The 111,240-nt window shown below is 72.5% G+C and carries 113 protein-coding genes and 1 pseudogene (1 of these 114 only partly in view); 61 read left to right on the forward strand and 53 right to left on the reverse strand.

Annotation, left to right across the window (positions count from 1 at the left end; all coding sequences use genetic code 11):
- Nucleotides 1-494: 494 nt before the first annotated feature.
- A complete protein-coding gene (locus BM290_RS10225; RefSeq protein WP_203779330.1) occupies nt 495-914 on the forward strand; it encodes an ester cyclase in 420 nt (139 codons plus the stop codon).
- Between the two features lie 24 nt (nt 915-938).
- Here the strand turns inward: BM290_RS10225 and BM290_RS49630 are convergent, their stop codons facing one another.
- A complete protein-coding gene (locus BM290_RS49630) occupies nt 939-1,268 on the reverse strand; it encodes a pentapeptide repeat-containing protein (protein ID WP_093612510.1) in 330 nt (109 codons plus the stop codon).
- Between the two features lie 96 nt (nt 1,269-1,364).
- On the opposite strand from BM290_RS49630, the gene BM290_RS10235 reads away from it, so the two are divergent.
- The gene (locus BM290_RS10235; protein ID WP_093612512.1) at nt 1,365-1,760 is read left to right on the forward strand and encodes a hypothetical protein; all 396 of its coding nucleotides are present in this window, start codon (nt 1,365-1,367) and stop codon (nt 1,758-1,760) included.
- Between the two features lie 31 nt (nt 1,761-1,791).
- Here the strand turns inward: BM290_RS10235 and BM290_RS10240 are convergent, their stop codons facing one another.
- From BM290_RS10240 to BM290_RS10255, 4 genes are all read right to left on the reverse strand, one after another.
- Nucleotides 1,792-2,160, reverse strand: coding sequence for a hypothetical protein (locus tag BM290_RS10240; protein WP_093612514.1), 369 nt, complete (start codon nt 2,158-2,160; stop codon nt 1,792-1,794).
- Between the two features lie 69 nt (nt 2,161-2,229).
- The gene (locus tag BM290_RS10245) at nt 2,230-2,793 is read right to left on the reverse strand and encodes a hypothetical protein (protein ID WP_093612516.1); all 564 of its coding nucleotides are present in this window, start codon (nt 2,791-2,793) and stop codon (nt 2,230-2,232) included.
- Between the two features lie 102 nt (nt 2,794-2,895).
- On the reverse strand, nt 2,896-3,504 hold the full coding sequence (locus BM290_RS10250) for a response regulator transcription factor (protein ID WP_093612518.1): 609 nt from the start codon (nt 3,502-3,504) through the stop codon (nt 2,896-2,898).
- A gap of 113 nt (nt 3,505-3,617) precedes the next feature.
- Entirely contained in the window at nt 3,618-4,727 is a 1,110-nt protein-coding gene (locus tag BM290_RS10255; RefSeq protein ID WP_093612520.1) for an RAD23 family protein, read from the reverse strand.
- Nucleotides 4,728-4,973: 246 nt separating this feature from the next.
- Between BM290_RS10255 and BM290_RS10260 the strand changes: the two genes are divergently transcribed.
- Nucleotides 4,974-5,807: a DUF1963 domain-containing protein gene (locus BM290_RS10260; RefSeq protein ID WP_093612522.1), complete on the forward strand. Its 834-nt coding sequence runs from the start codon at nt 4,974-4,976 to the stop codon at nt 5,805-5,807.
- Here BM290_RS10260 and BM290_RS10265 read toward each other — a convergent pair.
- Nucleotides 5,797-6,729, reverse strand: a complete 933-nt coding sequence (locus BM290_RS10265) for a phosphotransferase family protein (RefSeq protein WP_093612524.1) — start codon at nt 6,727-6,729, stop codon at nt 5,797-5,799. The genes BM290_RS10260 and BM290_RS10265 overlap by 11 nt on opposite strands.
- 199 nt (nt 6,730-6,928) lie before the next feature.
- Between BM290_RS10265 and BM290_RS48200 the strand changes: the two genes are divergently transcribed.
- From BM290_RS48200 to BM290_RS10280, 3 genes are read left to right on the forward strand one after another with little or no spacing between them, the layout of a single operon-like run.
- Nucleotides 6,929-7,105, forward strand: a complete 177-nt coding sequence (locus BM290_RS48200; RefSeq protein WP_177319649.1) for a hypothetical protein — start codon at nt 6,929-6,931, stop codon at nt 7,103-7,105.
- Nucleotides 7,106-7,128: 23 nt separating this feature from the next.
- Nucleotides 7,129-7,980, forward strand: coding sequence for a helix-turn-helix transcriptional regulator (locus BM290_RS10275; RefSeq protein ID WP_093612528.1), 852 nt, complete (start codon nt 7,129-7,131; stop codon nt 7,978-7,980).
- Nucleotides 7,981-8,018: 38 nt separating this feature from the next.
- Nucleotides 8,019-8,828, forward strand: coding sequence for an alpha/beta fold hydrolase (locus BM290_RS10280; protein WP_093612530.1), 810 nt, complete (start codon nt 8,019-8,021; stop codon nt 8,826-8,828).
- 60 nt (nt 8,829-8,888) lie between these two features.
- Here BM290_RS10280 and BM290_RS10285 read toward each other — a convergent pair whose 3' ends face one another.
- From BM290_RS10285 to BM290_RS10305, 5 genes are all read right to left on the reverse strand, one after another.
- On the reverse strand, nt 8,889-9,323 hold the full coding sequence (locus BM290_RS10285) for a hypothetical protein (RefSeq protein WP_093612532.1): 435 nt from the start codon (nt 9,321-9,323) through the stop codon (nt 8,889-8,891).
- A gap of 42 nt (nt 9,324-9,365) precedes the next feature.
- Nucleotides 9,366-10,019 (reverse strand): response regulator transcription factor, encoded by a 654-nt coding sequence (locus BM290_RS10290; RefSeq protein ID WP_093612534.1) that lies wholly within the window; start codon nt 10,017-10,019, stop codon nt 9,366-9,368.
- Entirely contained in the window at nt 10,007-11,086 is a 1,080-nt protein-coding gene (locus BM290_RS10295; protein ID WP_093613620.1) for a sensor histidine kinase, read from the reverse strand. Before BM290_RS10295 ends, BM290_RS10290 begins: the two co-directional genes overlap by 13 nt.
- Nucleotides 11,086-12,429 carry an alpha/beta hydrolase gene (locus BM290_RS10300; protein WP_177319650.1) on the reverse strand — a complete coding sequence of 448 codons (1,344 nt, stop codon included), beginning with the start codon at nt 12,427-12,429 and terminating at the stop codon, nt 11,086-11,088. Before BM290_RS10300 ends, BM290_RS10295 begins: the two co-directional genes overlap by 1 nt.
- A gap of 276 nt (nt 12,430-12,705) precedes the next feature.
- Nucleotides 12,706-13,623, reverse strand: coding sequence for a DUF389 domain-containing protein (locus BM290_RS10305; protein ID WP_093612538.1), 918 nt, complete (start codon nt 13,621-13,623; stop codon nt 12,706-12,708).
- Between the two features lie 105 nt (nt 13,624-13,728).
- Here BM290_RS10305 and BM290_RS10310 point away from each other — a divergent pair, with 105 nt between their 5' ends.
- On the forward strand, nt 13,729-15,729 hold the full coding sequence (locus BM290_RS10310; protein WP_093612540.1) for an APC family permease: 2,001 nt from the start codon (nt 13,729-13,731) through the stop codon (nt 15,727-15,729).
- A gap of 26 nt (nt 15,730-15,755) precedes the next feature.
- On the opposite strand, the gene BM290_RS10315 is transcribed toward BM290_RS10310, so the two are convergent.
- Nucleotides 15,756-16,622 carry a helix-turn-helix domain-containing protein gene (locus BM290_RS10315; protein ID WP_093612542.1) on the reverse strand — a complete coding sequence of 289 codons (867 nt, stop codon included), beginning with the start codon at nt 16,620-16,622 and terminating at the stop codon, nt 15,756-15,758.
- An 80-nt stretch (nt 16,623-16,702) separates the two neighbouring features.
- Here BM290_RS10315 and BM290_RS10320 point away from each other — a divergent pair, with 80 nt between their 5' ends.
- The 4 genes from BM290_RS10320 to BM290_RS10335 all read left to right on the forward strand — a co-directional run bounded on the left by BM290_RS10320 (nt 16,703) and on the right by BM290_RS10335 (nt 19,953).
- Nucleotides 16,703-17,461 (forward strand): nuclear transport factor 2 family protein, encoded by a 759-nt coding sequence (locus tag BM290_RS10320; protein WP_093612544.1) that lies wholly within the window; start codon nt 16,703-16,705, stop codon nt 17,459-17,461.
- A 5-nt stretch (nt 17,462-17,466) separates the two neighbouring features.
- Complete coding sequence (locus BM290_RS10325; RefSeq protein WP_239143521.1) at nt 17,467-18,291, forward strand: macro domain-containing protein; 825 nt, start codon at nt 17,467-17,469, stop codon at nt 18,289-18,291.
- Between the two features lie 9 nt (nt 18,292-18,300).
- On the forward strand, nt 18,301-19,152 hold the full coding sequence (locus BM290_RS10330; RefSeq protein WP_177319651.1) for an SIR2 family NAD-dependent protein deacylase: 852 nt from the start codon (nt 18,301-18,303) through the stop codon (nt 19,150-19,152).
- Between the two features lie 318 nt (nt 19,153-19,470).
- Entirely contained in the window at nt 19,471-19,953 is a 483-nt protein-coding gene (locus BM290_RS10335) for a hypothetical protein (protein WP_093612548.1), read from the forward strand.
- Nucleotide 19,954: 1 nt separating this feature from the next.
- On the opposite strand, the gene BM290_RS10340 is transcribed toward BM290_RS10335, so the two are convergent.
- Nucleotides 19,955-20,962 (reverse strand): hypothetical protein, encoded by a 1,008-nt coding sequence (locus tag BM290_RS10340; protein ID WP_143133683.1) that lies wholly within the window; start codon nt 20,960-20,962, stop codon nt 19,955-19,957.
- Nucleotides 20,963-21,004: 42 nt separating this feature from the next.
- Here BM290_RS10340 and BM290_RS10345 point away from each other — a divergent pair, with 42 nt between their 5' ends.
- The gene (locus BM290_RS10345; protein WP_143133684.1) at nt 21,005-21,709 is read left to right on the forward strand and encodes a hypothetical protein; all 705 of its coding nucleotides are present in this window, start codon (nt 21,005-21,007) and stop codon (nt 21,707-21,709) included.
- A 6-nt stretch (nt 21,710-21,715) separates the two neighbouring features.
- Here the strand turns inward: BM290_RS10345 and BM290_RS10350 are convergent, their stop codons facing one another.
- The 4 genes from BM290_RS10350 to BM290_RS10365 are packed head-to-tail and all read right to left on the reverse strand — an operon-like array spanning nt 21,716 to nt 27,550.
- On the reverse strand, nt 21,716-22,450 hold the full coding sequence (locus tag BM290_RS10350; protein ID WP_143133685.1) for a hypothetical protein: 735 nt from the start codon (nt 22,448-22,450) through the stop codon (nt 21,716-21,718).
- Nucleotides 22,447-24,114: a sensor histidine kinase gene (locus tag BM290_RS10355; protein WP_093612556.1), complete on the reverse strand. Its 1,668-nt coding sequence runs from the start codon at nt 24,112-24,114 to the stop codon at nt 22,447-22,449. Before BM290_RS10355 ends, BM290_RS10350 begins: the two co-directional genes overlap by 4 nt.
- Complete coding sequence (locus tag BM290_RS10360; RefSeq protein ID WP_093612558.1) at nt 24,111-26,543, reverse strand: helix-turn-helix domain-containing protein; 2,433 nt, start codon at nt 26,541-26,543, stop codon at nt 24,111-24,113. The genes BM290_RS10355 and BM290_RS10360 overlap by 4 nt, the downstream gene beginning before the upstream one ends.
- Nucleotides 26,540-27,550, reverse strand: a complete 1,011-nt coding sequence (locus BM290_RS10365) for an acetate and sugar kinases/Hsc70/actin family protein (protein ID WP_093612560.1) — start codon at nt 27,548-27,550, stop codon at nt 26,540-26,542. The genes BM290_RS10360 and BM290_RS10365 overlap by 4 nt, the downstream gene beginning before the upstream one ends.
- 235 nt (nt 27,551-27,785) lie before the next feature.
- Here BM290_RS10365 and BM290_RS10370 point away from each other — a divergent pair, with 235 nt between their 5' ends.
- From BM290_RS10370 to BM290_RS10385, 4 genes are read left to right on the forward strand one after another with little or no spacing between them, the layout of a single operon-like run.
- Nucleotides 27,786-28,631, forward strand: coding sequence for an IniB N-terminal domain-containing protein (locus BM290_RS10370; protein ID WP_093612562.1), 846 nt, complete (start codon nt 27,786-27,788; stop codon nt 28,629-28,631).
- 32 nt (nt 28,632-28,663) lie between these two features.
- A complete protein-coding gene (locus tag BM290_RS10375; RefSeq protein WP_093612564.1) occupies nt 28,664-30,589 on the forward strand; it encodes a hypothetical protein in 1,926 nt (641 codons plus the stop codon).
- Nucleotides 30,586-31,989 (forward strand): GTPase domain-containing protein, encoded by a 1,404-nt coding sequence (locus tag BM290_RS10380; RefSeq protein WP_093612566.1) that lies wholly within the window; start codon nt 30,586-30,588, stop codon nt 31,987-31,989. Before BM290_RS10375 ends, BM290_RS10380 begins: the two co-directional genes overlap by 4 nt.
- Nucleotides 31,990-32,011: 22 nt before the next feature.
- Entirely contained in the window at nt 32,012-32,368 is a 357-nt protein-coding gene (locus tag BM290_RS10385; protein ID WP_143133686.1) for a hypothetical protein, read from the forward strand.
- Here BM290_RS10385 and BM290_RS10390 read toward each other — a convergent pair.
- Nucleotides 32,325-33,554: an alpha/beta hydrolase gene (locus BM290_RS10390; protein ID WP_203779329.1), complete on the reverse strand. Its 1,230-nt coding sequence runs from the start codon at nt 33,552-33,554 to the stop codon at nt 32,325-32,327. The two genes, BM290_RS10385 and BM290_RS10390, sit on opposite strands and share 44 nt — an antisense overlap.
- 56 nt (nt 33,555-33,610) lie before the next feature.
- Between BM290_RS10390 and BM290_RS10395 the strand changes: the two genes are divergently transcribed.
- Both BM290_RS10395 and BM290_RS10400 read left to right on the forward strand, forming a co-directional pair.
- Nucleotides 33,611-34,165: a helix-turn-helix domain-containing protein gene (locus BM290_RS10395; RefSeq protein ID WP_093612572.1), complete on the forward strand. Its 555-nt coding sequence runs from the start codon at nt 33,611-33,613 to the stop codon at nt 34,163-34,165.
- Nucleotides 34,166-34,188: 23 nt separating this feature from the next.
- Nucleotides 34,189-35,553 (forward strand): M20/M25/M40 family metallo-hydrolase, encoded by a 1,365-nt coding sequence (locus BM290_RS10400; RefSeq protein ID WP_093612574.1) that lies wholly within the window; start codon nt 34,189-34,191, stop codon nt 35,551-35,553.
- A 52-nt stretch (nt 35,554-35,605) separates the two neighbouring features.
- On the opposite strand, the gene BM290_RS10405 is transcribed toward BM290_RS10400, so the two are convergent.
- Together BM290_RS10405 and BM290_RS10410 are read right to left on the reverse strand one after the other, a co-directional pair.
- Nucleotides 35,606-36,250, reverse strand: a complete 645-nt coding sequence (locus BM290_RS10405; protein WP_093612576.1) for a response regulator transcription factor — start codon at nt 36,248-36,250, stop codon at nt 35,606-35,608.
- Nucleotides 36,241-38,172, reverse strand: coding sequence for a sensor histidine kinase (locus BM290_RS10410; RefSeq protein ID WP_093612578.1), 1,932 nt, complete (start codon nt 38,170-38,172; stop codon nt 36,241-36,243). Before BM290_RS10410 ends, BM290_RS10405 begins: the two co-directional genes overlap by 10 nt.
- A 107-nt stretch (nt 38,173-38,279) precedes the next feature.
- Here BM290_RS10410 and BM290_RS10415 point away from each other — a divergent pair, with 107 nt between their 5' ends.
- The gene (locus BM290_RS10415) at nt 38,280-38,831 is read left to right on the forward strand and encodes a hypothetical protein (RefSeq protein WP_093612580.1); all 552 of its coding nucleotides are present in this window, start codon (nt 38,280-38,282) and stop codon (nt 38,829-38,831) included.
- Nucleotides 38,832-38,941: 110 nt separating this feature from the next.
- Here the strand turns inward: BM290_RS10415 and BM290_RS10420 are convergent, their stop codons facing one another.
- The gene (locus BM290_RS10420) at nt 38,942-39,547 is read right to left on the reverse strand and encodes a TetR/AcrR family transcriptional regulator (RefSeq protein WP_239143520.1); all 606 of its coding nucleotides are present in this window, start codon (nt 39,545-39,547) and stop codon (nt 38,942-38,944) included.
- A gap of 78 nt (nt 39,548-39,625) precedes the next feature.
- On the opposite strand from BM290_RS10420, the gene BM290_RS10425 reads away from it, so the two are divergent.
- On the forward strand, nt 39,626-40,363 hold the full coding sequence (locus tag BM290_RS10425) for an SDR family oxidoreductase (protein ID WP_093612584.1): 738 nt from the start codon (nt 39,626-39,628) through the stop codon (nt 40,361-40,363).
- Nucleotides 40,364-40,440: 77 nt separating this feature from the next.
- Entirely contained in the window at nt 40,441-40,854 is a 414-nt protein-coding gene (locus BM290_RS10430; protein WP_143133687.1) for a hypothetical protein, read from the forward strand.
- A 20-nt stretch (nt 40,855-40,874) separates the two neighbouring features.
- Here BM290_RS10430 and BM290_RS10435 read toward each other — a convergent pair whose 3' ends face one another.
- Nucleotides 40,875-42,104 carry a prolyl oligopeptidase family serine peptidase gene (locus BM290_RS10435; protein WP_093612588.1) on the reverse strand — a complete coding sequence of 410 codons (1,230 nt, stop codon included), beginning with the start codon at nt 42,102-42,104 and terminating at the stop codon, nt 40,875-40,877.
- Between the two features lie 291 nt (nt 42,105-42,395).
- On the opposite strand from BM290_RS10435, the gene BM290_RS10440 reads away from it, so the two are divergent.
- The gene (locus tag BM290_RS10440) at nt 42,396-42,758 is read left to right on the forward strand and encodes an MmpS family transport accessory protein (protein ID WP_143133688.1); all 363 of its coding nucleotides are present in this window, start codon (nt 42,396-42,398) and stop codon (nt 42,756-42,758) included.
- Between the two features lie 62 nt (nt 42,759-42,820).
- On the opposite strand, the gene BM290_RS10445 is transcribed toward BM290_RS10440, so the two are convergent.
- The 4 genes from BM290_RS10445 to BM290_RS10460 form a co-directional block, all read right to left on the reverse strand.
- Nucleotides 42,821-43,306 (reverse strand): MarR family transcriptional regulator, encoded by a 486-nt coding sequence (locus BM290_RS10445; RefSeq protein ID WP_239143519.1) that lies wholly within the window; start codon nt 43,304-43,306, stop codon nt 42,821-42,823.
- Nucleotides 43,307-43,314: 8 nt separating this feature from the next.
- On the reverse strand, nt 43,315-44,562 hold the full coding sequence (locus BM290_RS10450; protein ID WP_093612594.1) for an FAD-dependent oxidoreductase: 1,248 nt from the start codon (nt 44,560-44,562) through the stop codon (nt 43,315-43,317).
- Between the two features lie 107 nt (nt 44,563-44,669).
- Nucleotides 44,670-45,368: an NAD(P)-dependent oxidoreductase gene (locus BM290_RS10455; protein ID WP_093613622.1), complete on the reverse strand. Its 699-nt coding sequence runs from the start codon at nt 45,366-45,368 to the stop codon at nt 44,670-44,672.
- 5 nt (nt 45,369-45,373) lie between these two features.
- Entirely contained in the window at nt 45,374-46,147 is a 774-nt protein-coding gene (locus BM290_RS10460) for an inositol monophosphatase family protein (protein ID WP_093612596.1), read from the reverse strand.
- Between the two features lie 66 nt (nt 46,148-46,213).
- Here BM290_RS10460 and BM290_RS10465 point away from each other — a divergent pair, with 66 nt between their 5' ends.
- Complete coding sequence (locus BM290_RS10465; RefSeq protein ID WP_093612598.1) at nt 46,214-47,113, forward strand: LysR family transcriptional regulator; 900 nt, start codon at nt 46,214-46,216, stop codon at nt 47,111-47,113.
- A 345-nt stretch (nt 47,114-47,458) separates the two neighbouring features.
- Here the strand turns inward: BM290_RS10465 and BM290_RS10470 are convergent, their stop codons facing one another.
- Nucleotides 47,459-47,971 (reverse strand): DUF6082 family protein, encoded by a 513-nt coding sequence (locus BM290_RS10470; protein WP_143133689.1) that lies wholly within the window; start codon nt 47,969-47,971, stop codon nt 47,459-47,461.
- A 123-nt stretch (nt 47,972-48,094) separates the two neighbouring features.
- Between BM290_RS10470 and BM290_RS10475 the strand changes: the two genes are divergently transcribed.
- From BM290_RS10475 to BM290_RS10520, 10 genes are all read left to right on the forward strand, one after another.
- Nucleotides 48,095-48,646 carry an RNA polymerase sigma factor gene (locus tag BM290_RS10475; RefSeq protein ID WP_093612602.1) on the forward strand — a complete coding sequence of 184 codons (552 nt, stop codon included), beginning with the start codon at nt 48,095-48,097 and terminating at the stop codon, nt 48,644-48,646.
- 2 nt (nt 48,647-48,648) lie between these two features.
- A complete protein-coding gene (locus tag BM290_RS10480) occupies nt 48,649-49,437 on the forward strand; it encodes a zf-HC2 domain-containing protein (protein ID WP_239143523.1) in 789 nt (262 codons plus the stop codon).
- Between the two features lie 228 nt (nt 49,438-49,665).
- Nucleotides 49,666-50,463 (forward strand): ABC transporter ATP-binding protein, encoded by a 798-nt coding sequence (locus BM290_RS10485; protein WP_093612606.1) that lies wholly within the window; start codon nt 49,666-49,668, stop codon nt 50,461-50,463.
- On the forward strand, nt 50,460-51,803 hold the full coding sequence (locus tag BM290_RS10490; protein ID WP_093612608.1) for a hypothetical protein: 1,344 nt from the start codon (nt 50,460-50,462) through the stop codon (nt 51,801-51,803). Before BM290_RS10485 ends, BM290_RS10490 begins: the two co-directional genes overlap by 4 nt.
- Nucleotides 51,800-52,393, forward strand: a complete 594-nt coding sequence (locus tag BM290_RS10495; protein WP_093612610.1) for a hypothetical protein — start codon at nt 51,800-51,802, stop codon at nt 52,391-52,393. The genes BM290_RS10490 and BM290_RS10495 overlap by 4 nt, the downstream gene beginning before the upstream one ends.
- Before the next feature lie 374 nt (nt 52,394-52,767).
- Nucleotides 52,768-53,790, forward strand: a complete 1,023-nt coding sequence (locus BM290_RS10500; protein WP_093612612.1) for a glycoside hydrolase family 11 protein — start codon at nt 52,768-52,770, stop codon at nt 53,788-53,790.
- A 62-nt stretch (nt 53,791-53,852) separates the two neighbouring features.
- Nucleotides 53,853-55,469 (forward strand): glycoside hydrolase family 43 protein, encoded by a 1,617-nt coding sequence (locus BM290_RS10505; RefSeq protein WP_093612614.1) that lies wholly within the window; start codon nt 53,853-53,855, stop codon nt 55,467-55,469.
- Between the two features lie 67 nt (nt 55,470-55,536).
- Entirely contained in the window at nt 55,537-56,097 is a 561-nt protein-coding gene (locus BM290_RS10510; protein ID WP_093612616.1) for a nucleotidyltransferase family protein, read from the forward strand.
- A 13-nt stretch (nt 56,098-56,110) separates the two neighbouring features.
- Nucleotides 56,111-56,722, forward strand: coding sequence for an HIT family protein (locus tag BM290_RS10515; protein ID WP_093612618.1), 612 nt, complete (start codon nt 56,111-56,113; stop codon nt 56,720-56,722).
- A gap of 79 nt (nt 56,723-56,801) precedes the next feature.
- On the forward strand, nt 56,802-57,107 hold the full coding sequence (locus BM290_RS10520; protein WP_093612620.1) for a hypothetical protein: 306 nt from the start codon (nt 56,802-56,804) through the stop codon (nt 57,105-57,107).
- Nucleotides 57,108-57,211: 104 nt separating this feature from the next.
- Here BM290_RS10520 and BM290_RS10525 read toward each other — a convergent pair whose 3' ends face one another.
- Nucleotides 57,212-58,447, reverse strand: a complete 1,236-nt coding sequence (locus BM290_RS10525; RefSeq protein WP_093612622.1) for an MFS transporter — start codon at nt 58,445-58,447, stop codon at nt 57,212-57,214.
- A 134-nt stretch (nt 58,448-58,581) separates the two neighbouring features.
- Here BM290_RS10525 and BM290_RS10530 point away from each other — a divergent pair, with 134 nt between their 5' ends.
- The 4 genes from BM290_RS10530 to BM290_RS47205 all read left to right on the forward strand — a co-directional run bounded on the left by BM290_RS10530 (nt 58,582) and on the right by BM290_RS47205 (nt 61,350).
- Complete coding sequence (locus BM290_RS10530) at nt 58,582-58,857, forward strand: excalibur calcium-binding domain-containing protein (protein WP_093612624.1); 276 nt, start codon at nt 58,582-58,584, stop codon at nt 58,855-58,857.
- 200 nt (nt 58,858-59,057) lie between these two features.
- Entirely contained in the window at nt 59,058-59,285 is a 228-nt protein-coding gene (locus BM290_RS10535; RefSeq protein ID WP_093612626.1) for a hypothetical protein, read from the forward strand.
- Nucleotides 59,285-60,826 (forward strand): glycosyltransferase family 2 protein, encoded by a 1,542-nt coding sequence (locus BM290_RS10540; RefSeq protein WP_093612628.1) that lies wholly within the window; start codon nt 59,285-59,287, stop codon nt 60,824-60,826. The genes BM290_RS10535 and BM290_RS10540 overlap by 1 nt, the downstream gene beginning before the upstream one ends.
- Nucleotides 60,827-61,017: 191 nt before the next feature.
- Nucleotides 61,018-61,350, forward strand: coding sequence for a hypothetical protein (locus BM290_RS47205; RefSeq protein WP_143133690.1), 333 nt, complete (start codon nt 61,018-61,020; stop codon nt 61,348-61,350).
- On the opposite strand, the gene BM290_RS10550 is transcribed toward BM290_RS47205, so the two are convergent.
- Nucleotides 61,344-62,243, reverse strand: coding sequence for an alpha/beta fold hydrolase (locus BM290_RS10550; RefSeq protein WP_239143518.1), 900 nt, complete (start codon nt 62,241-62,243; stop codon nt 61,344-61,346). The two genes, BM290_RS47205 and BM290_RS10550, sit on opposite strands and share 7 nt — an antisense overlap.
- An 88-nt stretch (nt 62,244-62,331) precedes the next feature.
- On the opposite strand from BM290_RS10550, the gene BM290_RS10555 reads away from it, so the two are divergent.
- Complete coding sequence (locus BM290_RS10555; protein WP_093612634.1) at nt 62,332-62,814, forward strand: MarR family winged helix-turn-helix transcriptional regulator; 483 nt, start codon at nt 62,332-62,334, stop codon at nt 62,812-62,814.
- A gap of 70 nt (nt 62,815-62,884) precedes the next feature.
- Here the strand turns inward: BM290_RS10555 and BM290_RS10560 are convergent, their stop codons facing one another.
- Nucleotides 62,885-63,658, reverse strand: coding sequence for a hypothetical protein (locus tag BM290_RS10560; RefSeq protein WP_143133691.1), 774 nt, complete (start codon nt 63,656-63,658; stop codon nt 62,885-62,887).
- 112 nt (nt 63,659-63,770) lie between these two features.
- Between BM290_RS10560 and BM290_RS10565 the strand changes: the two genes are divergently transcribed.
- From BM290_RS10565 to BM290_RS10575, 3 genes are all read left to right on the forward strand, one after another.
- Entirely contained in the window at nt 63,771-64,526 is a 756-nt protein-coding gene (locus tag BM290_RS10565; protein WP_203779327.1) for an aminoglycoside phosphotransferase family protein, read from the forward strand.
- A 225-nt stretch (nt 64,527-64,751) separates the two neighbouring features.
- Nucleotides 64,752-64,991 (forward strand): hypothetical protein, encoded by a 240-nt coding sequence (locus BM290_RS10570; RefSeq protein WP_143133692.1) that lies wholly within the window; start codon nt 64,752-64,754, stop codon nt 64,989-64,991.
- Nucleotides 64,992-65,061: 70 nt separating this feature from the next.
- Nucleotides 65,062-65,592 (forward strand): riboflavin biosynthesis intermediates N-glycosidase, encoded by a 531-nt coding sequence (locus BM290_RS10575; protein ID WP_239143517.1) that lies wholly within the window; start codon nt 65,062-65,064, stop codon nt 65,590-65,592.
- On the opposite strand, the gene BM290_RS10580 is transcribed toward BM290_RS10575, so the two are convergent.
- The 8 genes from BM290_RS10580 to BM290_RS10615 form a co-directional block, all read right to left on the reverse strand.
- The gene (locus BM290_RS10580; RefSeq protein WP_239143516.1) at nt 65,555-66,025 is read right to left on the reverse strand and encodes an SRPBCC family protein; all 471 of its coding nucleotides are present in this window, start codon (nt 66,023-66,025) and stop codon (nt 65,555-65,557) included. The genes BM290_RS10575 and BM290_RS10580 overlap by 38 nt on opposite strands.
- Nucleotides 66,026-66,034: 9 nt before the next feature.
- Entirely contained in the window at nt 66,035-67,561 is a 1,527-nt protein-coding gene (locus BM290_RS10585; protein ID WP_093612642.1) for an alpha-N-arabinofuranosidase, read from the reverse strand.
- A complete protein-coding gene (locus tag BM290_RS10590) occupies nt 67,558-68,790 on the reverse strand; it encodes an endo-1,4-beta-xylanase (protein ID WP_093612644.1) in 1,233 nt (410 codons plus the stop codon). The genes BM290_RS10585 and BM290_RS10590 overlap by 4 nt, the downstream gene beginning before the upstream one ends.
- Before the next feature lie 136 nt (nt 68,791-68,926).
- Complete coding sequence (locus tag BM290_RS10595; RefSeq protein ID WP_093612646.1) at nt 68,927-70,315, reverse strand: non-reducing end alpha-L-arabinofuranosidase family hydrolase; 1,389 nt, start codon at nt 70,313-70,315, stop codon at nt 68,927-68,929.
- Nucleotides 70,316-70,323: 8 nt separating this feature from the next.
- The gene (locus tag BM290_RS10600; RefSeq protein WP_093612648.1) at nt 70,324-72,342 is read right to left on the reverse strand and encodes a family 43 glycosylhydrolase; all 2,019 of its coding nucleotides are present in this window, start codon (nt 72,340-72,342) and stop codon (nt 70,324-70,326) included.
- Entirely contained in the window at nt 72,339-73,721 is a 1,383-nt protein-coding gene (locus tag BM290_RS10605; RefSeq protein WP_093613628.1) for a glycoside hydrolase family 43 protein, read from the reverse strand. The genes BM290_RS10600 and BM290_RS10605 overlap by 4 nt, the downstream gene beginning before the upstream one ends.
- Nucleotides 73,721-75,328, reverse strand: a complete 1,608-nt coding sequence (locus BM290_RS10610) for a glycoside hydrolase family 27 protein (protein ID WP_093612650.1) — start codon at nt 75,326-75,328, stop codon at nt 73,721-73,723. Before BM290_RS10610 ends, BM290_RS10605 begins: the two co-directional genes overlap by 1 nt.
- Nucleotides 75,325-76,374: a ricin-type beta-trefoil lectin domain protein gene (locus BM290_RS10615; RefSeq protein WP_203779326.1), complete on the reverse strand. Its 1,050-nt coding sequence runs from the start codon at nt 76,372-76,374 to the stop codon at nt 75,325-75,327. Before BM290_RS10615 ends, BM290_RS10610 begins: the two co-directional genes overlap by 4 nt.
- 343 nt (nt 76,375-76,717) lie before the next feature.
- Here BM290_RS10615 and BM290_RS10620 point away from each other — a divergent pair, with 343 nt between their 5' ends.
- From BM290_RS10620 to BM290_RS10630, 3 genes are all read left to right on the forward strand, one after another.
- The gene (locus BM290_RS10620) at nt 76,718-78,079 is read left to right on the forward strand and encodes a glycoside hydrolase family 10 protein (protein ID WP_093612654.1); all 1,362 of its coding nucleotides are present in this window, start codon (nt 76,718-76,720) and stop codon (nt 78,077-78,079) included.
- 73 nt (nt 78,080-78,152) lie between these two features.
- Nucleotides 78,153-80,561, forward strand: coding sequence for a tetratricopeptide repeat protein (locus BM290_RS10625; protein ID WP_093612656.1), 2,409 nt, complete (start codon nt 78,153-78,155; stop codon nt 80,559-80,561).
- Nucleotides 80,562-80,651: 90 nt separating this feature from the next.
- Entirely contained in the window at nt 80,652-81,272 is a 621-nt protein-coding gene (locus tag BM290_RS10630) for a hypothetical protein (RefSeq protein WP_093612658.1), read from the forward strand.
- A gap of 312 nt (nt 81,273-81,584) precedes the next feature.
- On the opposite strand, the gene BM290_RS10635 is transcribed toward BM290_RS10630, so the two are convergent.
- Nucleotides 81,585-82,325 carry an MBL fold metallo-hydrolase gene (locus tag BM290_RS10635; protein WP_093612660.1) on the reverse strand — a complete coding sequence of 247 codons (741 nt, stop codon included), beginning with the start codon at nt 82,323-82,325 and terminating at the stop codon, nt 81,585-81,587.
- Between the two features lie 54 nt (nt 82,326-82,379).
- On the opposite strand from BM290_RS10635, the gene BM290_RS10640 reads away from it, so the two are divergent.
- Complete coding sequence (locus BM290_RS10640) at nt 82,380-82,973, forward strand: CGNR zinc finger domain-containing protein (protein ID WP_093612662.1); 594 nt, start codon at nt 82,380-82,382, stop codon at nt 82,971-82,973.
- Nucleotides 82,974-83,349: 376 nt separating this feature from the next.
- Nucleotides 83,350-84,144, forward strand: coding sequence for a protein kinase family protein (locus tag BM290_RS10645; protein WP_203779325.1), 795 nt, complete (start codon nt 83,350-83,352; stop codon nt 84,142-84,144).
- Between the two features lie 393 nt (nt 84,145-84,537).
- Here the strand turns inward: BM290_RS10645 and BM290_RS10650 are convergent, their stop codons facing one another.
- A complete protein-coding gene (locus BM290_RS10650; RefSeq protein ID WP_093612664.1) occupies nt 84,538-85,116 on the reverse strand; it encodes a TetR/AcrR family transcriptional regulator in 579 nt (192 codons plus the stop codon).
- 91 nt (nt 85,117-85,207) lie between these two features.
- Here BM290_RS10650 and BM290_RS10655 point away from each other — a divergent pair, with 91 nt between their 5' ends.
- The 3 genes from BM290_RS10655 (at nt 85,208) to BM290_RS10665 (ending at nt 87,511) form a co-directional block, all read left to right on the forward strand.
- Nucleotides 85,208-85,654: an anthrone oxygenase family protein gene (locus BM290_RS10655; protein WP_093612666.1), complete on the forward strand. Its 447-nt coding sequence runs from the start codon at nt 85,208-85,210 to the stop codon at nt 85,652-85,654.
- A gap of 559 nt (nt 85,655-86,213) precedes the next feature.
- Nucleotides 86,214-86,939, forward strand: a complete 726-nt coding sequence (locus BM290_RS10660) for a VOC family protein (protein ID WP_093612668.1) — start codon at nt 86,214-86,216, stop codon at nt 86,937-86,939.
- A gap of 53 nt (nt 86,940-86,992) precedes the next feature.
- A complete protein-coding gene (locus tag BM290_RS10665; RefSeq protein WP_093612670.1) occupies nt 86,993-87,511 on the forward strand; it encodes a hypothetical protein in 519 nt (172 codons plus the stop codon).
- On the opposite strand, the gene BM290_RS10670 is transcribed toward BM290_RS10665, so the two are convergent.
- Nucleotides 87,483-87,956, reverse strand: coding sequence for a VOC family protein (locus BM290_RS10670; protein WP_239143515.1), 474 nt, complete (start codon nt 87,954-87,956; stop codon nt 87,483-87,485). The genes BM290_RS10665 and BM290_RS10670 overlap by 29 nt on opposite strands.
- On the opposite strand from BM290_RS10670, the gene BM290_RS10675 reads away from it, so the two are divergent.
- The gene (locus BM290_RS10675; RefSeq protein ID WP_093612672.1) at nt 87,955-88,896 is read left to right on the forward strand and encodes a helix-turn-helix transcriptional regulator; all 942 of its coding nucleotides are present in this window, start codon (nt 87,955-87,957) and stop codon (nt 88,894-88,896) included. The two genes, BM290_RS10670 and BM290_RS10675, sit on opposite strands and share 2 nt — an antisense overlap.
- Nucleotides 88,897-88,900: 4 nt before the next feature.
- On the opposite strand, the gene BM290_RS10680 is transcribed toward BM290_RS10675, so the two are convergent.
- The 4 genes from BM290_RS10680 to BM290_RS10695 are packed head-to-tail and all read right to left on the reverse strand — an operon-like array spanning nt 88,901 to nt 92,765.
- Complete coding sequence (locus BM290_RS10680; RefSeq protein ID WP_093612674.1) at nt 88,901-89,215, reverse strand: DUF4387 domain-containing protein; 315 nt, start codon at nt 89,213-89,215, stop codon at nt 88,901-88,903.
- Nucleotides 89,212-90,567 (reverse strand): acyclic terpene utilization AtuA family protein, encoded by a 1,356-nt coding sequence (locus BM290_RS10685; protein ID WP_093612676.1) that lies wholly within the window; start codon nt 90,565-90,567, stop codon nt 89,212-89,214. Before BM290_RS10685 ends, BM290_RS10680 begins: the two co-directional genes overlap by 4 nt.
- Nucleotides 90,564-91,511, reverse strand: coding sequence for a phosphoglycerate dehydrogenase (locus BM290_RS10690; protein ID WP_093612678.1), 948 nt, complete (start codon nt 91,509-91,511; stop codon nt 90,564-90,566). The genes BM290_RS10685 and BM290_RS10690 overlap by 4 nt, the downstream gene beginning before the upstream one ends.
- 15 nt (nt 91,512-91,526) lie before the next feature.
- Nucleotides 91,527-92,765, reverse strand: a complete 1,239-nt coding sequence (locus BM290_RS10695; protein WP_093612681.1) for an MFS transporter — start codon at nt 92,763-92,765, stop codon at nt 91,527-91,529.
- Between the two features lie 96 nt (nt 92,766-92,861).
- Here BM290_RS10695 and BM290_RS10700 point away from each other — a divergent pair, with 96 nt between their 5' ends.
- The 3 genes from BM290_RS10700 (at nt 92,862) to BM290_RS10710 (ending at nt 95,539) form a co-directional block, all read left to right on the forward strand.
- Nucleotides 92,862-93,551 carry a GntR family transcriptional regulator gene (locus BM290_RS10700; RefSeq protein WP_093612683.1) on the forward strand — a complete coding sequence of 230 codons (690 nt, stop codon included), beginning with the start codon at nt 92,862-92,864 and terminating at the stop codon, nt 93,549-93,551.
- Nucleotides 93,548-94,630: a tartrate dehydrogenase gene (locus BM290_RS10705; protein WP_093612685.1), complete on the forward strand. Its 1,083-nt coding sequence runs from the start codon at nt 93,548-93,550 to the stop codon at nt 94,628-94,630. The genes BM290_RS10700 and BM290_RS10705 overlap by 4 nt, the downstream gene beginning before the upstream one ends.
- A gap of 141 nt (nt 94,631-94,771) precedes the next feature.
- Nucleotides 94,772-95,539, forward strand: a complete 768-nt coding sequence (locus tag BM290_RS10710; RefSeq protein ID WP_203779324.1) for a hypothetical protein — start codon at nt 94,772-94,774, stop codon at nt 95,537-95,539.
- Between the two features lie 228 nt (nt 95,540-95,767).
- Here BM290_RS10710 and BM290_RS10715 read toward each other — a convergent pair whose 3' ends face one another.
- Nucleotides 95,768-96,544 (reverse strand): SAM-dependent methyltransferase, encoded by a 777-nt coding sequence (locus BM290_RS10715; RefSeq protein WP_093613634.1) that lies wholly within the window; start codon nt 96,542-96,544, stop codon nt 95,768-95,770.
- Between the two features lie 171 nt (nt 96,545-96,715).
- Here BM290_RS10715 and BM290_RS10720 point away from each other — a divergent pair, with 171 nt between their 5' ends.
- Nucleotides 96,716-97,204, forward strand: a complete 489-nt coding sequence (locus BM290_RS10720) for a carboxymuconolactone decarboxylase family protein (RefSeq protein ID WP_093612689.1) — start codon at nt 96,716-96,718, stop codon at nt 97,202-97,204.
- Between the two features lie 233 nt (nt 97,205-97,437).
- Here the strand turns inward: BM290_RS10720 and BM290_RS10725 are convergent, their stop codons facing one another.
- From BM290_RS10725 to eno, 3 genes are all read right to left on the reverse strand, one after another.
- Entirely contained in the window at nt 97,438-98,151 is a 714-nt protein-coding gene (locus BM290_RS10725; RefSeq protein WP_093612691.1) for an SDR family NAD(P)-dependent oxidoreductase, read from the reverse strand.
- A gap of 112 nt (nt 98,152-98,263) precedes the next feature.
- Complete coding sequence (locus tag BM290_RS10730; protein WP_093612693.1) at nt 98,264-98,926, reverse strand: class I SAM-dependent methyltransferase; 663 nt, start codon at nt 98,924-98,926, stop codon at nt 98,264-98,266.
- Between the two features lie 139 nt (nt 98,927-99,065).
- Complete coding sequence (eno, locus tag BM290_RS10735) at nt 99,066-100,331, reverse strand: phosphopyruvate hydratase (protein ID WP_093612695.1); 1,266 nt, start codon at nt 100,329-100,331, stop codon at nt 99,066-99,068.
- Between the two features lie 120 nt (nt 100,332-100,451).
- On the opposite strand from eno, the gene BM290_RS10740 reads away from it, so the two are divergent.
- On the forward strand, nt 100,452-101,333 hold the full coding sequence (locus BM290_RS10740) for a MerR family transcriptional regulator (protein WP_093612697.1): 882 nt from the start codon (nt 100,452-100,454) through the stop codon (nt 101,331-101,333).
- A 76-nt stretch (nt 101,334-101,409) separates the two neighbouring features.
- Here the strand turns inward: BM290_RS10740 and BM290_RS10745 are convergent, their stop codons facing one another.
- Nucleotides 101,410-102,555 (reverse strand): glycosyltransferase, encoded by a 1,146-nt coding sequence (locus BM290_RS10745; RefSeq protein WP_093612699.1) that lies wholly within the window; start codon nt 102,553-102,555, stop codon nt 101,410-101,412.
- Complete coding sequence (locus BM290_RS10750; RefSeq protein ID WP_093612701.1) at nt 102,552-103,268, reverse strand: lysophospholipid acyltransferase family protein; 717 nt, start codon at nt 103,266-103,268, stop codon at nt 102,552-102,554. Before BM290_RS10750 ends, BM290_RS10745 begins: the two co-directional genes overlap by 4 nt.
- Before the next feature lie 68 nt (nt 103,269-103,336).
- On the opposite strand from BM290_RS10750, the gene BM290_RS49635 reads away from it, so the two are divergent.
- The gene (locus tag BM290_RS49635; protein ID WP_093612703.1) at nt 103,337-104,035 is read left to right on the forward strand and encodes a DUF998 domain-containing protein; all 699 of its coding nucleotides are present in this window, start codon (nt 103,337-103,339) and stop codon (nt 104,033-104,035) included.
- A gap of 106 nt (nt 104,036-104,141) precedes the next feature.
- On the opposite strand, the pseudogene BM290_RS10760 reads toward BM290_RS49635, so the two are convergent.
- Nucleotides 104,142-104,810, reverse strand: a pseudogene (locus BM290_RS10760) (glycosyltransferase family 2 protein); the annotation flags it as partial.
- Here BM290_RS10760 and BM290_RS10765 point away from each other — a divergent pair.
- Nucleotides 104,809-105,300 carry a cupin domain-containing protein gene (locus BM290_RS10765; RefSeq protein WP_093612707.1) on the forward strand — a complete coding sequence of 164 codons (492 nt, stop codon included), beginning with the start codon at nt 104,809-104,811 and terminating at the stop codon, nt 105,298-105,300. The pseudogene BM290_RS10760 and the gene BM290_RS10765 overlap by 2 nt on opposite strands.
- On the opposite strand, the gene BM290_RS10770 is transcribed toward BM290_RS10765, so the two are convergent.
- On the reverse strand, nt 105,287-105,610 hold the full coding sequence (locus BM290_RS10770) for an ArsR/SmtB family transcription factor (RefSeq protein WP_093612709.1): 324 nt from the start codon (nt 105,608-105,610) through the stop codon (nt 105,287-105,289). The two genes, BM290_RS10765 and BM290_RS10770, sit on opposite strands and share 14 nt — an antisense overlap.
- 100 nt (nt 105,611-105,710) lie before the next feature.
- Between BM290_RS10770 and BM290_RS10775 the strand changes: the two genes are divergently transcribed.
- The 4 genes from BM290_RS10775 to BM290_RS10790 form a co-directional block, all read left to right on the forward strand.
- The gene (locus tag BM290_RS10775; protein WP_342352048.1) at nt 105,711-106,793 is read left to right on the forward strand and encodes an NADH:flavin oxidoreductase/NADH oxidase; all 1,083 of its coding nucleotides are present in this window, start codon (nt 105,711-105,713) and stop codon (nt 106,791-106,793) included.
- 158 nt (nt 106,794-106,951) lie between these two features.
- Nucleotides 106,952-108,826: a putative bifunctional diguanylate cyclase/phosphodiesterase gene (locus tag BM290_RS10780; protein WP_177319653.1), complete on the forward strand. Its 1,875-nt coding sequence runs from the start codon at nt 106,952-106,954 to the stop codon at nt 108,824-108,826.
- A gap of 187 nt (nt 108,827-109,013) precedes the next feature.
- On the forward strand, nt 109,014-110,420 hold the full coding sequence (locus BM290_RS10785; RefSeq protein ID WP_239143514.1) for a family 43 glycosylhydrolase: 1,407 nt from the start codon (nt 109,014-109,016) through the stop codon (nt 110,418-110,420).
- A gap of 100 nt (nt 110,421-110,520) precedes the next feature.
- On the forward strand, nt 110,521-111,240 hold the 5' end (the start) of the coding sequence (locus tag BM290_RS10790; RefSeq protein WP_093612717.1) for a P-loop NTPase family protein. 2,481 nt of this gene lie beyond the right edge of the window; 720 of the gene's 3,201 nt are visible here — the first part of the coding sequence; its start codon is at nt 110,521-110,523; its stop codon lies off the right edge, out of view.

Raw genomic sequence — 111,240 nt, forward strand, 5'->3', positions numbered from 1 at the left:
AGGGCAGGCGTTGCACCACCAGTGCCCGAACCGGTGCCACCCGGTAGCGGACATCCCGACCCCCGGGCCAACGACACGCCACGGGTGATCGACCAGCGAAGAACGGGGTTTACCCAACCGGTGAGGATTCGAGGAGAGATTCACGGTGACGGCGCCGGCTGGGTGGATCTTCCCTTCCACCCGAGCCGGCGCCGCCGCCCGCTTCGCGCCCCGGCAGTCATAGCGTCACAAAGCCAACCGGGGCAGCGGTAGTCACGGCGGACGCCCCTTTAGGCGTCGTACCGCAGGCGGATCAAGCAACCAACCGGAACCGCCGCTGCCGCGACCTGCACAGCTGATCACAACGGCCGTTCACCGTCACGTCACTCGGCGCAAGTCGGGACTTTAGGCCCCACTCCTTCGGGGAGATCCGGGGTCGGTGAGCCCTGGCGTCACCAGCGTCGAGGCTTTTGCGATACAGTCGTATTGTAAACGGGCTACGGAAGGACGCGATCATGACCTCTGCCGACGCGAACGTGACCGTCGTACGCACGGCCTTCGACAAATTGCAGCGCGGTGACCTGGACGCCTGCGCCGACCACCTCACCGAGGACTTCATCGTCAACCTGCCCGGGCTGCCCGGGCCTCTGCACGGCCGGGACATCTGGCGGTTCGGTGTCCAGGCCATGCGCGACGGCTTCCCCGACCTGCGCATCACCGTCGAGGACATCTTCGGCGCCGGCGACCGGGTCGCGGTCCGGCTGCACTTCACCGGCACCCACACCGGCGCCTTCCAGGACGTGCCCGCCACCCACCGGCACGTCACGTTCACCAGCATCGACATCTACCGGGTCGACGGCGCCCTGATCGCCGAGGAGTGGGTCTCCCCCGACATGGCCACCCTGATGCGCCGGATCACCGCCCCCGCCGGATGAACGGTGGCCGGAGCCGCTCACCCGTCACATCGCCGCCTCGTGGGGCCAGCCGACGACGTCCTCGGCGGTCACGCCGCGCAGCACCGCACCCTGCCACAGCGCGCCCGTGACATCGGTGCGGCCGAACGACGGATCGTGGGTCCGGACGGGACCGAACGTGGCGTACGACAGGTCGGTGTCCCGTAGGTCGGCCTCGCGCAGATCGCACCCCCCGAAGGAGACGCCCCGCAAGGACGCGCCGCGCAGATCGGCCCCGCGGAAGTCGCACAGCTTGAAGAACCGCCGGTCGAGGGTGGCGTGCCGCAGGTCGAGCCCCGCGAAGGACTTCCGTGTGGCGCCGGGCAGATCGATCACCCCGGAACGGTAGCGGAAGCCGCATCCGCCCGGCCCGCTCGTGCCGCCACCGGCGACCGCCGGAAAATGTCGTAGGTGGCCTCTACGCTGCGCAGCATGATCGAGAGACCCACCACGCGCTGGCGTGACCGCGTCGCGAAGCAGCAGGCCGAGGTCGCCGCGGGCACCCTGGCGCCGGACAGGGCGTATGCGTCGGAGCTGTGGCCACCGGCGTTCACCGCCGCCGTCGACGCGGTGCTGGCCGGCTACGAGCGCGACATCGCCGCCGCCGACACCGGCTCCGACGACGCGGTGTGGGCGGCTGTGGAAAAGGTCGTGGTCGGGCTCAACACCGCCGACGAGCCGTTCGGGGCGATCGAGACCGGCGAGCGTGAGCAGCTCGCCGACTACATCGACGCGGTGCTGACCGACGCCGGGGTGGACGTCGCGGCGCTGACCGGCCGCCGTGGCCGCGACCGCAGCGAGCTGACCGATGCCTGGCGCGCCTGGTGACCCGACGGCCGGCGCCGCCCGGCACGGGGCCTCAACTGCGGAGGCGGCCCTCGGGGGTGTCGACGAGGTAACAGGCGCTGTGCAGGATCTCCAGGAGCGCGGCCCGGACCCGGCTGATCGCCTCGTCGTCGACGTCGAGGCGGACCAGGCAGTCCTGCGGCAGGCCGAGCACGGCCGCCGACTTCGCGCCGAGCTCCAGGGACAGCTCGCGGCCGATCAACGTCCAGGAGGACGGGCCCGGCCCGGCGACTCCCGCGCTGTTGATCACCTCGTCGATCCAGCCGTCATACCGCGCCCGGATGTGCATGAGCGTCACCCCGCCGGTGTTCAACGTCAGCGTGAGGTCGTCGTCGGTCTCCCAGACGTCGATCGCGTCGGCGTGCAGTCTCGGCGTGTTCACGCCAGGGACCGTACAACGGCAGGTGGCCGCACCGGGCAGGGGTGCGGCCACCTGGGTCGGGGCGGGCGGTCAGAGCTGGCCGAGCAGTGCCAGCAGGAGGTTGAGGATCGCGGCCAGGGCCGCCGCGCTCGGGATCGGGTCGAGCAGGCCGGCGATCGCGCACAGCAGGTTGCCGAGCAGGTTGCCGGGCGCGGACACCGCGTTGAGGACCAGGTGGACCTGGTTGAGGTCGACGACCAGGCCGAGCAGGTCCAGGTGCAGCGGGCCGAGGGTGAGGTCGAGGATCCGGCAGGTCGCCTGGGCGATGGCCGCGGGCGTGGTGACGGTCTGCTCGACGGTGCCGACCGTGCCGCCGGCCGCGTCGGTGAGCGTGCCGGTCAGGGTGCCGGTGGCGACCAGGCTGCCGTTCCGGTCGGCGAAGCTCGTGGGGGTGAAGGTCCCGGCGAAGACGCCGTCGCCGCCGTTCGCGTCGGTGAAACCGCCGGTCACCGGGACACCGGGGACGGCGGCGGCCGGCGCGGGGGCCTGCGTGTGCGGCGGGGCGGCCACCGCCGCGCCGGCGCCCGTGGTGGCGAGTCCCAGCGCCACGAGCAGCATGGCGACGATCATCGAGATCCGTTGCCGGTGTGTCATCGTTTCTCCTCGTTCTGCTCCGGTTTTCTCTTCACCGACAAGCCTCGATGCCGGGGAGGGCCCGCCCTAGTGAGTTCTGTCATCGGCCGCGGGTTACAAGAGTCACGTGAGCCAGCCGGCGTTCTCGGCGACGCGGACGGCTTCGAGCCGGTTGCGGGCGCCGGTCTTGCGCAGGATCACCGACATGTAGTTGCGGACGGTTCCGGCGGTCAGGTGCAGCGTGGCGGCCACCTCCGCGGACGGCACCCCGGATCCGGCGATCCGCAGCACGTCGGCCTCCCGTGCGGACAGCGGGCTGGGCCGGGCCGCGACCATCGCGACAGCCAGACGGGCGTCGATGACCCGTTCACCGCGCGACACCTGCCGGATCGCGCGGACCAGCTCGTGCGGCGCGGCCTGCGTGCCGATCACCCCGCGGACGTGCACGTCGAGCGCGCGGTGCAGCCTCGCGGGGGCGTCCGGGCCGGCGAGCACCAGGGTGGCGCAGCGCGGCTGTTCGGCGCTGAGCCGGGTGAACGACTCCAGTCCGTCCCCGGCGAGCAGGCCGACGTTGACGACCGCCACGTCCGGGGGCACCGCGCGGGCCATGCCGGGCGCCTCGTCGAGGCGGGCCAGGTCGGCGACGACGGTGAGGTCCTCCTCCCGGGAGAGGGTCGCGGTGAGGGCGCCACGCAGCAGGTTCATGGGTTCGACGAGCAGAATGCGGATCACGAAGGCCTCCCAGCCAGGGGTTGAGCTCTGCGGTGGGATGCCGGCGTCCGATGGCACGGAGGCCGGCGGACGGCACGGCGCCGGAAGCGCCGGCCCGGGTCCGTACCGCGTGATCAGCTGGGAGGACCGCTGTACCGGACGGATCGCCCGGTGAGGCTCACATCCGTGAGCGGGAGGATCGTGGCGACCGGTGCGGCCGGCCGCCACGGCGACGGGACGGTGCCCGCCGGGGACGCGCCGCCGCCGGCGGCATCACGGAACTGCCCGGCGCCCGCGGCTTGCGAATCCGGAGCGGTGAGAGGTCCGTGGCCGGTCACCGTCGTCGGTGACGGTACGAACGAACGAGCGCCGTGCGAATGCGGAACCCGTGAGGCCGCCAGGGGGACTGCCCACGAACCGGGCCCGGCACACGAGGCGGGCGCCACCGGAACAGCGGCGACGACATCCATCGCCGGGTGTGGCGCGGGCACTGTGCCGGTGCCTCCGACTGCCCGATCCACGTGCGCCAATGCAGCACCCTGCCGCAGTCCCGAGTCCACGAGATCCACCGGCGGCCATGGACGGAACGTCTTCGAGGAGGTGATCAGAACCGGCGCCGGATCCACGCCTTCGAGACCAGCGATGTCGCCCTGCCATCTCTGAAGCTTCGTGGCCTCGGACAGAGCCGTCGCGGGCAACGAGGTCACCAGGGCGACGACCTCTCGCGGAGGCACGATCCGTTCCACGACCTTCGGGACAGCGGCCTTCGGCAATCGTGTCACCGAGCCGACGACCTCTCGCGCGGGCGTTGTCCGTTCCACCGGCTTCGCGAGCGCGGCCTTCGGCAACGTCGCCTTCGATCCGGCGGCTTTGTCCGCCGGGACCTTCGGGACCGCGACTTCACGCGAGGGACCCACGGCCTTGCGCGACGGGACCTTCGGAACCGCGACCTCCCGCGACGGGACCTTCGGAACCGCGACGTTGCGCGGTGACGTCGTCGGGACCACGGTCTTGCGGGGCAGCGTCTTCGCTACAGCGGGCACTTTCCCGGTGGTGACAGCGGCGGCGGGCACTTTCCCGGTGGTGACAGCGGCGGCGGGAACGGGCGAGCCCGGGACCACCCCGTCCGCCCGTGCGCCCCGGTCGAAGAAGCTCAGAAGCACATACGCCACCAGCGCGAACCCGATCACCAGCAGAAGGTGGACGACACGCCGACCCGTCACCACTGACGTGTCACCGCGCATGATCCACCTCCCCACGAATCTCAGGCCATCAATGCCTGATACCCACTGAACCGAGCCCGACACCCGGGAAGCTTCACGGGCAGTCCTCAACCGTCACCATGATGGTGACGACGATGGCCGTCAGAGCGGCGCCGCCCCGATCACGAAGACGACCAGCCGTTTCCCGGCGAACGGCGGGGACGCGCCCTGGTACGGGCAGGGCTCCGAGAGCGCCCCGGAAAGGTGTTCATGGCATCATCCTGGCCCATGGATCATCAGGGGCGGTTCCGGAGCGCGGCGCTCGAAGCGGACATCCCGGCCGACGAGATCAGCGTGTTCCTCGGGCATCTGCGTCTGTCGTACCGGCTGAGCGGCGGTTCCGGCGGCGTCCCGGCCGGACGGTTCGGTGGTGAGCCGCGGCTGCCGGAGGGTGTGGAGTGGCCGTCCGCCGACGGCCGCCCGTTGCCGTTCGTCTTCGCCGTCGACTGCGCCGCGCTGCCGGTGGTCGACGGGTCCGGCCTGCCGGCGCGGGGTTCGATGTACTTCTTCCTGGCCCACGAGGACGACCACCTGGCCGCCGCGACCGGCGAGCGGAAGTACGCGCGGGTGCTGCACGCCGACGCCGCCCTCGACGAGTTCGACCTGAGCGCCACCCTGGTCGCGGAGCTGCCCGGCTGGTTCGAGCCGGACGAGGAGGAGGACGAGGACGACCTGTCCCCGTTCCAGGTGCGGCGGGCCGCCGATCTGGAACGCGACCTGCCGCACCTGGCGGAGCTGACCGCGCTGGCCGACGAGTTGTGGCCGCCGGACGACGGCCTGGCCAGCGCCTACCTCGGTGGGTACGCCGACGACGAGGTGATCGGGAGCATCGCCGAGCAGACTCTCGCCGGCCGGGAGAAGGCGGGCGAGATCGTCGTCCCGGTGGCGAACTGGTACTCCGCCGTGGAGAAGGAGGCGCACCGCCTGTCGGGAGAGTGGCTGTCCCTGGCCCGGTTCCCGCTGGACGACGAGTTCTACTACGGCAGTTTCGTGATCCGCCACGACGATCTGTCCGCCGGCCGTCTGGATCAGGCGCTGTCGGTGACCGAGTTCAGCGAGTAGGGCGCAGCAGGGCCACCAGGCCGGGCAGCCGGTCGAAGAGGTCGGGGAGGCCGCGTACCCCGTGGTGCGCCGCCTGCTGGGACAGCGCGAGGTCCGGCCCGGCCGGCGCCTCGGTCCCGGCGAGACACCGCAGGATGTTCCACCGCAGGTGTCCCAGCCGGCCGCTGATCAGGTGGACGAACCAGCTCGGTCCCGGCGGCGGCAGCGTCCCGCCTCCCGCGGTGTAGCCGTCGAGCACCGCACGGAAGACGGCGGGTTCGATGCCGTCGAGGCCGGGACCCTTGGCGAGGCTCAGCGCGGTCGAGCCGAGTTCGCCGGAGAGGTCGATCAGCCCGGACAACTCCCAGTCGAGCAGCACCGGCCGGCCGTCGCGGGCGAGCAGGTTCCACGGGTGGACGTCGCGGTGGGTGAGCACGACGGGCCCCGGCCGCGGGCAGTTGTCGGCGAAGTCGGCGATGGCCTGGAACTCCCCGGCCCGCGAGCCGAGTTCCGCGGCCCACGGCTGCCGGGTCGCGGCCGCCCGCTCGGCGAGGCCGGCCCAGTCCCGCGGCGCCGGCTCCTCGACCGCCGGCTCGGGCCACGCGATGTCGAGGGCGTGCAGGCGCGCGAGGATCTCGCCGACCTCGAACGCGTACGCCGGGGAGACGGGCGCCTCGGGCATCTTCCGCCCCTCGACCCACCGGTGCACGAGCGTGTCGGGGCCGGCCGCGATCGGCTCGGGCATCGGGATCCCGGCCGCGAAGGCCGCCCGCTCGAACCGGAACACGTCACCGGCACGGTACGGCGAGCGCCGGTCGAAGGTGTTGACCTCCTTGACCGCGAACGACCCCCGGTCGGTGTCGAGCCGATACATCCGGTTGGCGAACCCACCGTGGACCCGGCGCATCGGGCCGACCGGCACGCCGAGACGCGAGAGATCCATCCCCGCAATCTAGGCCGGCGGCCCCGGCGCCGGACACCCCTCCGGGTCGCGATCCACTCACCGACAGCGATCACCGCCGTCGATTCCACAGTGGTCACTATACGTAATGTTGGTGTGCGGTGACGGCCTGCACCGCAGTGCTGGACATCACTTGAACTGGGATTTTCCGGCGGTGTTTCGGTGTCGTAACGTGCGCAGCGTGATCTTCTTCGACGACTCGGACGCCGTCGCCGTCCAGTATTCGCCGGTTCTGCCCGCCCGCACCGGCGCCCGTGCCATCGCGGGTCGTCTCGCCGCCGGCGCCGGCGCCGCGACGTTGATGCTCGTCGCCGTCGCCGCCGCGGTCGTGGCCACCGCGGTCCTGGTGACCGCCTGACCCGCCCCCGATAGTTTGTCGCCATGACGCGTGCGGAACTCGGTGATTTCCTGCGGCGGCGACGGGACGCGCTGACCCCGGCCGCGGCGGGCCTGCCCGGTGGCGGCCGGCGACGGGCGCCCGGGCTGCGCCGTGACGAGGTGGCGTCGCTGGCCCACCTGTCGGTCACCTACTACGAGCGACTCGAACAGGGCCGGGGTCCGCATCCGTCGGCCGCCACCCTCGCCGCGCTCTCCGGTGCTCTGCGGCTGACCGGCGACGAACGCGACCACGTCTACCGGCTGGCCGGGCACGCGGCGCCGGCCGGCCCGGACGAGACGCCCGACCCGGGTCTGCTGGCGCTGCTGCACGGCAACGCGTCCGCCCCGGGTTATCTCGCCGACGACCTGGGCACGGTCCTGGCGCAGAACGCGTTGAACGTCGCGCTGTTCGGCCCGTTCACCGGTCTGCCCGGCCGGGACGGCAACCTGGTCTGGCGCTGGTTCACCTCGCCGCAGTGGCGCGACACCCTGGAGCCGGGCGGGGATCACGAGCCGACCGGGCGGGCCTATGTGGCCGACCTGCGGGCGGTGACCGCTCAGCGCGGCCACGACGAGGCGGCTCTCGCCCTGGTCGAGGACCTGCGGGCGGTCAGTGCCGAGTTCGCCCGGATGTGGGACGAGCACCACGTGTCGGCGCTGCACTGTGCGACCAAGCACATCGTGGACCGGCGGGTCGGCCGGCTCGATCTGGACTGCGTGGTGGTGACCAGCCCGCACTCGCGGCAGCGGCTGCTGTTGCTGCTGCCGATGGCGGGCACCGGCACCGAGGCCCGGCTGCGGGGTGTTTTATCCCCGCACCGACGGGACGTGGCTGACGGCCGCCCGCGTTCCTAGGGTTTCCCGGACCGCAAGATCACCCGGGAGGAACCCGTATGAACACCGTCGTCCTCGTGCACGGCTTCTGGCACGGCAGCTGGTGCTGGAGCCCCGTCACCGAGCTGCTGGCCGGGCACGGCGTGCCGTCCGTCGCCGTCGACACCGAGGGGCACGGGCTGCGCGCCGCCAGGCCCGCCTCGCCGGACGCGGTGTCCCCGGCGGCCGGCGTGACCGCCACCTCGGCCGCGGAGCTGCTCGTCGAACAGCTCCGTACGATCGGCCGCGGCGAGCCGGTCACCGTGGTCGCGCACAGCATGGGCGGCGCGGTCGCCACCCGCGCGGCCGAACTGGCGCCGGAGCTGTTCGCCGGCCTGATCTACCTGACCGCGTTCGCGCCGGTCCTCGGCCTGCCCGCGGGCGCCTACATCGACCAGCCGGAGAATCTCGGCGAGCACGTCACCGCCCTGATCGCCGCCGACCCCGCGGTCACCGGCGCGCTGCGCATCGACCCGGCGAACACCGAGGCCGTCCGCGACTGCTTCTACCACGACGTGCCGCGCCCTCTGGCCGATGCGGCGATCGCCCTGCTCACCCCGGACGGCCCGCTGGGCGTGACGACGGAGGCGTTCGAGGTCACCACCGCCCGTTTCGGCCGGATCCCGGTCACCTACCTGGTCTGCACCGAGGACCGGGCCGTCCCGCCCGCGCTTCAGCGCCGCTTCGCCAAGGAGATCGAGACCAGGACCACCGCGGCGGTACGGGTGATCGAGCTGCCCACCGCGCATTCGCCGTTCCTGTCGCACCCCGCCCTGCTGGCCGGGACCATCAAGGCCGTCGTCGATCCCGCCGGCGGGGCGCACGGGTGACCGCGGCGAGGTGAGCGTCACCCGGCCCGGCCGCACGCCGGCGGGCGCGGCCCGGACGTGTCAGCGCCCGGGCCGGACACGCAGGTCACCGCGGACGCCGGTCACCGAGATCGGCCCGGTGGCGGACAGGTCGAGGGCGGTTTCCGGTGGGACCTCGAGGTCGTAGGCGATCTCGCAGTCGATGATGATCTGCACCGTGTGGTCCGGGCGGCCGCAGGTGGCGTGCAGGGTCAGCGTCGTGTCGTCCCGGTTCTCCTGCAGCCACGGTTCGGCCAGGGTCCAGGCGAGGCGCCGGTGGACGGTGATCCCGGGGCCACCGGCCCGTACCGTGATCGGGCCGTTCCGGTTGTCGACGACGACGGTCCGGGCGGCCGGGAACCGGGTCGTCGTGTCGGCGCTGCGGGCGGTCGCGGCCGCGGCGGTCAGCACGCCACCGGCCAGCAGGACCACGGCGCTGAAGACCGATCCGCCGGCACGCCACCGCCGGCCGGTCACGCGCGCTCCACATGGCCGGTCACGCGCGCTCCACATGGCCGGTCACGCGCGCTCCACATGGTCGAGGTAGTGGAGCACGGCCAGGACCCGCCGGTGGTCGGTGTCGGCGGGCGTCAGGTGCAGCTTGGCGAAGATGTTGTTGACGTGTTTCTCGACCGCGTGCCGGCCGATGCCGAGGATGTCGGCGATCGCCGTGTTGGAGCGGCCCTCGGCCATGGTGGCGAGCACGTCGGTCTCGCGTGGGGTGAGCCGGCGCAACGGGTCGGTGCGCCGGCGGGCCAGGAGCTGGGCGACCACCTCGGGGTCCAGGGCGGTGCCGCCGGCCGCGACCCGGCGCAGCGCGTCGAGGAACTCGTCGACGTCGGCCACCCGATCCTTGAGCAGGTAGCCGAGGCCCCCGGTGTGCCCGGTGAGCAGCTCGGCGGCATAGCGTTCCTCCACGTACTGGGAGAGCAGCAGGACGGCCGTCGCGGGCCGCCGTCGCTTGAGGGTCAGGGCGGCCCGTACGCCCTCGTCGGTGTGGGTCGGTGGCATCCGCACGTCGACCAGCGCCAGGTCGGGCCGGTGCTCGTCGACGGCGCGCAGCAGCCCGTCGGCGTCGTTCACCGCCGCGCAGACCTCGATGCCGCCGCTGGTCAGCAGTTTGACCAGGCCGGCGCGGAGCAGCACCGAGTCCTCGGCGATCACGACCCGCACGGCAGGTGCACCTCCACCTCGGTCGGCCCGCCGGGCGGGCTGGTGATCCGGAACGTGCCGTCGACCGACGCCACCCGCTGCGCCAGCCCGTGCAGGCCGCCGCCGGGCCGGACCGCCGCCCCACCGGCGCCGTCGTCGGTCACGGCCAGCCGTAGCAGATCACGATCGCGGACCACCGTCACGCCGATCCGGGTGGCGGCCGCGTGCCGGGTGGCGTTGGTCAAGGTCTCGGCGACGACGAAGTACGCGATCTCCTCGATCACCGGTGGACAGCGGCCCGGCAGGCCGACGTGCAGGTCCACCGGTTGGGGCAGGCGGGCGACGAGCCCGGACAGCGCCGCGTCGAGCCCCCGGTCGTCGAGCACCGCCGGGTACAGCCCGCGGACGAACCCGCGCAACTCGGCCAGCACGTCCTTGGCCTGCTGGTGGGCGTCGGTGACGGCGTCCCGGGCCGGGCCGTCGGGCAGTGCGCCGCGGGCCATGCCGAGGGTCATGGCCAGGGCGACCAGGCGCTGCTGGGTGCCGTCGTGCAGGTCCCGCTCGATCCGGCGGCGTTCCGCGGCGGCGGCGGCGACCGCCTGCTCCCGGGCCCGGGCCATCTCGGCGAGCCGTTGCGCGAGCGCCTCCGCCGGGTTCGGGCCGAGCAGCCGCCGGGCCAGCACGGTGTCGAACCGGGCGAGACCGGCCGCCGACACCGCCGCGAGCAGCAGGAGAGCGACACCGGCCGCCGCCCGTACGTCGCCGCGGACGACGAGCGCGGTGAACCCGAGACCGGCCGATCCCGCCCCGCCGACCACCGCGAACCCGATCACCCCGATCGGCAGCGCGAGCAGGTGGAACGCGACCTGCCGGCCCATCGCGCCGGGCGCGGTCACCTCGGGGATCTCGACGCCGAGCAGGGCGGCGAACCGGCCTCGCTGGACGGCGGTGCGCCGGGCTGCCACCGCCCGCAGCGCCCCGGGCCGGACCGCCGCGACCGGCAGGACGAGCAGGGTCCGGACGGCGCCGGCGAGCCCGACCGGCAACCCGGTCAGCACGTGCACCACGGCCCGCCAGACACCCGTCATCAGGCCGTGCACACCTTCCCGGCCGGCGGGAGGACACCGTCGACGAGCAGGTCGTCGATCGCGGCGGTGACACAGGGGTTGGAGCCGTAACCGCCGTGGCGGGTCGCCTCCTGGGTCAGCAGGCGGCCGTTGTCCAGATTCTTCGCGGCGCTGACCGCCCAGTCGTACGGCGTGGCGGTGTCGTGGGTGGTGCCGACCACCAGGATCGGGCCGGAGCCGGTCGCGTGGATCGGGTGCGGCCGGTAGGCGGGCGGCACCGGCCACTGTCCGCAGAGCACGGTGGCGGCGGTCATCCGGCCGAACAGCGGGTACCGGGAACCGGCGCGGCCGGCATCCGCCATCACCTGCCGGGCGGTGCGGTGCTCGGGCAGGTCCAGGCACTGCACCGCGTGGTAGGACTCGCCGCCGAAGGTGGGCTCGCCCGAGGGTTGCCAGGTTCCGGCGCGCAGCCGGCGGAGCAGGTCGTCCAGGGCGGGCCAGGCTTGCGGGGACCGCAGGTAGCCCGGGACCAGGTTGCCGAGTTCGCTGCTGGCGGCCACCAGCGGCCGCAGCCATGACCGGGAGCGGTCGGCGGTGAGATCGGCGATCGGGCAGGTCGCCCTGGTGGCACAGCCGGCGTGGTAGTCGGTGAACGCCTGCTCCAGCGCCCGGGTCGCGCCGTCGTAGAAGTCCGCGTTGTCACTCTGCGGGTCGACGACCGCGTCCACGGCCATCCGGTCGACACGGCCGGGGAACAGGTCGGCGTAGAACAGGCCGATTCTCGTGCCGTACGAGAAACCCGCGTATTTGATCTTGGCTTCGCCGAGCAGGGCACGCAACCGGTCCAGATCACGGGCCGTGCTGAGGGTGTCGACGTGGTCGAAGAGTGGCCCCGTCCGTCGCCGGCACGCCGTCGCCCAGCCGGCGGCGGCCCGCTCGAAACGCAGCCGCTCGGCGACCGTGCCGGGAACGGGCAGCTCCGCCAGCTCCCGGTCCGACCCGGGCGGGCAGGTGATCGGATGCGACGCGCCGATCCCCCGCGGATCCCAGGACACGATGTCGTACGACCGGCGCAGCCTGTCGCCGAACCGGCCGGCGAACCGCGCGAGGAAGTCCACCCCGGACTCCCCCGGGCCGCCGGGATCGGTGAACACCGAACCGGCCCGCTCGCCGGTGGCCCGCAGCCGCGCGACCTGGAGGCCGATCGCCGGGCCGCCGGGCCGCGCCCAGTCGACGGGAACCCGCACCGTGGCGCACTCGAGGGGCACCCCGTCGGCCGGGCAGGGCGCCCACTGCGGCCCGGATCCGGTGGCCGCCCCGGAGACCGCGGTGATCGCGGCCGTCGCCAGGACGATCGTCGTCATCCACGTCATGGTGGTTCTCATCATGCTCCTGCCGGTCGATTCCACTGACCGCACCAGCGTCGAAGATGACGAACGTCGCAGGAACCCGGCAGGCGGGCCCCGGCAGGGTGAGGACGTCCCTACCGGACACCGGTCAACCCGGCCGCCGGTTGCCGCGGCAGGCCAGGTCGCCGGCCACGGCAGCGCCCGGACGGCCGGGGCGGCGGGAGGCGGGCCGGTCGAGGCGCCGATCCCGGCGATCCGCGACGAGCCGGAGATGGCGGACCTCGACAGAGGTCAGCGGCGGCGCCAGGCCACCTGCTGGACGAGCAGGGTCAGGACGCCGGCCAGGACGATCGAGGCCATGTTGATCGCCAGTTGCAGGAGGGAGCCGTACGCCTCGTGGCTCACGCCGTAGGCCAGGGCGACGGCCGCGTTGGCGGCGGCCGGGACCGTGGTGACCGAGATCAGGACGCCGACCAGGGTGCCGGCCTTGGCCGAGGTCAGCGACAGGATGCCGGCGACGCCGCCGAGGAAGCCGATCACCCAGGACAGGGCGTCGGGCCGCCAGATGAAGTCGGTCAGCGGGCGCTTGGCCAGCAGCATCGACTCGTCGACCAGGCCGGCGGCGGTGAGCAGCCACACCGCCACCACGGTGACCAGCATGCCGACCGGGAACCCGACGGCCAGCGCCACCGCGGACCGGCGGAGAAGGACGGCCTTGCGCTGCACGAGACCGACACAGAGCGCGGCGAGCGGACCGAACTCGGGCCCGACCACCATCGACCCGACGATGAGGATCGGCTGATCCAGCAGCACCCCGACGGCGGCGATCACCATCGCGACACTCATGAAGGTGAGGAACGCCACCGACAGGGCGGTCTCCTCCCCCGTCTGCTGCTCGATCTCGTGCCACACCACGGCGTCGACACCCAATCCGGGGGTACGCCGTGCCGCCCGCTCGGCCGACGCGGACAACGCCGCGTCGACCTTCTCCACGACGATGGCGCCCTGCCCGTCGACTCCCAGCTCCCGGAGCCGGTCGAGCACGACGGTGGCCCCCTCGCGGACGACGTCGAACTCCACCACGTCACCGGCCGGGTCCTTGGCCGCCGACGGCAGCACCACCAGATGGGTGACGGCGTCGTCGCCGAGGAGGAACCGCTGGATGGTCGCGCTGACCGGTGGCGGCGCGATGACACGAACGTGCAGCATGGCGGCAGTTTAGTGACACGGCTCCCGGGTGATCACGGCTGGACGTCCGGTCGTAGCGTGATCGCGGCGGCACCAGGCCGCCGCCGACGAGTACGGAAGTGAGCCATGGAGAAGACCACCGAGGAGCCCGCCGAGCCGGGGTATGCGATACCCGCGGTCCTGGACACGCCGGCGCAGGAGCACCCGCACAGCGGAAGGCTGGCGACATGGCTGCTCAAGCACCGGGTGCAGCCGGTCGGCCCGGCCGCCGGGGAGGCGCACGCCGAGCAGCATCCCTGGTGGAAGGTGATGTGCCTGACCGGCGTGGACTACTTCTCCAGCCTCGCCTACGTGCCGGCGATCGCCGCGGCCGCCGCCGGCGCGGTGTCCCCGCTGGCGACGCTGCTGATCGTGGCGCTGACCCTGCTGGGGATGCTGCCGATGTACCGGCTCGTGGCCGAGGAGAGCCCGCACGGCGCCGGGTCGGTGGCGATGCTGGAGCGGCTGCTGCCGTTCTGGCGGGGCAAGGTCTTCGTGCTGGTCCTGCTCGGGTTCGTGGCGACCTCGTGGATCATCACGATCACGCTGTCCGCCGCGGACGCGAGCCTGCACGTGCTGGAGAACCCGCACGCCCCGCACTTCCTGGAGGGGCACGCGGTGGCGCTGACCGTGATCCTGCTGCTGCTGTTGGGCGGGGTGTTCCTGCTCGGCTTCAGCGAGGCGGTCAGTGTCGCGATCCCGCTGGTGGCGGTGTTCCTGGGGCTCAACGCGATCATCATCGGCGCCGGGATCGTGGAGATCATCGGCTCGCCGGACGCCTGGTCGGCGTGGACGGCCGCGCTCACCGCGGGCGGCGGCGGGGCCGGTGACCTGATCGTGCCGGCGCTGGTGGCGTTCCCGCTGCTGGTGCTGGGCCTGTCCGGGTTCGAGACGGGGGTCAGCATGATGCCGCTGGTCGCCGCCGAGGGCGAGACCGGGGAGCAGCGGCTGCGGTCACGGATCCACAACACCCGCAAGCTGCTCACCGGCGCCGCGCTGATCATGAGCGTCTACCTGCTGGCCAGCAGTTTCGTCACGACCGTGCTGATCCCGGCCGCCGAGTTCGCCGAGGGTGGCGGCGCCAACGGCCGTGCCCTGGCGTGGCTGGCGCACGAGCAGCTCGGTGAGGTGTTCGGCACCGTCTACGACGTCAGCACCGTGCTGATCCTGTGGTTCGCCGGCGCGTCGGCGATGGCCGGGTTGATCAACATCGTGCCGCGGTACCTGCCGGGGTACGGGATGGCCCCGGAGTGGGGACGCGCGGTCCGGCCGGTCGTGCTGGTCTACACGCTGATCAGCGTCGCCCTCACGATCGCCTTCGACGCCGACGTGGACGCGCAGGCCGGCGCGTACGCCACCGGCATCCTGGCGATGATGGTGTCCGGCGCGTTCGCGGTCACCGTGGCCACCTTCCGGCAGCACCGGCCGCTCGTCGGCGCCGGGTTCGGGCTGCTCACCGCGATCCTGGCGTACGCCCTGGTGGACAACGTGATCGACAAGCCGGACGGGATCGCCATCTCGGCGATGTTCATCGCCGGCATCATCGTGGTGTCGCTGATCTCGCGGGTGTCGCGCACCACCGAGCTGCGCACCGACCGCATCGAGTTCGACGACAACGCCCGCCGGTTCGTCACCGACACGATCGCCCACGACGGGCGGATCAACCTGATCGCCAACCGCCGTCAGGCCGGTGACGCGAACGAGTACGCCCTGAAGGAACGCGAGCAGCGCGGCGACAACCCGGTCCCGGGCACGGCCGACGTCATCTTCCTGGAGATCGACGTCGTCGACCCGTCGGCGTTCAGCGATGTCCTGACCGTGCGGGGTGTCGAGGTCGACGGCCACCGGGTGCTGCGCGCCGAGGCGCCGGCCGCGCCGAACGCGATCGCCGCGATCCTGCTGGCCCTGCGCGACAGCACCGGCGTGCGCCCGCACTGCCACTTCGCGTGGGCCGAGGGCAGCCCGCTGGTCCACATGGTCCGGTACTTCCTGCTCGGCCGCGGCGACACCGCCCCGGTCACCCGGGAGATCATCCGCGAGCACGAGGCGGACCCGGCCCGCCGCCCGGGCATCCACGTGGGCGCCTGATCGACGCCCGGAGCGGCCGGCCACCGTCACACGGCGGCCGACCGCCCGGGACGGCGGACGGCGGCGCGGAACGCGATCGGTGTGACGCCCGCCCGCTGCAGGAAGTACTTGCTGAAGTTGGTGGCGCTGGTGAACCCGAGCCGGGCGGCGACCTGCGCCGCCGTCTGGTCGCTGTGCGCCAGCAACCGTTTCGCCTCCAGGATCAGCCGCCGGTCGATGAAGTCCTTGGCGTTGACGCCGGCCGCGGCCCGGGTCGCCCGGGACAGGGTCCGCGCGGACCAGCCGAGCCGGCGCGCATAGTCCTCCACGCGCCGGGTCCGGGTGAAGTCCCGCTCGACAGCGTCGCGGAAGCGCAGGAACGTGTCGCCGCCCGGCGGGCCGCCCGCGGTCGGCGCCAGCTGCAGCACCAGCACGGCGAGCAGGTGACGCAGCACCGTCTGCCGCACCTCGATCGGGGTCCGGCCGGGCGCGGCGAACACCCGGCCGAGGTGCGCCGCCGAGTCGTCGAGGGCCGCCCGCTCGGCCGGGTCCGGGTCGTGGACGACCCCGGCGTGCGGGTCGTCGAGGCGCACCGCGGCCGCCGTGGCGGCGTCGAGGAACTCCGGCTCGAACAGCACCAGCGTGCCCTCCGCGCCGCCCAGGTCGCCCCACTGCTGCACCTGGCCGGGCCGCACCCACAGCCACCGGCCGGGCGTGAGCGTGTGGCCGGTGAAGTCGACGGTGTGCTCCAGCCGGCCGCTGCGCAGGCAGAGCAGGTGGTGGAAGGTGGGCCGGCGCGGCTCGGCGGAGGCCCGGCCGCGCAGCCGGGCCAGCTCCAGGACCTCGATGCCGCCCGGTGTGCCGACCGGCGCCGCGAACCCCAGCTCGGCGATACCTTGTCGGTTTTTGACCATCACGAGTCGCCACACTACCCGGTTACGTCCGTTTTTCGCTCCTACCGTGGACGCAACAGCACAGCACCGAGGAGTAGAGAATGAACGCCAGGGAAACCGTCCTCACCGCCGCCGCGCAGCTCTTCGGCGACCGGGACCCGTCCGCCGTCGACCGCTGGGTCTCCCCCACCTACCGGCAGCACAGCGCTCTCGCCGCCGACGGCCCCGACGGCCTGCGGGCCCTGATCGCCGGCCTGCCCGACGGGTTCCGCTACGACCTGCACCGGGTCCTCGCCGACGGCGACCTGGTCGCCCTGCACGGCACCTACCACGGTTTCGGCCCGGACCCGCTCGTCGCCTTCGACGTCTTCCGCGTCGAGGACGGCAAACTGGCCGAGCACTGGGACGCCCTCACCCCGGTCGTCACCACGACCGTCTCCGGCCGCTCCCAGACCGACGGGCCCACCGGCGTCGACGGCAGCGCCGACACCGAGGCCGCACGGACGCTGGTCACCGGGTTCGTCGAGACCGTCCTCCAGGGCGGCAAGGTCGACGCCATCACCGATTTCCTCAGCACCGAGACGTACCACCAGCACAACGTCGGCATCGGTGACGGCCTCGACGGCCTCGGCGCCGCCCTCACCGCGCTCGCCGAACAGGGCGTCAGCATGGTCTACACCGACCTGCACCGGGTGATCGCCGACGGCGACTTCGTCCTCACCGTCTCCGAGGGCAGCTTCGGGCCCACACCGACCGCCTTCTACGACCTGTTCCGCGTCGCGGACGGCCGCATCGTCGAGCACTGGGACATCACCCCGCAGATCCCGGCGACGCTCCCGCACGGCAACGGCCTGTTCTGACAGCCGTGCACGACGACCCGGCCGGGCTCGACGACCTCGCCCGCCGCCTGCTGCCCCATCTGGCAGGCGGCGCGGCGGCGTCCCGGCTGCGCCGGACCATCGCACCGACAGATCCGCGGGCCCTGGTCCGCGCTCTGCTCACGGTCCGCGATCCCGGGCCTTTCGAACCCGAGGTGGTACGGCTACTCGACTCGTGGCTGTCCGGCGAACGGGCAGCCCGTGGCGTGGTGAACGGCGCGGCGCTGCCCAGCATCGCCGAGGACCATCCGGGCACCGGATATCCGGCGGCCGCGTCGACAGTGCTGTGGGAGGGCGACATCACCACCCTGGCCGTCGACGCGATCGTCAACGCCGCCAACCCGGGGCTGCTGGGCTGCTTCCAGCCGTCGCACCGCTGCGTCGACAACGTGATCCACGCCGCCGCCGGGCCCCGGCTGCGCGCGGACTGCCACGCCATCGTCACCGCCCAGGGCCACCCGGAACCGGCCGGCCGCGCGCAGATCACCCCGGGCCATCACCTACCGGCCCGGTATGTGCTGCACACTGTCGGCCCGGTGGTGACGGGACCGGTGACGGCCGCGCACGAGGCGACGCTCGTCTCGTCGTACCGCCGCTGTCTCGATCTGGCGATGTCGCACGGTCTGCGGTCGGTCGCCTTCTGCTCGATCAGCACCGGCCTCTACGGATACCCGCGAGAGGCCGCCGCGCGCCTGGCCCTGGCCACGGTCGCCGACTGGCTCGCGACCCGTCCCGGCGGGGTGGACCGGGTCGTCTTCGACGTGTTCGGCGCCGATGACCTCAACCTCTTCCGCCGATTGATCGGAGGGTGACCCGTACCCATGAATGATCTGACAACCCTCCGGCGATGGATCGCCGGCGCCGACCGCATCCTCGTCGGCGCCGGCGCCGGCCTCTCGGTCGCCGCCGGTTACGACTACGGTGACGAGACCAGGTTCGCCGAACTCTTCCCCGCCCTGCGCCGGCGCGGGCTGCGGGCCCGCTACCAGCTGATCGGCCGGCGCCTGCCGCCGCCGCTGATGTGGGGGTACTGGGGCACGCACGTCGCCGACATCCGGTTCGGACCCGGCGGCCACGACGTCTACCAGCGGCTTCGCGAGCTGGTCGGTGACCGCGACCACTTCGTGACGACCAGCAACGTCGACGGGCTGTTCGCACGCAACGGCTTCGGCCCGGAGCGGATCTTCACCCCGCAGGGCGACTACGCCCGGTATCAGTGCGAGACGCCGTGCACCGGACAGACCTGGGACAGCCGGCCGATCATCGACGCGGCCGTGGCCGCCTACGACCCGGCGACCGGCGAGGTCACCGACCCGGCGGCGATCCCGGCCTGCCCGAACTGCGGTGGCGAGGTGTTCCTCAACGTCCGCAAGGGCCCCGAGTTCCTGATCGACCCCTACCTGCCGGCCGGACGCCGCCTGCAGCAGTGGCTGTCCACGACCGGCCCGGCACAGCGGTTGCTGGTGCTCGACATCGGCAGCGGCTTCAACACGCCCGGCGTGATCCGCCGCCCGATGGAACGCGTCGCCGCCGCCCACCCGCACGGCCGCCTCGTCCGCATCAACCCGCACCACCCGGAGGTGCCCGCCACCCTGGCCGGACGCGCCCTGGGCATCGCCGCCGACGCCCTCGACGTCCTGTCCGCGTGCGCGAGTCCCCGTGCCCGCGCCTGACTGAGGGCCGACGGTAAGACCCGGACGGCTCAGGAGCAGAACGCGGCGTCGGCGGGGCGCCGCCGGGCTGACGCCCATCGCGGCGACCAGCGCGCCGGCGAGCGCCGCCGGACAGGCGGACCAGCCATGAGCTGCCATGACGGCATCGTCGCAGACCCACGGTCCGGCGATGCCGTCTTTGCCCGGACACCGCGGCGCTCGTTCACCGCGCCGGTGTCCACGGCACCTCCCGGAACGCGCCGCGGACACCGATACATCTACGATCTTCACCGGAACCGGCCGGTGCCTCCGGGCGGTCACCAACGGGGAGGATCGATCATGGCGCAGGGCGCTTTCGGGTACGGGCAGCCGGTGGCCACGCCACGCAGCGTGAAAATCGTCGCGGCCGGAGTGGCGCTGCTCGGCATCCTGAACATCATCCGGGTCATCGTGCAGACGGCGCAGACGTTCGCCGGTGACGAGTGGAGCACCGGGACACGGGCGGTGTTCCTCGCCCTCAACGCGATCCCGTTCGGTGTGTCGGTGTTCTTCGTGCCGCTCGCCCACCAGATCACCCGGGGCCGCCCGTGGGCGTGGGTCACCGCGATCGTGCTGATCTCGCTGACCACCCTGGCCGGCGCGTTCATGATGCTCATCATGATCGTCGGCGGGTCTCCGCTGCTGGGGTTGGTCTGGTTCGTCGGGCCGCTGGCCGTGCTGCTGGGGCTGACCGTGCCCCGTTCGGTGCGCGGCTTCTTCCCCCGCCGGCCGGAGCCCGTCCCGTACGCTCCGTACCCGCCGCAGGGCCCGTGGACGTCCTGAGTCACCGGGCGTAGGCGGCGAGCCGCTCACGGCCGTGCGGAAGCCCGTAGTCGCTGACGAGCAGGCTGACGTTCACGAACTCCGCGTCGTCGTAGCGCCAGGCGGACGGCGTGCCCGCCAGCGCCCGGACCACCCGCTGCTGACGTGCGGTCAGCCGGCCGAAGGGGGTACCGGCGGCGACCGGGCCGCGCGGGAACGCCTGCCGCAGCAGGACACCGATCGTGGTCAGGGCGGGTTCGGCGCTGACGTGCTGCAGACGGTCGAGGGCGGGATCGAGCACATCCCCGCCGATCGACTCCAGGGACAGCAGCGCGAGCCCGCCCAGGTCCCCGCCCAGGTAGGCAACGGTGTCCGCACCGTCCACGCCGGCGCGGTCCCGGCCGCCCGCCGCCCAGCGGAGCAGCTCGCCCGAGGGGTCCTCGCCACGGAGGCGGGCCAGGGCGACCGCCGCCGCCCACCGCATGAGAGGCCGCTCGCCGGTCAGCGCCCGCTCGGCGATCGGGACGCCCTCGGGCCGGCCGACCAGCCCGAGAGCGACGACAGCGGTCGGCGTGTGCAGCGCGGCCAGGACCGGCACCGACTCGGGGCGGCCCGGATACCAGCCGAGCAGGTACGCCGCCGAGTCCGCCAGCTCGGGATCGGCGGTCAGCGTGTCCAGCAGCGGAAGCCCCGCACCGACCGCGTCGTAGGCTTTCCCCTCGTCGGCGTCGAGGTCCGCACGGCGCACGCCACCGGGCAGCCAGGCCGCGTCGTCGCCCACCGCGATCCGGCCGAGCAGATACAACACCAGATCACGGTCGGGCGCCGCCGGATCGGCGACAAGCTCCAGCAACGCCGGTACGGCGGCGGCGCTCGCCGAATAGCGGTTCCCCTGGTGGGTGATGCTCGCGTACAGCTCCCCGAACGCCTCGAGCCGCCGCTGTCCGTCGGGCGACCGCAGAGCCGCCAGATTGCCGGGCACGTCCACCGCCGGCCCGTACGCATGCCGCAAAGCCGCCCAGTCGATCATCCGTGCCATCCTTCCAGCACCACGGACCCGCGAGGAGTGAGAGTGTCAGACCACCATCGGCCGGGCCGGCAGGTGAGCCGCGCGGCGTTCGACAGGTTGTTCCGCGACGGCAGCGCGGCCGTGTCCACCGGCGAGCATCGGGTGCAGTCGCCGCCTGTGGAGGGCGGCTTCCGCTGGGGGCTGTCCGCGCTGCTGCCTCCGGACCCCACCGCCGCCGCCACCCTGGACCGGGTGGCGCACGAGGCGGCCGCAGCGGCCGGCGGACGGCACTGGATCACTGGCGCCGCGGCCACCTCGCACCTGACGTTGCGTTCGCTGGAGCCGTGGCGGGCGGTGATCGAGGACGGCGACCCGCTCGTGAACCGCTATGCCGTCGCGCTCGGAGAAGCGGTACGAGGCATCGGCCCGCTGACGTTCACGGTGACCGGCCTGACCCTGACGCCCGGGTCGGTGATGGCGTGCGCGGTGCCGGCCGACGACAGAGCCGACCGGCTCGCCGACGCCTACGGGACGGCGCTCGGCGCGGACGGCTGGCACGAGAACGAGTTCACCAGGGACTTCTGGTATCTCAATCTGCTGCATTTCGCCGAGCCGGTCGAGAACCCGGACCGGCTCATCGCCTGGGTGGCCGGCCGCCGCGATCGGGAGATCACGACGGTCGTCGTCGGCGAGGTGCGGCTCACCCGGTGGGGCTTCGCCGGCAGCGGCATGGTGCCGCACGTGGTCGCGGCGTCGCCGCTGACCTGAGGGCGGTCACGAGGCGCACGGGGTGGTGTCGATGCGGCAGCCGGCGGGCGCCGCGTCGAGCAGGGTGGCCCCGTGGACCTCGAACGAGATGGCCACCTGCTCGCCGGCCGGGACCGTGGTGGTCGTGTCGTCGGGGACGAAGGTCCACACCGCCTCGTTCTGAGTGGCGGTCGCCCCCTTCACCTGGTTGATCCACAGTGTCGGCCGGGGCAGCGTGACGGTCAGCGTCCACCCGTCGCGGGCGGCGGGGCCGGGGTTGGCGACGGTCACCTCGGTCCGGTAGCCGAGCAGGCCCACCACGTACGGCGTGGTGGTGTAGGTGGCGGCCAGGGGCGCGGGAGCCTCGCTCGCGCCGCCCGACGGTGACGCCGACCGGGACGCCGCGATGCCCGCGGCGCGGGACGGCGGTGACGGCGACCCGGCGGGCCGTGTGGCGCCGGCCGGGGTGGGTGACGGCGACGGCGACGGGACGGCCGTCACGGCAGGCCGGTCCGGCAACCCGGCGGCCTGTTCGGGTTTGACCGAGTCCTGGTACGGCCGGACCACCACCAGCACGACCAGCAGCGCCGTGACCGCCACCGCGGCCAGTGCCCCGACGATCAGCAGGAACCGTCCGCCCGCCGGCCGTTCGCCGCGGGCCGGGCGGACCTTGGGTTCGGGTGACGGCCCGGTCAGCAGTCCGGTGGCGGCCCGCCACATCGCGTCGCGGATCACGTCCATCGGGGTGCGCCGCCCGCTCATTCGACGACCGTCTGCAGGTCGGCGCGTGGCTCGGCGCCGTTGGCGGGGCGGCCGGTGACCAGGCTCGGCGGGATGCGGACGGCGGCGACCAGGCCCCCGTCGTAGCCGTTGTGCAGGTGCACGGTGACGTCCTGGCGGGCCGCGAACCGGCCGGCCGCCCACAGTCCCCACCAGGTGCCGCCGGGCGGCGGATCGGGGGCGGCCATCACCTCGTGCCCGGTGGCCAGGTCGTCGTCGGTCATGCCGGGGCCGGCGTCGGTGACGGTGAGCAGGTATCCGGCCGTGTCGTGCTCGCCGTCGACGATGATCCGGGAGTCGGCGGGCGCGAAGGTGGCGGCGTTCTCGAGGAGCTCGGCGAGCAGGTGGACCAGGTCGGTGGTGGCGGTGCCGGCCAGGTACGCCGATGCGACGTCGGCGGTGGTGATCCGGTCCTGGTCGCTGATCTCGGCGGCGGCGTCGCGCACGACGTCGGTCATCGGCACGAGCCGCTGCCACTGCCGTTCCGGGACGCCGCCGGTGAGGGTGATGCCCTTCTCGACGTTGCGGCGCAGCCGGGCCCCGAAGTTGGCGGCCCGGTGCAGGTCGGCGGCGGTCTCCTCGTCGCCGGCGCGGCGGGCCAGCGCGTCGAGCAGCCGCATCTGCCGCTGGAGCAGGCCCTGGTTGCGGCGGTCGAGGTCCTGCAGCAGGCCGCCGGGGCGGTGCCAGGGGCCGGCGGCGACGGTGGTGGCGGTGACGGCTGTCGTGGCGCCGGCGCCACGGGTCCGGCGGGCGGCGATCAGCAGGCCGAGCAGGGCGACGAGCCCGACGCCGCCGATGGTTCCGGCCCAGACGGTGGCGGTGACGGCGCGTGGCGTGGCGGCGTCCGCGGCCTCCCGGGTGGCGCTGTCCTGCAGGTCCCAGAGGGCGGTGTTGAGCTCGTTGAACGCCGGGGACCAGGCGGACGGGTCGGGGATGCCGTCGGAGGAGACGGCGAGCCGGTCCTCGATGCGTTGCAGGCGGATCATCGCCGTGGAGCCGGCGACGTCGCGGTGGCGGCGGGCGGCCGTGTCGGGCAGGGCGGCGCCGGCGGTGGCGAACAGGACGCGCCGGGCGCCGGCCAGCCGGGTGAGGCTGATCCGGTCGTCGGCGGTCGGGCCGCGGCCGGACGACACGGCGGCGAGCAGGGCGTCCTCCTCGGCGAGGATCTCCCGGGAGCGGCTGAGGGCGAGGATGCCGCCGACCGTGGTGTCCTGCGGCGCGGCGCCGGCCGGGGCGATGACGTCGGTGTACGCGGTGACGGTCTCCCGCCGGTCGAGGCGGCCGGCGTCGACGGAGGCGCGGAGTTCGGCGAGCCCGTTCATGCGGCTGAGCAGGTCGTCGGCCGTACGGTCGGAGGCTGAGGTGGTGAGGTGGTCGAGCCAGGACCGGTCCGCCTGCCGCAACCGCTCGGCCGCGTCGTCGGTGCGTCCGCGCTGGGCGGTGAGTTCGAGGATGGGCCGGTCGGTGACCGACAGCCGCCGTTCGGCTTCGAGGGCGAGCACCGCCTCGTCGATGGGCCGGTCGAGCCGGTCGGCGGTGATCCGGTCGGCGAGGGCCCGGACGGCGGCGGTGACCGCGGGGACGGCGGCGGCGGCCCAGAAGGCGACGAGCAGCACGGCGCCGATCAGGGTGATGCGGCGGTTCACGCGCTCACCTCGGGCTCGCCGATCAGTTCGCGCAGGCGGCTGAGCAGTTCGTGCCGGTCGCTGCAGCCGAGTCGCTGCCGGATGCGTGCCATGTGATGCTCCACGGTCTTCGCCGACAGGTAGAGCCGGTCGGCGATCTGTTTGTACGTCATTCCGGCCAGGACCAGCGCTCCGACCTCGCGTTCGCGGGCGCTGAGCAGTTGCTGGCCGGGGTCGGGCCGGGTGCCGCGGTCCTGCATGTTGCGGGCCGAGTCGAGCAGCAGGGCCATCGCCCGCCGGTCGGAGGTGCGGATGGCGGCCTGTCCGGCCAGGCGGGCGCCGTCCCAGGCGAGGCCGGCGAGGCTGAGGGTACGGGCGGCGGCGACAACGGATTCCGGGTCGGCGACGCCGTCCAGGACGTCGAGCCAGACGGTGGCGGCGTCGGCGAACGCGGCCGCCCAGGTACCGGCGGGGCGGGCGGTGTCCAGATGGGCGGCGTGCCGGCGGGCGGTGTCCCGGTCGTCGGCGAGGATCGCGGCCTGCAGCCGGTACCAGTGCGGCAGGACGCTCCACACCGGCGGGTCACCGAGGTCGGCGAGCAGGCGGTCGGCGTCGGCGAGGTGCCCGGCGACCCGGTGCGAGTCGCCGAGCCGGGCGGCGGCGACGGCCAGCTCACCCAGCGGGAGCAGGTTGAACAGCTCCACCGGCTGGCCGATGAGGGCCTGGCAGGCGTCCGGCCAGGCGCTGCGCAGCCCGACCAGGTCGCCGTTGCGGCGGGCCAGGCCGACGCGCAGGGCGCTGGCGAGCAGGTCGTCGCGGCCCTGTGCGGCGGTGGCGGCGGTGGTCGTCGCGGGCAGCCGCTGTTCGACGTCGGTGAGCCGGCCGCGCAGCAGCAGCACCCAGCTGCGCAGCAGGTGGTGGCGGGTGGCCAGCAGCGCGCCGCCGGTGCCGCGGTGCTCGGCGCGGGTGAGCAGGGTGTCGGCGACGTCGAGTTCGGTGCAGTGCATGGCCAGCAGCGCGCCGGCGGCGGCGGGGCTGTCCGGCAGCAGGACGGCGGGTCCGGCCGGGTCGATCAGGGTGGCCGCCTGGACCAGGGTGGACAGGGCGGCGGCGGGTGCGCCGGTGACCGATTCGGCGGTGCCGCGGGCCATCAGGGTCGCGGCGGCGCTCAGCGAGGTGGGTGGGCGGGCGGCGGTGTCGTCCGGCTGGATCAGGCGTTGCGCGTCGGTGAGGCGGCCGACGGCGATGAGCCCGACGGCGGCGAACCCGTTGGCGACGTCGGTGCCGGCCCACTCGTAGAGGCGTACGGCCTGGGCGGTCTGTCCGCGGTGGGCGAGGACGGTGGCGGCGACGTAGGCGGCTTCGGCGCGCTGTTGCGGCGTGCCGGCGGTGAGGACCTGGTCGGTGAGCCGGGAGGCGTGGTCGAGGTCGCCGGCGAGCGCGGTGGCCAGGGCCCGGCGGGAGCCGGTGGTGCGCCCGGCGCCGGCCGCGGCGGCGAACAGCTCCGCGGCCAGGGCAGGGTCGTCGCCGAGGGCTTCCTCACCGGCGGCCTCGTAGACGTGGCCGAGTCCGCTGCCGGCGGCGCCGGGGACCAGGCCGGGGGCCGCGCCGACCCGCAGCAGGGGGCGGACCAGCGGCAGGACCGGGCCGCCGCGGGCCATCTGCAGAGCGGCGAGACGCTGACGTACGTCGATTCGCTGGCTGATCGGGCCGAGCGCGGCGATCGCGCGGCGGGCCAGCGGGACCAGGGTGCCGTCGGCGGCGAGCATGCCGGTGGCGCGGCCGGCGTCGACGAGCTCGGCCACGTCGGCGTCGTCGTCGAGGACCGCCGCGACCAGGTCGAACGACAGTCCGGCGCCGGCTTCGACGGCGAGCAGCAGGGTGCGCACGGCCGGGTCGAGCTCGTCGAGTTCGGCGGCGAACGGGGCGAGCGCGGCGACCGGCACCTGCCGTGGCCCGGCGCCGGCGCCGGCGAGCGCCTCGGCGAGCCGGGTCACGTAGCGCGGGATGCCGGCGGTCTGCGCGGCGACCCAGGCGACCAGGTCGTCGCTGGGGGCGCTCAGGTGCCGGGCGATCTCGATGGGGGTGAGCGTGGTCAGGGTGATGGCGGGACCGCCGCGGCGCAGCGCTTCGAGCAGCCGCAGCAGCTCGGGGCGGCGTGGCCACGGCCGGTGCGCGACGACGATCCGGGCGTCCGGGTGTTCGGCGTGCGCGCGCAGGTCGTCGAGCTGCTGGGCGGTGAGCAGGTGGGCGTCGTCGATGAGCAGGACGTGGCCGGGGTCGGCGGTGCGTGGCGGCCAGGGGCCGGTCACGGTCATGCCGGCGCCGCGGTAGGCGTCGGTGAGCTGCCGCAGCAGCGTGGTCTTGCCGTAGCCGCCGGGCGCGGTGACGCCGGCGTGCAGCGGCGCGGCCGGGTCGGCGGCGACCCGGGCCAGGACGGAGGTGGTCATCGGGCGTCCGCCCGGACCGCGACCCGGTTCATCGGCGGGCGGGGCGGGGCGATCTGCGGCGGAGAGACGGCGGGCAGGACGGCGAAGGCGTCGGTGGGGCCGGCCACGGCCGGATCGTGCGGGGGTACGGGCGGACGCCCGGCCAGCGCGGCGCCGATCGCCACGGTCATGCGGGGCTGCGGGTCACGCACGACGGGGGCGGGGAACACCCCGGTGAGCAGATCGGACACGTACGTACATACGGCGCCGTCGACTCCGGCGATCAATACGGCGGACAGATCCTCGGTTCCGTAACCACGGCTGCGGACCAGAGCCGCCGCGAGGTCGATCGTCGGGCGCAGCAGGGCGCGGGCGTCGGCGGGGCTCAGACCGTCCACCTCGAACCCGCCGACGTCGCTGAGCTCGGCCGAGGCGAGCAGTTCCATGCGGCCGGGCTGCTGCGGGGCGACCAGCGAGATCTCGGCCGTGGAGCCGCCGAGGCGGTAGACGCCGAGCAGCCCGCCGGCGGCCGGCGCGCGGCCGGCCGCCTGGTGGCACTCGACGACGGCGCGGGCGCGGGTGACCAGCACGCAGCCCATCAGGTCGGCCTCGGCCAGCCCGGCCTGCAGCAGCCCGAGCCGGCCGGCGCCCCAGCCGGACGGGTGGGCGACGGCGACCCGGGCCGGTGGCTCGCCCATGATCTCCCAGACCCGGTCGACGACCCAGCGGGCCATCGCGGCGGTCAGGCCGTGGGCCGGGAAGTAGCCGCCGCCGAAGTACATCGGCAGCGGGTCGCCGATGCGGTGCAGGTAGCCGCCGACCGCGTCGGCCGGGAACTGCCCGGCCTCGGCGGGCACGACGGCGCCGTCCGCGGTCATCCGCAGCGCGGACGCGACCACCGGGGAGCGGGCGCCCAGCGAGATCGGCTGCGCCGGGCCCCAGGCGGGACCGCCGGGATCGGTGGCGCGCCGGCAGACGGCCGCTTTGACGGTGCCGACACCGATGTCGATTCCCAGCACGTAGGACACGCGTTCAACTCCTCCGAGGTCGGTACCTCACGTTCGTACCGCAATGCGGGTTTGAATCGTCCCCCCAAAAATCGGCGGCCGAAGATCCCCTAATCCCCTAACCGGCCGCCGGGCGCAGTGGGGGACTCGCCCCCGATGCCCGGGGGCGGACCCGTCCGTAGGTTTCTTCTCGGCGCCGGGCCCGCGCCGTTCGATCCGCATCAGCGTCTCCGCAATCAGCGTCTAGGAGCTCGACATGACTTCGCCCACCCTGCAGGACTTCGTTCTCAACCTGATCTACGACCCGGCCGCCCGGTCGGCGTTCGAGCTGGACCCGGAGGCGACCCTGCGGCACGCCGGGCTGGACGACATCACCGCCACCGACGTGCAGCAGGTGCTGCCGCTGGTGATCGACTCGGCGCCGGTCGCCGGGCTGACCGGCCCGGACGGGCTGGACGATCTGACCACCGGGGTGGCCAGCCTGGACGTGGCCGGCGCGGTGGCGCAGCTGCAGGCGATCGCGGCGCACGTCACGCCGCACGACACGCTGGCCGAGGTGAACGCCTCCAGCACGGTCAACGTCACGGTGCTCGGGCTGAACGCCGACGGGCTGGCGGGCAACCTGGATCTGGGCGTGGGCACGTCGATCTCGGTCGGCGGGCTGTCGGCCGACCACGACCCGGAACTCGTCGTGGACAGCGCGGTCGGCAGCGCCGTGACCACCTCGTCCACATTCGTCGCGGAGCCGGTGCCGTACGACCACGGCCTCACCGGTGACGTCGGCGGTGTGCTCGACACGGTGACCACCGTGCCGTCGGTGATCGAGCCGACGACGTCGGGGCTGCTTGACGTCCCCGGGGTTCACGAGGCAACCTCTTCGATCGGATCGCTGATCCAGCCGGACCTGAGCGGCGTCACGTCGCTCGACGCCGTCGACGGGCTGACCGACACCGTGCACGGTACGGTCTCCGGGGTCGGTGGCACGCTGGACGGGCTGACCGGCGGCCTGACCGGCAGCCTGACCGGTGGTCTGCTGTCCGGTGGCCACGAGGTCGCCGAGCAGCCGGCCACGCACGGCGAGCTGTTCGGTGACGGCCTGTAAGAGGTGCCACGACGAGAGGCTGACGGACGCGGATGACGAGCTGGGAAGCCGGGACGACGGCGCCGACGGGTCCCGCTTCCCTGATTCCGCATCCGCGGCCGGCGCCCGACCCGCTGCGGGGCGCCGCGGCCGGTGATCCGTGGTGGATGGACACCATGGACGCGGTGATCCGCACGTGCCGGGCGCACGGCCGGGCCGACCTGGCCGACCGGCTCGCCCGCCGCCGCGCCCGGCTGCTGCACCCGCAGCTGCGGGTCCTGGTGATGGGCGCGGCGCAACAGGGCCGCAGCCGGCTGATCAACGCGCTGATCAACGCGTCGGCGTGCGGGGTGCTGCCGGACGCCGATCCGGCGGTGCCGACGGTGGTCCGGCACGCCGACGCCCCGGCCGCCCACCTGATCCGGCGTGACTCCCCCGCCGCCGACTGGACCGCCGCGGTCGGGTTGCAGGCGCGGATCCCGCTGGCCGCGGACCGGCTCGGGGCGTCGCTGGCCGAGGCGGTGGCGACGCTGCCGGCCGGCGCCCCGGTGCACGTCGAGGTGGGGGTGCCGCGGTCGCTGCTGGCCGGCGGCCTGGTGCTGATCGACGCCCCGGCCCTGCCCGGCGCCGCCGACGTGCCCGCGGTCCAGGACCTGGCCGATCAGGCCGGCGCCGACCTGGTGCTCTACGCCTGCGAGGCGGGCCGGCATCTCGGTGACGACGAGCTGGCCCTGCTGGCCGGGCTGGGGCAGAGTTTCCCCGGTCTGCTGGTGGTGCTGACGAAGGCCGACTACGCCCCCGACTGGCGTCGTGACCTGGCCGAGTGCCGGCTGCGGCTGAACCAGGCCGGCATCGGGGCGGCGGTGGCCGCGGTGTCGTCGTCGTTGCGGCTGCACGCGGTCCGTACCGGAGACGAGACCCTCAACCGGGAGTCCGGGTTCGCCGACCTGCTCGTCCACCTGCGCAAGATGGTCGAGGCGAAGCCGGACCGGCTGGCCCGGGCGACCGCCGGGGCGCTCGGCCGGCTCGCGCTGCAGGAGCTGGCCGTGCCGTTGCGCGCCGAGCTGGACCGGCACGGCGCGGGCGGCTCCTCCGACGCCGCGGCGCATCTGCAGGCCACCCATCGACGGCTCGACGACCTGCGCAAATGTACGGTCCGCTGGCAGAACCGGCTGTCCGACGAGGTCGGCGACCTGATGTCGGACATCGAGCACGACCTGCGGGAGCGGGTGAAGGCGCTGCTCGCCGAGGCGGACGAGTTCTTCAGCACCAACGACCCGGCCAAGAGCTGGGACGAGTTCGAGCCGTGGCTGCGCGAGGCGTTGCAGGAGCTGGCCACCACCAGCATGACCTGGCTGGCCGAGCGGACCGAGTGGATGGCCCGCCGCACCGCCGACATGTTCCCGCCGGAGGCCGGTGACGTGCTGCCGCCGAGCGCGCTGGCGATCACCGACGGCGGGGTGCTGCAGGGCGTGTCGACGCTGGACGCGCCGCCGGTGGCGACGTTCACGCCGGGGCAGAAGCTGTTCATCGGGCTGCGTGGCTCGTACGGCGGGGTGGTGATGTTCGGTCTGGCGACCAGCCTCGCCGGGATGTCGCTGATCAACCCGATCTCGATCGGCGGTGGCGCGCTGTTCGGTGGCAAGAGCGTGCGTGACGAGAGCAAGACGCTGCTGAAGCGGCGGCAGACCGAGGCCCGCAACGCGGTACGCCAGCACGTCGACGACATCTACACCAAGCTCAACAAGGACGCCCGCGACAGTGTCCGCCGGGCCCAGCGTGCGCTGCGGGACCACTTCACCGCGGTCACCGAGGACCTGCAGGAAGAGACCATGGAGTCGCTGCGCAACGCCAAGGCCGCCGCCGACCGGGACGCGGCCGCCCGCGAGGCGCACGGCCGGCGGCTGAGCGAGGAGCTGACCCGGCTGGCCGAGTCGCACGCCCAGGCGCAGGCGCTCAGCGATCGGGCGCGGGCTTGATCAGCGAGGAGCTCGAGCGGCGTACGCACGACCTGCTGCTGCGGGCCGCGCAGGCCTACCGTGGCCATCCGCACGCCGACGCGCGGCTGCGGCACACCCTGGACCGGTTCACCGGCCCGCTGCGGCTGGCCGTGGCCGGCGCCGCCCGGACCGGGAAGTCGACGCTGGTCAACGCGCTCGTCGGGGAGGACGTGGCGCCGGTCGAGCAGGCCGATTTCGTGACCTACCGGGACGGCGCCGACCTGCGGGCGTGGAGTCATCCGGAGCACGGCCGGCCCTATGAGGTGCCGGTCGCCCGGGTGCCCGGCGGGCTGCGGCTGGACGCGCCGGCGCCGCGGGTGGTCGTGCAGTGGCCGAGCCGGGTGCTGCGGCGTACCGAGCTGATCGACACCGGCCCGTCCACTCCCCCGGGCCAGGTGCTTCCCGAAGCCGACGCGGTGCTGCTGCTCACGCCCCGGATCGGCGAGGCGGACCTGGATTTCCTGCGCGCCGGGCGGGGGCTGCGCGGGCCGTCGGTGACGCCGGTCCACGCGCTGGTGGTGCTGACCAAGGCCGACACCCACGGTGACGGGCTGCCGGACGGGCTGGTGGAGGCGCGGCGGATCGCCCGGCGCCGCCGCCGGGATCCGCTGGTCGGGTCGCTCTGCCAGGACGTGGTGGCGGTGTCGCCGCTGATCGGGCACGCCGCGCGGACCCTGCGCGCCGACGAGTTCCGGGCGATCGCCACGATCGCGGGGCTTCCGCGTACCGCATCCGATCCGTTCCTGCTGTCGACCGACCGGTTCACCGCGGCCGGGGCGCTGCCCGCGGTCGACGCGCGGGCCCGTCTCGACCTGCTGCAGCGGTTCGGGCTCGGCGGGATCCGGCTGGCGCTCACGCTGGTGCGCACCGGGGCGGGCACGGCCGCCGTGCTGGCCGAGAAGCTGCAGGAGTACAGCGGGCTCAAGGACCTGCAGACGTCGGTGGCGGAGCTGTTCGTGGCGCGGCGGGCGGCGCTCAAGGCCCGATCGGCGCTGATCGTGCTGGACCATCTGCTGCGGACCGAGCGGGTCCCGCCGTCCGGGCATCTGCTGGCCGAGCTGGAGCTGCTGCTCGCCGGGGCGCACGATTTCGCGGAGCTGCGGCTGCTGTCGGCGTTGCGGTCGGGGCGGGTGGCGCTGCCGGCCGACTCGGCGCTGGAGGCGGTCCGGCTGCTCGGCGGCGCCGGGGTCAGCCTGGGCGAACGTCTGGGGCTGTCGACCGAGGCCACCGTCGACGACATCTGGGCGGTGGCCGAGGACAGCGCGGCCCGGTGGCGGCGGGAGGCGGCGCTCGGCGAGCGGACTCCCGCGCAGCGGCGGGCGGCCGCGGTGGTGCTGCGCAGCTGCGAGGCGATGCTGGCCGGTGACGAACCGGGATAGATCAACTGACATGATGATCAACATGTCGAACCCGTCCGTCTCCGTCCGGCGTCCTCGATCGCGAGGGGTGACCGTCGCGCTCTGGGTCGCGCGGGCCGTCGCGCTGCTGCCGGTGCTCTACTTCCTCTTCATGGCGATGGTGGCCGTGGCCTGCTTCAGCGACTCCTGCGCCGACCGGAACATGATCTACGCGGTGCCCGCGGTGGTCGCCGCCGTCCTGCTGGGCTGGACGCCGTACGCCGTGGTCCGCATCCTGCAGCGCGACGGCGTGACGCCCACGACGGCCCGTGTCGCGGCGGTCCTGCTCGGGCACGCGGTGCTGGTCTGGGGCGCCTTCACGATCGTCGTCGTCTACCTGATCCGTACCACCGGGGTCTGATCCATCCCGCGATGCCGGCGATCACCGCGCGGTCGACGTGCCGGCCGCCCTCGCGGAAGAAGAAGTGGTCGACGTCGTCGTACACCCGGACGGTCACGTCCGGCCGCGCGCCGAGTCCGGCCCGCCACCGCGCCAGGTCGTCCGCGACGGTCACCTGGTAGTCCCGGCCACCCTGCAGGACGAGCATCGGCCGCCCGACCGCCGCGGCGGTGGCGACCTGGTCGTAGCCGCGCAGGTCCAGCCAGTACGACGCGGGCCAGCCGAACGGCAGGTCCGCGGCCGGCGTCGACGCCGACAGGCCGGGGCTGTCGGCGAGGGCCGCCTGCCGGAGGATGGCGTCGACGGCGGCGTCGGCGTCCGGCCCCGGCTGCCGCGCCGCAAGATGCCGGGCGGCGCGGACCGCCGCCCGGGGCAGTGGCGCCGCGTCGCCGGCCAGGATGACCAGCCCGGCGACCGCGCCGTCCGCCGCCGCGACCCGGGGCGCCGCCCGCCCGCCGCCGCTGTGGCCGAGCAGGTGGATCCGGCCGGCGTCCACCGTGGGTCGCCGGCGCAGCAGGTCGAGAGCGGCCAGCCCCGAGGGCAGATACTCCTCGACCATCGTGAACCCGGGGTGGCTGTGCGCCACCTTGTCCATCCGCAGCACCGCGATCCCGCGGGAGGCCAGCCCCCAGGCGATGTCCTTGAGCGGCTTGTCCGCGCCCACGCTGCCGTCCCGGTCGAACGGCCCGCCACCACCCAGCAGCACCACCCCGGGCGCCCGGCCACGGCGGCGGGGCAGGGACACGGTACCGGCCACGGCGTGCGGCCCCGACCCGACGGTGACCTCGTGTTCGGTGAATCGGCTCGGCCGCGCGTACCGGGGCGGCCGCCACGCCGCAGCGACCGGCGGCGCGATCCGGAGACCGTGGAGCCGGCCGTTACCGTCGACCGTGACGATCACGGTGTGCCCGTCGCGGTCACCGGTCACCGGCACCGAGACGCGCTCCCGTCCCGGCCCGGCCGGCTCGGTGACCGGGGTCCCGACGGTCCAGTCCGCGCCGATCCGGGCGGTCTCGGCGGCCCACGCGGTGCGCAGCGTGTCCGCCGAGACGGCCGCCCGCAGCGGTGGGGTGAACAGCGCCTCGATGTCGGCGAAGCGCCCGGCACGGGCCAGGTCGATGACCGCCAGCGCGACGTCCTCCCGCATGGACCCCACCTTTCTCATTTTTCGGGAACGGTAGCAGAGTATGAGAATGTAGTGGGATGGACGCGATGGAGCTGCTCGGCCACCCGGCCCGGCTGAGGATCGTGCACGCGCTGCGCGGCGGGCGCACCCTGACGACCGCGCAGCTGTGCGCGCTGATGCCCGACCTGTCGAAGGCGACCGTCTACCGCCACGTCGAGCTGCTGGCCGCCGGCGCGATTCTGGAGGTCGCCGGGGAGCGCCGGGTCCGCGGCGCCGTGGAGCGGCACTTCCGCCTGCACGAGCACCACGCCACCGTCAGCCCGGAGGCCGCCCGGTCACTGTCGAAACAGGACCACCGGCGCGCCTTCGCCACCGCGATGGCGACCCTGATCGCCGAGTTCGGCGCCTACCTCGACCGGGAGGCGACCGACCCGGCGACCGACCCGGTCGGCTACCGCCAGCACGCGATCTGGCTCAGCGACGAGGAACTGCTCGCCATGCTGGCCGAGCTGCGCGAGACGATCGCGCCGCGGCTGGCGAACCCGGCAGAGCCGGACCGCCGTCGCTATCTGCTCAGTCCCGTGCTGTTCCCCGCCGAGGATCCGGACATCGACAGACATGGACATGTCTGATCCGGTGCGGCAGGGTGGGACGCATGTCCACGAGGCGCACGTTTCTGGTGGCGGGTGCGGCGACAGCCGCCGGCGTCGCCGCCACCACCCCGGCCGCCGCGGCTTCGGCCCGGCCCGCGGCACCCGACCGGGAGCTGCGCAGGATCCTGGCGGAGATCGATCCGGCACGCATCGAGGCGATCGTCCGCAAGCTGGTCTCCTTCGGCACCCGGCACACCCTGTCCGTGCAGGACGACCCGGTCCGGGGCATCGGCGCGGCCCGTGACTGGATCTTCGCCGAGTTGCAGCGCCACGCGGCGGCCGGCGACGGCCGGATGACCGTCGAGCTGCAGTCGTTCATCCAGCCGGTCTCCCCGCGGGTCCCGGCGCCCACCCGGATCACCAACGTCATCGCCACCCTGCGCGGCAGCGTCACCCCCGAGCGCGTCTACGTGGTCACCGGCCACTACGACTCCCGGGTCACCGACGTGATGGACGCGGTCAAGGACGCCCCCGGCGCCGACGACGACGCGTCCGGCGTGGCGGTGATCATGGAGCTGGCCCGGGTCCTGGCCACCCGCCGGCCGGAGTCGACGCTGGTGTTCGCCGCGGTCGCCGGCGAGGAGCAGGGCCTCTACGGCTCCGACCACATGGCCCAGCAGTACTTCGAGGCCGGCACCGACATCCAGGCCATGTTCAGCAACGACATCGTCGGCACCGGCGACGCCCACGACGGCACCCGCAACGACCCGCGGACCGTCCGCCTCTTCGTCGAAGGCGTGCCCACCTCGGAGACCACCGCCGAGGCGAACACCCGCCGCAGTGTCGGCGGCGAGAACGACGGCCCGTCGCGCCAGCTCGGCCGCTTCGTCAAGGACGTCGAACCGGACGGCACGAACGTCCGCGTCATCTGGCGCCGCGACCGATACCTGCGAGGCAGCGACCACATCTCGTTCCTGTTGCGCGGCTATCCGGCGGCCCGCTTCACCGAGCCGCGGGAGAACTTCAACCACGAGCACCAGGATGTACGGGTGGAGAACGGCGTCCAGTACGGCGACCTCCCCGAGTTCTGCGACTGGTCGTACATCGCCCGCGTGGCCAGGGTGAACGCGTCCGCGCTGTGGTCGCTGGCGCAGGCCCCCGGCACCCCGAAGGGCGTGGTCATCGACACCACCCAGCTCACCAACGAGACCACCCTGCGCTGGCAGCCCGGCACCGAACCCGACCTGGCCGGCTACGAGGTGGTCTGGCGCGAGACGACCGCATCCGACTGGCAGCACTGCCTCCCGGTGGGCAAGGTGAGCACCGCCACGATCGACCTCTCCAAGGACAACGTCTTCTTCGGCGTACGAGCAGTCGACACCACCGGCAACCGGAGCCCGGTGGCCGCCCCGAAGCCGTCGAGCTGATCCCGCCGGCGGTTCACTTCATGCCACGGCAGGTGGAGGTCGGCGATCGTCACTACGCGCGCAGGAAGGTGAGGACGGCGCGGACGCGGCGGTGTTCGCGCTCGTGCTGGGTCAGGCCGAGCTTGGTGAAGATGGCGGTCACGTACGCCTCGACGGTTTTGATCGAGAGGTGCAGGTCGGCGGCGACCGCCGTGTTGGACAGGCCCTGGGCCATCAGGGCCAGCACGGCGCGTTCGCGGTCGGTGAGGGCGTCGAGCGGGTCGCGTTCGCGGCGCCTGGCCACCAGCCGGGCCACCAGTTCGGGATCGATGACCGTCGCGCCGCCGGCCACCTTGCGCACGTCGGCGGCGAAGGTGGTCAGGTCGGAGACGCGGTCCTTGAGCAGATATCCCACTCCCCCGTCGAAATCGGTCATCAGCCGCAGCGCGTGGTGGACCTCGACGTACTGCGACAGCAGCATCAGGCCGACGCCGGGCGTGGCCGCGCGGATGGCCGCCGCGGTGTCGATGCCCTCCGCCGCGAAGTCCGGTGGCATGCGCAGGTCGATCACCGCGACGTCGGGTGGGTCGGCGCGGACCAGGTCGAGCAGGGTCGTGCCGTCGCCGGCCCGGCCGGTCACGGTGAACCCGGTGTCGGTGAGGATCCGGGCCAGGCCCTCGCGGAACAGCACGGCGTCGTCGGCGAGCATCACCCGCACGGGATCACCGTCCGCAGACGGGTGCCGGCGGGTCCGCTGTCGACGGTGAGGCGGGCGTCGAGGATCGCGAGCCGGTCGGCGAGCCCCTCCAGGCCGCTGCCGGGCCGGAACTCGGCGCCGCCGCACCCCTCGTCGGACACCTCGACGCTCAGGCCCGGGCCGTCGAGGGCGACCCGGACCGCCACGGTCGCCGATCCGGAATGTTTCGCCGCGTTCGTCAGACCCTCGCTGACCACGAAGTAGGCGGTGGACTCCACCTCGGGCGGCAGCCGCCGGGGCACCGACACGGTCAGCCGTACCGGCAGTGCCGACCGGTCGGCGAGAAACCCGATCGCGGGTGTCAGACCGTCCTGGGTCAACACGGCGGGATGCAGTCCGCGGGCCGTCTCGCGCAGCTCCGCGATGGCCTCCAGCAGCTGCCGGCGTACCTCGTCGGCCCGGTCGGCGACCTCGGGCGGACCGGTTCCGGCGGCCAGCCGCACGACCGCGCCGAGTTCCATGGCGACGGTCACCAGGCGCTGCTGAGCGCCGTCGTGCAGGTCGCGTTCCAGCCGGCGGCGGGCCGCGTCACCGGCGGCCACCAGGCGCTGGGCCGTGGCCCGCAGTTCCAGGACCAGCCCGGCCTGGGCGGCGAGGTCACCGACCAGGCGGGACTCGGCGGCCGACAGGGTCTCGCCGGGCGGTTTCAGCACGGTGATCGCGCCCCGGAACCTGCCGTCGTGCCGCACCGGCACGGCCGCCAGCTCGGCCAGCGTCCTGGCGCCGGACGGCGGCTCCTCGGTGGCCGGCCACACCGACGCGGCTCGCAGCTCGTCGGCGGGGCCCGTCCACAATGTGACGGTCCGTGCTCCGACGGCGTCGGCGACGGTGGCGCAGATGCCGTCGAGCAGGCCGCCCGCCGGGGCGGTGAGGTGCGCCGACAGACGGGCCAGGGCCTCGTACGGGGTGGCCCGCCGACCGTAGACGAGCCGGTCGGCCAGCCGCTGCACCCGGGCGCGCACGGGTTCGAAGGCGACCGCGACGATGCCGGTGGCCAGCACGGACAGCCACGTGCCGTACCCGTCGACGAGCCGTCCGGCCCCGGCGACGACCAGCGCGTACCCGGCCGCCACCAGCGCCGCCATCGCCCCGACGACCAGCGAGCGGTTCAGCACCGGGTCGATGTCGTAGAGCCGGTAGCGCAGGATCGCGGCCCCGGCGGCGACCGCGAGCACCGGAGCGGTGAGGGTGCCGGGCAGCGGCGAGCCCCACCCGGCCAGCCCGATGACCATCACGGCGGCCGACACCGTGGCGGCGTAGAGGAACCAGCGCATCTGCCGGCCTTCGTCGCCACGGGCCCGCCGCACCCGCGCCACCACGCACGCCACCCAGGTCAGCTGGAACAGCAGATAGGACACCGGCCGGGCCACCCGGTAGAAGGCCTCGGCGGCCGCGCGGCCCGGCAGCGTCAGCGGATGCGCGGCGACCAGACCGGTCCGGGCGTATTCGACCGGCCACAGCGCCGACACCACCGACAGGATCAACCCCAGGCAGAGGAGTACGGCGACAACCGGCGCCCACCCCCGCGACGGCAACCGTCCGGTGGGAAAACACATCACCGCGACCCCGACGAGCACCAGCACCAGCGGCAGCGGCCAGATCCCGAGCCAGCCGAGCCAGGTCGCGCCGGGCAGCGGACCGGGGTGCAGCCCGTACTCGCGGCCGGCGAACATGACCGCGTGGGCGACACCGACCGCCACGAACAGCCGGCCCTCCCGGTTGCCGGGGCGCCGGGCCACCACGTAGAGCCCGACCGTGGTGAACGACGCCGCGATCAGGCCGTTGTGCAGGTTGGCGACATGCGGGCCGAGGACGAAGCCGGCGGCGACCAGCGCGGCGGTCACCGCACCCGCCGTCCCGCGCAGCATCGCCCCGGTCTCCACGCCTGTATCGTGCCAGCGGGGCGCCGCGCTGTGACCAGGGTCAACCCTGCTTTTGTTCGAGGGCCGGCCCGGATCCGCCGGCGGTGTGCCGCGGCCACAGTCGAGACATGACTTCCACACCTCTGCAACGCCTTCTCACCGGGTCGCTCCTGGTCGCACCCGCCGTCTATCTCGTCGCCGACCTGCTGTACGCCACCCGCGGCTGGGACGATCCGCTCGCCGCCGTGGTCCACGTGTTCGGCGCGGTCGGCTACACCGTCGTGATGATCCGGCTGGCCACCCTGGGTGAGGGCCCGCTCGCGGCGGCGCTGCTCGTGGTCGGGGTGTTCGGCGCGGCCGGTGACGTGGCGTACGGCTTCAACACCATCCACGTGTCCCTCGGTGACACCGACCTGGTCGACGCGACCGGCGCGGCCGTACTGATCAAGCCCCTGGGTCTGTGTTTCCCCCTGACGTTGCTGCTGGGTGCGCAGATGCTGCGCCGCCGGGTGCCGGTTGGGGTGGCCGCCCTGGTCGCGGTCGCCGCGCTGGTGTGGCCGGTCGCGCACATCGCGAACGTCGGGTGGCTCGCCGTTCTGGTCAATCTGGCGCTCACGGGGGCTTTCGGCGCGTCCGCGGCGGCCCTGTCGCGCAGCCCGGAGCCGCTCCCCGCCATCTGAAGGCGGGACGATTCCCCGGACCGATCGGCACCGTCCTCACCGCTCGATGCGGTGCTGGATGTGAGGTGCGCCGTGGCATCGGCCCGGCTGGCCGGCCCCCGGCCCCGCGGTCACCTGACGCGGGCGCCGTCGAGGGCGTTGTCGACAAGGGCCACGGCGAAGTCCTCGGTCAGCGGCTCGTCGGGGATCAGCAGCCGGTGGTAGCAGGCGCCCCAGAGCTGGTCGACGAGGATGCCGAGGTCGATGTCGGCGCGCAGCTCGCCGCGGTCGCGGGCCTTCACGAAGGTGGCCATCGCCAGGGCCCGGCGGGGTCCGGAGTAGTAGCGGGAGAACGCGGCCGACAGCTCCGGATCGGTCTGGGCCACGCCGATGAGGCCGGCGATGACCGGCCCGGTGCGGCCCTCGGTGAGCAGGCGCACGAACGCGCGGATCTGCGCGGTCAGGTCGGCGCGGAGGTCTCCGGTGTCGGGGAATTCGAGGGTGTGCTCGCTGTGGGTGAAGTAGGCCTCGGCGGCGAGGGCGCCGGCTGACGGCCACCACTTGTAGAGGGTGACCTTGCTGGACCCGGCGGCCGCGGCGACCCGGTCGAAGGTGACGGCCTTGACGCCCTCGCCGAGCAGCAGGTCGGCGGCGGCACGAAGGACGCCGGCGCGGACCTCGGCGGCGGGACGGCGTCCGCGTCCGCGCCGTGGCGGGGGCTGCTCCTGAGATGTCACCACCCCAGATTAGTGGACAACTTGTTTTTATCGCGATAGCTTTTTATGGACAGCTAGTTCATATATCTGGGAGTCGTCATGACCGAGATCAGCACCCGCGTCGCCATCGTGACCGGCGGATCCGGCGGCATCGGCCGGGCCGTCGCCGAGCGCCTCGCCTCCGACGGCCTGGCCGTGGTCGTGCACTACAGCGGCAACCAGGCCAAGGCGCAGGCCACCGTCGAGGCGATCACCGCGGCCGGCGGCCGGGCCTCCGCGTTCGGCGGCGACGTGGCCGACCCGGAAGCGATGGCCGCGCTGTTCCAGCACGCCACCGACACGTTCGGCGGGGTCGACGTGATCGCCCACACAGCCGGCATCATGCCGCTCGCGCCGATCGCCGAGATGGATCTGGACACCTTCGACCGCATTCAGCGTACGAACGTGCGCGGCACCTTCATCATCAGCCAGCTCGCCGCCCGTCAGGTCCGCAGCGGCGGCGCCGTGATCACCTTCTCGACGTCGGTCACCCGGCTGCAGATGCCGACCTACGGGGCGTATGCCGCTTCCAAGGGCGCCGTCGAGGCGATGACCCTGATCCTGGCGCGTGAGCTGCGCGGGCGCGACATCACGGTCAACACGGTGGCGCCCGGCCCGACCGCCACGCCGCTGTTCTTCGAGGGCAAGAGCGAGCAGGTGGTCAACCACATCGCGAGCCTCAACCCGATGGAGCGCCTGGGCACCCCGGCGGACATCGCCGAGGTCACCGCGTTCCTGGCCGGTCCCGGCCGCTGGGTCAACGGCCAGGTCCTCTACACCAACGGCGGCGCCGCCTGACCCTCGCCGCCGTCGCTCAACCGCCCTCCTCCCCTGCCGAATGACTGGTGGCCCCACGACTTCAGGAGGAGCACCGCGTGGAAGCGACATCGCAGTCCGGTGAGACCCGAACGACAGCACCCCGCTCCTGGAAACGACCCGTCCTGCTGGTCGGCGTGGTCGTGATCGTGCTGGGACTGGTCTTCATCGGCACGGCAACGGCCATCGCCCACACTCAGCTGGCCGGGGCCAAGGAGAAGTGCGACACCGAATCAGCCCGCGTGGAGCTGTCCGACAACGGCGCCTCGATCGTCGTCGAGTCGGACAGCACCACCGAGCCGTTCTGTGTCATCAACGAGCTGCGCCCGTCGCAGGAGGCCGTCTGGCACCTGGAGCAGACCCGGCCGATCGACGGCTGGCAGGAGCACAGCTGGACGGGATACACCGCGGGCTGGTCCTACGACCCCGACGACGGCATCCGGATGGTCGTGCGGACCGCCTGGGGGTTCTGACCGGCGGACGACCCGGCTGCTCAGCGACGCCGGCGGGCCATCCACTGCCACACCCGCGTGCCGCCGGCCCTGGGGTCGTTGCGGGCCAGGTAGATCCACGACCAGTGGCCGTTGAACCGGTAGCCGTTCCAGACGACCTGGTCGTACAGGCTCATCAGGCTGCCGGGGATCAGGTCGTGCGCGTGGATCGTGTTCGCCTCCGGCGGCACGGTGGTGTCGTCGCGGGAGGCGACCAGCCAGGTCGGTGTGGTGATCCCGGCCAGCTCGGCGTCGGTGATCAGCCGGGGGCCGCCCGGCTGCAGCGACGCGACCACACCGCAGACCGGCACGGAGGCGGCGAACAGGCGGGGGTACGTGGTGGTCATCTTCAGGCTCATGTATCCGCCGTTGCTGCACCCCGCGACGTAGATGCGCCGCCTGTCGACCGCGTGACGGCGTACCACGTCCTGAATGATCTCCTGAATCTGCGGGGCGAACCGGGGACCGTCCTCCATCCAGAAGGAGGTGCTCTGCGGCGCCACCACGGACGCGCCGCCGAAGATCCGCTGCGCCTCGCGGGTGGCGAAGCCGAGAGCGCCTCGGTTGGCCCGCAGTGTGGTCTCGTTGTCGTAGTAGCCGTCGGGCAGCGAGGCGCCCTCTCCCCCGCCGTGCAGCCAGACGATCAACGGCCGGCCCCGTTCCCCCGGCGTGAACAGGCGATACTTCATGCCGGAGCCGGAGACGTGATGGCCGAACGCGTCGACCTCCGGGTTGGACAGCCGGCCCTGGGTGAACGCCGTGATGCTGATCGGGCGGCCGTGCCGTCCGCGCAGCGGCGTGTTCTGAGTGATCGTGTAGGTGAGATCGAGGCGCACGTTGCGGCCCCGATTCGCGATGTAGCCGAGGGTTCCGCCACCGACCTGACCCTCGGCGTGGGCGAGGTCGAGCACGATGTCGCCGTGCCGGTCGAGCCGGGCGGCGGTGACCGGACGGTCCACGTCGTACTCGCTGAAGATCAGCTCGTCGGGCGCCAGCGGGATCGGGCTGGCGGCCTTGGCGTGAACGGTGAAGGCGCCGGCCGTGAGCGAGGCCGGGTCGATGCCCAGCCGCGCGGTGCCGAGGGTGACCGAGACGATCTGCTCACCGCCGTCCAGCACCCGGGCGTTGAGCGTGAATCCCACGGTGACCCCGGCGCGACCTGGGGTTTGTGCGGCTACGGGCAGCGCGAGCCCGGCCGCGAGAACGGTACGACGGGTGACGGGAGCAGTCATGCCGACTCCAATGTTTCGCGTCCGTTTCCAGTTCTTTACAGTGATGTTGGTCTATCACGAACGGCCCGGATCCACTACTCGGACACGATCCTGAAGCGGCCGGGACGAGATCCGTCGACGGACGTCCCGAGCCGTTCGGCGGCCCGGTCGACGCCACCGCGGACACCTCAACCCGGCCCGACTGCGAGGAACCCGGCCGTCGCCCGCGCCGACCAGCACGCGGACCGTCGATCACGCGACCCGACGACGCCGTGACCACCGGTTACCTCAATACGTAACAGGGAGTGTGCCGTGAAACGTAGCCTTGCCTCGATCGCGCTGATGGGGGCGACCGTCATGCTGATGTCGGCCTGCCAGAAGACGGCCACCGGACCGCTGGAGACTCGATACGAGCTGACCGGCGACGCTCAAGCCACTGTCACGCCGTCGATCACCTCGGTGGACGACAGCGGTGAGCCGCGAACGGTCACCGAGGAGAAGGCGAACGTGCCATGGAGTCAACTGCTGGTGATCAACCAGGGTGAGACAGTCCTCGAGGCGACTCCGTCCAAGGGTGCGCTGGCCTGCCGCATCGTCGTGGAGAAGAAGGAGGTGGCAAAGGTGACCGGCGCCTCGGGTCAGAAAGTCACGTGTAAGGCCGGAGTCGGCGAATGACCCCGTCCCGCCGGCCGGCGTAGCGGCGCCCGTGATCCGGGCGGCGAGTGGCGACCGGAGGCTCAGGGGGAGCGGGCCGGGTCGCCGCCGCGGAGGTCGTCCAGCTCGGCCAGATACATCGACTGCAGGTGGCCGAAGTGCCGGGCCAGCAGCGTGAGCTCGGCGAGGCTGTAGCCGTCGATGAGCTGCGCCGCCCGCCGGGCGAACCGCTCGTAGGGTCGCTCCAGCTCGTCGGCCCGGTCCGGGCACAGGGTGACGATCACGCGCCGCCGGTCCGCCGGATCGCGGTCGGCGGTGACGAACCCGGCCTGCTGGAGCCGGCGGAGCATGCTGGTCACGGCGCCGGTGGTGAGGTTGGTCCGCTCGGCGATCCGGCCCGCGGTGGTGGGGCCGACGTCGGCCAGGAAGTCCAGGCACTCCAGGTCGCTCACGGTCAGGCCGAGCCGGTCGGCAATCGCATACCGGAACACCATCGACAGCCGCGACGTCTCCCGGCCCGCGCGCATGAGGTCGGCGATCGCGGACGCCCGGGCCGGCTCGTGGGACATGCCGACAATCATGCCTCCGGGACGGTGACCCGGTGCAGCCGAGGTAGCACGCGGGTGAGCACCCAGTGCGGTGCGGCCGCGGCCCCGGTGAGGCGGCGCATCAGCCCGGCGGCGGTGTCGACCGCGCGGAACGCGTAGGGCACCATCTCCTCCTGATAGGCGGCGATCGCCTGCTCCACCGGCACGCCGGTCTCCCGGGCCTCGACGAGCCGACGGCCCAGCAGGGCGGCGTCACGCAGCGCGGTGTTGCCGCCCTGCGCGCCGAACGGTGGCATCACGTGCACGGCGTCGCCCATCATCGTCGCCCGCGGGACCGCCCACCGTTGCGGGCGGCGGCCGGTGGCGAAGAGGTTGAGCACTGTCGCGTCCAGCTCGGCCGTGTCGACCAGCCGGCGGATGAGCGGGTGGAAGCCGGTGCTCATCCGGGCGGCCATGTCCCGCAGCTCCAGCAGGTTCCCGCGGATGCCGTTGGGCACCTCCTCCTGCCGCAGCAGCATCGCCCACATGACGTAGTCGTCGCCGTTGGGCGCGTACGTGCCGGGGATGACCCGGGTGAACGCCTCCCGCGGGCTCTCGCCGAACCGCATGGACGTGAAGAAGAAGGCACGGCCGGGACGGTTGTCGATGGACAGGACCCCACTGGTGCGCAGCGGTTCCGGGATGACGCTCTCGCCGTACCGCAGAAGGGGTGATCTGCCGTAGATCCCGGCCATCGGGGTGCTCTCCGGGGCCGCCTCCGGCGCGATCTGCGTGCGCAGCGCCGAGCCGACGCCGTCCGCGGCCACGACGACACTCGCCGGGACCGCCCCGCCGTCGGCGAACCGCAGCCGCAGGCCGGCCGGGCCGCCATCGTCCATGCCGACGGCTGCCCGGCCGTAGTGGATGCGGCCGTCCAGGCCGGACATCAGGATCGAGCGCAGGGTCAGACGGTCCACCTGGCGGGTCGCGTGTGGCTCGATCTTGAAGTTGATGGTGAAGGCGTCCCGCAGCCGGCTGTCGGTGAAGCGCAGGTGCCCGCCGGGTTCGTCGCCGGTGGCCAGCGCGAGACGGTAGAGCGGGCGGGGCAGGCTCTCCCGCAGCGCCTCCAGCCCGTACCGGTCGAGGATGATCCGGTAGCCCTGCTGCCGGACGAAGGCGCCCTGATCTTTCTCGTAGACGTGCACGTCGATGCCGGCGCGCGTCAGGTACTGGGCGAGGCAGAGGCCGGAGAGCCCGGCGCCGGCGATCGCCACTGAGAAGTCGGTCGATTCGCTCACGGCGGTTATCTTAATGACTAAGATGATTTGGGCAAGGGCGTCTTCGGCCGGTCCCGGACCGATCCGCTGCGGTACAGCCGCCGCCGGCCGCCCGCCGCCGCCGGTTTTCAGCCCTCCAGCGGGAGGGCGACGGCGCCGGCGTGTGCCGGGTTCTCGGCCTCGTCGAGCATGGCGGCGGCCACCGTCGCGCGGCTGACCCGCGCCGGGAACACCCGCCGGGGCGCCTGTTCCAGGGCCAGCGTGCGGCGGGACGGGCCGCTCGGGGAGTCCGACAGCGGCCCGGCGTGGAAGACGGTTCCGCCGGCGCCGAGGATGATCGCGTCGGCGGCCTCCTTGTCGGCCCGGTCCGGGAGCAGGCGCAGCAGGGTCCGGGTGAGCGGGCCGGCCGCCGCCGCGGACGGGCCGGTGCCGAAGGCGCCGAGCCACACGATCCGGCCCGGACGGGCGGCGGCCAGCGCCCGGGCGCCCTCGGTCAGCACACCCGGCCGGTCACCCTTGGCGACGCCGAGACCGGAGACGATCACCTCCCGCCCGCGCAGGGCCGCGGCGATGCTGTCCGGGTCACGGACGTCCGCGGCGACCCGGATCAGGCGCGCCGGGTCGACGGCCTCCCCCGGAACGGCGGACCCGGCGCGTCGTGCCGGGTCCGGCCGGCCGCCGACGTCCGCGCCGAGGGCATCGGCCGCGGGCAGGAGGATGCGGCCGGGGTTGCGGGCGATCGCGATGACGGTGTGGCCGCGGGCCAGGGCTTGGCGGGTCAGCTCGCGGCCGGTCGCGCCGGAGGCGGCCAGGACGGTGATCTCCATGCCGGTCACCGGAGCGCTTCGAGGGCGGCCGCGTGGAGACCGGGCGCGGCGGCCACGTACCCGTCGCTGGTGACGTCCCAGGGTTTGCCGTCGAGGTCGGTGACGATGCCGCCGGCCTCCCGCACGATCAGCACCGGCGCGATGTGCGAGCGCAGATTGTCGAACTGCCAGTGCACGTCCATCCGCCCGGCCGCGACCTGTGCCAGCTGGTGGCCGACCGGCACGGAGACACGCACGTACAGCGCCTGCCGCATCATCGCGGCGACGGCGGCGCCGGCCCGGTCGGCCCGGTCGGCCTCCCGGCCGGGACGCGCCTGGCCGGTTCCGGTCAGGGCCAGACTCAGATCGGTCTTGGCCGACACCCTCAGCGGTACGCCGTTCGCCCTCGCCCCCTCACCCGCGACGGCCGTGAACGTCTCCCCCGCGACCGGCATGTACAGCACGGCCAGCACCGGGCGGCCGTCCCGCACGAGGCTGACGCCGATGTTCCAGTCCGGCATGCCCTGCACCGCGTTCATGTTGCCGCCGACCGGGTCGACCACCCACCAGTCGCCACCGGGCATCGGCCCCGACCCGTGCTCGTCGGACGTCCACTGCGAACCGGGCAGCGCCGCGGTCAGCGCCGGCCGGAGCACACCGCTGACGGCGTCGTCGTTCGCGGCCAGCGCGGCCATCAGCTCCGCCCGGGTCGTCGGCGTGACCGCGGGGCGGGTGACCAGGGCGGCGGCGCTGTGGACGGCCTCGGTCAGGACGGTGAGAAGTTGCTGTTCGGTGGTCATGACTCCACCCTGCCGCCCCTGTTGCGTTGAGTCCAGTGCAACGTTGTTAGGGTAGAGTTTACCGCCGTGCAACTGGATCTGAACCTGCTCACCGTGCTCGACGCCCTGCTCCAGGAGGGCAGCGTGACCGGGGCGGCCCAGCGCCTGCGGCTCTCCTCCCCCGCGGTCAGCCGCAGCCTGGGCCGTCTGCGCCGGCTGACCGGCGACGACATCCTGGTCCGCACCGGCCGCACGATGACCCCCACGCCGTATGCGCTGGCCGTCCGCGAGCAGGTCGGTGAGCTGCTGCGGCAGAGCCGGCAGGTGCTGGCGCCGAGCCGCGAGCTCGACCTCGCCGGCCTCGACCGGGTCTTCACCCTGCAGTGCCACGACGCGCTCGCCACCGTGCTCGCCCCGCCCCTGCTCGCCGACATCGCGGAGTCGGCGCCGGGGGTGCGGTTGCGCTTCCCGTCCGAGGCGGCCGTCGACACCGACGAGTTACGGCACGGCCGCGTCGACCTGGAGGTCGGATCCGCCGTGCCGGCCCTGCCGGAGATCCGGCACGAGATAGTGGGCCACGACCGGTTCGTCGTGATCCTGCGGGCCGGTCATCCGTACGCCGAAAGCCTCGATCTTGACGTTTTCGCCGCCCTGCCGCACGTGCTGGTGTCACGCCGGGGCCGGTTGAGCGACCCGGTCGACAGCGCCCTGGACGAGCACGGCCGGCACCGCCGGGTCCTCGCCGCGGTCGGCGCCACCGCGACCGCCGCCCAGGTGGTGGCCCGCAGCGACGCCGTCCTGACCGCGCCCGCGCTGGCGCTGCGCACCCTGGCCGACGCGTTCGGCCTGGTCACCGTGCCGTTGCCACTGACCTTGCCGGAGCCGCCGATCGTCTGCGGCTGGCACCAGCGTTTCGACACCGACCCGGCACACGCCTGGCTGCGCGACCGCGTCCGCACCGCCCTCACCGCGGTCCTGCCCACCTGACCCCGCCGCCGGACCGTCGCTGCCGCACCAGCAGGGGTGCGGCCCGGCAACCGGCGCGCCCACCCGCACAGGCGCGGCGCGGCAATCGGCGCGCCCACCCGCACCGGCGCGGCCCGGCCCGGCCCGGCGAGCGAACAACGCCGCAACCCACCGGCACGGCGGCCGGCCAAGCGGACACCTCCGCCACCGCACCGATCCGGCGAGCCGAACGCCGCCACTGACCGGCGCGCCCTGTCGGTCGCGACCCGCGAGCACCGACAGGACCTGGCGGAATCGCCGCTCCGCACGGATCGAGTCCGTCCACATGAGCCGACCCCGCCGGGCGCCGGCACTGGGGAAGAACCCTCATCCGTCGGGGTGAAGGGTGGAGGTCGTCCGCCGTCTGCGGGTGGCGCCGGGAACCCCCGTCATCGGCGTCGGCGTGAACCGGCGAGCCGGCCGACAGCAAGAGCGGCGGAGATGCCGAGGGCGAGCATCGCCTCGCCGGCCACCGGCCGGGCCGGCTTCACGGGCGCCGGCGCGTGGCCGCGGCCCGGGTGGGTGATCGCGCGACAGGGATCCGGGATCTCGGCCGATGCCGGACGCATAGGTTTCCGGGTCGTCCAGGACCAGGCGCAGAAGTTCGAGCCGGCGGTCCCGGCTCGCCTGCAGGCGCTGCTGGTCGAACGCCCGAGCCTGGTAGCGGATCGAGGCGGCGACCGCCAGGAACGCGGAAGCGGAGAACACCGCCGAAACCACGCCGTAGGAGTCGCCGATGTTGCCCAGGCTCTCCCGGTCGGCGGTGATGAGGCGGCCGATCCGGCCGAGCGCGAGGGGGACCGCCGCGACGGCGAGGATCGTCAGCGCGGCGATCGCCACGATCACCACAGGAAGGCGGAGACGCTTCCTGGACCCAGCGTGGACACCGGCGGCAACGGGTGGAGTGGCGTGGATCACAACCGGAGAAGATCCGATCGGGGTGGTGCGGTCGTCTATCAGGGCGTGAGAGAGAGTCTGGACGCGGTTGACGAGGGCGAACTCGTGCGCCGTACCGCTGCCGGCGACCGGCGGGCGTTCGATGAGCTGTATCGCCGGACGTCGCCGTGGCTTGCCGTCCGGCTTCGGCGGCGGTGTGCGGACGCCGACGTGGTGGCCGACGTGATGCAGGAGACCTATCTCGCGGTGTGGCGGGCGGCGGGCAGTTTCGCCGAGTCGGCCGTCGACGGCAGCGCGGTCGGCTGGCTGTGGACGATCGCCGCGAATCGGATGGTCGACGCGTTCCGGCGGCGGGCGCGGCAGGCTCAGGTGCCGGCGGTGCCGACCGCCGAGGCGGTCGCTCCGGCCGCCGAGGACGAGGTGATGGCCGGTCGGGTCGGGCAGGACCTGGAGCAGGCGTTGCTGCGGCTGCCGCCGGAGGTACGGCAGGTGCTGCGGGCCATGGTGCTCGACGGGCTGTCCGCGCGGGACACCGCGGTGCTGCTGAACGTGCCGGAGGGCACGGTGAAATCCCGGGCGCGGCGGGCCCGGATCGCTCTGCGGGAGGCGCTGTCGTGACGATGCATCCTGATGTCGCCGTGCTGGCACGGTACGCCGACGGTGACCCGGGCCTCGACGAGGCGAGTGTGTGGTCGGTGGAGTCACACCTGGAGACGTGTGCGGACTGCCGGGCGCGGCTGGCCGGCCAGATCCCCGACGACACCCGTGCGCTGCTCGACGTGGTCGGCGCCGCCGTCGGCCGGGGTATCGAGGCGGGCCCGGCGCCGGCACGCCGACGGATGGCGATCCGCCGCCGCCGGCTCGCGGTGACGCCGGCGCCGTGGCTGACGATGACGGCGGGCGTGCTGGGCTGCGCCGTCCTGCTGCACGCCATCGCCCCGGACCTGCCGTCGCTGGTGCTGCTGCTGGCCCCGGTGGCGCCGCTGCCGGGTGTGGCCGCGTCGTGGAACCGGCGGACCGACCCGGCCTGGGAGCTGGTGGCCGGCACCCCGTCGGCGGGGCTCGGCATGCTGCTGCGGCGCACGACGGCGGTGCTGGCCGTGGTGATCCCGCTGCTCGCGCTGGCCGGCGCCCGTACCGGCGCGCCGCTCGCGATGCTGCTCACGCCGTGCCTGGCGTTCACCGCGGCGTCGATCGCGCTGGGCTCGCTGATCGGGGTACGCCGGGCGGCGGCCGGGCTGGGCACGGTGTGGTCGGTGGCGGTCGTGGCGCCGAGCCTGGCGACCGCACAGCTGCCCGTCGTGCTGACGCCGGGCGGCGCCGCGGCCTGGGCGGCGGCCGCCGTGGGGATGGCCGGTTTCGCCGCGGCCCGAGCCGACCTCTTCCGCCGCCTGAACAGCGCCGACTGAGACCCAGGACGACGCGACCGAACTCCGCCCGCCAAGTGAACCGAACCCCGCCCACCAAGCAGCGGCCGAACCGAACGCCGCAGCCAGGACGGCCGGAAGCCGGCACCCGAACCCCGACCGCACCGCAACCAAGACGGGCCGGTAGCCGACCGACCGTGACCGCACCGCCACACCTGACAGCCGTACAACGCCGGCAAAGCGGCAGCGGCGACCGAGACGAGGGAACGAATGCGAACGATCAGTGCGGCCGAGACCGCGCCCGCCACCTACGCGTGGGCCGTGCACGCCGAGCAGTTGAAGGTCCGGGCCGGGCGTCACCTGGCCGTGGACGGGCTGGACCTGCGACTGCGGACCGGCGTGCACGGTCTGCTCGGCCCGAACGGCGCGGGCAAGACGACGCTGATGCGGGCGCTGGCCACCGTGCTGAAGACGGCCGGTGGAGAGTTGACGCTGCTCGGCGAGCCGGTGAGCGGCCGCGGCGATCTGCGCAGGGTGCGGCGGGAGCTGGGCTATCTGCCGCAGGATTTCGGGTTCTATCCGCGGTTCACGGTGCGGGAGTTCGTCGAGTACATGGCGTGGCTCAAGGAGATGCCGAAGGCGTCGATCCCGGCGGCGGCGCAGCGGGCCGTCGAGCGGGTGGGGCTGACCGCGAAGGCGGACGCGAAGATGAAGACGCTGTCCGGGGGCATGGTGCGCCGGGCCGGGATCGCGCAGGCCATCGTGAACGACCCGCAGGTCCTGCTGCTCGACGAGCCGACCGTGGGACTGGACCCGGAGCAGCGTCTCGACTTCCGGGAGCTGCTGGCCGACATCGGTGTCGACAGTTGTGTGCTGGTCTCCACGCACCTGGTGGAGGACGTGGTGGCGGCGTGCACCGACGTGGTGCTGGTCAACGAGGGAAAGCTGGTCTTCCAGGGTTCTCCGGAGGCGTTGATGGCGCACGGGGAGCAGGGCGACCCCGGGTTCAGCCCGGCCGAGCGGGGCTATTCGGCGCTGCTGCGCCGGCACCGTGGCGGTGCGGCATGAGCCGGGTGCTGGCGGTGCAGGTCCGCCGGTTCGGCCTGCCGGGGGCGACGGTGCTGCTGGTGGCCGGCGCGACCCTGCTGTACGCCGTGCGCTGGGAGTGGGCGGCGGGGTGGATGTCGCTGGTGACGAGCCAGCGGTCGTACCTGATGCTGTCGTGCCCGGTGGCGATCGGTGTCGGCGCCTGGCTGGCGCGCCGGGAGCACCGGGCGGGCGTGGCCGAGTTGTTCGCCGGCACGCCGCGGCCACGCCGTCAGCGGGTCCTGCTGTCGATGGCCGCGGTCGCCGGCGCGGTGGGTGTCGCGCAGGTGGCGGTACTGGTGGTGACCGGGCTGTGGATCGCCTCGACGGCCCGCTACCTGCCGGGTGAGGCGGTCGCCGCGGCGGGGGTCGGCGTGCTGGCGGTGATCACGTCGGCCTGGATCGGGATGGCCCTCGGGCGGCTGGCGCCCACTGCGGTGACGGCGCCGGTGCTGGCGGTGGCCGGATTCGGGGCGATGCTGGCGCTGCCGATGGCGTTCCACGAGGACCGGCTGTCCACGCTCGCCTCCCCGGCGTGGGGGATGAACCAGTTCATCGAGTACCAGACAGTTCCTCTGCGGGCCAGCGCGGCGCAGGCGGTCCTCGCGGCGGGCGTCGCGGTGGCGGCCGTCGTGCTGCTGGCGGCGGGCCGGTGGCGTACGCGTGCCGCGGCGCTGCTGCCGCTGGTGCTGGGAGTGGCGCTCGGGGTCGCGGTGATGCCCCGCGACTACGACCGGGTGACCATCGACCCGGTCGCGCAGCAGCAGGTGTGCACCGGCGACGCGCCGCGGGTGTGCGTGGCGCGGGTGCACGCCGGTCTGCTGGACGAGGTCACGCCGTACGCCCGGGAGGCGCTGGCCCTGCTGGCGAAGCTGCCGGATCCGCCGACGTCGGCCGTCGAGAACACCAACGTCTACCTCGACGAGAAGAGCGTCATCCGGTACGGCGCGGACACGGTGCCGTTCGACGTGCGGGTCGGCGACGACGGCCACGTCGAGCATCCGGAGTTCGTGCTGACCCGGATGCTGGAGTCGGGTGGGGCGACCTCCGCCGGCTGCCCGGACGGGTTCGACGTGCCGGCCGCGATGGCGGCGGGGGCGTGGCTGTCGGGGCGGCGGCCGGTCCGCGACCCGGATGCGGGCGGCTACGTGGTCGAGCCGGGTGAGACGCCGCCGCCCAGTGACGAGGTCGAGGCGGCCCGGCTGTGGGAGGGGCTGCGCGAACTCCCCGAGGCGGAGGCACTGGCCCGGGTGGTCGCGGTTCGCCAGGCGGCCCTGACCTGCGGTGACACACGCGGCGTGCTGGAGCGGGGCGTCCGGTGAGGTACCTGGCGCTGCATCTGCGGTCACGGCGGGTGCTCGCGGCCCTGGCCGCGGCGTGCGGTGGCACGGTCCTGGTGTGGTCGGTCGTGGCCGCGTTCTCCGAGGTTCCCGACGCCGACTCGACGATGGTCGTGCTGCTGGTGCTGCTGCTGGTGGCGTCGTCGGCACACACCCTCGGCGGGCCGGACGACGCGCTGGAGCGGACCGGCTCGCGGCGGTGGCCGCCGCTGCGGGCGGCACATCTGCTGATCGCGTTCGCGGTGGTCACCGGCCTGGTGCTGGTGACGCTGCTGACCGGCGCGCGGTTCGGTCCGGCCGCCCTGGTGGCACGCGACGCGGCGGGCCTGCTCGGGCTGGCGGCGCTGGGCGCGGCGGTGCTGGGTGCGGCCCGGTCGTGGTTCGTGCCGCTGGCCTGGGCCTTGCCGGTGCTGGTGTTCCCGTTCGACGGTGATGCCGTGGTGGTGCGGATCCTCACGTGGCCGTCGCAGCCGCACGACAGCGGGGCCGCGGCGGTCACGGCGGCTGTCGTGGCGGTGGCCGGCCTGCTCGCCTACGGGATGCGGGGGCCGGCCCTGCGCAACGCCGCCTGATCGCAGGACGATCCACAGCGCCCGTTCCGCCGTTTCACCGGCGGGGCGGGCGCTGTCGTGTGCGGGCCACCGACGGCCCGTTCTCGTAAGTTTCGGGGACTGTGTGTCAACCTCTTGCGCGGGGCGGGGCACGAGGACCGTACCTCCCCGGGCTTTGAATGCCCTAACCTGGCCTTTTCCGCCTGCGCCGCCGCCGGAGATCATGGTCGGTATTTCCGCATGGTTTCCGTAAGTTGTTGACAAGCTTGCGGTCGGCGGGCCACGATCTCGCAATGACGGGCCTCTATGGCCGTCGTTCCCCGCCACGGGCACGGCACCACACCCCCGCGTGCCCGTGGAGCCGTTCCCCGAACGCCCTTCATCAGGAGGCGCACATGACCGCAGATCTCCCCCAGCCGACGCGTCGCAGACGCGGCCGGATCCGTCTGATGCTCGGCGCCGCGTGCGCCGTGGCGATGGCCGTGTCCGGCGTGATGGTCGCCGGCACCGCGCACGCCGAGTCCGACCGGACGGTCAGCTCCAACACCACCGGCACGCACAACGGCTACTACTTCTCGTTCTGGAAGGACAGCGGCAACGCGAGCATGACGCTGCGCGCCGACGGCCGGTATTCCAGCAGCTGGGACCGTAGTACCAACAACTGGGTCGGCGGCAAGGGCTGGGCCACCGGCTCGCGGCGCACGGTCACTTACTCGGGCACCTACAACCCGGGCAACAACAACACCTACCTGGCCCTGTACGGCTGGACGCGCAACCCGCTGATCGAGTACTACATCGTCGAGAACTTCGGCAGCTACAACCCGAGCAACGGCGCCCAGCGACTGGGCACCGTGACCACCGACGGCGGCACCTACGACATCCTGCGCAGCCAGCGGATCAACGCGCCGTCGATCGACGGCAACCAGACGTTCTACCAGTACTGGAGCGTCCGGCAGTCGAAGCGTAGCTCGGGCACCATCACGGTGGCCAACCACTTCGACGCGTGGGCCCGGGCCGGGCTCAACCTCGGCAACAGCTTCGCCTACCAGATCATGGCGACCGAGGGCTACCAGAGCCAGGGCAGCTCCGACATCACCGTCCGTGAGGGCAGTGGTGGCGGCAGCACGACCAGCCCGCCGCCGAGCAACGGTGGCGGCAACTGCACGGCCGTGCTGTCGGCGGGCGAGCAGTTCGGTGACCGCTTCAACCTCAACGTCGCGGTCAGCAACGCCAGCAACTGGACGGTGACGCTCAACCTCAACGGTGGGCAGAGCATCCAGAACAGCTGGAACGCGTCGGTCAGCGGCACCTCCGGATCGGTGACCGCCCGGCCGAACGGCAGTGGCAACAACTTCGGCGTGACGATCATGGCCAACGGCAACTGGACGTGGCCGACCGTGACCTGCCGAACGAGCTGACAACTCCGTGGCGCGGCGGCTGGGGGGCCGCCGCGCCACCACCTTTTTGTGAAGGGCTCTCCATGACGATCGCCAAAGCCGCCGTCTCCACGATCCGCAACCCGGTGCTGCCTGGCTTCCACCCGGATCCGTCGATCCTGCGGGTCGGTGCCGACTACTACATCGCCACCTCGACGTTCGAGTGGTATCCGGGCGTCCGGGTGCACCACTCCACCGACCTGGTCGACTGGCGTCCCCTCGGCGGGGTGCTCACCGAGCGGCGGCTGCTCGATCTCACCGGGACCGCCGACTCGTGCGGCGTCTGGGCGCCCAACCTGACCTACGCCAACGGGCTGTTCCACCTGCTCTACACCGACGTCGCCACATTCGCCGGCGGCTACTGGGACCCGCAGAACTACCTGGTCACCGCGCCGAGCATGGCCGGGCCGTGGTCGGATCCGGTGGTGCTGCACGGGCGCGGCTTCGACGCGTCGCTGTTCCACGACGAGGACGGCACGACCTGGATGCTGTCGATGCGCGCCGACTGGCGCCCCGGCAACAACCGCTTCGCGGGAATCTCGATCCAGCGGTACGACCACCGCCTGCGCCGCCTCGTCGGACCCGAGCAGGTCATCTTCGACGGCACCGACGCCGGGCTGACCGAGGCGCCCAACATCTACCGCAAGGACGGCTGGTACTACCTGGTCACCGCCGAGGGCGGCACCACCCTGACGCATCAGGTCACGGTCGCCCGGTCGCGGCGGCTGCTCGGGCCGTACACCGTCGACCCGGCCGGGCCGATGCTGACCTCCTCCGGACGCCCCGACCTGGCCCTGCAGAAGGCCGGGCACGGCAGTCTCGTGGAGACCCCCGCCGGCGAGTGGTACCTGGCGCACCTGGTCGCCCGGCCGTACGCGCCGTCCGGCCGGTGTGTGCTGGGGCGCGAGACCGCCCTGCAGCGGGTCGAGTGGCCCGAGGACGGCTGGCCCCGCATCCGCGACGGGGTGCCCGCCGAGGAGGTCCCCGCCCCGGCCGAGGTCACCGCCGCACCGCAGCAGCTGGTGTCCGCGATCGATCACTTCGACACCCCGGCGCTCGGGCCGGACTGGTCCACGCTGCGACGGCCCGCCACTCCCGACTGGGTCGACCTGAGCGCCCGCCCGTCGTACCTGCGGATCCAGGGCGGGCAGTCACCGATGGCCCGGCACCGGCCCAGCCTGGTCGCCCGGCGGGTCACCGACACCCACTGCACCTTCGAGGCGACCGTCGAGTTCGTGCCCCGCAACTTCCGGCAACTGGCCGGGATCACCGCGTACTACAACTCCCGCAACTGGTACTACCTGCACATCACCGCCGACGACGACGGCGCGCCGGTGCTCGACGTGCTCTGCTGCGACAGCGGGCGCGTCACCGCCGCGCCGGGCCTGCGGACCCCCTTGGACGTACGGCGGGTCGGGTTGCGTGCCCGGCTGGACGGGGCGGCGCTGACCTTCGCGTACGAGACCGTCCCCGGCGAGTGGCAGGAACTCGGCCGCACCTTCGACGCCACCACCCTCTCCGACGAGTACGCGGTGACCCTGGTCCCCGGCGAGCCGGAGGCGTGGGGCTTCACCGGAGCGTTCGTCGGCCTGTGGGTCCAGGACCTGGGCGCCGAGGGTGGCTACGCCGACTTCGACCGGGCGGTCTACACCACCGGCTGACCCGTCCCGATCCTCCACGTCGCCTCCGGTCGCCGCTTCCCGCCGGGCGCCGTCTAGCGTTCGTCCGATGGTGATGAGCGCACAGGACGTCGTGGCGGTGATCGAGTCGGACCCGACGGCGATGAGAGTCCTCCGAGCCGCGACCGAACTCGATCTGCCGGACTGGTGGATCGGGGCCGGATTCGTCCGCAACCGGATCTGGGACGCGATCACCGGCCGCCCACCGGCACCGGAGCGCGACGTGGACCTCGCCTACTTCCACCCCGACGATCAAGATCCGGACGAGGAGGTACGTGCGGAGGCCCGGGCCGCGGCGATCCTGCCGGACGTCCCGTGGGAGATCCGCAACCAGGCCCGGATGCATCTGCGCAACGGTGACGCGCCCTACACGTCCACGCTGGACGCGATCTCCCGCTGGCCCGAGACGGCGACGTGTGTGGCGGTGACCCTCCGCGACGGCGCTGTCCGGCTGGCGGCCTGTCACGGCGTCGACGACCTGGTGGGACTGGTCGTCCGCCCGTCCCCGGCCTTCGACAGCCCGGAGGGACACGCGAAGGTCCGGCATCGCATCGAGACCAAGGGATGGGCGGACCGCTGGCCCGGCCTGCGGCAGGTGCTCCGGCCCTGACTACGCTGCGCCCATGGCGATGACTCCGGACGAGTTCTACCAGCACGCGCTCGCCGCCACCGACAGCGAGAGCCGTCTTCCGCTGTCCCGCATGACGGGCTGGGAGATCAGCCCGTTCGAGCAGGACGGACTCCGGGTCACGCCGCTGCGCCCACCGGTGGTCCCCGAGCCCCCGAGGCACGGCGAGGACCCGGCCCGGTGCAGCATGTGCGCCGCCCGGGACAAGGGCCTGTGGTTCAATGAACGCTGGCGGCTGGACCGTATCGACGGCGCCGGGGTGCCGCTGATCCTGATGCTCTACCCGCGCGACCACTACGACATGGCCGACCTCCCCGACGAGATGGCCGCCGAGATGGGCGTGCTGGGCACCCGCATCGTCCGCCACATGCAGGCGCTCCCGCACATCGCCCGCGCCCACATGTACCGCTTCGGCGACGGCGCCACCCACATGCACCTGTGGTTCTTCGGCCGACCCGAGGGCCAGTCCCAGCTGTTCGGCTCCTGGCTCCCGGTCTGGGACGACCTGCTCCCGGAGTATCCCTCCGAGGTGGCCGCCGCCGACGCCGTCCGGGTGGCCGAAGCCCTGCTCGTCTCCTCCGGAGGCGCCCGCACTCCCGTCCCGTAGCCCGTGACGGGGCCGGGCCGGCATTGGCGGGCGTCGTTACTCTGACGGTCCGCGCCGGAGCCGTCACTGGGGGGCCGCCATGCCGATTCAGGTACGCAACGGGCTGGTCACCATCGGCGCCGGCCTGCTCCTCGGCTTCTTCGGGCTGATCTACGTCGCCGATCTCTTCGGGGTCGCCGGCGAGCACGCCAGGCTGATCTCGGAGAACCGCCGGGGCCGCCGGCTGACCGGCGAACGCCGTAGTCCCGCGGAGGTGCGGGACAGCCCGGACTTCAAGCGGGCGTTCGGTATCGGGCGTTTCGTGGCCGGAGGCGGGTTCATGCTGGCCGGTCTGGCACTCGTCGTCGCGGGGATCGTCATGGTCGTGTCACCGCCGGCCGGGTAGTCCCTGCCGCCCTCCGGTAGAGGTACGGCCCTGACTCCGGCCCCCCGCGGCATCACCCGCGCGATGGACCGCGAGGAGATCACAAGGGCCGACTGACCCGGTGATCACGGGCGCCGATCGGCGTACGGCCGGGCGACCTCGTCCTCGACGAAACCGGGCCGGGCGAGCGTGATCACCGGGACGGCCGCCACCAGGGCGACAACGATCAGGAACATCAGGGGTACGGTCCACCCGCCGCTCACGTCGTGCAGCAGCCCGACGGCCAGCGGCCCGAGCGCGCCGAGCGCGTACGCGATCCCCTGGGCGAAACCGCTCACCGCGACGGTGCCGCCGGGGGTCCGGGTGCGCTCGTTGAGGAGCACGAGGCTGATCGGGAACAGGATCGACCCGGAGCCGATGAGCAGCACCCACAGCAGGGTCAGTGTCGTCGGCGCGAGCAGCAGGCCGAGGTAGCCGAGCACGAAGCCGGCGACACCGGCGGCGATCAGCCGGCCGGTGCTGCCCCGGCGGGCGACGAGCAGGGGCGCGATCAGCGCGCCGGGCACGCTGACGACGCCGGTGACCGCGAGCAGCACTCCGGCCTCGGTCGGCGTCGAGCCGGCGACGTCGCCGAGGATCTCGGGCAGCCAGGCGAAAGCGGCGTACGTCAAGATCGTGCTGGTCGAGAGGACGACGGTGATCGACAGGGCCACGCCGGACCGCCACAATCGCGTGACGAGGGCCGGCGGGGCGGACCCGGCGGTGTCCGCGAGCCGCCGGCCACGCTGCCGCGCGATGACGGCCAGCCACGGGACCAGGGCGACCACCGAGGTCACCGCCCACATGCCGAGCGAGAGCCGCCAGCCGGCCCGCTCGGCGACCGGAGCGGCGACCGCGGCGGGAACGGCCGTGCTCACGCCCACGATGCAGACGTAGGCGGCGGTCAGGGGCGCCACCCGGTCCGGGAACCAGCGCCGCACGATCGGCGGCAGCAGCACATTGCCGATGCCCGTGCCGGCGAGCGCGACGACACTGCCGGCGAGCAGCACCACGAAGCCCGGCGCGAACGCGCGCACGAGATGCCCGGTGGTCATGAGCAGCAGCGCGAGCACGATGCCGCCGTCGAGGCCGAGTCCACGGGCGACACGCGGCGCGACGAACCCGGAAACCGCCAGCAGGATCGGTGGCAGCGTGCCGAGCAGCCCGGCGCCGATGCTCGATATCGGAATGTCCACCCGGATCGCGCCGAGAATCGGTGACATCGCCGCGACCGTCTGCCGCAGGGTGAACGCGACGAGCACGATGCCCAGCAGCGCGGCCGCGCGCCCCGCCCGAAGCGTAAGGGGTGGGTGCCCGGTCATCGCCTTACTCTAATACTCCGCTCGGCGGCGGATGCGAGACGGGTGTCCCTTCTTGTCCGGACGGTTGACCGAGAGCGGCCCCCTCGTACCTCTCGATAGTGTCCCCGCAGTCATCGGCCCTGAAAGGACATCCGTTGCGTCAGCGTTTCACCGCCGCCGTCATCGCCGGCCTGCTCGCCGCCACCGGGACGATCGTCGTCACCGGTCCGGCGGAGGCGGCTGCGAAGAAATACAAGAACTGCACCGAACTCAACAAGACGTACAAGCACGGCGTCGGCCGCAAAGGCGCGAAGGACAAGGTACGCGGCTCGACCAAACCGGTGACGAACTTCAAGGTGTCCACGGCGCTGTACAACGCGAACAAGAAGATGGACCGCGACAAGGACGGCGTGGCCTGCGAAAAGCGCTGACCCCGGCACTGCGCGAGGCGCCCATCGGACCACCCGGCCCGGTGGGCGCCTTTATCGTCGAACTGCCGTCAACACGACACCGGAACCAGCCGAACGGCACATGAAACATCTTCCGGACGACCGCTGACAGGCGATTACCGAAAGACACATTCCCACCTACGGTTCTCCGACACCGCAGCACACACCATCAAGGAGACACCGTGAGCCTGGCCAGCGGAGGCGGCAGCCGTACCCTCCCCCTCACCGGCGCCGTCCTCGTCGTCGGCGGCACCGCAGTGCCCGCGCCCACTCTCGCCGCCATCGGCGCCGCGATCATCATCGGTGGATTCCTGCTGATCCGCCTGACCCGGCCCCGCGCCGTCGGCGCCGTCGCCCCGGGACGCCCGGGCCGCGCCAAGTCCCGGATGTGGCGGCGGGGCTCCATCTGATGGGACTGTACCGCCGCGGGGGCAGTGCCGTGGCCGTCGCCGCGTTCACCGCGGCCGCGGCGCTCGCCACCTGGCACGCCAGTCAGATCTGGGAGCACGGCTGGACCGATCTCCAGCTGGTCTGCACGGCGGCGTTCGCCTGGCTGGCCTTCACGTCGATCCTCCCGTACCTGCATCGCGACATTCCGCAGCCCCACCCGGGAACCCACGCGGCCGCCCTGCTCGATCGACTGTTCGTCACCGTGATCGTCCCCGCGCACAACGAGGATCACGCGATGTTCCAGGCGTTCCTGGACTCCCTCAGCCGGCAGACGCGGTTACCGAACCGGGTGCACATCGTGGAGAACGGCGATCCGGGGTACGTGTTCACCCTCGAACCGATCCTGCGGGCCTGGCAGGCGGCCGGCCGTCATCGTGGTATCGACGTGCGCTATTCCACCAACGACGTCGGCGACAAACGGCAGGCTCAGGCCGTCGCGTTCCGTCAGGATCACGACGCCGACATCATCGTCACCGTCGATTCCGATGTGAAACTGGCGCCCACCGCGATCGCCGCGGGTCTCGCCGCGTTCCGGTCGTCCCGGACCGCCTGTGTCACCGGCATGCTCGTCGGCCTCAACACCGACACCAATCTGCTGACCCGGCTCATCGAGCCCGCTTTCGTGTGCGCGTATCTCAACGGGCGGGCCGCCCATTCGATGCTGCGCTCGGTGACCGTCAACTCGGGCGCGCTGTCGTTCTATCGGGCGGCGATCTGGCACAAGTACCTCGACCACTACCTGAATCACACGGTCGCCGGCCGCAAGCTCAAGGACGGCGACGACTCGATGATGACCTGCTATTCGCTGCTGGAGGGCGAGGCGCTCTTCCAGTCCGGATGCTGGGGATACACGCTGCATCCGGACCGGCTCCGCCAGTTGACCAGCCAGCGGGTCCGCTGGTGGCGGTCCCTGTTCTGGGGCGGGTTCTGGCTGCTGCGGGTGTTCCGGCCGACCCGGTTCGCGTGGTGGTCCACGGCGTGGGATCTGCTGTCGATGACGTGGATGACGGTAGTGATCCCGTTCGTGCTGATCGTCCGGCCGGTGACCACCGGCGCGGCGCCGTGGATGGTGGGAGTGTGGGCGGTCGCCCTCACCTATGTGACACACGCCCGTTATCTGACGATCACCCGCCCCGGTGAGCCGTTCTGGTCGCATCTGCGGCTGTGGCTGTTGTCGCCGCTGGCCGCGGTGCTCACCTTCTACACGGGATTCGTGCTCAGCTACGTCGGCCTGTTCACCTGTCTGAAGGGCGGCTGGTCGTCACGGAGCCGGGTGGTCGCCTACCAGGGGACGGCAGATTCCCGGCTTCCCCGACCCCCGGCCCCGGCGTACGACGACGACGGCACCGCCGGGACCCGCGACCTCGCCGGCCTCCGCGCACGCGCGGCACAACGCCCGCACGGGCACGCGGTGGCGGCGGCCGGCGGAAGCGTCCCGTCCCCGCGACGATCGTGGGACGACGAGGTGGAGACCCGGCGGCTGTGGACGGTCCCGCGATGACATGCGGCCCGCCGGGCCGCCTGTCCGGCGCCGAGGAGCGCCCGCACCAGATGCCACAGGTGGAGTCGCCGCCGTCGGGCAATACGCGCCGGCCGGTGAGCAGCACGAACGGCATTGAACGGATCATCTACGCTGTGCCGACGTTGCACCGGCTCGGCGCGAGCCGCAAGCCGCGAGCCGGGAGAAGCCGCATGATCAGTACGCTGTTCCAGCCGTTGCCCTTGACTGTCGGCGGGCTGGTCCTGGTGGCGTTCGCCGTCGCGTTGCGCCGCCGGACGCGACGGGCCTCCTACAGCCTGTTGTTGCCGGCCGCGGTCTTATTTCTGGCCGCCCTCGACGACTGGTATGTCACCACCCACGAGCCGGAGGCGAACATCCGTGTCGACGTGGCGCTCCTCCTGGCCCTGATGCTGATCACCACCCTGGCCGGAATCATCTGCACTGTCGTCTTCGCCGGAACCTCCCGGCCCTCCGCCGGCACCGGCCCGCAGTCCCCCCTCCCCCACGAAACCGCAGCTCAGTAGCCTACGGAGGCCCCCGGCGGCGTCCGGTGGTCTCGGTGGCTTCGGTCGACGCGGGTGGTGAAGTCGCCGAGCGTGGCGGCGAACGCGACCGGGGCCTCCTGGGCGACGAAGTGGCCGACCTGCGGGATGCGCACCGCGGTGACGTCGGTGGCGATGCGGCGCATGGTCTGTTCGGTGAACGGGGCGTTGATGCCGTCGACGGCGAGCACCGGAACGGTCAGGGGTCGCGCCCCGGCGAGCGCCCGGATGGTGTCGCCGCCGGTCAGGGCGGAGCGGTAGAGGCCTTCGGTGCCGCGCCAGCCGCCGGGGCGGGCGTAGGTGCGGGTGAACTCGTCGAGGTCGGCCTCGGTGACGGCATCCCGGGCCACGGTCATCGAGGTGATCGCCCAGTCGAGCATGACGCGTTCGCGGCCGGCCAGGAACAGCTCCGGGACTCCCGGGGCGGCCAGGAAACCGACGTGCCAGGAGCCGCCGCCGGTCACGTCGGCGAGCAGTTCCATGCCGTACCCCGGAAGGGCGGTTTCGACGGCGGTGAAGCTGAGGACGTCGCCGGGGTGGGTGGCGGCGAACTGGAAGACCGGCCCGCCGCTGATGTCCTGGCAGGTGACGTGCACCGGACCGACGCCGAGGTGGGCGACGAGGTGGTGCAGGTCCTCGGCCATGGTGGCCGCGTCGTGGTCGCCGCCGGCGGTGCTGGAGTCGCCGAAGCCGCGCAGGTCGACGGCGAACACCCGGTGGTCGGCGGCGAGCCGCGGGATGACAGCGCGGAAGGCCCACCAGGACTCGGGCCAGCCGTGCACGAGCAGGATCGGGGATCCGGTCGTCCCGGCGGAGACGTAGTGCAGGGATGTGCCGTTGATCTCGGCGGTGTGGTGGGTGACAGAGCTGGTCACGTCGAACTCCAGAAGTAGACAACCTGGTTGTCGAAAAAGGTAGACAACCGGGTTGTCCATGTCAACCTGCAAGATCTACACTGGTCGCATGCCCACCGGATCAGGCGCCGACCTCGCCCTGCTGCTCCTCGGCAGCTATCGCAACCTGGTGGACGAGGTGGTCGACGAGCTGGCCCGGCGCGGATTCCCGGACGCCCGGCCGTCACACGAGTACGCGATGCGCGCCATCCAGGCGGGCGCCGACAACGCCTCGGCACTGGGCCGCAGCCTGGCCATCACCAAGCAGGCCGCGGCGAAGACGATCGCCGCCCTCACCGAGCGCGGTTATGTCACCACCGAGGCCAGCCCGCTCGACGCACGCCGCAGACAGGTGCACCTCACCGAGCACGGGCTGGCACTGATGCGCGCGGGCGCGGCCATCTTCGACGAGGTCCGCGCCCGGTGGGAGCAACGTCTGGGCGCCGGAGAGCTCGCCCGGCTGGAAGAGCAGTTGGCCCAGTTCGTCGGCGACTCCCCGATCCGCCTGGACGCTCCCGGCTGGGTGGCCCGCGACCAGGCCGACGGTCACTGACCCCGGGCGATCCCGACCGGGTGCGGGCAGCCGTCCTCCACGGAGGTGGTGCCCCTGACCGGCGACCCGATCAGTGGAGCTCCCAGTCGGCGATCATGCTCGACGGCTCACCGGTGGCGGCGGTACGAACCCGGGCCGGTCGAGCATCGGCGCGGATCTGGAAGACGACTCTGTTGACGACTCTCCCGCTGAACGCGGACCGGCTGTTGCCGGTGAGCATCCCCGTCATCGCGCGATCGTGCTGATACCAGGTCCCGTCCGCGTCGCAGAGCCAGGTGTAGTTCCCCACCTGCGGGATGATCGCCACCTCTCCCAGGCTGCGTTCCTGCACCGACACCGAGACGAGGCGTCTGCCATCCATCGGCCGGAGATCGGTGCTCGGCTCGAGATCGTCCGCGCCGAGCACCGAGACGTCGTGCCGGCTCTCCGAGGTACGCCTCAGCTCCAGCCGATCCCCCAACGCCATCTCCCTGCCGGGGGCCGGCAGGTCCTCGACCAGGAGTTCGCGGGGCATCCCGCTGACGTAGACGTTCGCGGTGTCCGGATACATCGTCGGATTCGACACGCACGCGGATCCGTCCGCCCCGATGAGCACGATCGCGGTGATGCCGGACACGGCGGCGAGGACGACCACGACCGCTGCCGCCCCCTGTCGCCGCGACGGCCGGAAGCGGGACCTGGCGGGGAGCGGTTCCGGCGCGTGCTCCGGAACCGTTTCCGCCGGAGCGTCCAGCACCGCCTTCCGCTGCCTGCGCCGACCAGTCAGCACCACCGCGGCCACGACGGCAAGTGATATGGCGCCGCCGGCGGTCCAGCGTGCGACGGCCTTACGGGTCGGAGACACAGAGGACCCATCGGCTCGCCGCGACCGGGCATGAGATCTCGGCGGACACTGCGGCGGGGGCCGATGCGGCGGGGCCGGGGCGCTATCGTCCGGTGGCATGGTGGATCGTCAAGTGCTTCAGGATGACCCGCACCGCCGGATCGAGCGCGTCGGGGACACGGTGCGGCGGCCTCTGCATCCGTGGTCGGCGACGATTCATGAGCTGCTGCGGCATCTCGAGGCTGTCGGGTTTCCGTATGCCCCTCGGCTGCTCGGCATCGATGCGGAGGGGCGCGAAGTCCTCACCTACATCGCGGGTGAGTCCGGGGGCGATGCCTGGGCCAAGGTCGTCGAGGACGACGGGCTGGTCGCGATGGCGCGCCTGCTGCGGGATTACCACGAGGCCGTCCGCGGCTTCCGGCCCGCCGCCGCGGCCGGCTGGGCGGCCTTCGACGGTGACCAGGGCGCTGACGATCTGATCTGCCATGGCGACTTCGGGCCCTGGAACCTGGTGTGGCGGGGCCTCCAGCCGATCGGGATCCTGGACTGGGATTACGCGTGGCCGGCCCCGGCTGCGCACGACGTCGCCTACGCGCTGGAGTATGTGGCGCCGTTCCGCGATGATCACACGTCTGTTCAGTCGTTGCGTCACCCGGGGAGGCCGGACCGGCTGCGCCGGCTGGAACTCTTCGCCGGGGCCTACGGTCTCACCACGACCGCCGGGCTCGTCGACCAGGTGATCCTTCAACAGCGGCAGGTGTTGCACCGTGCTCGGCAGCTGGCCGCCGAGGGCCGGCAACCCCAGGTGGCCTGGCAGGCGGACGGCGCCCTGGACGAGGTCGCGCTGCGCATCGAGTGGAGCAGGTCCCACCGGCATCTTTTCGGCTGATCACGGCATGGACGCCGCCGGGGGCGGAGGAACGGTCGAGTTTGTCCGCCGGCACGGCCCGATCGTATCGTCGGTCATCGAAGCCTCGGACCGATCACGGCAACTCGAATGCCGCATTTGTGACATAAACCACTTCCGATTCAGCCGGACTGAAGGCCTTGTTAAATTGACCTTCATGAATGGATGGCCAGCCGGGCCGCCCATCCGGAAGACACGGGGAAACGCATGTCACTGTCCAAGGTACGTCTGACCCTCGGCACGGCCGCGGTCGCCGCGATCGGCCTGCTCGGCTTCGGGGCGCCGGCCGAAGCGGCGCCGGCCAGCACCTGGGTCACCTATGGCTACTACCCCACCCAGTCCGAGTGCGCCGACGTCGGCAAGTACCTGGTGCAGCAGCACTGGTACATCTCGTACGGCTGCGCCCGGACCAGCAGCGGGTGGAAGCTCAGCGTCCTCGACTACTGATCGGTGACCCCGCTGGCGCCCCTGCCCCCGGAGGCGCCGGCGGGGTGACCGTCCGGCACGGCAGCCGGAGATGTATGGCACCGTAGGGGTCCCGCTCCCCTACCGCGAGGCCACGGTGACGATCTACTTCTACGGCGCCGAAGAGGTTCCGTACGGCTGCTTCTCGAATTTCTCCCCGCACGGTTTCGACCTCGACGGGCACTGGTGGCCGACCTCCGAGCACTATTTCCAGGCGCAGAAGTTCACCGGCGCCCGGCACGCCGACCTGATTCGCCGGGCGGCCGGCCCGTTACGCGCCGCCGAGCTGGGCCGCGACCGGTCCATGCCGCTGCGCCGCGACTGGGAGCGGGTCAAGGACGACGTGATGCGCCGGGCCGTCGCGGCCAAGTTCGCCGCCCACGCCGACATCCGCGCCGTCCTGCTGGACACCGGTGACGCCGAGATCGTCGAGGACACCGGCGCCGATCACTACTGGGGACGAGGCCGGACCGGCACCGGCCGGAACATGCTCGGCCGGATCCTGATGCGCACCCGGACCCAGCTCCGCGCCGGACAGCACGCGTTCACGGGTCACGAGTCTCGCCCTCGGCCAGGTGTTTGATGTGCGCCGCCCGCTCGGTGAGCAGGCGTCTCAGGTAGGGGGCCAGCAGGAGCCGGGTCACCACGGCGCCGATCGGGCCGAGCGGGGCCTGGATCGTCATGCGGTCGGTCATCCGGGTGCGGGTGGGGCCGACGGGCTCGAAGCGGTGCTCGTGGCGCATGGCGCGGAACGGGCCGCGAGTCTGCTCGTCGACGAAGAGGCGCGGGCGGTCGTACACCGTGATCCTGCTGGTCATCCGCCATCGGCGGCCGAGATGGCGGGCCTGGAAGGTCACCTCGTCGCCCAGCGCGAGACGGCGGCGGCCGCTGGTCGTCGTGGCGGTCTCCCGGCTCCCGGGAAGGGAGCCGGCGTGCACGTCCACGTCGAGTTCCAGGTCGAAGACCGTGGTGGCGGCCGCGTCGACGACGGAGACGACCTCGATCTCGGTTGGCACCGGCGCAGCCTACCGATCGGACAGCGTGCCGGCCACGGTGACGAACGAGTGGGGCGGCAGATACACCTGCAGCCGGCCGGATTCCACGGTCGCCCCCTCGTACGGGCGGGGCCGCACCGTCGACGGGGACTCCGGGGTGTTGTGGTCCTGCGGGGTGCCGGCCGTCAGGATCAGCGACTCGACGTCGGTGACGGCGCCGCCGCGCAGGTCGACGGTCACGTCCGTGGGAGTGGCCGCGTCGAGGTTGGACAGCGAGATCAGCAGGCGGCCGTCACGGTGGCTGGCCGACATCGACACCGTCGTCAGGGTGGTGTCGCCGACGGGGCGTGACGGTGGCGGGGTGCGGACGTCGACGCGCAGGGAGGTCGCGTCCTGGTGGGCGCGGTTCATCCGGAAGACGTGGTATGTCGGCGTCAGGACCAGCGCGTTCGTGTCGGGGTCGGTGAGGATCATGGCCTGCAGGACGTTGACGGTCTGGGCGATGTTGGCCATCACCAGGCGGTCGGCGTGGCGGTGGAAGACGTCGAAGTGCACGCTCGCGACGAGGGCGTCGCGCAGGGTGTTCTGCTGGTACAGGAAGCCGGGGTTGGTGCCGGGCTCGACGTCGAACCAGGTGCCCCACTCGTCGAGGACCAGGCCGACGGTGCGGTTCGGGTCGTAGCAGTCCATCACCGCGGCGTGGCCGGACAGCACCTCGTCGATGCGGGCCGCCTCGGCCATGGTCGTGTAGTACTCGTCGGTGCTGAAGACGGTGGCCGAGCCCTTCTTCTCCCAGGGGCCGCTCAGCGTGTAGTGGTGCACGGAGAGGGCGTGGTAGAAGCTGCTGGTCACCCGCTGACAGCCGAGATGCCCGAGCTGTCTCATCAGCGTCTCGGTCCACGCGTAGTCGGTGCCGTTGGCCCCGGCCGCGATCTTGTAGAGCTTGTTGTCGCCGTAGTCACGGCAGTACGTGCCGTAGCGGCGCGCCTCCGTGGCGTACTGCTGGGCGGTCATGTTGCCACCGCAACCCCACGCCTCGTTGCCGAGCCCCCAGAACCGCACCGGCCACGGCGCGTCGCGACCGTTGGTCTTGCGCAGCCGGGCCATCGGCGAGTCGCCGTCGCGGGTGAGGTATTCCACCCACTCGCTCATCTCGCGCACGGTGCCGGAGCCGACGTTGCCGCTGATGTAGGGCTCGGCGCCGAGCAGCTCGCACAGCGCCATGAACTCGTGGGTGCCGAAGTGGTTGTTCTCCTCGACGCCGCCCCAGTGCGTGTTGACCATGACCGGGCGTTCGGCGCGCGGGCCGATGCCGTCGCGCCAGTGGTACTCGTCGGCGAAGCAGCCGCCGGGCCAGCGCAGGTTGGGGATGTCGAGGGCACGCAGGGCTTCGACCACGTCGAGGCGGATGCCGCCGGCGTTGGGCACCTCGGAGTCCTCGCCGACGTAGAAGCCGCCGTAGATGCACCGGCCGAGGTGCTCGGCGAAGTGGCCGTAGAGATGCCGGTTGATCCGCGGGCCGTCGATGTCGAGGTTGATGACGGTTTCGAAAGTCAACGGAGAAGACCTTCCAGTTGTACGAGTCGACCGGCCGCCGTGAGCGCGAAAGAGGCACGGCGCCCGTCATGGCTCAGCCGATAGTCGCCGAGGAATCCGCGGATCTCCACCCGGCCGGCGTGGTCGGTGCGCAGGGTCGTCGGCGGCAGCCACCACTCCCCTTTAACCAGGTCACGCAGCGCGTGGTAGGCGGGCTTGGGTGTCCCGTCGGCGCGGACGACCCCGGCGGGCGCGCCGAGCCACGCGTCGTGGTCGGTGAATCCCCAGTAGGTGATCGCCTGGACCGCTGGGTGGCCGAGCAGGGTGCGGTAGTGGCGCGTGATCTCGTCGGCCTGGCGCTGCTCACCCTCGGGCGTGGTGGGCCACGACGGGATCTGGTAGTCGTTGAGGTCGTCGATCTCCGGGGGCATGAGGTGCCCGGAGACGAGGGTGGTCTCGGTCATGTGCAGGGGCAGGCCGTAACGGGCGAACCGGTCGAGGACGGCGAGGGTCCGGTCCTCACCCCAGTAACCCTGGTGCATGTGGCTCTGCAGGCCGATCGCGTCGATGCGGATGCCTGCTTCGAGGACGCCCTCGATGAGGCATTCGTACGCCGTGGACATGTCGAAGTCGTTGAGCAGCAGCGTGGCCGTCGGGTCGGCGGCGCGGGCCTCCTCGAACGCCAGCCGGACGGTGGCGATGCGGCCGCGCTCGCGGGCGAGGCGGGTGATCGCGTTGGGGTGCTCCTCGTTGCGGAACACCGGCATGATCACGACCTCGTTGATGGCGTCCCAGCTGTGCACGACGTCGGCGAAACCGGTGACCTCGCGCCGGATCCGGGCCCGGACCACCGCCTCGACCTCGTCGGTGGACAGCCGGCGCAGCCAGTCGGGCGCCAGGGTGTGCCAGACGAGCGGGTGGCCCTTCACGCGGGCGCCGCGGTCGGTGAACCAGCGGGCGGCTCGGTGCAGCCGGCCGGTGTCGGGCCGGTCGCGCTCGGGCTCGAACAGGCTCCAGTAGAACGGCAGGGTCGCCGTGTTGAACACGTCGAACCAGAGGTCCTCCTGGCCGGTGACGGCGGCCGGCTCCTCGTTGGCGACCGGGACGAAGTCGAAGCCGATGTTGCCGAACCCGAAGGCGTGGCTGCGCTGCTCGACGACGACGTCGCGGTCGGCGAGCGGCCGCCCGTCGGTGTCGAGGACGGTGACCTGCGCTTCGCCGAAGCGGTGCAGGTACGGGGATGCCGTCACGGGGTCTCCTGTCGCCGACGGACGTCGCCGTAGCGTAGGAGGCAAACCGACCGGAAGTCCAGCGGAACTTCCGAGAAGTTCCGCTGGTTTCCGGCCGGTCGGTGCGCTTCAGAATGCTTCGAAACTTACGGGATCGTCAGCGTTGCAGGGTGAGCAGGCCGGGCCGCCAGGGCAGCTGGTCGTAGGGACCTCCGGCGCTCGGGTTCTTGCCCTGGTAGAGCAGTTGCAGGTTGCAGGGGTCGATGGTCTTGGTCTGGTCCGGGTTGTTGCGGACGAGGTCGCCGTGGCTGATGTCATTGGTCCAGCTCGCGCCGCTGTTGGCCTTCCCGGCGAACGGGTTGCTCTCGGTGGCGGCCTGCGGCGTCCAGTTGCCGTTGAGGCTGGTGGCGGTGAACGACCGGAAGTACCGGCCGCTGGAACCGATCGCCTCGACGATCATCAGGTACTGGTTCTGGCCCGCCACCTTGTAGACCTCGGGCGCCTCGAACAGGTTGTTCCGGCTGTCGCTCATGATCGTGGTGTACGACGAGCCGAAGTTGCCGGGGAAGTTCCCGAGCGGCATGGAGGCCCGGTAGATCTTGCCGTTGTCGCCGGCGAAGAACAGGTACATGTTCTGCCCGTCGGCGATCAGGGTCTGGTCGATCGGGCCGGTGCCGGAGTCGGAGATGCTGCCGGTGAACAGCGGCTGCGGCGCGGACCAGCCGTTGGGGTTGGTCGGGTCGCTGGAGGTGCGGTAGATGAACGGCCACGCGCCCCACTGGTAGGCGAGCACCCAGATGTTCTTCGGCGCGAAGTAGATCAGCGTGGGCGCCACGGTGCCCTGGCTCATCCCGTTCTGTCCGGTACCGGCCATGTCGGACCAGTTGGTGAACGGCGTGAAGTTCATCGAGCCGTACGACGAGCCGTTCACGTTCGACGCGTACACCAGATGTTTGCCGTTGTGGACGACGTTGGTGAAGTCCTTGAGCGACACCCAGCCGTTCTTCGGGTTGGCCAGCACCCCGCTCGACGACCAGCGGTAGCTCGACGGCAGGGTGCAGTTGCCGCCAGGGGTGGACGGTGACGTCGACGGGTTCGACGGCGCCGGGCTCGACGGTGAGCTGGGCACCGGCGCTCCGGTGCAGGCCACGCCGTTGAGGCTGAACGCGGACGGGACCGGGTTGCTGCCGGTCCACGAGCCGGTGAACCCGAAGGTCACCGAGCCGTTGGCCGGCACCGAGCCGTTGTAGGCCACGTTGGCCGCGGTCACCGTCGTGCCGCTCTGGCTCACTGTGGCGTTCCATGCCTGGCTGACCTTCTGCCCGGCGTCGTACGCCCAGGTCAGTGTCCAGCCGGACAGCGCGTCGCCCAGGTTGGTGACGGCCACGTCGGCGTTGAAGCCGCCCTGCCACTGCGACGACACGGTGTACTTGACCGAGCAGCCGGCCGCCGCCGCGCCGGCGGGCAGGGCCACGGCGACCGCCGCCGAGGCGGTCACCAGGGCGGCCGACGCCAGGCCGGCCTGGAGTAGTCGAGATCTGGTCATGAATCCTCCTAAGGCGTGGTCAGGTCGAAACGGTTGACGGTGACCGCGCCGCCCAGTGCCTGGGTGGCGTAGTTGAAGATGCCGAACCGGTAGCCCATGAAGAACTGCCAGGCGTTGTTGAGCGTGAACGCCGGGCCGAGGCCGGTGAAGGTGCTGCCGTTGGTGCTGTAGGAGAAGGTGGCGGTACGCCCGGAGCCCGGCCGGATGTCGGCGGAGACCCGCAGCCAGATCTTCCCGCCGGAGACGTTCGCGCCGGCCGCCTCGGCGCCGGTGCCGGTGGTGGCCCAGCTGGAGTTCATGGTCAGCCCGTTGGTCATCGAGACCCGGGTGACGCCGTTGTCCTTGCGGATACCGATCCAGGCCGACGAGTCGCGCAGCATGGCCAGGCCGGCGCGGTCGCCGTTGGCCATCTGCGAGTAGTCGAGCTCGATGGTGGCGGTCGACGACGGTCCCTGGATGCGGTGGGTGAGCGTGTTGCGGGCGTTGTACAGGTCGTTGGTGACGGTCGCGGTGGACAGCCGCAGCCCGTTGCCGACGCTGTACCTGCTGGTGTCGGGGTTGTGGTTCCACTCCCAGCGATGGCCGAGGCTGGTGAAGGTGTCGGGGCCGGTCATCGGCTGCACGGTCTTCGACGTGGTGATGTTCGGCTTCGGGTAGGTGGCGCCCCAGCGGCCGTTGACGGTGGTCAGCACCGGCCAGTCGCCGCTCCAGGTGATCGGGGCCAGCGTCGGCACCCGGCCGCCGGGGTAGGCGTCGGTGAACGCCATGTACCACCAGTCACCGTTCTGCGTCTGGACCAGGCCACCCTGGTGCGGCACTCCCCCGCCGGAGATCGGGCCGGGCAGGTCGAGAAGGACCTGGCGCTGCTCGTACGGACCCCACGGGCTGGTCGACCGCAGCACGTACTGGCCGTTGGCGGGCCGGGTCAGCCAGATGTAGTAGTAGTTGCCCCGCTTGTACATCCGCGAGCCCTCGAGGGTGCCGATGCTCGACGGGGTCTGGTAGACCGTCTGCGACCGCACCTGGGCGGTGAGATCCGAGTTCAGCTGCGCGACGCTGATCGTGCCGTTGCCGTAGGCCACGTACGGGGTGTCGCCGTCGAACATCAGGCCGGCGTCGTAGTAGCAGTTGTTGAGCCGGGCCTTCTTCGACCAGGCGCCGTCGACGGCCGAGGCGGTGTAGACGTAGGTGCGGTTGAACTCGGTGCAGCCCAGCCAGTAGTAGGTGCCGTTGCTGGGCCGGTAGTTGAACGCCGACGCCCAGATGCCCTTGACGTAGGCGCGCCCGCCGGACAGGTCGTAGGCGCCCGAGTCGAAGTCGAGCCGGGGCACCGAGTGGCCGGCGTACTCCCAGTTGACCAGGTCGTAGGAGCGCAGGATCGGCGCGCCCGGCGAGTAGTGCATGGTCGACGCGGAGTAGTAGTAGGCGTCGCCGACCCGGATGATGTCGCCGTCGGCGAAGTCCTGCCATACCACCGGGTTGGTGAAGGTGCCGGTGCCGGGCGTGGTGGTGCCGAGTTTCACGAGCTGCCACTGCTGGTTGGCGCCGTTCCAGTCGGCGTACTGCACGATGTTCGCGCCGTCGGCGGTCGACGCGCCCTGCACCTCGAGGGCCTTGCCGCTGTTGCGGTTGATCAGCTGGATGTAGCCGTCGATGTCCTGGATGCTGAACTGCTGGTTGGTGGCGTTGTTGTCGGTCCACTGCACGATCGCGCCGCCGTCGGCGGTGGACGCGCCGGACACGTCGAGGACCTTGCCGGAGTGCTTGGACCGCAGCCGGTAGTAGCCGCCGCCGGAGTCGACGAACTGCCACTGCTGCTGGGCCTGGTCGTTGCGGGTCCACTGGGTGATCCGCGCGCCGTCGTTGGTGGCCAGGTTGTACAGGTCGAGTGCTTTGCCGCTGGTGCGGTTGACCAGCACGTAGGAGGCGCTGGTGTCGATCGTGGCGGCGTCGGCGGGGGTCATGGCGGTGAGGCCGAACGCCACACCGAGCAGGGCGGTCACGACGACCGCGGCGAGTCTTCTCATCGCGTGCTCACTCCAGAGTTGCCGGTGAACTGCCACCAGTTGACGTTGAACAGGTAGCCGCTGCCGCCGGTGAACCGCAGGTAGAGGTCCTGGGTGCCGGTGGCGCCGCTGACCGGGCAGGTGACCGTGGCCCAGTTCTGCCAGCCGCCGGTGCCGGACACGGTGCACGTGCCGGCGAGAGTGCCGGTGGGGCCGCCGAGGCGTACCTCGATGCGGCCGCCCGACGCGGCGGACGCGACCCGCGCCGAGAACGAGGTCGCGCCGGATCCGAAGGCGACGCCCTTGACCTTGACGTAGTCGCCGTTCTCCAGGAAGCCGATGTTCATGCCGCCCTCGCTCGCGCGCTCGGTCTCGACGCCGGAGCTCCAGGCGATCGTCTCGGCCTCCTGCCGTACGTAAGGATTGAGCGTGCCGTTCTGCGGCGCCCCGCCGGTGGTCATGGTGATCTGCGGGATGCTGCCGTCGGCGTTGTAGCTGAACTTCTCCACGGCCACCGAGCGGGTGAAACCGCCGCCGCCGGGCAGCGCGCCGTTGTGGTAGAAGAAGTACGACCCGCCGTTGAAGTCGACGATGCCGGCGTGGTTGGTGAAGCTGCTGCCCTGGGTCGGCATGACGGTGCCGCGGTATGTCCAGGGGCCGGTCGGGCCGGGCGCGGTGGAGTACCCGATGAACTCCGAGCAGCACTTGGCGGCGAAGACGTTGTAGTAGAGGCCGTTGCGCTTGTAGACCCAGGGGCCCTCTTCGTACAGCGTGGGCCGGTTGGCGTCGCCGGTGCGGGTGCCGAACCCGGCGGTGGTCAGCGGGATCTTCGTGGCGCTGCCGCTGAAGCTGATCATGTCGCTGTTCAGTCGCACGTACCACAGGTTCGGGTTGCCCCAGTAGAGATAGGCCTGGCCGTCGTCGTCGATCATGACGGTCGGGTCGATCTCGCCGTTCTCGACCAGGGGGCGGCCGAGCGCGTCGGTGAACGGGCCGGTCGGGCTGCTGGACACCCCGACGCCGATCGCCATCCGCCCGGTGGCCCGGTTGGTGACCGGCACGTACCAGTAGAACTTGCCGTTGCGGGCGATCACCTGGCCGGCCCAGGCGTCCTTGCTGGCCCAGCTGAAGGTGGCCAGGCTCATCGGCGAGCCGTGGTCGGTCCAGTTGACCATGTCGGCCGACGAGTAGACCCGCCACTCCTTCATGGTGAACCAGGTGGAGCCGTCCTCGTCGTGGCCGGTGTAGAGGTAGACGCGGCCGTTGTGGACCAGGGGCGCCGGGTCGGCGGTGTAGATGGTCTGCACGATCGGGTTGTCGGCCCGTGCCGGGGCCGGCGCGACCGCGGCGAGCAGGGTCACGGCCAGGCAGAGCAGGCCGGTGAGGATCTTCTTCGGCATCAGGCTCGGCTCCATCGCTGGTTGGCGGCGGCGGTGCAGGTCCACAGCAGGACCGGGGTGTTGTTGGCGGTGAGGTTGCGGTCGACGTCCAGGCAGAGGCCGGAGGCGGTGCCGCGGATGGTGCCGTCGGCGTTGAGCGTCCATTGCTGGTTGGTCTGGCCGTTGCAGTCCCACAGCTGGACCTTGGCTCCGGCGGTGGCGCCGGTCGGGGCGTCGAGGCACTTGCCGAGCGCCTGGATGCTCTGGCCGCTGATCGTCCAGCGCTGGTTGGCCTGTCCGTTGCAGTCCCAGATGACCGGCTGGGTGCCGTTGGCGGTGTTGCTGTTCGGCACGTCCAGGCACCGGCCGGAGGCGGCGCTGACCAGGGTGGAGCCGGTCGGTGTCGGGTTGGTGCCGCCGCCGCTGACCCGGAGGACGGCCGTGCCGTGCGCGGCGACACTGGCGCTGATCGTGCCGGTGCTGCTGCTGGTGGCGCCGGTCCAGGCGTCCTGCAGGGTGAAGGAGCTGCCGGACTTGCCGATCGCCGCCGCGGTGGTCGAGATCGTCGTGGTGGAGCCGCCCTGGTTGAACAGGGCGACCGCGACGTCACCGTTGGCGAGCCGCTTGGCCAGCACGCGGCGGGTGCCGTCGAACGACACCTGGGTCCCCTGCAGTCCGAGGGTGTCCTGGTTGATCGCGATGAGCCGGGGGTTGGTGAGGATGTCGCGGGTGGTGGTGCTCTGCGAGCGCACGTCGTTGCCGGCGATCAGCGGCGACGCCATGATCGCCCAGAGCGCGAAGTGGCTGCGCTGCTCGGTCTCGGTCAGGGTGCCGCGGCCGACCTCCATCATGTCCGGGTCGTTGAACGCGCCGGGGCGGGCGTATCCGGCGAGCGGCACGGTGACGTCGACGATGTTCTTGACACCCATCGGGTAGCCGTTCGTCTGCCCGGTGTCCCAGGCCAGGGTGATGTCCTCGGTGGTGCGCCAGATGTTCGCGACGTCGCCCCAGTTGCGCTGCGGGCCGGTCTTGGCGTGGATGCTGTTCGAGTTGATGCTGTAGAGGATCGGCCGGCCGGTCGAGGCCAGCGCGTCACGCATCTTCGCGAACGTGGTGACCTGGTCGTTGATGGATCCGGACGGGGAGCACCAGTCGTACTTGAGGTAGTCGACGCCCCAGGCCGCGAACTGGCGGGCGTCCTGTGCCTCGTGGCCCTGGCTGCCGGTGGCGCCGGGGTAGCTGTTGAAGTACTGGGCGCAGGTCTTGTCCAGCGGGGCCTGGTAGATGCCGAACTTCAGGCCGCGGGCGTGCAGGTAGTCGCCGAGCGCCTTCATGCCGCTCGGGAACCGGGTCGGGTCGCCCTGCAGGTTGCCGGCCGAGTCCCGGTTCGGGTTCATCCAGCAGTCGTCGACGACGACGTACTGGTAGCCGGCGTCGCGCATGCCGTTGTTGACCATCGCGTCGGCCACCCCGCGGATCAGTGACTCGTTGATGTTGCAGCCGAAGGTGTTCCAGCTGTTCCAGCCCATCGGCGGGGTACGGGCCACGCCGTTGTCCAGGGCGTGGGCGGCCGGGGCGCCGAGCAGGGTCAGGGCTGCGACCAGCAGGATCGTCAGAGCTCGTCTCATCGCCTCGTCCAGTTCTGTGCGGCGGCCCCGGTGCAGGTCCGCAGGGTGACGGTGGAGCCGTTCGCGGTGCCGCCGCTCTCCAGGCACAGACCCGACTGCGCGTTGCGGATCGGCCCGCCGGAGGTGTGGCTCCAGTTCTGGTTGGCGGCGCCGCTGCAGTCCCACAGCTGTGCCTTGGCGCCGCTGGTGGCGCCGGTCGGCGAGTCGAGACACTTGCCCAGCGAGCGCAGCGTCTGCCCGTTGACGGACCACTGCTGGTTGGCGGCGCCGCTGCAGTCCCAGACGATCGGCTGGGTGCCGTTGGCGGAGTTGCTGCCCGGCACGTCCAGGCAACGGCCGGAGGCGGCGCCGACCAGCGTGGTGCCGCTGCCGCCGGTGCCCGGGTCGCCGATGGTTCCGGGGACCGAGCGCAGGGCGGCGTACCAGGTGGCGGCCATCTTGTCGTAGCCGGCGGCGGTCGGGTGGACGCCGTCGATCAGGTCCGCGGTGGTCAGGGCGGCGTGCATGTCGACCAGGTGGACCCGGGAGCCCTTGCTCCGCACGATGGTGGACAGGGCGCTGTTGTAGGTGCGGGCGGCGGCCTCCTGCCCGGAGTTGGCCAGCGGGATGATCGTCGCCACGAAGACGTCCGCCGAGGGGACGGTGCCGGTGATCCGGTCGATCAGGGTGGAGAGCCGGCCCGGCGCGCCGGCGACGTTGTAGTTCTGCAGGATGTCGTTGGTGCCGATGTGCAGCAGCACGGTGCGCGGGCTGGTGCCGCGCAGCCAGCCGGCGATGTTGGCGTCGATCTGGTCGATGCGCCAGCCGGGGTGGCCCTGGTGGTCGTGGTCGCCGAGACTGGCCGGCCCGTTGAACTGGGTGCCGACGAAGTCGACGCGGTACCCGGCGGACGCCAGACGCTGCCAGAGCCCGATCCGGTATCCACCGGGGACCTGGGTGCCCTCGGTGATGGAGTCACCGAGCGGCATGACACGGGTCCCGCCGTTGGATTCCGCGAACGCCGCGGTGGGCTGGAAGAACACTAATACGACGGCCAGAACAGCCATGAGTACGGTCGCACTTCGGGTGCGCATGGTGAAGCCTCCAGAGGGGGAACGAGCAGGCTCGTTATCGCTCACAGAGCTGATCCGGGACGGATGCAGAGGGGGGATGAGAGCGCTAACAGTCTGCCTTGGGAGATTGCCAGGATGTTTCTGGACATTCAAGTAGGACTTTCTCTACGGCTCATCCGGGCTCACATCGCGCCAGAAGTTGTTTCTCAGGAAGTGTTATGCGGGCTACTCGGTGATTGTCGGGCTCGCATTTCTGCGAAATGCGCTGGCAACATGGAGAATCCCCGGATGGGAACGCTCCCATCCTGTTCGGTCCCCGCCGGAAAGGTTCCCCGCCATGTCCCTGTTACAGAGAAGCCGCTCCCTGCTGCTGGCCTCGGCCGTGGCGGGGGTCGTCGTCGCCTCCGGCTTCGCCCTGGTCGGCACCGCCGAGGCCGCCACCACGCTCGGCGCGTCCGCGGCCCAGACCGGCCGCTACTACGGCGCGGCGATCGCCGCCGGCCGGCTCGGCGACGGCACCTACACCGGTATCCTCAACCGCGAGTTCAACTCGGTGACGCCCGAGAACGAGATGAAGTGGGACGCCACCGAGCCGTCCCAGGGCCGGTTCACCTACACCAACGGCGACCGCATCCTCAACCAGGGCATCGCCATGGGCGCCAAGGTCCGCGGCCACGCCCTGCTGTGGCACCAGCAGGAGCCGGGCTGGGCGCAGTCGATGTCCGGCAGCGCGCTGCGCAGCGCCATGATCAACCACGTGACCCAGGTCGCCACCCACTACAAGGGCAAGATCTACGCCTGGGACGTGGTCAACGAGGCCTTCGCCGACGGCGGCAGCGGCGCGCGCCGCGACTCCAACCTGCAGCGCACCGGCAACGACTGGATCGAGGCCGCCTTCCGCGCCGCGCGGGCCGCCGACCCGGCCGCCAAGCTCTGCTACAACGACTACAACACCGACGGCGTCAACGCGAAGTCGACCGGCATCTACAACATGGTCCGTGACTTCAAGTCCCGTGGGGTGCCGATCGACTGCGTCGGCTTCCAGTCGCACCTGGGCACCAGCATCGCCGGCGACTACCAGGCCAACCTGCAGCGCTTCGCCGACCTCGGCGTCGACGTGCAGATCACCGAGCTGGACGTGGCGCAGGGCGGCAACCAGGCCAACATCTACGCCACGGTGACCCGCGCCTGCCTGGCGGTGGCGCGGTGCACCGGCATCACGGTCTGGGGCATCCGCGACAGCGACTCGTGGCGGACCGGCGAGAACCCGCTGCTCTTCGACAACTCGGGCAACAAGAAGGCCGCGTACACCTCGGTGCTCAACGCCCTCAACGCGGGCGGCACCAGCTCGCCCTCGCCCAGCATCAGCACCCCGCCGTCGCCCAGCACCAGCACCTCCCCCCAGCCCGGCGGCGGCTGCACCGCGACGGTGTCCCTCAACTCGTGGACCGGTGGGTTCGTGGCCAGCGTCAAGGTCACCGCCGGAGCCGCTCTCAACGGCTGGACCGTCACCGTGGCCCTGCCGTCCGGGAGCACCGTGACCAGCACATGGAGCGCGACCAACAGCGGAACCACCGGCTCGGTCGGCTTCCGCAACGTCTCCTACAACGGGCAGGTCGCGGCAGGAGGATCCACCGAGTTCGGCTTCCAGGGCACCGGCGCCGGACCCACCGCCACACCTGTCTGCACCGCCGGATAGAGCCGGACCTCGGACACCGCGGCGTCGGTTTCCGGACTGATATCGATCGACGACGGTGGTTCGCTGTGCGGTGATGGACGACTTCACCGCGCTGCCCGATCCGGGGCGGGCCACCTCGCTCGACGATCTCACCGAGATGCTGCGGGCACTGAAGGTGTGCGCCGGTGACCCCTCCTACGAGACGATCCGCCGCCGGATCACCGCGCGATGGCGCGCCGACGGGCGGCCCGCGGCCGAGGACGCCCGGCGGGCCACCGTCGCGGACTGTTTCCGGTCCGGCCGGCGGCGGATCAGCACCGATCTGGTCCTGGCGATCGTCGAAGCGCTCACCGCCGACCCCGGATACGTCACCCGCTGGCGGCACGCGCTGCAGGTGACCGGCAACGCCGCCCGGGCCGCCGCCCAGGTCCGGGTCCGCGCGGACCTGCCGCCGGAGCCCGCGACGTTCACCGGCCGCGTCACCGAGCAGGCCCGGCTCGGCCGCCAGCTCGACACCGGCGACCGGCCGGTCGTCTGCGTCGTCTCCGGCATGGCGGGGGCGGGCAAAACCCAGTTGGCGGTACGGGTGGCCCGCAACGCCGGCCACGACCGTGTCCTCTTCGTCGACCTGCGTGGCTACCACCCCGACCCGGACCAGCCACCCGCCGAGCCCGGCGCCGTGCTGGACGGATTCCTGCGCCTGCTCGGCATGGCCGGCCACCAGATCCCCTACGGCCTCGACGACCGGATCGCCGCCTACCGCCGCCGGCTGGCCGGAACCCGGACACTGGTGCTGCTCGACAACGCCGACAGCGCCGCCCAGGTCCGTCCCCTGCTCACCGGCCTCCCCGGCTGTCCGGTCCTGATCACCACCCGGCACCGCCTGGCCGGCCTCGGCCAGGTCACCCGGATCCTGCTGAACCTGCTGGAACCCGCCGAGGCGGTGGCCTACATGCGCAGCGCCACCGCCGGGATCCCGGCCGGCGACGACCCGCGCGCCGCCGACCGGATCGCCGCCCGCTGCCGACGGTTGCCGCTCGCGCTCAGCCTCGTCGCCGCGCACATCCGCGGCACACCCGGATGGACGCTCACCGACCACGCGGAACGCCTCGACGAGCGCCACGGGCCGGTCGACGACCGGGCGACACCGGCGATCGCGCTGTCCTACCAGCGGCTGAGTCCCCAGCGGCGGCGACTGTTCCGGCTCGCGGCGCTGCACCCCGGCCACGACGTGGACGCGCACTCGGTCGCCGCGCTCGCCGGGATCGCGCCGGCCGCGGCCCGCATGCACCTGCTGGCCCTGCAACGTCACCACCTGACGCACCCCGCCGCCGAGGCCCGCTACCACGCCCATGACCTGGTCCGGGCGTACGCGCTGCAACGCTGTGCCGACGAGGACCCGCCCGCCCGGCGACGGGCCGCGCTGACCCGCCTGTTCGACCACTACCTGAGCGCCGCCGGCGCCGCGATGGACGTCATCGCCCCCGCCGAACGGGCCGGCCGTCCACCGGCGCCGCCACCCGGCCCGACCACGCCGCAGCTCGGTGACCTCGCCGCGGCCACCTCCTGGCTGGAGGCCGAACGGACCACCCTGGTGGCGGTCATCGCCCACGCCGCCGAGAACGGCTGGCACCGCCACGCCACCGCGCTCGCCGCCACCCTGTTCCGCTGGCTCAACGGCGGCAACCCGGCGGACAGTCTCACGATCAACGGCCATGCGCTGTACGCCGCGCGGCTCGGCGGCGACCGGCAGGCCGAGGCACGCGCCCTGACCCATCTCGGTGTGGCCCACGTCCGGATGGCCCGGTTCGGACCTGCCCGGGAACGGCTGACCGAAGCCCGCACGATCTTCGAGGAGCTCGGCGACCTCAGCGGCGAGGGCACGACCCTGGACAACCTCGCCCAGATCGCCGAACGGGAGGACCGGCTGGACGACGCGATCGCGATGGCCGGGCGGGCGGCGCAACTCTTCGGGCGTACCGGCGAACCGACCCGGCTGGGCCGCGCCCTGATCATCCTGGCGACGATCGAGCAGCGCCGGCACCAGCTCGACGACGCCGCCGCACATCTCGCCCTCGCGATCCGGGTGCTCGGCGGCGAAGGCGACCGGATCGGCGAGGCCAACGCGCTCAGCGTGCTGGGTGACGTCGACACCCGCCGCGGGCTGCTGCCGGAGGCGGCCGGCAGCCTGACCCGGGCGCTGCAGATCTGCCGCGAGCTCGGCAACCGGGTCGGTGAGTCGTGGACGCTGGAGAGTCTCGGCGCCCTGGCCCTGCGCAGCGGCGACAAGGCCGGGGCGGCCCGGCACTTCCGGCGGGCGCTGACCGGATTCCGCGAGACCGGTCAGCGCGACGGCGTGGCGCGGGCCCTCAACGGCCTCGGCGAGACCGCGCCGCCCGCCACCGCCGCCGGACTGCACCGTGAGGCCCTGGCCATCGCCGTGGAGGTGGGCATCGTCACCGAGCAGCGGCGCGCGGAAGCCGGGCTGGCCCGGGTGAGCTGAGGAGCACCGGCGATCCCTCAACTCGCCGCGGCGTCGGCCGACACGTCAGAACGCCCGCTGTGCCCGACCCCGCCGCCCGAGGACTCCACCGTGCCCCTCGCTCCCCGCCGGACGACCGCGGTCCTGGCCGCCGCCCTCGCGCTCACCGCCACCTCCGCCTGTGCCACCACCGCAACCACGACCGTTGTGCCCCGGACGGCGCCCAGCGCGGCGCCCGTCGCCGTCCTGCACACGCCGACCCCGGCGCCCCCGGCCGGCAAGCCGCCCACCCTGGCCAACACCGGAACCGCCTGGCCCAGGGTCCTCGGCTCGCTGATCGCCTACGGTCAGTGGCTCACCGCCAACCCGAACCCCGCCCTGGCCACCACCATCACCGAACCCGGCTGCGCCTCCGCGAACCAGCTCACCACCGAGTTGCGGGCGCTCGTCGCCGACGGCGACTTCGTGAAGCCCAGCGCGCCGATCCTGACCAGCATCATCGCCCCGTCCGCGAGCCCGGGGACGATCTCGGCGGCCACCATCGGCATCCGGGCCACCCGGCCCGGTCAGGCGGTCTACCACAGCCCGTCGACGCTCGCCGGGAACGTGCCGTCGCTGCCGCCCACCGCGATGACCGTCTCCCTCGTCCTCGGCGCCGACAGCCACTGGCGCATCTGCACCGTCGTCGACCACGACGACCCCGATGGCGAGGCCTTCACCACCCTCCTCTGAGACCGGCCTGCCCCCACCGGGGCCGGCAGTCTCCGTCACGTGTCGGGTTGGCCGGCCGTCTTCGTCGACCGTCTACTTCGGTCCGGCCCGCTTCGCCAACCACCGAGCCGGGTCCGGCCCGCTTCGCCAACCACCGAGCCGGGTCCGGCCCGCTTCGCCAACCACCGAGCCGGGTCCGGCCCGCTTCGCCAACCACCGAGCCGGGTCCGGCCCGCTTCGCCAACCACCGAGCCGGGTCCGGCCCGCTTCGCCAACCACCGAGCCGGGTCCGGCCCGCTTCGCCAACCACCGAGCCGGGTCCGGCCCGCTTCGTCAACCACCGACCTGGGTCCGGTCGGCCAGGCCGGCGGCGGTGAACGCCTTCTCCAGGGCGTCGCGGCCCTCGGTGAAGTGCGCCCAGCTGTCGAAGTGCACCAGGACGACCTGCTGTGCGCCGAGAATCCGGGCGGCCTCGGCAGCCTGCGCGCTGTCCAGGGTGAGCAGCGCGCCGTCGAACAGCGGCGTCCGTACCGCCCCGGCGAAGATCACCGCCGTGCCGAACGGGCCGAACCGACCGGCGATCTGCTCGACCAGTTCGAGGGCGGCGTTGTCGCCGCTGACATAGACCGGTGGCAGCCCGTCGGCGGTCAGCACGAACCCGGTGACCTCGCCGGTGATCGGCTCGCAGCCCTCCGGGCCGTGCCGCGCCGGGACCGCGGTGATCGTCACCGCGCCGACCTGGACCGACCCCCACGGGGCCAGGCCGCGGGCGGCGCCGCCGAGCCGTGCGGCGCCGCCGACCGTGGTGAGGGTGAGCGGGACGGTGGCGAGCAGGGCGCGACCGGAGTCGTCGAGGTTGTCCGGGTGCTGGTCGTGGGAGAGCAGGACCACGTCGACGCGGCCGAGGGTGTCCGGGCTCGCGGCGGGCGGGGCGAGTTTGGTCAGGGAGACGCCGCTGGGTGAGACGTAGTCACGGGGCTCGTCGAAGGTGGGGTCGGTGAGCAGGCGCAGGCCGCCGTACTCGAACAGGGCGGTGGGGCCGCCGAAGGTCTGGACGGGGACGGCGTCAGCCATGGGAACCTCACGGATAGAAGGTCTGTCATCCGTGAAGCTAGCCGTTTGTCACGGATGAGCGCAAGCAGTACCGTGAGACCGGTGATCCCCGCAGCACCCGGCGCCGACCGTCACCCCGGGCTCGACCTGGCCAACAGCCGGCTCTCCCTGCCCGCCGACCAGACCCTCGACCTGCTCGCCACCCCCGCCGACGCCGGCCGCTGGCTGATCGACCGCGACCTCGTCCCGGCCGGCAGCGTCCTGCACGAGGTGTGCGCCGGCCGGCTGCGAGCGATGCGGGAGCACATCCGCGACCTGTTCGCGGCCCACCTGCGAGCAGCCGAGCCACCCGCGGCGGCGCTCGACGCGATCAACACCGCCGTCACCCGGGTGCCGACCGCCGCGCCACTGCGCTGGGATCCCGCCCACGGGCTCCACCGGGCGGCGCCGCACCCGACCGACCAGGTCGTCGACCACGCCCTCGGCGTCCTCGCCGCCGACACGGCCGACCTGCTGACCAGCGCCGACGCGGCCCGGCTGACCGCCTGCGACTCCCGGCCGTGCATGCGCTACCTGCTGCGCACCGGTCGCCGGCACTGGTGCTCGGTGCGCTGCGGTGACCGGGCCCGCGCCGCCCGCGCATACGCCCGCCGTACCGCATCGGCCTGACCCTCGCAAAGTCGATGGCGTGATCGCGGCGGCCTGGATAGCGTGGCGGCATTCACGAGCCCGAGGAGGTCTCGATGGTCTGCATGGTCCTCGGTGAGGTAGCCGCCACCGCCACGTCGCGCTGAGCCTCGCGCGTCGTAGCGGTCACCGCCTCCGGCGGTCGCCGCTGCCCGACGGTCGCCGCTGCCCGGTGGTCACTGCCCTGCCGCAGTCACCGCCTCCGGCGGTCGCCGCCGCCCGGTGGTCGCCGCCGCCCGGTGGTCGCCGCCTTCCCGCGGTTATCGCCCTCCGGCGGTCGCCGCCGTCCGGCGGTTCTTTTGGGCGCCCAGAGCCGGCGCCGCTTCACCGCTGCATCATGCCGACACGAGGAGATTTCGTGGATTCCGCACCATCCTTCGAGCCGCTGCCCGCGGCCGACGGAGAACCCACTCGAGTAGCACGTTACGGTTCCACCGTCCGGCGGCCCGCCGGGCCGTGGACCGGCACCGTTCACGCCCTGTTGCGTCACCTGGAGGAGGCCGGTTTCGCCGGCGCGCCCCGGGTGGTCGGCATCGACGCCGATGGCAACGAACTGGTGACCTGGATCGAGGGCGAGTTCGTGCACCCGCGGGCCTGGTCGGACCAGGGTGTCTGGCAGGTGGGCAGGTTGCTGCACGACCTGCACGCCGCCACTGCCGGTTTCCGCCCGCCACCCGACGCGGTCTGGCACCCGTGGTGGGCCCACCGGGACGGTCCCGGTTCGGTCATCGGCCACTGCGACGCCGGACCCTGGCACACCGTCGCCCGTGACGGGCTGCCGGTGGCGTTCATCGACTGGACCCTTGCGGGCCCGGTCGACCGCCTCGACGAGGTCGCTTCCACCGCCTGGTGGAACGCCCAACTCCACGGCGAGGACGTCGCCGCACGCAATGACCTGCCCGATCCGGTGGCCCGTTCCCGGCAACTGCGTCTGTTCCTGGACGGCTACGAGTTGCCCACGGCAGACCGGCCCGGCCTGGTCAACCGGATGATCGAGATCGCCATCCGGGACTGCGCCCACGAGGCAGCCCGCGCCCGGATCACGCCCGAGTCGACCGACTCGGGTCCGCTGTGGGCACTGGCCTGGCGGTCCCGCGCCGCCGACTGGATGATCCGCCACCGCACACTGCTGGAACGCGCCATGACGGCGTAGCACACCGCGGCCGGGGCGGCCGGCGAACAACCGGCAACCCCGGCCGTAGGTTTACCCCGCGGCTACGACCATAGGTCCGCCCGACGCTCCCAGCCATAGGTCCGCCCGACGCTCCCAGCCATAGGTCCGCACCACGGCCCCAACCGTGGGTCCAAACCAAGGCCCGACCCTTGGTCCGCGAGGCAGCCCCGACCGTAGGTCTTATCAACGGTCTCGACCGTCGGCGTTTTCCCTGCCCGCCGCGACCATGGGTTTGCGCGGCGGCTCCGGCCGCAAGGCCGCGAGGCGGTCACAACCGCAAGTCCACACGACGATCCTGACCACAGGCACCTCCCGGCCGCCACGGCCGTGGGTTTGCGCGGCGGCTCCGGCCGTCGGTGGCGGCCGGGGGCGTCAGAGGACGGCCAGCCGGTCCACCAGCAAATCGACACGGCGGCCGGTCTCCGCCGGCGGCAGGCGGTCCGCCCTGGTCAGGGTGGCCAGCCCGTGCAGGGCCGCCCAGAACAGTTCGGTGAACAGCCCCGGGTCCACACCGTCGCCGGCGACCTCGCCGAGGCTCTCCAGCAGGGCGGCGAAGGCGTCCTTGAGCGGCTCGGGAGTGTCCTCGCGGGCGAACGCCAAGCCCCCGTCGAGCTGGAACATGGCGTCGTAGACCGCCGGGCTGCGGGCGGCGAAGTCGAGGTAGGCACGGGCGAGGGCGACGACCCGGGCGCGCGGGCCGTCGGCGGCGGAGGCAGCGGCCCGCAGCGCGGCGGCCATCTCGGTGGCGCCCTGCAGCGCGACCGCGCCGATGATCTCCCGTTTGCCGCGGAAGTGGCTGTACAGAACGGGCTGGCTGTACTCGATGCGCTCGGCCAGCCGCCGGGTGGTGACCGCGTCCCACCCGTGCTGCTCGGCGATCTCACGGGCGGTCGCCAGGATCAGGCGCTCCCGGTCGGCCCGTTCCCGAGCCTTGCGTTCCTGTACCGACATGCCTCGACCCTAGCACCGCTAGAAAATCGAGCGCCAATGATGCTAGCGTTGCTAGGTCAGCTGTCAGAGCTAGTTTCAAGGAGCCGTCCTCATGCTCAGCACACTCCAGGTGATCACCATCGTGGTCGTCGGCGTCATGGTCGGCGTGGAGTTCGCCGTGGCCTTCGTCCTCAACCGGATCCTCGACGCCCTCCCCGACGACAGCGGCCAGCTCGGCCGGGCCCACGGCGGCCGCATGCTGGGCGCGGTGATGCCTTTCTGGTACGTCGGCTCGCTCGCCCTGGTCACACTCTGGGCCGTCACGGGATGGCACGGCCCCGGTACCGGCCTGGTCGTCACCGCCGGCGCGCTGCTGGTCGTCAGCGTGGTCATGTCGGTCCTGCTGCTGGTCCCGATCAACAACCGTGGCAAGACGTGGACCCCGGAGACCCGGCCGGCCGACTGGAAGCAGCAGTTGAACCGCTGGGACCGCTACCACTACGTCCGCGTCGCCGTCATCATCGCCGCGTTCGCTCTGCTGGCCGCCGCCTTGGTCTAGAACTCCCGGATTCCCCGCCGTCGGTGGAGATCGGCGTCCCTTCCGGAGGGCGACGACCACCACCGGGCCGCTTCGACACGACAGAGGGGGTACGCGGTGAATCCCGGCCGAATCGTGCCCGCAGCCGAGATGGTCGGGCGGTGGTGTTCGAGCGGGCCGGGTCGCCGGCGTGGGCGTGGGCCTGACCGGCGAGGGCTGGGTGTTTCAACGGCGAGCGGACGGCGCACCCGGGCACGCTGCTGCTGAAGGCGGCCCACGCCCTGACCGGCCGACCGCACGCCGCGGCCGACGGGCCGAGCGCACGCAGCGGCAGACGGGCCGGCGGTGGTGTGCCCGTTCTCGGCGGCCGGCCGGCACGCACATTCCCGGTACTCGTCCCCGCCCCCGCCGGTGACTTGACCCGGATCAGGCGCTCCGCCGCCGGGTCCGCGGGATTCAGGCCGGCCTCGCCGACGATCTGCACGAGCGACTCGAAAGCGGCGCGGCGCAGGCGGCCCGGGCCGGGGACGTCGGTCACGGGAACGCTGCTACCGGACGGGTGATCGATAGCATCGGCGGCATGGCGACACGGCTTGTGCAGATCAACATGAAGGCCCGGGACGAGGTGGCGCTGGGCCGGTTCTGGGCGCAGGCGCTGGGCTGGGGGATGTCCAGTGAGGGGCCCGGGGTGGTCAATCTCGAACCCGAGGGGTTCCGCTATCCGGACCCGATCGCCGTCGTCGTGGACCTGGTCGTGTCCGCCCAGCCCAAGACGGTCAAGAACCGGGTGCACGTCGACCTGGCCACCACCTCGGCCGAGCACCGGGAGGAGACGGTCGCACGGCTGACGGCGCTCGGCGCGACGTTCGCCGATGTGGGGCAGGGCGACGTGCCGTGGACGGTGATGGCCGATCCGGAGGGCAACGAGTTCTGTGTGCTGGACTCGATGTACGAGCGGACCGGGCCGATCGCGTCGGTGGTGGTCGACTGTGTGGATCCGCACGTGATGGCACGGTTCTGGGGTGAGGCGACGGACTGGACCGTGCACAGCGTGAGCGATGACGTCGCGGTTCTGCGGTCGGGTGAGGGCGTCGGGCCGTACCTCCAGTTCGCCCGTACCCCGGAGGTGAAGTCTGTCTGGAATCGTGTCCACCTGGATGTGCGGCCGTATCCGGGGGACGACCTGGCCGCCGAGGCGCAGCGGTTGCGGGCGCTCGGCGCGACCGCCGTCGACGTCGGTGACATCGCGTGGCGGGTCCTCGCCGACCCGGAGGGTAACGAGTTCTGCCTGCTCACTCCGAGCTGAGTCGCCACAGGACGCGCACAGATCGACCACATTCGTCGTCTAGGTTCGCCGGTGTGACCAATGAGGAATCGCCACGGCGGCGGCTGCGGGTGCTGCCGTGGCCCGTCGCGGTGCTGTGTGCCGGGATGCTGACGAACGCGGCCGCGACGATCTGGGACCTGGCCCATCTGGGTGAGTCGTTCAACTACGGCGACAGTCCGAACGGTGCTGTCGCGTACCTGCTGGAAGGTGGTTTCGCCTGGTTCCGGCTGGTCGGCACGGTGGTGCTGGCGCCGGTGTTGTGGGTGACGGCCCGGCGGGCGCACCGGCCCGGGTCGCGGGCGGCGGGCGTGGTCGGCCCGTTGTGCGTGCCTCTCGCCCTCTGCGGCGGGCTGCTGACCGGCACGAACGACGGCACCGACCCGGATCGGCTGGGCATCGTCCACGACGCCGGCACACCGGCCTGGGTCGGTGTGGCCGACGTCGTGGGGCCGGCGGCGATCCTGCTCGGCGCCGCCGGCGCCCTGGTCGTGGTGCTGCGGGCCGTCGTGAGCTGGTCGAGGGTCAGTCGAGGCGGCGGTGCGGCGGGGTGAAGAGGTTGACCAGGGTGCCGTCGGGGTCGCGCAGCAGCAGGGAGCGGTTGCCCCACGGCATCGTGGTCGGCGGCTGCACCAGGTCGTCGATGCTGTCGCGCAGGCGGGTGTACTCGGCGTCGACGTCGTCGACGCGGAACTCGACGATCGCCGTGCGGTTGCTCGCCGGTTCGGCCGATCCGGCGGCGAACAGGGCGACCGTGGCCGTGCTGCCGATGGCGAGGGTGGCGCCGGGCAGCGGGATCTCGGCGAAGTCGGGGGTGTGGCGGCGGGCGGTGCAGCCGGTGACGGTCTCGTAGAAGTCGGTGAGGCGGGCGACGTCGGCGGTGATGACGCGGACCGAGGCGAAATGCACGGCGTTCTCCTTGGTGAGGTGGTTACGCCGGGAACCGTAGCGGCGATACCGGACAGGGTCCGCCCGGTATTCGCGGGAGAATGCCGGCATGACGCAACCGACGGCGCGGGTGCTGGCCCTGCTGGAGATCCTGCAGAACGGCGGCACCCATCGGGTCGCCGACCTGGCCGGGCGTCTCGGGGTCGACGAGCGCACCGTCCGCCGCTACGCCGGCCACCTGATCGACCTGGGGGTGCCGGTCGAGTCGGTGCGCGGCCGGCACGGCGGCTACCGGGTGGCGCCGGGTTTCCGGATGCCACCGCTGATGTTCACCGACGACGAGGCCCTCGCCGTGCTGCTCGGGCTGGGGTCGACGCCCGGCGGGGCCGCGGCGACGGCGGCCGCCAAGGTGCGGCGGGTGCTGCCCAAGACGCTCGCGGCCCGGTTGGCCGCCCTGTTCGCGACGACCGACTTCACCGCGACGGTACGCCCGGAGCCGTCCCCCGAGACGGCGGTGATGCTGGAGCTGGCGGAGGCGACCCGGCAGCAGCGGCCGGCCGTGATCGGCTACACCGACCGGACGGGCCGGCGCAGTGACCGCACCCTGCATGCGTTCGGGATCGTCGCGCACTCCGGCCGCTGGTACGTGACCGGCCTCGATCCGGCCGCCGGTGGGCTGCGGACCTTCCGGCTGGACCGGATCAGCCGGGTGCGGGTGGTGGACGGCGTCGTCACGGTCCCGGCCGGGTTCCGGGCCGGCGACACGGTGCTGGCCGGTCTGGCCGCGACGCCGTGGCGCCACGAGGTGGTCGTCGCCGTGCAGGACGACGCCGAGGCGGTGCGGGCGGGGCTGCCGGCCGGGCTGGCCGTCGTCGAGGAGTCCGGCGAGCCCGGCTGGGTGCTGGTGCGGTTGCGGGCGGAGCGTCTCGACTGGTTGCCGGGGGTGCTCGCGGGGCTCGGCCGGCCGTTCGTGATCCGGCAGCCGGCCGAGCTGCGCGAGGTGGTCCGTGCCTGGGCGGACCGGGTGGCGGCGTGGGCGGCTGCCGGGTGACGTCTCAGGCGGGCAGCGGCAGCAGTGCCAGCGGCACGTGGTGCTGGCCGGCGTGGATGTCGCGGTCGAGCAGGCCGCCCTGCACGACCGGGCGGGGGAAGGAGATCTTGACGACGTTGAGCTGCGGGATGCGGAAGATCTGGATCGTCCGGACGTCGTCGATCGCGTAGAGGCGGGCGATCACCGGCTCGTCGAGGAAGGCCGGGTCGGCGACGATCGCGTAGCCGTCGGCGTCGCGGGCGAAGATTTCCAGGGTGACCCAGAACGGTCCGGCGTTCTTGGAACGGACCTCGTGTGCCAGGTCGGCGACGACCCTCATCGGCTCTCCTCCAGGTGGATGCGGAAGAGGCCGACCGGCGAGTCGACCTCGACGACGTGGTTGAGCACGAACTCGTACGCCGGGCCGCGTTCGGTCTCGGCCGGGGAGGTGGCGAACGCGAGGCTCGGCAGATGATCCATGTCGGGGGTGGGCAGGTGCAGCATCAGCGGGTTGGCGACCTTGGCGACGGCGGTGGCGGTCTCCTGGTCGGGTGCCTGCACGAGCAGCATCACGCCGACCTCGCGGGGCGGCGCCGCCGACGGGTCGAGCTTTTCCAGGATCGCGTCGTGGCCGTAGAGCCGGATGTCGAAGGAGTAGTCGTCCGGGCCGAGGCGCAGCGTGTTCGACACCCACTCGGTGATCATCGTCCGGAGCAGGGCGGCCCAGGTGTCGATCCGGCCGAGGATGTGCGGGTCCCGGATCGCGGTGAACGACATGGTCTGGTAGCCGGTCAGGCGTGCGCCCTCCAGCTTGATGGTGTGCTGTCCGGCGGGGTCGAAGCGGGAGCCGGTGACGCGGACGCGCCGGTCGTCGAGGGCGGTGTAGACGGCGTCGCCGACCTCGATGGTGCCGGCCGGCTCGCGCATGGTGAACGGGTTGACCGTCTCGTAGAGCATGTGCGCGGCCACCGACGACGGGGTGCAGGCGGCCGCCGGGTCGAGGGGCTCGATGGTGAACCCGCCGGCGTCGATGGTGGCCAGCACTCCCCCGGCCCGCGGGTTGGTGGTGCACTGCCCGCCGCACTCGACGATCTTCGCGGCGTGCCAGGTGGGTCCGGCCGGCATGCCTCTCATCAGCGGGTAGGCGGCGGCCAGGGCGGTGTCGGTGGCGCGGCCGGCGAGGACCACGTCGGCGCCGGATCGCAGCGCGGCGACGATCGGCTCATGGCCCATCATGCCGACGATGTTCTCGCAGCCGTCGAGCACGGCCGGGTCGAGCGGCCCGGCCGGCGGGAGCGGCCGGATCGGCAGGGCGGCCAGGTCGGACGCCTTCTGGGAGCTGTAGATGGTGGCCACGCGCAGGGTCAGGCCCTCGTCGGCGAGGATCTCACGGGTGATCGCGGCGACCCAGTCCACGCCGGAGTCGGTGCCGCTGGTGCCGCACGATCCGATGATCAGCGGGATCCCGGCGGAGGCGGCGGCGCGCAGCAGCAGGCGCATGTCGCGGGCCACGGCGGCGCGGGCGGTCTTGGCGACGCCGGCGCCGAGGTAATAGGGGCCGGAGTCGGTGGAGCCGCCGTCGACGGCGATCACGTCGGCGCCGAGTTGCAGGCCACGGGTCACGGTCTCGGGCGGGAATCCGCCGCCGAGCATGCCGGTCGGCACGAGTACGCGTACAGCGTTGTCAGTCATGCGTTCTTCCTGATCAGGTGGGCGTTGACGGCGGAGGCGGGTGTGCCGGCCAGGGCGGCGGCCAGCTCGCGGGCGCCGTCGAGGCCGGAACGGCGGCGGGCCTCGGCGGTCTGACCGCCCAGGTGGGAGTAGACGGTGATGCCGTCGACGCCGCGCAGCACGCTGTCGGCGGGCAGTGGCTCGATCTCGGTCACGTCGAGGGCGGCTCCGGCGATCCGCCCGGCGCGGACCGCCTCGGCGAGGGCGGGTTCGTCGACGATGGCGCCGCGGGCGGTGTTGATCAGGTGGGCGGACGGTTTCATGCGGGCGAGCGCGGCGGCGTCGATCAGGCGGCGGGTACGGCCGGTGAGCGCGGTGTGGACCGACACGAAGTCGGACTCGTGCAGCAGCTCGTCGAGGGTCGCCTGCCGGGCGTCGGGGATGTCGCCGGTGCACAGGACGGTCATCCCGAAAGCGATGGCCAGGGACGCCACCCGCTGCGCGACCGGGCCGCGGCCGATGAGTCCCACGGTTTTTCCGCTCAGTTCGTACCCCTGCTGTCTCGGCCAGGCCCCGGCCCCGACCCCGGCAGCCACCTGGACCAGCCGCCTGGCCTGGGCCAGCAGCAGTCCGATGGTGTATTCGGCGACGGCGTTGGCGTTGATGCCGGGCAGGTTGCTGACGGTGATGCCGAGCCGGGTGGCGGCGGCGACGTCGATCGAGTCGTAGCCGACGCCGGTGCGCACGACGGCCCGCAGCGTGGGTGCGGCGGCCAGGACCTGCCCGGTCATCGGCTCGTTGGCGATCAGCGCACCCTCGACGCCGGCCAGGGCGGCGATCAGGTCCTCCGGGCGGCGCACCCCGCGCATCGGGTCGTGGCGGGTGTCGAACCCGTGCTCGACGAGGTAGGTGTCGGCCTCGTCGCCGGGGCGGAGGTAGTCGGTGGTGATGAGAACAGTCGGCATGTCTGCTTCCGGGGTTCAGGCCGTGGCCGGGGTGGATTCGTGGGCTTTCTGCAGGCGGGCGAGGCGGGTCACGACCAGGACGGCGAGCAGGGCCGGCACGGCGGTGTCGAGCAGCATCCAGCGCCAGCCGAGCAGGTCGACGGCGGCGCCGATCAGGGCCGGGCCGGCGAAGCCGCCGAGGTACCAGGTGACGGCGTAGAGGCCGGTGTAGGCGCCGAGCATCCGGCTGGACGGGGCGAGGTTCCAGAGGGCGACGGCGGCGTTGATCGCGAAGCAGGCCGCGCCGGCGGCGCCGGCGCAGAGGATCACGACGGTGCCGGTGGCCGACGGCACGAGGGCGCCCGCGATCAGGGCCGCGGCGAAGACGGTCATGCCCGCGGCGATCACCCGCAGACGTCCGAAGCGTTCGGCGGCGAGCGCGGCCGGGTAGGCGGCGAGCAGGAAGGCGACACCGCTGGGCAGGGTGAGCCCGCCGGCCTCGCCGCGGGTCAGGGCCAGGACCTCCATGCCGTACGGGGTCATCAGCGACCGGGAGGCGAACCACGCTCCGCCGAACAGGAACACGGTGAGCAGCAGGAGCACACGCCGCCGGTCGCGGCTGGTGACGAGTTCGGCGACGACCGCCCGCAGCGGTGACGGCGGCGCGCCGGGCTCGTCGGCGGCCACGGCGGCCCGATAGCCCGGGGACTGGTTGTCACGGACCTTCGCGACCAGCGCCACGGTGACCACGAGCAGGATCACGGCCGGGATCGCGAAGGCCGCCCGCGGATGGTCGTCGACGACGAAGAGGCTGATCAGGGACGCGACGATGATGGTCAGCGACGTGGCGATCTTGACGATGGCGTTGGTCCGGCCGCGTCGCTCCGGGGCGATGAAGTCGGGGGTGAGCGCCTCGGCGAGCGGCCGCATGGTGTTCATCACCAGCGCGTAGCCGACCATCACCACGATCAGCACGGGCAGTGATGGGGTCCAGGGCAGCAGCAGGAAGAGCAGGGCGGCGATCGGCATGCCCACCACGAGGTACGGCACGCGGCGTCCCCACCGGGTGCGGGTGTGGTCGGAACGGTTGCCGATCCAGGGCTGGACGACGATGCCGAGCAGGTTGTCCATGCCCATCAGCACGCCGATGAGCGCGGCGCTGGCGACGTGGTCGCGCAGCAGGGCGGGCACCTGGTTGTCGTAGAAGTTCCAGGTCGCCTCCTGGGCGAACAGGGTGAGCGCGATGAAGAAGGTGATCCTGCGGGTTTCGGCCATGTCGCCTCCGTGTGTCCGGCGTCACGCTAATTTGCTACAGCAAAATCGTCAACGGTTGCAAAGCTGTTTAGCCATGGCATGAAGTAGAGTGCGGTCATGACAGTCACCGAGACGCTCGCCGACCAGGCGTACCGCCACGTCCGTGCGGCCATCGCCGCCGGCGACCTGGCCCCCGGGGAGAAGGTGACCGAGCGGGGCGTGGCGGAGCGCCTGGCGATCAGCCCCACCCCGGTCCGGGAGGCGCTGCGCCGGCTGGAGCTCGACGGGCTCATCGAGCGGATCGGCCCGCGCACCGTGCTGGTCGCCGCGATCCGCGACGCCGCCATCGACGACCTGGCCGAGGTCGAGGTCGGCCTGCGCGGCCTGGTCGCCCGGTTCGCCGCCCGGCACGCCACCGCCGCGCAGCTCGACGCCCTCGACGAGATCCTCGACCGGGCCGACGACCTGCTGATCCTGCTCAAGGAGCACCGCCGCCACGACCGGCCGACCGACCGTCATCTGACCGCGCTGCTCGACACGATGCAGGAGTTCAACGACACCGTCGGCGCGTGCGCCCACAACCCGGTGCTGATCCGGATGCTGGAGCAGAGCCGGGTCTTCTCCCGCCCCCGCCGCCGTGAGCTGCTGCTGCAGCGGGTGCACGAGGACGAGACGTTCGGCCTGGAGCGTTACACCAGCCACCGGGCCCTGGTCCGGGCCCTGCGCGCGGGTGACTCGGCCGGCGCCGAGCAGATCGCGTCGGCCGACGCCCAGGGCGGGCTCGCCGCGCTGCGGGAGGGCCGGTGAGCACGTACCGGATCGCGGTCATCCCCGGCGACGGCATCGGCAAGGAGGTCGTCCCGGCGAGCCTGGAGGCGCTGGAGGCGACGGCCGCGCGGTTCGGGCTGCGCCTGGAGCTGACCGGCTTCGGGTTCGCCAGCGCCGAGTACTGGCAGCGCCACGGGACGATGCTGCCGGACGACTGGGAGGCGACGCTGCGCGGGTTCGACGCGATCCTCTTCGGCGCGGTCGGCTGGCCCGCGGTGGTGCCCGACCACATCTCGCTCTGGGGCAGCCTGCTGCGGTTCCGCCGTACCTTCGATCAGTATGTGAACCTGCGCCCCTGCCGCCTGATGCCCGGCGTGCGCAGCCCGCTCGCCGGCCGGGCGCCCGGCGACATCGACTTCCTGGTCGTGCGGGAGAACACCGAAGGCGAGTACTCCAGCGTCGGCGGCCGGATCTTCGAGGGCACCGAGCGCGAGACGGTGCTGCAGGAGACGGTGATGACCCGCGTCGGCGTCGACCGGGTGCTGCGCTACGCCTACGAGCTGGCCGACCGGCGGCCGAAACGGCACCTCACCTCGGCCACCAAGAGCAACGGCATCGCCATCTCGATGCCGTACTGGGACGAGCGGGTCGCCGCGATGGGCGAGAGCTTCCCCGGCGTACGGGTGGACAGGTTCCACATCGACGCCCTGGCCGCGGAGTTCGTCCTGCATCCTGACCGGTTCGATGTGGTGGTCGCCAGCAACCTGTTCGGCGACATCCTCTCCGACCTGGGCCCCGCCTGCACCGGCACCCTCGGCATCGCCCCGAGCGCCAACATCAACCCGGACCGGACGGCGCCGAGCCTGTTCGAGCCGGTGCACGGCTCGGCGCCGGACATCGCCGGGCGGGGCATCGCCAACCCGATCGGCCAGATCTGGTGCGCCTCGATGATGCTGGAGCATCTGGGCCACCCGGCCGCGGCCGCGCACCTGCTCGGCGCCGTCGAGGACGTGCTCGCCCTCGGGCCGGGCGAGGCGCCGCTCACCCCCGACCTGCACGGCACCGGCACCACCGCCGAGCTGGGCCACGCCGTCGCCGAACGGGTCCGCGAGCGCTGACCGGCCCGCCGGGGTGTGCTCGTAGCGGCCTTCGTGACGGCTCACCAGGCTCCCGGCCGGTCCGGGTAGGGCCGGCCATACCCGGAACAGGGGTATCTGCCGTAGTGCCCGGGAGGCAGCGCCCTTGCTCTACTCGGACCCATGCGTTCCACCGAGGCACACCCAGGTTCGACGCCCGTGATCGGGTCGCTGCTGGCGACCGGCTCGGCGCTGATCGCGGCGTTCGTGTTCGCGCCGGCCGCCCTCCTCGGCGGCGCCGTCAGCGGCGACGCGGTCGGGCGAGGCCTCGCCGAGTACTGGCGAAGCGGCGGACCGCGATACCCGGCGCTCCTGGCCGCCCTCGTCGACCACTGGTTCCGCTGGCACGCGATCAAGGTGGTGATCAGCTCGCTGATCATCGTCGTCTTCGCCCTGCTCGCAGTCGCGCTGTGGCGCCGATACCTGCACGGCGCGGCCGGACACGCGGCGGGAGCCATCGGCGCGACCGTCTTCACGGTCCTCGCGACGGGACTGCTGATCCTCAACATCCAGGCGACCGCCGTACCCCTGGTCGCACTGCTCCCGATGCCCGCCGCCGGCGAATCGGGTCCGGTCCCGCACGAGATACGCGCGGCGCTGACCGGCCCGGCCGGCGGACCACCCGCGTTGACGGTGCTGCTCGGCGAGGTGGAGCGTTACCACTGGGTCATGGTCGCGACGGCGGCCACGGTGCTGGCGGCGCTGGCACCGGCAGGCGCGGCACTGTGGCGGCGGCGCGGCGCCGGCGACGCGCGCCTCCGGTTCCTGCGCAGAACCCTCTCGGTCCTCCTGACCGTCACCGCGAGCCTGCTGCTGCTCCTGGTGGTGGCCGGCGCGCTGTCGGCGGCCGCGCCCGGGGACACGCTCCTCACCGTCCTGGCCCCGGCCTGACTCTCCGCCCGTCATCGTGGGCGAACCGCGGGGCCGTCCCGCACGGCACCGGCACGGGGTCGCCGCGCGGTCAGGCGATGCGGGGCCGCCGCGCGGTCAGGCGATGCAGGGCCGCCGCGCGGTCAGGCGATGCAGGGCCGCCGCGCGGTCAGGCGATGCAGGGCCGCCGCGCCGCCCGAGGGCTCACCCCACTCCGGGCGTGGGCGTCGCACCCGGCGGCCGTCGGGGTCAGGCGATGCGGGCGACCGCGCCGTAACCGGTGGCCTCGGCCGGGGTCGGGCGCGGGCCGGGCTGCGGGCGCCAGTCGGAGACCGAGACGATGCCCGGCTCCAGCAGGTCGAGGCCGTCGAAGAAACGGGTGACCTCGGCCAGCGGGCGCGGCGAGAACAGCGGCCGGATGTTCTTGTTCACCGCGTCCATGGCGGCGATCGTCTCGGCGTCCAGCGGATCGAACGTCGCATGTGACAGCACCAGATAGCTGCCCGGCGGCAGCGCCGCGACCAGTTGCCGGACCACCGACCACGGGTCCTCGTGGTCCTCGACGAAATGCAGCAACGCCACCATCAGCAGCGCGATCGGCTGCGAGAAGTCCAGGGTCTCCCGCAGGGCCGGGTCGGCGAGGACCTTCTCCGGGGTACGGGCATCAGCGTCGATGTACGCGGTCGCCCCCTCCGGTGAACTCGCCAGCAGGGCCCGCGCATGCACGAGCACCAGCGGATCGTTGTCCACGTAGACGATCCGCGACTCCGGGGCGATCCGTTGCGCCACCTCGTGCACGTTGTCGGCGGTCGGCAGGCCGGTGCCGATGTCCAGGAACTGCCGGACACCCGCCTCGCCGGCGAGGAACCGCACCGCGCGCTGCATGAACGCCCGATTCTCCCGGGCCGCCGTCCGGATGTGCGGGAACACCGCGGCGATCGCCTCGGCCGCGTCCCGGTCGGCCTGGAAGTTGTCCTTGCCACCGAGCCAGTAGTCGTACCGCCGGGCGGGGTGCGGCTTGGTCATGTCGATACGGGCCGCGAGGTCCGCACTGTCGGCGCTCACCGAGGTCTCTCCCGTCGTCCGTGACACGAGGCGGCCGAGTCTACGAGATCCGCACCCGGAGATCCATTCCGGACCGGAGATCGAACCGGTCGGAGGTGGACGGCCGGCACCGGCCCATGATGACGTGAGATCGTGCCACACATCGACCTGCCGCCACTGCCGGGAATCGCCGGCCTGCTCGCCGGCTATCCACAGACCGCCGGACCGCTCAACGACCTCGCCCAGACCCTGCTCCGGGGCCCGTCACCGCTCTCCCCCGCCCAGCGCGAGACCATCGCGGCGTACGTGTCGCGCCGCAACGAGTGCACGTTCTGCGCCGAGACACACGGCGCCGTGGCCCGGCGGCTCGGCGCCGACGACACCGATCCTCTGATGGAGCCGTTGCTGGCGATAGCCGACCGGGTCCGCGTGGACGGCCGCTCGGTGACCCCCGGCGACATCTCCCGTGCCCGGGAGGCCGGAGCCGACGACCGGGCCATTCACGACACGGTGCTGATCGCGGCGGCGTTCAGCATGTACAACCGCTACGTCGACGGCCTCGCCACCCTGACCCCCACCGACCCGGCCGTCTACGAGCGCCACGCCCACAACCTGGCCTCGAACGGCTACCTCCCGGGGTAACCGGCCAAACGCCCGAGAGATCGCCCGCGCCAGGTGAGGCCGGCGCCCGAGAGATCGCCCACGCCAGGTGAGGCCGGCGCCCGGGAGATCGGCCCGGCTCAACCAAAGCTGTCGCCAGTGGATCGGCCCGGGTCGGGTCAAACCGGCGCCGGTCAGATCAACCGGCTCAGGCCGGGCCGCGGGTGGCGACGGCCCGGGTCAGGCCGGGCGGGCGCGGGTGAGGTCGGCCCGGGTCAGGTCAAACCGGCGCCGGTGAGGTCGGCCAGGGCTGCCAGCAGGTCGTCCTGGAAACGGCGGTCGTGGGTGGCCGGGTGCGGGGACTGGCGCTGCCGGTGGTGCCAGTATCCGCCGGTGGTCAGCGCCTCCGGGTCGTCGCTGGTCGCGAGCCACTCCTGGGTGAGGTGCCCGAGGCGCAGGTCGTCGGGGGCGCCCGGCCCGCCCATCCTCGTGGGCACCCACCCGGGGTCGACGGCGTTGCTGACCACGCCGGGCCGGATCCGCGCGACCGCGACGGCCAGTACGGTGACGAACAGCTTGCTGTCCGAATAGTTGCCGGACCGCAGGAGGGACACGTCGGCGCGGCCGCCGCGGTGCATGCCGCTGCTCAGATACACCAGACGGCGCGGTCCGTCGATGAGGGCAGTCAGCAGGTAGGGTGCGACCGCGTTGACCGGCATGATCTGCGCGCCGGTGTAGACGCCCGCGTTGTGGATCACCACGTCGACCGGGCCGAGCCGGCCGACCTGCTCCGCCACGTCCCGCGTCTCCTCCGGATCGGCCAGGTCACCGGCGACGGTCGACGCGCCCCGGTCGGCGAGGTCCTTGACGGCGGCCAGTCTGTTCTCGCTGCGGGCGTGCACGATGACGTCATGCCCGCCGTCGAGCAGCGTCTCGGCAGCGGCCCGCCCGAGCCCGTCCGCCGAACCGGTGATGAAGATCCTGGTCAAGGTTTTCCTGCCTCCATCTCCTCGGTGGTACAGCCGATCAGCGTGATCAACCGGGCCGCGATGCCGGCGACCTCGCGTCTTGCCGACCCCCGGGAACCGGGACGCCACGACATCACCCCTGAACGGGAGCGGCCTTGACCGCATGGACCAGCTCGATGGTGCCCGCCCGCCGGCGCACGGTCTCGACCACCTCGAAGCCGGCGTCCCGGACCAGTGGCAGCTGACGACGGGTGAAGTGCTCCCCCGCCGCCGGGACGGAGAACCGCTCGATCACCCACTGCAGCGCGTAGACCGGCGGCCATGTGCTCGCGACGTGGTCGAAGAGCAGCAGCCGCCCGCCCGGCGCCAGCACCCTCCGCATCTCGGTGATCGCCGCCCGCGGGTCGGCGATCGCGCACAGCGACAGCGCACAGACGATCGTGTCGAAGGAGGCGTCGGCGAACGGCAGCCGGGCCGCGTCGGCTTCCCGCAGGTCGACGGCAAGCCCCAGGTCGGCGGCGCGTTCCCGCGCGAACGCCAGCATGCCCGGGCTGACATCGACCCCGGCGATCGTCCCCGCCGTCTTGCCCGCCTCCGGCGCTGCCGCCGGGAAGTACGGCAGGTTACGGCCCGTGCCGACACCGACGTCGAGCACACGGCCCACGACCCGGCTGCCGAGCCACTCCCGGCCACCGGTGAACCAGAACCGCTCCGGTAACGCGATCTGCCGGTCATAGCTCGGCGCGGCCTTGTCCCAGACCCGCCGTGCCTTCGCGGCGCCGTCCGACCCTTCCACCGTTGCCTCCCTGCCGACACGACCGGGGATCCGGCCGCTCCCGTAACCGGCCCGCCTCACTGCCGCCGATGTTACGAGCCGACCGACGTTACGAGCCCACCGACGCCGCAAGACCCGGACGCCGCAAGCTGCGGTACCGCTATCGGGTCCCGGCGTAGAGAGCCGACCGGCCCAGCTCCTCCTCGATGCGGATCAGCTGGTTGTACTTGGCGGTCCGGTCGCTGCGGGACAGCGACCCGGTCTTGATCTGCCCGCAGCCGGTGGCGACGGCCAGATCGGCGATGGTGGTGTCCTCGGTCTCGCCGGAGCGGTGCGACATCACCACCCGGTAGCCGGCCCGGTGCGCGGTATCGACCGTACGCAGCGTCTCGGTGAGCGTGCCGATCTGGTTGACCTTGACCAGGATCGCGTTGGCGTAGCCGCCCTCGATACCGCTGGTCAGACGGTCGGCGTCGGTGCAGAAGACGTCGTCGCCGACGAGCTGGAGACGGTCGCCGGCCCGGGCGGTGAGCTTCTTCCAGCCGGCGAAGTCGTCCTCGGCCATCGGATCCTCGATCGAGCTGATCGGATACCGGCCGGCCAGGTCCAGCAGGTAGGCGATGTGCTCGTCGACGGTACGGGTGAGCTTCTCCCCGGCGTACACGTAGGCGCCGTCGTGGAAGAACTCGGACGCCGCCGGGTCGAGGCAGATCGTGATGTCGGCGCCGGGCCGGTAGCCGGAGTCCTCGACGGCCCGCATCACGAAGCGCAGCGCCTCGTCGGCGTCGGTGAAGGACGGCGCGAACCCGCCCTCGTCGCCGACGTTGGTGCTGTGCCCGGCCTCGGCCAGCCGGCGGCGCAGCGTGTGGAACACCTCGGCGCCCATCCGTACCGCCTCGAAGAAGGTCGGCGCGCCGACCGGGGCGATCATGAACTCCTGGAAGTCGAGCGGGTTGTCGGCGTGCGCGCCGCCGTTGACGATGTTCATCATCGGCACCGGCAGCAGGCGCGCCCCGGCCCCGCCCAGGTATCGGTGCAGTGGCTGCCGGTGCGCCTGGGCCGCGGCCTTCGCCGTCGCCAGGGACACGCCGAGGATCGCGTTGGCGCCGAGCCGGCCCTTGTCCTTGGTGCCGTCCAGCTCGATCATCGTGGCGTCGATCAGGGCCTGCTCCTCGGCGTGCAGGCCGGTCACCGCGGCGGCGATCTCGCCGTTGACCGCGGCGTCCGCCTGGCTCACGCCCCTGCCGTGGAAGCGCCGCGGGTCGCCGTCGCGCAACTCGACCGCCTCGCCGGCGCCGGTCGACGCCCCGGACGGCACGGCGGCCCGCCCGGACGAGCCGTCGGCGAGCACCACGTCGACCTCGACACTCGGGTTGCCCCGGCTGTCGAGGATCTGCCGCCCGAACACCCGGCTGATCGCCGTCATCTCACACACTCCCTGGTCCGTCGTGATGGCGGGACCAGACTGGCCGTACACCCGCGGGGTTGTCATCGCGAGGAGAATCGCGTTGACCCGTACCCCCGGGTATGGGTTTAAGGTCGCCGCATGCGCGTGGGGGAACTCGCGCGACGGACCGGGACCACCATCCGGGCGTTGCGCTACTACGAGGAGTCGGGGCTTGTCGTGCCGCGGCGGCTGGGCAACGGCTACCGCGACTACGATCCGATCGCCGAGCGGCAGGTCGCGCAGATCCGGGAGCTGATGGCGCTGGGGCTGACCGTGGAGGAGACCCGGCCGTTCGTGGAGTCGCTGGCCAACGACGACGACGTGTGCGCGGCGGCGGTGGCGACCTTCCGCAGCACGGTGACCAGCCTGTCGGCCCGGATCGGGGAGCTGACCGCGCAGCGGGAGGCGCTCGACGCGCGGATCGACACGGCGGCCCGCCAGATCGTCACCGGCGCGCCGGCCCCCGGTGGCGAGCCGGCCGGTCTCGTCGGCGGGCGGCTGCCGGAGCTGGACTTCTACGGCACCGACGGGCAGCCGATCAGCCTGCACGCGCTGGGGCCGGGGCGCAGCATCGTGTTCGTGTACCCGCTGACCGGGCGGCCCGGCGTCGACCTGCCGCGCGGGCTGCTGGAGGTGCACGGTGCGCGGGGCGCGGGCCGCGACAACTGGCTGCGCGACCACCACGCGGAGCTGCTGGCCGCGGGGGCCGCCCGGGTGTACGGGTTGTCCGCCCAGTCGACCGGCTACCAGCGGGAGCTCGCTCATCGGCTGCGGCTGCCGTACCCCCTGATCCCGGACCCGAGGCTGACCCTGGCCGCCGCGACCGGCCTGCCCACCCGGACCGCCGGCGACCTGACCGTCTACGAGCGGCTCACCCTGATCGTCACCGACGACGTGGTGGAGCACGTCTTCCACCCGATCCCGGATCCGGCGTCGCACGCCCTCGACGTGATGCGATGGCTCACCCAGCGGCGGCGCTGAACGTCATGCTTCCGGCGATCCCCGACGCCGCGGCAAGGCCGGGCGACGAGGCCTCGCGGGTGATCATCGGGCGGGTTCACCCGCGCCGCGCCGACAAGGCCAGCTCATAGATCGCCAGCAGGCGATTCACGAACACGTCCGGGGTGTACGCGGACGCCGCCGCCAGTCCGTCGCGGATCGTGGTGGCCCGTAACCCGTCGTCGACGAGCATCCGCAGCAGGCCCGTGGCCAGCGCGTCCGGGGTCGGGTCGCAGGCGAACCGCCCCGCACCGGTCTCTCCCGGCCTGGTCGTCAGCCCCCGGTCGACGACGACCACGGGCAGCCCGGCCGCTTCCGCCTCGGCCAGGACCAGGCTCTGCGTGTCCGTGGTGGAGGTGAACGCGAGCACGTCGGCGGCCCGGTAGAACGCGGTGACCTGCTCGTACGGCACCGGCGGATGCACCTCGACGTGCCCGCCGAGCCCGAGCGCGGTGATCCGGCGGTGCAGGTGGCGGCGCTGCTGCCGGACGCCGACCATGATCAGCCGGGCCGCCGGGCGGGCGGCGAGGACCCGGCGGAACGCCTGCAGCAGCAGCTCGGGGTTCTTCTCGGCGGTCCCCCGCCCGACGGCGAGCACCACGTCGCCGCGGGGCCGGGACAAGCGCGGGCCGGCCGTGGTGACCGGTGTCGGCAGCACCCGGATCGCGGCGGCCGGCGCGAACGCCGCGAACCCGGCGGCGGTCTTGTCCGACGGGGCGATCGCCACCGTCATCCGCGCGAACATGGCCCGGCCGAGGGCCTCCAGCCGCAGGCGGCGGACCCGTCCGGGCCGGGTCAGTTCCCCGAACTCGCGCGGTGACCAGCCCAGATCGAGGCGCAGGGCGCACCAGGCGGCGCCGATCGGGATCTCGGCGAACAGGTCGGCGTACGCCATCAGGTCGGTGTGCCAGGTGACGACGAGCGGCACCCGCCAGCCGGCGGCGGCACGGAACCCGGTCATCCCGATCGGGCCGGTGGTCTGCGCGTGGACGATGTCGGCGGGCCGCGGGGTGAACGGCAGGCCGACCCGGACCTGCCGCGACGGCACCGGGATCGAGCGGACGCCGGGGCGCAGCAGCGGCCCGGGGCGGTACAGGTCGACCTGGTGGCCGGCCGCGCGCAGGAGCCGTACCTGCATCTCGGTCGACCGGATCACGCCGTCGGGGCGGCCGGGGTGGCTGTCGCAGAAGTGCGCGATCCTCACTGCCCGAGCTCGGCCGCGATCGCCGCCCGGGCCGCGTCGCGCAGGGCCGCGGCGTCGGCGAAGTCACCGGGCAGCAGGGGTGGCAGCACCTCGACGCGGGCGCGGATGTGCTCGCGCAGCACGAAACCCGCGCGCGGCAGCGCCTGCCGGGTGCCGTGCACGGCGATCGGAAAGACCGGCACATCATGGCGTACGGCCAGGTCGAACGCGCCGTTCTTGAACCGCTGCAGCGCGCCGTCGGACGTACGCGTGCCCTCCGGGAAGATCATCAGAGGGGAGCCGGCGCGCAGGTGAGCGTCGCAGAGCTCCATCATCCGCCGCACCGACGCGCCACTGCCGCGGACCAGCGGCACGTACCCGTTGAGGCGCATGTTCCAGCCGATCACCGGCACCCGGAAGATCTCCTGCTTGGAGACGTACTTGAACGGCCGGAACAGCGCGAACAGCACCAGGATGTCGATCAGCGAGGCGTGGTTGGCGACGAGCACGGCGGGCCCGCGCCAGGGCAGCCGGTCGCGGTGGCGCACGCTCAGCCGCCACAACGGGCAGATGTAGACGTAGAACGACGCCCACGCGCACGAGTACAGATGCAGGGCCACCCGGCGGCGGTCGAACGGCAGCGTCACCAGCCACACCAGCACCGCGCCGACGAAGAAGACCGGGCAGGTGACGACGAGGAAGGCCCAGAACACCACCGAGAAAACCCCAAACATGCGGACATCCTTACGGTACGCCGTACGCGTCGCCACCCCTGCTGAGGCGTCGACGTAGTCTGCCGGTCATGGGCGGGGTGACGCGGGTGCTGCCGTTCTTCGGCGTGCTCGCCGCCGTGCAGATGCCCGTGGTGACCACGGTGGACGGCCTGCTGCGCCCCGGCTTCGATCCGATGCGGCAGTGGATCAGCCACCTGGGCCTCGGCGAGTACGGCTGGATCGGCGCGGCCAACCTCGCGACCTGCGGTTTCTGGCTGATCCTGGCCGCGGCCGGGCTGTGGCGCCGGGCGGACCGGTGGGCGGCCGGGCTGGTGCTGTGGTGCGGGGTGTGCCTGATCGCGCTGGCCGTGGTGCGTACCGACGCGGGCCTCGGTTTTCCGCCGGGCGTGCCGGTCGAGCACACCGTGCGCGGGCTGATCCATCAGATGATCTCGGTCACGCTGGCCGTCGCCGGGGTCGGCGCGGTGTCCCGGCTGGGGCCGCGTCGCCCGGCGCTGCTGGTGGCGGGCGTCGTGACGACGCTGTTCACGGCGGCGACCGGGCTGGTGCTGCTGGACGCCGCCGGGGTCCTGGCGGCCACCCCGAGCGGCCTGCTGGAGCGGGTCGCGCTCTTCACCGGGCTGGGCTGGATCGGCGTGTTCAGCGGCCGGGCAGCATCGGGTTCTTCCGGCCGCCGTCGCTGCGCAGCGTCGCCCACCGGCGGGGCTGGGCCAGCGCGTACGCCAGGCGCAGCGCGGGAAACAGCAGAAGCTGAATCCGGCCGGTGACCCAGGCGCGGGCGTAGGCGGCCGAGCGGCCGGAGTGGCGGCGGTAGGTCCGCTCGGTCATCAGCGTGTACGAGCGGTAGGCGCCGAACCGGTTCGCGATCCGGCGGGCCGAGGTGCCGGCGCGCATGCCGGGGGCGAACACCGTGCCGGCGCCGCCACGGTGCAGGTGGATGCCCAGGTCGATGTCCTCGTGCACGTGCTCGTCGGTGCACAGCTCCGGGCGTACCCGATGCCAGGCCGTTGATCTGATCGCCATGTTGGCGCCGAGCAGCCAGTCGAGCGGGCCGCGGCCCCAGACCCGGCGGAAGAGCGCGTCGCCGCCGTCGACGAGGCGGGCCAGCGCCATGTCGTAGTAGGTGACCGGCCCGGTCGCGGCCTGCACGGCCGGGTCCTGAAAAGTCCGGCGGACCGCCCGGGACCAGCTAGGATCGAGCCGCGTGTCGGCGTCGATGCGGCCGAGCACGTCGCCGGTGGCCGCGTCGAGTCCCCGGTTGCGGGCGTGCTGGACGCCCCGGCGCGGCTCGTGCAGGACCGTCACCCGTCCGGCGTATTCGCCGAGGATCCGCGGGGTGGCGTCGTCGGAGCCGTTGTCGACCACGACGATCTCGTGGACCGGCTCGTGCTGGCGCAGGATCGCGTCCAGGCAGGCGCGCAGGAAGTGCTCCTCGTTGTAGACCGGCACGACGACGGAGATCAGCATGTGCCCATCCTCGCCGGTCGGCGTACCGCTATTTGGATTGACGCCCGTCGAGCAGATCACGAGGGTTTCGCCCATGAGTCAACTGCGTGTCGTCGGTCCCGGTGAGGGACGCAAGGGTGATCTCGGCGCGATCACCGTGGATTTCAAGGTCTGGGGCGCCGACACCGGTGGCGCGCTGGCGATCGTCGAGCACGAGTTCCCGCCGGGCGCTCTGGTGCCGCCGCACGTGCACACCCTGGAGGACGAGACGTCGATCGTGACCGCGGGCCTGATCGGGTTCCGCTCCGAGGACCGGGAGGCGGTGCTCGGCGCGGGCGGCTACATCGTCAAGCCGAGGGGCGAGGCGCACGCCATGTGGAACGCCGGGTCCGAGCCGGCCCGGATGATCGAGGTGATCAGCCCGGCCGGGTTCGAGTTGTTCTTCCGGGCGGTCGTCGACATGGTGGAGGCCGGCGACCCGGACCCGGAGCGGGGCGCCGCGCTGGCGGCCGAGCACGGGCTGTCGTTCGTCGACCGGCCGTGGCTGGCCGACGTGGTGCGCCGTTTCGGGCTCAGCGCGGGCTGACCGGGCCGCGGGCCGATGCGAGGACCGCGGCGAGCAGCCCGGGGAACCGGGTGTCCAGGTCGGCGGCGCGCAGCGAGTTGAGGATGGCGGTGCCCTGGTAGCGCTGCTCGATGATGCCGGCCTCGCGCAGGACCCGGAAATGGTGGGTGGAGGTGGACTTGCCGACCGGCAGGGCGAAGGCGATGCACGCCTGGTCCTGGTGGCCGTCGGCGAGTTGGCACACGATCATGCGGCGCACCGGGTCGGCGAGGGCGGACAGCACGGCGTCGAGGTCGAAGTCGGCGGGGCTCGGGTGCTCCAGCGTGCGCATGTGAGGGGGCCCTCCGTCCCGCGCCTTGAATGTACGCCGGTCATCGTACTAACGTCGCCGTTTGTACGAACACCTTCGTACTACGACGCCTATCGAACGGATGTCTACGGTGGCTGAGCTGTTCGAGCCTCTCCAGTTGCGTGACCTGCGGATCCCGAACCGGGTGTGGATGTCGCCGATGTGCACCTACTCGGCCGAGGACGGCTTTCCCTCCGACTTCCACCTGAGCCACTACGCCTCCCGGGCCGCCGGCGGGGCCGGCCTGGTGATGATCGAGGCGACCGGGGTCCGCCCGGAGGGCCGGATCACGCCCTGGTGCCTGGGCCTGTGGTCCGACGAGCAGATCCCGGCGTTCCGCCGGCTCGCCGACGCGATCACCGCCGGCGGCGCCGTCCCCGCCGTCCAGCTGGCGCACGCCGGGCGCAAGGCGGCCTCCAACCGCCCGTGGAAGGGTGGCGGGGCGCTGCCGCCCGGCGACGGCTGGCCGGTGGTCGGGCCCAGCGCGCAGCCGTTCCCCGGCCACCCCGAGCCCGCGCCGCTCGACCGGGAGCAGATCGCCGGGGTGGTGGCGTCGTTCGCCGCCGCGGCCCGCCGTGCGCTGCGTGCCGGTTTCCAGGTCGCCGAGATCCACGCCGCCCACGGCTACCTGCTCAGCTCGTTCCTGTCGCCGGCGTCCAACCACCGTGACGACGAGTACGGCGGCAGCCTGGCGAACCGCGCCCGGATCGTCCTCGAGGTGATCGACGCGGTCCGCGCGGTCTGGCCGGACGAGCTGCCGGTCTTCCTGCGGATCTCCACCACCGACTGGATCACCGAGGACACCCGCCACGACCGCCGCGGCTGGACCGTCGAGGACTCCGTCGAGCTGGCCCGGCTGGCCGGCGAGCACGGCGTCGACCTGATCGACGCGTCCTCCGGCGGCGTCGAGCCGGCGCCCGTGCCGGACCGCCGCGACTACCAGACCGCCCTGGCCGCCCGGGTCCGCGACGAGGCGAAGGTGACCGTCGGCGCGGTCGGCCGCATCACCGAGCCGGGCTGGGCCGAAGAGCTGCTCACCACCGGCCAGGCCGACGCCGTCTTCCTCGGCCGGGCCCTGCTGCGCGACCCGTCCTGGCCCAACCACGCGGCCGTCGCCCTCGGCGCGACCCCGCGCTTCCTGGAACAGTACGGCTACGCCGTGTGATCGGGGGCACTAGCACCCGGGGTGCAACCCGCTGAGGGTCATGCGGTTCCCGAGTTCGCCGATGAGAGGGCAACGGTGGACTCCGGAAGGTGATGATGGCTGCGGTGCGTGGGCATTCGCGATGGCTGGTGGGCGTGCTCGCAGTGATTCTTGCGGGCATGTCCGGCTATGCGGTGTTCGGCAGCTGGCGGCAGTCGGTGATCGTCTCCGAGGTGGCTCAGGACAGCGCCAACACCGACGCCTACCAGCAGACCGCCTACCTGGTCACCTGGGAGATGTCGGTGATCCAGGCGGCGCTGCGCGAGCCCGACGGCGAAGAGCGGTACCAGCTGATGGGCGTGCACCGGCAGGCCCAGCTCGCCATGGAGGACATGGCGATCGTCGACGTCCAGGACTTCGAGCTCACCACCCGTCTGGTGCAGGCGCACCGGGCGCTGAAGCCACAGCTCGACGAATACCTCGACCTGATCGACCGGCGTGCCCTGGACATCGCGACGGCCCGCCTGGAACAGGTCATCAAGCCCACCACCACCACGATCATGACGACCGTGCTGGCCGAGCAGCGCCACCACCTGGCCGACCACACCGAGAAGCAGGCCGCCGCGGAGGCCGAGTCCCAGCGGCAGCTGTGGGGCAACGCGCTCGGTTTCGCGGTGAGCCTCATGGTGCTCGTCATGTTCAGCCGGTCGACCCGCTCGCACCGCCGCCAGGTGGAGACGATGGCGGCCACCGACCCGCTGACCGGCCTGCCGAACCGTACCGAGTTCTCCGCCCGTACCGGCACCGCGCTGGCCGAGGACGCCAGCCACCGGCGACGGCCGAAACAGCCCCGCCTGGGCCGGGCCACCGTGCTGGTGGTCAACCTCGACGGCTTCCGCGACGTCAACGACCAGCTCGGTCACCGGATCGGCGACCTGCTGCTCACCCACGTCGGCCGGCGTCTGCAGGAGTCGGTACGCACCCACGACTTCGTGGCCCGCCTCGGCGGCGACGAGTTCGGCATCCTGCTGCGCGACGCCGACCCGGCCATCGGGGAGACCATCGCCACCCGCCTGACCGACGCCTTCGACGAGCCGTTCGTCATCGACGACATCACCGTCGACCTGGAGGTCAGCGTCGGCGCGGCCACCGCCGGCCCGGGCGAGGACGTGCCGACCGTGCTGCGGCACGCCGACGTCGCCATGACCATCGCCAAGCAGCAGCGTCTCGGGTTCCGCCGGTTCTCGGCCGGGCGCACCGAGGACAGCAACGCCCGGCTCACCCTGCTCGGCGACCTGCGTCGCGCCCTGGACACCGGTGACGAGATCACCCTGCACTACCAGCCCAAGGTCTCCATCAGCACCGGGACGCTTGCCGGGGTCGAGGCGCTCGCCCGCTGGCGGCACCCGGTCAAGGGACCCATCTCGCCCGGCGACTTCATCCCGGTCCTGGAGGCCACCACGCTCATCCACCGGTTCACCCAGCAGGTGCTCACCCAGGCGCTGGCGCAGGCGCGGGCCTGGCTCAACCTGGGGCACCGGGTCCCGGTGGCGGTCAACATCTCCACCCGTTCGCTGCTGGACGCCAGCTTCCCGTCCCGGGTCGCGGCCCTGCTGCGGCAGACCGGCGTGCCCGGCGACCTGCTCGGCATCGAGGTCACCGAGTACAGCATCATGAGCGACCCGAACACCGCCATCGACGCCCTGCACCGGCTGCGCGCCCTGGGCGTGAAGATCTCCGTCGACGACTACGGCACCGGCTACTCCTCGATGACGTACCTGCGGTTGCTGCCGCTGGACGAGCTGAAGATCGACCGCTCGTTCGTCAAGGACATGAGCACCGACCGTGGCGCCCGGGCGCTCGTGGCCTCGACCGTCGAACTGGGCCACAACCTGGGCCTGACGGTGGTGGCCGAGGGCATCGAGGACGAACCGACGCTGACCGCCCTCGCCGAGATCGGCTGCGACCTGGCCCAGGGCTACTACCTGGCCAAACCGATGCCTGCCGGGGACGTCGCCCTCAGCCTGCTGCGGTCCGCCATCGCCGTGGCCTAGACACCGTCAACCGGCCGGCGGGCTGCGGGACGGCCGCCGGCGGGGGTGAGCGCCAGATTTCGACGAGGTTTCTTGACGCACGTCACATCGACGTGCATGTTAACGATCACACCTCGTCCCGTACCACCCTCTGGCAAGGAAGTTCTCGATGTGTCTCCCCGCTCGCGTCCGCCGCAAGGTAACGGTCGTGCTGGCCCTGATGGTCGTGTTGCTGGCCGGACTCGCCGCCCCGGCGACCGCCCAGTTCGTCGCGATCGCCAACCCGGTCATCAAACAACGCGCCGACACCGCGATCTTCAAGCACACCGACGGCTACTACTACATGACCGCCTCGGTGCCCGATTACAAGCGCGTCGAGCTGCGCCGCGCCACCACCCTGCAGGGCCTCGGCTCGGCCGCCACGTCCAACGCGTTCGTCGCGCCGTCCAGCGGAGCGCTCAGCGGCTGGATCTGGGCGCCGGACATCCAGTACATCGACGGCGCCTGGTACATGTACTTCTCCGCCTCCCCCAGCACCGCCGTCTTCGACCAGCGTCTCTACTGGATCCGCAACACCAGTGCCAACCCCATGACGGGTACGTGGAGCGCGCCCCAGCGTTTCAACACCGGCTGGGAGTCGTTCCAGCTGGACGCGGCGGTCTTCGTCAACAAGGGCGTGCGCTACTTCGCGTGGGCCCAGGACAGCCCGTCGACCAGCTTCAACAGCCACCTGTACCTGGCGAGGATGAACGGTCCGACCGCCATCACCGGCACCGCCGTGGAGATCGCCCGGCCGACCGTCGCGTGGGAGAAGGAGGGCGTGGCCGGCGTCGTGGAGGGCCCGTCCCCGCTGGTCAAGAACGGCCGCGTCTACATCGCCTACTCGGCGTCGGCCACCGACTCGCGCTACAAGCTGGGCCTGCTCTCCTCGTGGGACACCGCCGACCTGCTCGACCCGGCGTCCTGGTACAAGCACCCGAACCCGGTGTTCCAGACCGCGAACGGCGTCTACGGCCCCGGGCACGGCAGCTTCACCGTCGCCGAGGACGGTGTCACCGACATGCTGGTCTACCACGCGCGGGACTACGCCACCCCGACGCCCGACGCGCTGACCGACCCGAACCGGCACACCCGCGTGCAGCAGCTGCTGTGGCGCGAGAACGGCGACCCGTTCTTCGGCCAGCCGATCCCCAGCACCGTCACCAACCCCGGCATCCGCGGCCAGCACAGCAACCGCTGCGTCGACAACTGGAACCGGGACACCACACCGAACGCGCTGGTCAAGCTCTACGACTGCAACGGCGGCACCGCCCAGCAGTTCGAGCTGAGTTACCGGAACGGCACGTACTACGAGATCCGCAACCGCAACACCGGCACCTGCCTGTCGAACATCACCGCCAGCACCGCGTCGAACGCCGACGTCGGCCTCTACACCTGCAACGGCTCCACCGCCCAGCAGTGGATCGTCCAGGACCGCGGCAGCGGCTGGTTCTCGCTGCGCAACGTGGCCGGCAACACCTGCCTCGACAACTACAACTGGGACACCGCCAACGGCGCCCGGCTGTCGCTCTACCCCTGCAACGGCCTGGCCGCCCAGTTCTGGCGCCTCGGCTGACCGTCGCCACCCCGGAGGCGCGCGCCGCCTCCGGGGTGCCGCCCCATCCCGCCCGGCATCGACGTTGCCCGCCGCGACTGCGGCTGCTTGGATCGGTGGCATGCCGTGGTGGAAGCCGAACCGGACCGTCGTCCGGAGCAGCGGGGACGCCACGGCCAGCGCCGGGGGCGTGGCGGTCAGCGGCGCGGTCGGGTCGATCCAGATCGGCGGACCCCCACCCGCCCGCTCGGCTTATCGGGAACAGGTCCGGCGGTTCGCTCCCAGCCGGCTCGTCGGCCGGGACGAGGAGATGGCCACGCTCGTCCGGTTCTGTACGGCTCCCGAGGGCTCCGGGCCGTACGCGTGGTGGCGCGCCCCGGCGTGGACCGGGAAGTCGGCGCTGATGGCCACGTTCGTGCTCACGCCGCCGGCCGGGGTACGGGTGGTGTCGTTCTTCGTCACGTCACGGTGGGCCGGGCAGAGCGACCGGGTCGCCTTCACCGACGCGGTCGGCGAGCAGTTGGCGCAGCTCACCGGCCAGCCGGCACCGGGGCTCGTGACCGAGGCCACCCGGGACGGGGTGTTCCTCGATCTGCTGCGGGAGGCCTCGGCGTTCTGCCGCGAGCGTGGTGAGCGGCTGATCCTGGTCGTCGACGGGCTCGACGAGGACCGTGGGGTCACCACCGGCGCCGACGGGCACAGCATCGCCGCGCTGCTGCCCGCCGAACCGCCCGACGGTCTGCGGATCATCGTGGCCGGGCGGCCGGACCCGCCGATCCCGTCCGACGTCCCGGACCGGCATCCACTGCGCGATCCCGGGATCGTGCGCACGCTGGCGCCG

The sequence above is a fragment of the Actinoplanes philippinensis genome (genome assembly GCF_900113015.1).
GTDB classification, from domain to species: Bacteria; Actinomycetota; Actinomycetes; order Mycobacteriales; family Micromonosporaceae; genus Actinoplanes; species Actinoplanes philippinensis.

Excerpts from the sequence above, each read along its gene's own strand:
- BM290_RS10225 (WP_203779330.1), top strand. The coding sequence starts at position 495 with ATGACCTCTGCCGACGCGAACGTGACCGTCGTACGCACGGCCTTCGAC.
- BM290_RS10235 (WP_093612512.1), top strand. The coding sequence starts at position 1,365 with ATGATCGAGAGACCCACCACGCGCTGGCGTGACCGCGTCGCGAAGCAG.
- BM290_RS10245 (WP_093612516.1), bottom strand. The coding sequence starts at position 2,793 with ATGACACACCGGCAACGGATCTCGATGATCGTCGCCATGCTGCTCGTG.
- BM290_RS10255 (WP_093612520.1), bottom strand. The coding sequence starts at position 4,727 with ATGCGCGGTGACACGTCAGTGGTGACGGGTCGGCGTGTCGTCCACCTT.
- BM290_RS10260 (WP_093612522.1), top strand. The coding sequence starts at position 4,974 with ATGGATCATCAGGGGCGGTTCCGGAGCGCGGCGCTCGAAGCGGACATC.
- BM290_RS10265 (WP_093612524.1), bottom strand. The coding sequence starts at position 6,729 with ATGGATCTCTCGCGTCTCGGCGTGCCGGTCGGCCCGATGCGCCGGGTC.
- BM290_RS10275 (WP_093612528.1), top strand. The coding sequence starts at position 7,129 with ATGACGCGTGCGGAACTCGGTGATTTCCTGCGGCGGCGACGGGACGCG.
- BM290_RS10280 (WP_093612530.1), top strand. The coding sequence starts at position 8,019 with ATGAACACCGTCGTCCTCGTGCACGGCTTCTGGCACGGCAGCTGGTGC.
- BM290_RS10295 (WP_093613620.1), bottom strand. The coding sequence starts at position 11,086 with ATGACGGGTGTCTGGCGGGCCGTGGTGCACGTGCTGACCGGGTTGCCG.
- BM290_RS10300 (WP_177319650.1), bottom strand. The coding sequence starts at position 12,429 with ATGACGACGATCGTCCTGGCGACGGCCGCGATCACCGCGGTCTCCGGG.
- BM290_RS10305 (WP_093612538.1), bottom strand. The coding sequence starts at position 13,623 with ATGCTGCACGTTCGTGTCATCGCGCCGCCACCGGTCAGCGCGACCATC.
- BM290_RS10310 (WP_093612540.1), top strand. The coding sequence starts at position 13,729 with ATGGAGAAGACCACCGAGGAGCCCGCCGAGCCGGGGTATGCGATACCC.
- BM290_RS10315 (WP_093612542.1), bottom strand. The coding sequence starts at position 16,622 with ATGGTCAAAAACCGACAAGGTATCGCCGAGCTGGGGTTCGCGGCGCCG.
- BM290_RS10320 (WP_093612544.1), top strand. The coding sequence starts at position 16,703 with ATGAACGCCAGGGAAACCGTCCTCACCGCCGCCGCGCAGCTCTTCGGC.
- BM290_RS10330 (WP_177319651.1), top strand. The coding sequence starts at position 18,301 with ATGAATGATCTGACAACCCTCCGGCGATGGATCGCCGGCGCCGACCGC.
- BM290_RS10335 (WP_093612548.1), top strand. The coding sequence starts at position 19,471 with ATGGCGCAGGGCGCTTTCGGGTACGGGCAGCCGGTGGCCACGCCACGC.
- BM290_RS10340 (WP_143133683.1), bottom strand. The coding sequence starts at position 20,962 with ATGATCGACTGGGCGGCTTTGCGGCATGCGTACGGGCCGGCGGTGGAC.
- BM290_RS10350 (WP_143133685.1), bottom strand. The coding sequence starts at position 22,450 with ATGAGCGGGCGGCGCACCCCGATGGACGTGATCCGCGACGCGATGTGG.
- BM290_RS10360 (WP_093612558.1), bottom strand. The coding sequence starts at position 26,543 with ATGACCACCTCCGTCCTGGCCCGGGTCGCCGCCGACCCGGCCGCGCCG.
- BM290_RS10370 (WP_093612562.1), top strand. The coding sequence starts at position 27,786 with ATGACTTCGCCCACCCTGCAGGACTTCGTTCTCAACCTGATCTACGAC.
- BM290_RS10375 (WP_093612564.1), top strand. The coding sequence starts at position 28,664 with ATGACGAGCTGGGAAGCCGGGACGACGGCGCCGACGGGTCCCGCTTCC.
- BM290_RS10385 (WP_143133686.1), top strand. The coding sequence starts at position 32,012 with ATGTCGAACCCGTCCGTCTCCGTCCGGCGTCCTCGATCGCGAGGGGTG.
- BM290_RS10390 (WP_203779329.1), bottom strand. The coding sequence starts at position 33,554 with ATGCGGGAGGACGTCGCGCTGGCGGTCATCGACCTGGCCCGTGCCGGG.
- BM290_RS10395 (WP_093612572.1), top strand. The coding sequence starts at position 33,611 with ATGGACGCGATGGAGCTGCTCGGCCACCCGGCCCGGCTGAGGATCGTG.
- BM290_RS10400 (WP_093612574.1), top strand. The coding sequence starts at position 34,189 with ATGTCCACGAGGCGCACGTTTCTGGTGGCGGGTGCGGCGACAGCCGCC.
- BM290_RS10415 (WP_093612580.1), top strand. The coding sequence starts at position 38,280 with ATGACTTCCACACCTCTGCAACGCCTTCTCACCGGGTCGCTCCTGGTC.
- BM290_RS10425 (WP_093612584.1), top strand. The coding sequence starts at position 39,626 with ATGACCGAGATCAGCACCCGCGTCGCCATCGTGACCGGCGGATCCGGC.
- BM290_RS10435 (WP_093612588.1), bottom strand. The coding sequence starts at position 42,104 with ATGACTGCTCCCGTCACCCGTCGTACCGTTCTCGCGGCCGGGCTCGCG.
- BM290_RS10445 (WP_239143519.1), bottom strand. The coding sequence starts at position 43,306 with ATGTCCCACGAGCCGGCCCGGGCGTCCGCGATCGCCGACCTCATGCGC.
- BM290_RS10455 (WP_093613622.1), bottom strand. The coding sequence starts at position 45,368 with ATGGAGATCACCGTCCTGGCCGCCTCCGGCGCGACCGGCCGCGAGCTG.
- BM290_RS10460 (WP_093612596.1), bottom strand. The coding sequence starts at position 46,147 with ATGACCACCGAACAGCAACTTCTCACCGTCCTGACCGAGGCCGTCCAC.
- BM290_RS10480 (WP_239143523.1), top strand. The coding sequence starts at position 48,649 with ATGCATCCTGATGTCGCCGTGCTGGCACGGTACGCCGACGGTGACCCG.
- BM290_RS10485 (WP_093612606.1), top strand. The coding sequence starts at position 49,666 with ATGCGAACGATCAGTGCGGCCGAGACCGCGCCCGCCACCTACGCGTGG.
- BM290_RS10490 (WP_093612608.1), top strand. The coding sequence starts at position 50,460 with ATGAGCCGGGTGCTGGCGGTGCAGGTCCGCCGGTTCGGCCTGCCGGGG.
- BM290_RS10500 (WP_093612612.1), top strand. The coding sequence starts at position 52,768 with ATGACCGCAGATCTCCCCCAGCCGACGCGTCGCAGACGCGGCCGGATC.
- BM290_RS10505 (WP_093612614.1), top strand. The coding sequence starts at position 53,853 with ATGACGATCGCCAAAGCCGCCGTCTCCACGATCCGCAACCCGGTGCTG.
- BM290_RS10510 (WP_093612616.1), top strand. The coding sequence starts at position 55,537 with ATGGTGATGAGCGCACAGGACGTCGTGGCGGTGATCGAGTCGGACCCG.
- BM290_RS10515 (WP_093612618.1), top strand. The coding sequence starts at position 56,111 with ATGGCGATGACTCCGGACGAGTTCTACCAGCACGCGCTCGCCGCCACC.
- BM290_RS10520 (WP_093612620.1), top strand. The coding sequence starts at position 56,802 with ATGCCGATTCAGGTACGCAACGGGCTGGTCACCATCGGCGCCGGCCTG.
- BM290_RS10525 (WP_093612622.1), bottom strand. The coding sequence starts at position 58,447 with ATGACCGGGCACCCACCCCTTACGCTTCGGGCGGGGCGCGCGGCCGCG.
- BM290_RS10540 (WP_093612628.1), top strand. The coding sequence starts at position 59,285 with ATGGGACTGTACCGCCGCGGGGGCAGTGCCGTGGCCGTCGCCGCGTTC.
- BM290_RS47205 (WP_143133690.1), top strand. The coding sequence starts at position 61,018 with ATGATCAGTACGCTGTTCCAGCCGTTGCCCTTGACTGTCGGCGGGCTG.
- BM290_RS10555 (WP_093612634.1), top strand. The coding sequence starts at position 62,332 with ATGCCCACCGGATCAGGCGCCGACCTCGCCCTGCTGCTCCTCGGCAGC.
- BM290_RS10570 (WP_143133692.1), top strand. The coding sequence starts at position 64,752 with ATGTCACTGTCCAAGGTACGTCTGACCCTCGGCACGGCCGCGGTCGCC.
- BM290_RS10575 (WP_239143517.1), top strand. The coding sequence starts at position 65,062 with ATGTATGGCACCGTAGGGGTCCCGCTCCCCTACCGCGAGGCCACGGTG.
- BM290_RS10595 (WP_093612646.1), bottom strand. The coding sequence starts at position 70,315 with ATGACCAGATCTCGACTACTCCAGGCCGGCCTGGCGTCGGCCGCCCTG.
- BM290_RS10600 (WP_093612648.1), bottom strand. The coding sequence starts at position 72,342 with ATGAGAAGACTCGCCGCGGTCGTCGTGACCGCCCTGCTCGGTGTGGCG.
- BM290_RS10605 (WP_093613628.1), bottom strand. The coding sequence starts at position 73,721 with ATGCCGAAGAAGATCCTCACCGGCCTGCTCTGCCTGGCCGTGACCCTG.
- BM290_RS10610 (WP_093612650.1), bottom strand. The coding sequence starts at position 75,328 with ATGAGACGAGCTCTGACGATCCTGCTGGTCGCAGCCCTGACCCTGCTC.
- BM290_RS10615 (WP_203779326.1), bottom strand. The coding sequence starts at position 76,374 with ATGGCTGTTCTGGCCGTCGTATTAGTGTTCTTCCAGCCCACCGCGGCG.
- BM290_RS10620 (WP_093612654.1), top strand. The coding sequence starts at position 76,718 with ATGTCCCTGTTACAGAGAAGCCGCTCCCTGCTGCTGGCCTCGGCCGTG.
- BM290_RS10625 (WP_093612656.1), top strand. The coding sequence starts at position 78,153 with ATGGACGACTTCACCGCGCTGCCCGATCCGGGGCGGGCCACCTCGCTC.
- BM290_RS10635 (WP_093612660.1), bottom strand. The coding sequence starts at position 82,325 with ATGGCTGACGCCGTCCCCGTCCAGACCTTCGGCGGCCCCACCGCCCTG.
- BM290_RS10640 (WP_093612662.1), top strand. The coding sequence starts at position 82,380 with ATGAGCGCAAGCAGTACCGTGAGACCGGTGATCCCCGCAGCACCCGGC.
- BM290_RS10650 (WP_093612664.1), bottom strand. The coding sequence starts at position 85,116 with ATGTCGGTACAGGAACGCAAGGCTCGGGAACGGGCCGACCGGGAGCGC.
- BM290_RS10655 (WP_093612666.1), top strand. The coding sequence starts at position 85,208 with ATGCTCAGCACACTCCAGGTGATCACCATCGTGGTCGTCGGCGTCATG.
- BM290_RS10660 (WP_093612668.1), top strand. The coding sequence starts at position 86,214 with ATGGCGACACGGCTTGTGCAGATCAACATGAAGGCCCGGGACGAGGTG.
- BM290_RS10675 (WP_093612672.1), top strand. The coding sequence starts at position 87,955 with ATGACGCAACCGACGGCGCGGGTGCTGGCCCTGCTGGAGATCCTGCAG.
- BM290_RS10670 (WP_239143515.1), bottom strand. The coding sequence starts at position 87,956 with ATGCCGGCATTCTCCCGCGAATACCGGGCGGACCCTGTCCGGTATCGC.
- BM290_RS10680 (WP_093612674.1), bottom strand. The coding sequence starts at position 89,215 with ATGAGGGTCGTCGCCGACCTGGCACACGAGGTCCGTTCCAAGAACGCC.
- BM290_RS10685 (WP_093612676.1), bottom strand. The coding sequence starts at position 90,567 with ATGACTGACAACGCTGTACGCGTACTCGTGCCGACCGGCATGCTCGGC.
- BM290_RS10690 (WP_093612678.1), bottom strand. The coding sequence starts at position 91,511 with ATGCCGACTGTTCTCATCACCACCGACTACCTCCGCCCCGGCGACGAG.
- BM290_RS10695 (WP_093612681.1), bottom strand. The coding sequence starts at position 92,765 with ATGGCCGAAACCCGCAGGATCACCTTCTTCATCGCGCTCACCCTGTTC.
- BM290_RS10700 (WP_093612683.1), top strand. The coding sequence starts at position 92,862 with ATGACAGTCACCGAGACGCTCGCCGACCAGGCGTACCGCCACGTCCGT.
- BM290_RS10710 (WP_203779324.1), top strand. The coding sequence starts at position 94,772 with ATGCGTTCCACCGAGGCACACCCAGGTTCGACGCCCGTGATCGGGTCG.
- BM290_RS10715 (WP_093613634.1), bottom strand. The coding sequence starts at position 96,544 with ATGACCAAGCCGCACCCCGCCCGGCGGTACGACTACTGGCTCGGTGGC.
- eno (WP_093612695.1), bottom strand. The coding sequence starts at position 100,331 with ATGACGGCGATCAGCCGGGTGTTCGGGCGGCAGATCCTCGACAGCCGG.
- BM290_RS10740 (WP_093612697.1), top strand. The coding sequence starts at position 100,452 with ATGCGCGTGGGGGAACTCGCGCGACGGACCGGGACCACCATCCGGGCG.
- BM290_RS10750 (WP_093612701.1), bottom strand. The coding sequence starts at position 103,268 with ATGTTTGGGGTTTTCTCGGTGGTGTTCTGGGCCTTCCTCGTCGTCACC.
- BM290_RS49635 (WP_093612703.1), top strand. The coding sequence starts at position 103,337 with ATGGGCGGGGTGACGCGGGTGCTGCCGTTCTTCGGCGTGCTCGCCGCC.
- BM290_RS10765 (WP_093612707.1), top strand. The coding sequence starts at position 104,809 with ATGAGTCAACTGCGTGTCGTCGGTCCCGGTGAGGGACGCAAGGGTGAT.
- BM290_RS10770 (WP_093612709.1), bottom strand. The coding sequence starts at position 105,610 with ATGCGCACGCTGGAGCACCCGAGCCCCGCCGACTTCGACCTCGACGCC.
- BM290_RS10775 (WP_342352048.1), top strand. The coding sequence starts at position 105,711 with ATGTCTACGGTGGCTGAGCTGTTCGAGCCTCTCCAGTTGCGTGACCTG.
- BM290_RS10780 (WP_177319653.1), top strand. The coding sequence starts at position 106,952 with ATGTCCGGCTATGCGGTGTTCGGCAGCTGGCGGCAGTCGGTGATCGTC.